At 36.4% G+C, this 115,343-nt stretch carries 103 protein-coding genes, 2 tRNA genes and 1 pseudogene (2 of these 106 running past the window's edge); 58 read left to right on the top strand and 48 right to left on the bottom strand.

Going from position 1 to position 115,343, the window contains the following annotated elements:
• A protein-coding gene (locus AB9K26_RS12515; protein ID WP_369972894.1) for a DUF1800 family protein crosses the window boundary here: on the bottom strand, positions 1–93 show its start. It extends 1,281 nt beyond the left edge of the window; 93 of the gene's 1,374 nt are visible here — the first part of the coding sequence; it begins with the start codon at positions 91–93; its stop codon lies off the left edge, out of view.
• A 128-nt stretch (positions 94–221) separates the two neighbouring features.
• The gene (locus AB9K26_RS12510) at positions 222–1,775 is read right to left on the bottom strand and encodes an aldehyde dehydrogenase family protein (protein ID WP_369972893.1); all 1,554 of its coding nucleotides are present in this window, start codon (positions 1,773–1,775) and stop codon (positions 222–224) included.
• Positions 1,776–1,895: 120 nt separating this feature from the next.
• Between AB9K26_RS12510 and AB9K26_RS12505 the strand changes: the two genes are divergently transcribed.
• The 3 genes from AB9K26_RS12505 to AB9K26_RS12495 all read left to right on the top strand — a co-directional run bounded on the left by AB9K26_RS12505 (position 1,896) and on the right by AB9K26_RS12495 (position 9,029).
• Complete coding sequence (locus AB9K26_RS12505; protein WP_369972892.1) at positions 1,896–2,960, top strand: isoaspartyl peptidase/L-asparaginase family protein; 1,065 nt, start codon at positions 1,896–1,898, stop codon at positions 2,958–2,960.
• A 162-nt stretch (positions 2,961–3,122) separates the two neighbouring features.
• On the top strand, positions 3,123–8,708 hold the full coding sequence (locus AB9K26_RS12500; RefSeq protein WP_369972891.1) for an alpha-2-macroglobulin: 5,586 nt from the start codon (positions 3,123–3,125) through the stop codon (positions 8,706–8,708).
• Between the two features lie 15 nt (positions 8,709–8,723).
• The gene (locus AB9K26_RS12495) at positions 8,724–9,029 is read left to right on the top strand and encodes an antibiotic biosynthesis monooxygenase (protein ID WP_369972890.1); all 306 of its coding nucleotides are present in this window, start codon (positions 8,724–8,726) and stop codon (positions 9,027–9,029) included.
• Positions 9,030–9,033: 4 nt separating this feature from the next.
• On the opposite strand, the gene AB9K26_RS12490 is transcribed toward AB9K26_RS12495, so the two are convergent.
• A complete protein-coding gene (locus AB9K26_RS12490) occupies positions 9,034–11,337 on the bottom strand; it encodes a T9SS type B sorting domain-containing protein (protein WP_369972889.1) in 2,304 nt (767 codons plus the stop codon).
• 89 nt (positions 11,338–11,426) lie between these two features.
• Between AB9K26_RS12490 and pbpC the strand changes: the two genes are divergently transcribed.
• The gene (gene pbpC / locus AB9K26_RS12485) at positions 11,427–13,778 is read left to right on the top strand and encodes a penicillin-binding protein 1C (protein ID WP_369972888.1); all 2,352 of its coding nucleotides are present in this window, start codon (positions 11,427–11,429) and stop codon (positions 13,776–13,778) included.
• A gap of 109 nt (positions 13,779–13,887) precedes the next feature.
• Here the strand turns inward: pbpC and AB9K26_RS12480 are convergent, their stop codons facing one another.
• Genes AB9K26_RS12480 through AB9K26_RS12470 form a run of 3 tightly spaced genes read right to left on the bottom strand, consistent with a single transcriptional unit; the run spans position 13,888 to position 16,573 of the window.
• Positions 13,888–14,373, bottom strand: coding sequence for a hypothetical protein (locus AB9K26_RS12480; protein ID WP_369972887.1), 486 nt, complete (start codon positions 14,371–14,373; stop codon positions 13,888–13,890).
• A 30-nt stretch (positions 14,374–14,403) separates the two neighbouring features.
• Positions 14,404–16,206 carry a hypothetical protein gene (locus AB9K26_RS12475; protein ID WP_369972886.1) on the bottom strand — a complete coding sequence of 601 codons (1,803 nt, stop codon included), beginning with the start codon at positions 16,204–16,206 and terminating at the stop codon, positions 14,404–14,406.
• Positions 16,207–16,258: 52 nt separating this feature from the next.
• Positions 16,259–16,573 (bottom strand): hypothetical protein, encoded by a 315-nt coding sequence (locus AB9K26_RS12470; protein ID WP_369972885.1) that lies wholly within the window; start codon positions 16,571–16,573, stop codon positions 16,259–16,261.
• A 103-nt stretch (positions 16,574–16,676) separates the two neighbouring features.
• Between AB9K26_RS12470 and AB9K26_RS12465 the strand changes: the two genes are divergently transcribed.
• The 3 genes from AB9K26_RS12465 to AB9K26_RS12455 are packed head-to-tail and all read left to right on the top strand — an operon-like array spanning position 16,677 to position 20,645.
• The gene (locus AB9K26_RS12465) at positions 16,677–17,201 is read left to right on the top strand and encodes an RNA polymerase sigma factor (RefSeq protein WP_369972884.1); all 525 of its coding nucleotides are present in this window, start codon (positions 16,677–16,679) and stop codon (positions 17,199–17,201) included.
• Positions 17,202–17,248: 47 nt separating this feature from the next.
• Positions 17,249–18,157 (top strand): FecR family protein, encoded by a 909-nt coding sequence (locus AB9K26_RS12460; protein ID WP_369972883.1) that lies wholly within the window; start codon positions 17,249–17,251, stop codon positions 18,155–18,157.
• A complete protein-coding gene (locus tag AB9K26_RS12455) occupies positions 18,144–20,645 on the top strand; it encodes a TonB-dependent receptor plug domain-containing protein (RefSeq protein ID WP_369972882.1) in 2,502 nt (833 codons plus the stop codon). The genes AB9K26_RS12460 and AB9K26_RS12455 overlap by 14 nt, the downstream gene beginning before the upstream one ends.
• 66 nt (positions 20,646–20,711) lie before the next feature.
• Here AB9K26_RS12455 and AB9K26_RS12450 read toward each other — a convergent pair.
• A pseudogene (locus AB9K26_RS12450) lies at positions 20,712–20,885 on the bottom strand (single-stranded DNA-binding protein); the annotation flags it as partial.
• Between the two features lie 125 nt (positions 20,886–21,010).
• Between AB9K26_RS12450 and AB9K26_RS12445 the strand changes: the two are divergent.
• Genes AB9K26_RS12445 through AB9K26_RS12410 form a run of 8 tightly spaced genes read left to right on the top strand, consistent with a single transcriptional unit; the run spans position 21,011 to position 28,152 of the window.
• Entirely contained in the window at positions 21,011–21,622 is a 612-nt protein-coding gene (locus AB9K26_RS12445) for a TetR/AcrR family transcriptional regulator (protein ID WP_103050459.1), read from the top strand.
• A 4-nt stretch (positions 21,623–21,626) separates the two neighbouring features.
• A complete protein-coding gene (locus tag AB9K26_RS12440) occupies positions 21,627–22,886 on the top strand; it encodes a TolC family protein (RefSeq protein WP_369972881.1) in 1,260 nt (419 codons plus the stop codon).
• Between the two features lie 7 nt (positions 22,887–22,893).
• Complete coding sequence (locus AB9K26_RS12435) at positions 22,894–23,796, top strand: HlyD family secretion protein (protein ID WP_369972880.1); 903 nt, start codon at positions 22,894–22,896, stop codon at positions 23,794–23,796.
• Positions 23,797–23,813: 17 nt separating this feature from the next.
• Complete coding sequence (locus AB9K26_RS12430) at positions 23,814–24,293, top strand: hypothetical protein (RefSeq protein ID WP_103051266.1); 480 nt, start codon at positions 23,814–23,816, stop codon at positions 24,291–24,293.
• Between the two features lie 2 nt (positions 24,294–24,295).
• A complete protein-coding gene (locus AB9K26_RS12425; RefSeq protein ID WP_369972879.1) occupies positions 24,296–25,198 on the top strand; it encodes an ABC transporter ATP-binding protein in 903 nt (300 codons plus the stop codon).
• Entirely contained in the window at positions 25,198–25,926 is a 729-nt protein-coding gene (locus tag AB9K26_RS12420) for an ABC transporter ATP-binding protein (RefSeq protein WP_369972878.1), read from the top strand. Before AB9K26_RS12425 ends, AB9K26_RS12420 begins: the two co-directional genes overlap by 1 nt.
• Entirely contained in the window at positions 25,923–27,029 is a 1,107-nt protein-coding gene (locus AB9K26_RS12415; protein WP_103050464.1) for an ABC transporter permease, read from the top strand. The genes AB9K26_RS12420 and AB9K26_RS12415 overlap by 4 nt, the downstream gene beginning before the upstream one ends.
• Before the next feature lies 1 nt (position 27,030).
• Positions 27,031–28,152, top strand: a complete 1,122-nt coding sequence (locus AB9K26_RS12410) for an ABC transporter permease (RefSeq protein WP_369972877.1) — start codon at positions 27,031–27,033, stop codon at positions 28,150–28,152.
• A gap of 113 nt (positions 28,153–28,265) precedes the next feature.
• Here the strand turns inward: AB9K26_RS12410 and AB9K26_RS12405 are convergent, their stop codons facing one another.
• On the bottom strand, positions 28,266–28,598 hold the full coding sequence (locus AB9K26_RS12405; RefSeq protein ID WP_369972876.1) for a single-stranded DNA-binding protein: 333 nt from the start codon (positions 28,596–28,598) through the stop codon (positions 28,266–28,268).
• 167 nt (positions 28,599–28,765) lie between these two features.
• Between AB9K26_RS12405 and AB9K26_RS12400 the strand changes: the two genes are divergently transcribed.
• From AB9K26_RS12400 to AB9K26_RS12390, 3 genes are read left to right on the top strand one after another with little or no spacing between them, the layout of a single operon-like run.
• On the top strand, positions 28,766–29,413 hold the full coding sequence (locus tag AB9K26_RS12400) for a fused MFS/spermidine synthase (RefSeq protein ID WP_369972875.1): 648 nt from the start codon (positions 28,766–28,768) through the stop codon (positions 29,411–29,413).
• Between the two features lie 11 nt (positions 29,414–29,424).
• A complete protein-coding gene (locus tag AB9K26_RS12395) occupies positions 29,425–29,775 on the top strand; it encodes a hypothetical protein (protein WP_369972874.1) in 351 nt (116 codons plus the stop codon).
• A 47-nt stretch (positions 29,776–29,822) separates the two neighbouring features.
• Positions 29,823–30,509 (top strand): hypothetical protein, encoded by a 687-nt coding sequence (locus AB9K26_RS12390; RefSeq protein WP_369972873.1) that lies wholly within the window; start codon positions 29,823–29,825, stop codon positions 30,507–30,509.
• 4 nt (positions 30,510–30,513) lie between these two features.
• On the opposite strand, the gene AB9K26_RS12385 is transcribed toward AB9K26_RS12390, so the two are convergent.
• Positions 30,514–30,987, bottom strand: coding sequence for a CBS domain-containing protein (locus AB9K26_RS12385; protein WP_369972872.1), 474 nt, complete (start codon positions 30,985–30,987; stop codon positions 30,514–30,516).
• Between the two features lie 92 nt (positions 30,988–31,079).
• Here AB9K26_RS12385 and AB9K26_RS12380 point away from each other — a divergent pair, with 92 nt between their 5' ends.
• Both AB9K26_RS12380 and AB9K26_RS12375 read left to right on the top strand, forming a co-directional pair.
• Positions 31,080–31,910: an SDR family NAD(P)-dependent oxidoreductase gene (locus AB9K26_RS12380; protein WP_369972871.1), complete on the top strand. Its 831-nt coding sequence runs from the start codon at positions 31,080–31,082 to the stop codon at positions 31,908–31,910.
• Positions 31,911–31,978: 68 nt separating this feature from the next.
• Positions 31,979–32,671 (top strand): tetratricopeptide repeat protein, encoded by a 693-nt coding sequence (locus tag AB9K26_RS12375; RefSeq protein WP_369972870.1) that lies wholly within the window; start codon positions 31,979–31,981, stop codon positions 32,669–32,671.
• Between the two features lie 72 nt (positions 32,672–32,743).
• Here AB9K26_RS12375 and AB9K26_RS12370 read toward each other — a convergent pair whose 3' ends face one another.
• From AB9K26_RS12370 to AB9K26_RS12310, 13 genes are all read right to left on the bottom strand, one after another.
• Entirely contained in the window at positions 32,744–33,679 is a 936-nt protein-coding gene (locus AB9K26_RS12370) for a DUF3078 domain-containing protein (RefSeq protein ID WP_369972869.1), read from the bottom strand.
• A gap of 143 nt (positions 33,680–33,822) precedes the next feature.
• A complete protein-coding gene (locus tag AB9K26_RS12365; protein WP_369972868.1) occupies positions 33,823–34,332 on the bottom strand; it encodes a DUF2480 family protein in 510 nt (169 codons plus the stop codon).
• Between the two features lie 5 nt (positions 34,333–34,337).
• Entirely contained in the window at positions 34,338–34,661 is a 324-nt protein-coding gene (locus tag AB9K26_RS12360) for a DUF59 domain-containing protein (protein WP_369972867.1), read from the bottom strand.
• 1 nt (position 34,662) lies between these two features.
• Entirely contained in the window at positions 34,663–35,085 is a 423-nt protein-coding gene (locus tag AB9K26_RS12355; RefSeq protein ID WP_369972866.1) for a SufE family protein, read from the bottom strand.
• Between the two features lie 52 nt (positions 35,086–35,137).
• Positions 35,138–35,950, bottom strand: coding sequence for an META domain-containing protein (locus AB9K26_RS12350; RefSeq protein WP_369972865.1), 813 nt, complete (start codon positions 35,948–35,950; stop codon positions 35,138–35,140).
• A 51-nt stretch (positions 35,951–36,001) separates the two neighbouring features.
• Positions 36,002–37,216: an aminotransferase class V-fold PLP-dependent enzyme gene (locus tag AB9K26_RS12345; protein ID WP_369972864.1), complete on the bottom strand. Its 1,215-nt coding sequence runs from the start codon at positions 37,214–37,216 to the stop codon at positions 36,002–36,004.
• Positions 37,217–37,819 (bottom strand): outer membrane beta-barrel protein, encoded by a 603-nt coding sequence (locus tag AB9K26_RS12340; protein WP_369972863.1) that lies wholly within the window; start codon positions 37,817–37,819, stop codon positions 37,217–37,219.
• 24 nt (positions 37,820–37,843) lie between these two features.
• Positions 37,844–39,157, bottom strand: a complete 1,314-nt coding sequence (gene sufD / locus AB9K26_RS12335) for a Fe-S cluster assembly protein SufD (protein ID WP_369972862.1) — start codon at positions 39,155–39,157, stop codon at positions 37,844–37,846.
• A 21-nt stretch (positions 39,158–39,178) separates the two neighbouring features.
• Positions 39,179–39,934 carry a Fe-S cluster assembly ATPase SufC gene (sufC, locus tag AB9K26_RS12330; RefSeq protein ID WP_369972861.1) on the bottom strand — a complete coding sequence of 252 codons (756 nt, stop codon included), beginning with the start codon at positions 39,932–39,934 and terminating at the stop codon, positions 39,179–39,181.
• A gap of 10 nt (positions 39,935–39,944) precedes the next feature.
• A complete protein-coding gene (locus AB9K26_RS12325; protein WP_369972860.1) occupies positions 39,945–40,382 on the bottom strand; it encodes a hypothetical protein in 438 nt (145 codons plus the stop codon).
• 22 nt (positions 40,383–40,404) lie between these two features.
• A complete protein-coding gene (gene sufB, locus AB9K26_RS12320) occupies positions 40,405–41,853 on the bottom strand; it encodes a Fe-S cluster assembly protein SufB (RefSeq protein ID WP_369972859.1) in 1,449 nt (482 codons plus the stop codon).
• A gap of 9 nt (positions 41,854–41,862) precedes the next feature.
• A complete protein-coding gene (locus AB9K26_RS12315; protein ID WP_369972858.1) occupies positions 41,863–42,192 on the bottom strand; it encodes a HesB/IscA family protein in 330 nt (109 codons plus the stop codon).
• Positions 42,193–42,354: 162 nt separating this feature from the next.
• On the bottom strand, positions 42,355–42,585 hold the full coding sequence (locus AB9K26_RS12310) for a hypothetical protein (protein WP_369972857.1): 231 nt from the start codon (positions 42,583–42,585) through the stop codon (positions 42,355–42,357).
• 156 nt (positions 42,586–42,741) lie between these two features.
• Between AB9K26_RS12310 and thiL the strand changes: the two genes are divergently transcribed.
• Complete coding sequence (thiL, locus tag AB9K26_RS12305) at positions 42,742–43,794, top strand: thiamine-phosphate kinase (protein WP_369972856.1); 1,053 nt, start codon at positions 42,742–42,744, stop codon at positions 43,792–43,794.
• Here the strand turns inward: thiL and AB9K26_RS12300 are convergent.
• The 4 genes from AB9K26_RS12300 to AB9K26_RS12285 all read right to left on the bottom strand — a co-directional run bounded on the left by AB9K26_RS12300 (position 43,775) and on the right by AB9K26_RS12285 (position 46,528).
• Positions 43,775–44,053 (bottom strand): hypothetical protein, encoded by a 279-nt coding sequence (locus AB9K26_RS12300; RefSeq protein WP_369972855.1) that lies wholly within the window; start codon positions 44,051–44,053, stop codon positions 43,775–43,777. The genes thiL and AB9K26_RS12300 overlap by 20 nt on opposite strands.
• A gap of 79 nt (positions 44,054–44,132) precedes the next feature.
• Complete coding sequence (locus AB9K26_RS12295; RefSeq protein WP_369972854.1) at positions 44,133–44,396, bottom strand: hypothetical protein; 264 nt, start codon at positions 44,394–44,396, stop codon at positions 44,133–44,135.
• Between the two features lie 61 nt (positions 44,397–44,457).
• Positions 44,458–45,234, bottom strand: coding sequence for an alpha/beta fold hydrolase (locus AB9K26_RS12290; protein ID WP_369972853.1), 777 nt, complete (start codon positions 45,232–45,234; stop codon positions 44,458–44,460).
• A 1-nt stretch (position 45,235) separates the two neighbouring features.
• A complete protein-coding gene (locus AB9K26_RS12285) occupies positions 45,236–46,528 on the bottom strand; it encodes an aminopeptidase P family protein (protein ID WP_369972852.1) in 1,293 nt (430 codons plus the stop codon).
• 101 nt (positions 46,529–46,629) lie between these two features.
• Between AB9K26_RS12285 and AB9K26_RS12280 the strand changes: the two genes are divergently transcribed.
• The 6 genes from AB9K26_RS12280 (at position 46,630) to AB9K26_RS12255 (ending at position 55,780) form a co-directional block, all read left to right on the top strand.
• On the top strand, positions 46,630–49,467 hold the full coding sequence (locus tag AB9K26_RS12280; protein WP_369972851.1) for a WD40/YVTN/BNR-like repeat-containing protein: 2,838 nt from the start codon (positions 46,630–46,632) through the stop codon (positions 49,465–49,467).
• A 36-nt stretch (positions 49,468–49,503) separates the two neighbouring features.
• Positions 49,504–50,379: a hypothetical protein gene (locus AB9K26_RS12275; protein WP_369972850.1), complete on the top strand. Its 876-nt coding sequence runs from the start codon at positions 49,504–49,506 to the stop codon at positions 50,377–50,379.
• 92 nt (positions 50,380–50,471) lie between these two features.
• The gene (locus AB9K26_RS12270) at positions 50,472–51,152 is read left to right on the top strand and encodes a succinate dehydrogenase cytochrome b subunit (RefSeq protein WP_369972849.1); all 681 of its coding nucleotides are present in this window, start codon (positions 50,472–50,474) and stop codon (positions 51,150–51,152) included.
• A 12-nt stretch (positions 51,153–51,164) separates the two neighbouring features.
• On the top strand, positions 51,165–53,162 hold the full coding sequence (locus AB9K26_RS12265; protein ID WP_369972848.1) for a fumarate reductase/succinate dehydrogenase flavoprotein subunit: 1,998 nt from the start codon (positions 51,165–51,167) through the stop codon (positions 53,160–53,162).
• Positions 53,163–53,174: 12 nt separating this feature from the next.
• The gene (locus AB9K26_RS12260; RefSeq protein WP_369972847.1) at positions 53,175–53,921 is read left to right on the top strand and encodes a succinate dehydrogenase/fumarate reductase iron-sulfur subunit; all 747 of its coding nucleotides are present in this window, start codon (positions 53,175–53,177) and stop codon (positions 53,919–53,921) included.
• A gap of 86 nt (positions 53,922–54,007) precedes the next feature.
• Positions 54,008–55,780, top strand: coding sequence for a DNA mismatch repair protein MutS (locus AB9K26_RS12255; protein WP_369972846.1), 1,773 nt, complete (start codon positions 54,008–54,010; stop codon positions 55,778–55,780).
• Between the two features lie 53 nt (positions 55,781–55,833).
• Here AB9K26_RS12255 and rpmA read toward each other — a convergent pair whose 3' ends face one another.
• The 3 genes from rpmA to AB9K26_RS12240 all read right to left on the bottom strand — a co-directional run bounded on the left by rpmA (position 55,834) and on the right by AB9K26_RS12240 (position 57,347).
• Entirely contained in the window at positions 55,834–56,094 is a 261-nt protein-coding gene (gene rpmA / locus AB9K26_RS12250; protein ID WP_369972845.1) for a 50S ribosomal protein L27, read from the bottom strand.
• Positions 56,095–56,130: 36 nt separating this feature from the next.
• Positions 56,131–56,814 (bottom strand): 50S ribosomal protein L21, encoded by a 684-nt coding sequence (rplU, locus tag AB9K26_RS12245; protein ID WP_369972844.1) that lies wholly within the window; start codon positions 56,812–56,814, stop codon positions 56,131–56,133.
• Positions 56,815–56,891: 77 nt separating this feature from the next.
• Entirely contained in the window at positions 56,892–57,347 is a 456-nt protein-coding gene (locus AB9K26_RS12240; RefSeq protein ID WP_369972843.1) for a DUF4199 domain-containing protein, read from the bottom strand.
• A gap of 216 nt (positions 57,348–57,563) precedes the next feature.
• On the opposite strand from AB9K26_RS12240, the gene AB9K26_RS12235 reads away from it, so the two are divergent.
• A complete protein-coding gene (locus AB9K26_RS12235) occupies positions 57,564–58,892 on the top strand; it encodes a M16 family metallopeptidase (protein WP_369972842.1) in 1,329 nt (442 codons plus the stop codon).
• A gap of 19 nt (positions 58,893–58,911) precedes the next feature.
• On the top strand, positions 58,912–60,996 hold the full coding sequence (locus AB9K26_RS12230; protein ID WP_369972841.1) for an insulinase family protein: 2,085 nt from the start codon (positions 58,912–58,914) through the stop codon (positions 60,994–60,996).
• A 57-nt stretch (positions 60,997–61,053) separates the two neighbouring features.
• Here AB9K26_RS12230 and AB9K26_RS12225 read toward each other — a convergent pair whose 3' ends face one another.
• Entirely contained in the window at positions 61,054–61,932 is an 879-nt protein-coding gene (locus AB9K26_RS12225; RefSeq protein ID WP_369972840.1) for a DMT family transporter, read from the bottom strand.
• Between the two features lie 93 nt (positions 61,933–62,025).
• On the opposite strand from AB9K26_RS12225, the gene AB9K26_RS12220 reads away from it, so the two are divergent.
• Complete coding sequence (locus AB9K26_RS12220; protein WP_369972839.1) at positions 62,026–62,535, top strand: heavy-metal-associated domain-containing protein; 510 nt, start codon at positions 62,026–62,028, stop codon at positions 62,533–62,535.
• A gap of 49 nt (positions 62,536–62,584) precedes the next feature.
• Here the strand turns inward: AB9K26_RS12220 and AB9K26_RS12215 are convergent, their stop codons facing one another.
• Together AB9K26_RS12215 and AB9K26_RS12210 are read right to left on the bottom strand one after the other, a co-directional pair.
• A complete protein-coding gene (locus AB9K26_RS12215; protein WP_369972838.1) occupies positions 62,585–63,115 on the bottom strand; it encodes a YciI family protein in 531 nt (176 codons plus the stop codon).
• A gap of 3 nt (positions 63,116–63,118) precedes the next feature.
• Complete coding sequence (locus AB9K26_RS12210; protein ID WP_369972837.1) at positions 63,119–63,598, bottom strand: CYTH domain-containing protein; 480 nt, start codon at positions 63,596–63,598, stop codon at positions 63,119–63,121.
• A gap of 31 nt (positions 63,599–63,629) precedes the next feature.
• Here AB9K26_RS12210 and dinB point away from each other — a divergent pair, with 31 nt between their 5' ends.
• Positions 63,630–64,733: a DNA polymerase IV gene (gene dinB, locus AB9K26_RS12205; RefSeq protein WP_369972836.1), complete on the top strand. Its 1,104-nt coding sequence runs from the start codon at positions 63,630–63,632 to the stop codon at positions 64,731–64,733.
• A 99-nt stretch (positions 64,734–64,832) separates the two neighbouring features.
• Here dinB and pyk read toward each other — a convergent pair whose 3' ends face one another.
• From pyk to AB9K26_RS12180, 5 genes are all read right to left on the bottom strand, one after another.
• Positions 64,833–66,275 carry a pyruvate kinase gene (pyk, locus tag AB9K26_RS12200; protein ID WP_369972835.1) on the bottom strand — a complete coding sequence of 481 codons (1,443 nt, stop codon included), beginning with the start codon at positions 66,273–66,275 and terminating at the stop codon, positions 64,833–64,835.
• Positions 66,275–66,757 carry an IPExxxVDY family protein gene (locus AB9K26_RS12195; protein ID WP_369972834.1) on the bottom strand — a complete coding sequence of 161 codons (483 nt, stop codon included), beginning with the start codon at positions 66,755–66,757 and terminating at the stop codon, positions 66,275–66,277. The genes pyk and AB9K26_RS12195 overlap by 1 nt, the downstream gene beginning before the upstream one ends.
• Before the next feature lie 123 nt (positions 66,758–66,880).
• Positions 66,881–67,621 (bottom strand): ribonuclease III, encoded by a 741-nt coding sequence (rnc, locus tag AB9K26_RS12190; protein WP_369972833.1) that lies wholly within the window; start codon positions 67,619–67,621, stop codon positions 66,881–66,883.
• 7 nt (positions 67,622–67,628) lie between these two features.
• The gene (fabF, locus tag AB9K26_RS12185) at positions 67,629–68,879 is read right to left on the bottom strand and encodes a beta-ketoacyl-ACP synthase II (RefSeq protein WP_369972832.1); all 1,251 of its coding nucleotides are present in this window, start codon (positions 68,877–68,879) and stop codon (positions 67,629–67,631) included.
• Between the two features lie 15 nt (positions 68,880–68,894).
• On the bottom strand, positions 68,895–69,128 hold the full coding sequence (locus tag AB9K26_RS12180) for an acyl carrier protein (protein WP_008269813.1): 234 nt from the start codon (positions 69,126–69,128) through the stop codon (positions 68,895–68,897).
• Between the two features lie 185 nt (positions 69,129–69,313).
• On the opposite strand from AB9K26_RS12180, the gene AB9K26_RS12175 reads away from it, so the two are divergent.
• The 4 genes from AB9K26_RS12175 (at position 69,314) to AB9K26_RS12160 (ending at position 73,514) form a co-directional block, all read left to right on the top strand.
• A complete protein-coding gene (locus AB9K26_RS12175) occupies positions 69,314–69,880 on the top strand; it encodes a phosphoribosylglycinamide formyltransferase (RefSeq protein WP_369972831.1) in 567 nt (188 codons plus the stop codon).
• Entirely contained in the window at positions 69,873–70,514 is a 642-nt protein-coding gene (locus AB9K26_RS12170) for a viroplasmin family protein (RefSeq protein ID WP_369972830.1), read from the top strand. Before AB9K26_RS12175 ends, AB9K26_RS12170 begins: the two co-directional genes overlap by 8 nt.
• 87 nt (positions 70,515–70,601) lie before the next feature.
• Positions 70,602–71,528: a PfkB family carbohydrate kinase gene (locus tag AB9K26_RS12165; RefSeq protein WP_369972829.1), complete on the top strand. Its 927-nt coding sequence runs from the start codon at positions 70,602–70,604 to the stop codon at positions 71,526–71,528.
• Between the two features lie 87 nt (positions 71,529–71,615).
• Positions 71,616–73,514, top strand: a complete 1,899-nt coding sequence (locus AB9K26_RS12160) for an amidophosphoribosyltransferase (RefSeq protein WP_369972828.1) — start codon at positions 71,616–71,618, stop codon at positions 73,512–73,514.
• A gap of 539 nt (positions 73,515–74,053) precedes the next feature.
• On the opposite strand, the gene AB9K26_RS12155 is transcribed toward AB9K26_RS12160, so the two are convergent.
• Positions 74,054–74,662 carry a superoxide dismutase gene (locus tag AB9K26_RS12155; RefSeq protein ID WP_369972827.1) on the bottom strand — a complete coding sequence of 203 codons (609 nt, stop codon included), beginning with the start codon at positions 74,660–74,662 and terminating at the stop codon, positions 74,054–74,056.
• A 111-nt stretch (positions 74,663–74,773) separates the two neighbouring features.
• Here AB9K26_RS12155 and AB9K26_RS12150 point away from each other — a divergent pair, with 111 nt between their 5' ends.
• From AB9K26_RS12150 to AB9K26_RS12130, 5 genes are all read left to right on the top strand, one after another.
• Positions 74,774–77,926, top strand: coding sequence for a UvrD-helicase domain-containing protein (locus AB9K26_RS12150; protein WP_369972826.1), 3,153 nt, complete (start codon positions 74,774–74,776; stop codon positions 77,924–77,926).
• 17 nt (positions 77,927–77,943) lie between these two features.
• Positions 77,944–79,137 carry a glycine C-acetyltransferase gene (kbl, locus tag AB9K26_RS12145; RefSeq protein ID WP_369972825.1) on the top strand — a complete coding sequence of 398 codons (1,194 nt, stop codon included), beginning with the start codon at positions 77,944–77,946 and terminating at the stop codon, positions 79,135–79,137.
• 134 nt (positions 79,138–79,271) lie between these two features.
• Positions 79,272–80,633: an OmpA family protein gene (locus tag AB9K26_RS12140; RefSeq protein ID WP_369972824.1), complete on the top strand. Its 1,362-nt coding sequence runs from the start codon at positions 79,272–79,274 to the stop codon at positions 80,631–80,633.
• 68 nt (positions 80,634–80,701) lie between these two features.
• The gene (locus AB9K26_RS12135) at positions 80,702–83,470 is read left to right on the top strand and encodes a PD-(D/E)XK nuclease family protein (protein ID WP_369972823.1); all 2,769 of its coding nucleotides are present in this window, start codon (positions 80,702–80,704) and stop codon (positions 83,468–83,470) included.
• Positions 83,460–84,302 (top strand): alpha/beta hydrolase family protein, encoded by an 843-nt coding sequence (locus AB9K26_RS12130; RefSeq protein WP_369972822.1) that lies wholly within the window; start codon positions 83,460–83,462, stop codon positions 84,300–84,302. Before AB9K26_RS12135 ends, AB9K26_RS12130 begins: the two co-directional genes overlap by 11 nt.
• Here the strand turns inward: AB9K26_RS12130 and AB9K26_RS12125 are convergent.
• The gene (locus tag AB9K26_RS12125) at positions 84,299–85,447 is read right to left on the bottom strand and encodes an ATP-binding protein (RefSeq protein ID WP_369972821.1); all 1,149 of its coding nucleotides are present in this window, start codon (positions 85,445–85,447) and stop codon (positions 84,299–84,301) included. The two genes, AB9K26_RS12130 and AB9K26_RS12125, sit on opposite strands and share 4 nt — an antisense overlap.
• On the opposite strand from AB9K26_RS12125, the gene AB9K26_RS12120 reads away from it, so the two are divergent.
• A complete protein-coding gene (locus AB9K26_RS12120; protein ID WP_369972820.1) occupies positions 85,409–86,209 on the top strand; it encodes a hypothetical protein in 801 nt (266 codons plus the stop codon). The genes AB9K26_RS12125 and AB9K26_RS12120 overlap by 39 nt on opposite strands.
• A 64-nt stretch (positions 86,210–86,273) precedes the next feature.
• Here AB9K26_RS12120 and AB9K26_RS12115 read toward each other — a convergent pair whose 3' ends face one another.
• From AB9K26_RS12115 to AB9K26_RS12105, 3 genes are all read right to left on the bottom strand, one after another.
• Positions 86,274–87,584 carry a 7TM diverse intracellular signaling domain-containing protein gene (locus tag AB9K26_RS12115; RefSeq protein WP_369972819.1) on the bottom strand — a complete coding sequence of 437 codons (1,311 nt, stop codon included), beginning with the start codon at positions 87,582–87,584 and terminating at the stop codon, positions 86,274–86,276.
• Between the two features lie 211 nt (positions 87,585–87,795).
• Positions 87,796–87,869: transfer RNA gene (locus tag AB9K26_RS12110), tRNA-Ala, on the bottom strand.
• 5 nt (positions 87,870–87,874) lie between these two features.
• Entirely contained in the window at positions 87,875–88,672 is a 798-nt protein-coding gene (locus AB9K26_RS12105; RefSeq protein WP_369972818.1) for a universal stress protein, read from the bottom strand.
• 54 nt (positions 88,673–88,726) lie between these two features.
• Between AB9K26_RS12105 and AB9K26_RS12100 the strand changes: the two genes are divergently transcribed.
• The 4 genes from AB9K26_RS12100 (at position 88,727) to AB9K26_RS12085 (ending at position 92,056) form a co-directional block, all read left to right on the top strand.
• Positions 88,727–89,227: a GNAT family N-acetyltransferase gene (locus AB9K26_RS12100; RefSeq protein WP_369972817.1), complete on the top strand. Its 501-nt coding sequence runs from the start codon at positions 88,727–88,729 to the stop codon at positions 89,225–89,227.
• Complete coding sequence (locus AB9K26_RS12095) at positions 89,224–90,558, top strand: MATE family efflux transporter (protein WP_369972816.1); 1,335 nt, start codon at positions 89,224–89,226, stop codon at positions 90,556–90,558. Before AB9K26_RS12100 ends, AB9K26_RS12095 begins: the two co-directional genes overlap by 4 nt.
• A gap of 279 nt (positions 90,559–90,837) precedes the next feature.
• Positions 90,838–91,290, top strand: a complete 453-nt coding sequence (locus tag AB9K26_RS12090; RefSeq protein WP_369972815.1) for a 6-pyruvoyl tetrahydropterin synthase family protein — start codon at positions 90,838–90,840, stop codon at positions 91,288–91,290.
• Between the two features lie 10 nt (positions 91,291–91,300).
• Positions 91,301–92,056, top strand: a complete 756-nt coding sequence (locus AB9K26_RS12085) for a UDP-2,3-diacylglucosamine diphosphatase (protein WP_369973092.1) — start codon at positions 91,301–91,303, stop codon at positions 92,054–92,056.
• A 3-nt stretch (positions 92,057–92,059) separates the two neighbouring features.
• Here AB9K26_RS12085 and AB9K26_RS12080 read toward each other — a convergent pair whose 3' ends face one another.
• From AB9K26_RS12080 to AB9K26_RS12065, 4 genes are read right to left on the bottom strand one after another with little or no spacing between them, the layout of a single operon-like run.
• Positions 92,060–93,346, bottom strand: a complete 1,287-nt coding sequence (locus AB9K26_RS12080) for an MFS transporter (RefSeq protein ID WP_369972814.1) — start codon at positions 93,344–93,346, stop codon at positions 92,060–92,062.
• Positions 93,347–94,438 carry an OmpA family protein gene (locus AB9K26_RS12075; protein WP_369972813.1) on the bottom strand — a complete coding sequence of 364 codons (1,092 nt, stop codon included), beginning with the start codon at positions 94,436–94,438 and terminating at the stop codon, positions 93,347–93,349.
• Positions 94,439–94,448: 10 nt separating this feature from the next.
• The gene (gene recJ, locus AB9K26_RS12070) at positions 94,449–96,134 is read right to left on the bottom strand and encodes a single-stranded-DNA-specific exonuclease RecJ (RefSeq protein WP_369972812.1); all 1,686 of its coding nucleotides are present in this window, start codon (positions 96,132–96,134) and stop codon (positions 94,449–94,451) included.
• A 22-nt stretch (positions 96,135–96,156) separates the two neighbouring features.
• Positions 96,157–96,579, bottom strand: coding sequence for an OsmC family protein (locus tag AB9K26_RS12065; RefSeq protein WP_369972811.1), 423 nt, complete (start codon positions 96,577–96,579; stop codon positions 96,157–96,159).
• Positions 96,580–96,634: 55 nt separating this feature from the next.
• On the opposite strand from AB9K26_RS12065, the gene AB9K26_RS12060 reads away from it, so the two are divergent.
• The 5 genes from AB9K26_RS12060 (at position 96,635) to AB9K26_RS12040 (ending at position 101,833) form a co-directional block, all read left to right on the top strand.
• Positions 96,635–97,237: a carboxymuconolactone decarboxylase family protein gene (locus tag AB9K26_RS12060; RefSeq protein WP_369972810.1), complete on the top strand. Its 603-nt coding sequence runs from the start codon at positions 96,635–96,637 to the stop codon at positions 97,235–97,237.
• Positions 97,238–97,299: 62 nt separating this feature from the next.
• Positions 97,300–97,422: a hypothetical protein gene (locus AB9K26_RS12055; RefSeq protein WP_369972809.1), complete on the top strand. Its 123-nt coding sequence runs from the start codon at positions 97,300–97,302 to the stop codon at positions 97,420–97,422.
• 547 nt (positions 97,423–97,969) lie between these two features.
• On the top strand, positions 97,970–98,551 hold the full coding sequence (locus AB9K26_RS12050; protein ID WP_369972808.1) for a hypothetical protein: 582 nt from the start codon (positions 97,970–97,972) through the stop codon (positions 98,549–98,551).
• Between the two features lie 348 nt (positions 98,552–98,899).
• A tRNA-Phe gene (locus tag AB9K26_RS12045) sits at positions 98,900–98,975 on the top strand.
• 1,760 nt (positions 98,976–100,735) lie between these two features.
• Positions 100,736–101,833, top strand: a complete 1,098-nt coding sequence (locus AB9K26_RS12040) for a slipin family protein (protein ID WP_369972807.1) — start codon at positions 100,736–100,738, stop codon at positions 101,831–101,833.
• A 40-nt stretch (positions 101,834–101,873) separates the two neighbouring features.
• Here AB9K26_RS12040 and rsmI read toward each other — a convergent pair whose 3' ends face one another.
• A complete protein-coding gene (gene rsmI / locus AB9K26_RS12035; RefSeq protein WP_369972806.1) occupies positions 101,874–102,545 on the bottom strand; it encodes a 16S rRNA (cytidine(1402)-2'-O)-methyltransferase in 672 nt (223 codons plus the stop codon).
• Positions 102,546–102,637: 92 nt separating this feature from the next.
• On the opposite strand from rsmI, the gene AB9K26_RS12030 reads away from it, so the two are divergent.
• The gene (locus AB9K26_RS12030) at positions 102,638–106,018 is read left to right on the top strand and encodes a gliding motility-associated C-terminal domain-containing protein (RefSeq protein ID WP_369972805.1); all 3,381 of its coding nucleotides are present in this window, start codon (positions 102,638–102,640) and stop codon (positions 106,016–106,018) included.
• Here the strand turns inward: AB9K26_RS12030 and AB9K26_RS12025 are convergent.
• Positions 106,015–106,743: a hypothetical protein gene (locus AB9K26_RS12025; protein ID WP_369972804.1), complete on the bottom strand. Its 729-nt coding sequence runs from the start codon at positions 106,741–106,743 to the stop codon at positions 106,015–106,017. The genes AB9K26_RS12030 and AB9K26_RS12025 overlap by 4 nt on opposite strands.
• A gap of 103 nt (positions 106,744–106,846) precedes the next feature.
• On the opposite strand from AB9K26_RS12025, the gene AB9K26_RS12020 reads away from it, so the two are divergent.
• The 7 genes from AB9K26_RS12020 to AB9K26_RS11990 all read left to right on the top strand — a co-directional run.
• Positions 106,847–107,494, top strand: a complete 648-nt coding sequence (locus AB9K26_RS12020) for a thymidine kinase (RefSeq protein ID WP_369972803.1) — start codon at positions 106,847–106,849, stop codon at positions 107,492–107,494.
• The gene (gene alr / locus AB9K26_RS12015) at positions 107,487–108,596 is read left to right on the top strand and encodes an alanine racemase (protein WP_369972802.1); all 1,110 of its coding nucleotides are present in this window, start codon (positions 107,487–107,489) and stop codon (positions 108,594–108,596) included. The genes AB9K26_RS12020 and alr overlap by 8 nt, the downstream gene beginning before the upstream one ends.
• Positions 108,597–108,670: 74 nt before the next feature.
• On the top strand, positions 108,671–109,072 hold the full coding sequence (mscL, locus tag AB9K26_RS12010) for a large conductance mechanosensitive channel protein MscL (RefSeq protein ID WP_369972801.1): 402 nt from the start codon (positions 108,671–108,673) through the stop codon (positions 109,070–109,072).
• A gap of 115 nt (positions 109,073–109,187) precedes the next feature.
• The gene (locus AB9K26_RS12005; RefSeq protein ID WP_369972800.1) at positions 109,188–110,177 is read left to right on the top strand and encodes an aspartate-semialdehyde dehydrogenase; all 990 of its coding nucleotides are present in this window, start codon (positions 109,188–109,190) and stop codon (positions 110,175–110,177) included.
• A 188-nt stretch (positions 110,178–110,365) separates the two neighbouring features.
• Complete coding sequence (locus AB9K26_RS12000; RefSeq protein ID WP_369972799.1) at positions 110,366–111,772, top strand: Ig-like domain-containing protein; 1,407 nt, start codon at positions 110,366–110,368, stop codon at positions 111,770–111,772.
• 30 nt (positions 111,773–111,802) lie between these two features.
• Positions 111,803–113,809 (top strand): FG-GAP-like repeat-containing protein, encoded by a 2,007-nt coding sequence (locus tag AB9K26_RS11995; RefSeq protein WP_369972798.1) that lies wholly within the window; start codon positions 111,803–111,805, stop codon positions 113,807–113,809.
• A gap of 77 nt (positions 113,810–113,886) precedes the next feature.
• Positions 113,887–115,343: the 5' portion of an FG-GAP-like repeat-containing protein gene (locus tag AB9K26_RS11990; RefSeq protein WP_369972797.1), read on the top strand. The gene runs 952 nt beyond the window's last position; 1,457 of the gene's 2,409 nt are visible here — the first part of the coding sequence; its start codon is at positions 113,887–113,889; its stop codon lies beyond the right edge, outside the window.

Genomic DNA, 115,343 nt, shown 5'->3' with positions numbered 1-115,343 from the left:
GCTCCTGTTTTTATAGGTGTTGCGTTGAAAGGTCTTCGGGTTTTCACCAAAACCAGCTCTCCAAAACAAATGCTGAATATCTTTCGCTTTCATATACCTATGACTAGATTGCTATTAAGAGGTTTAATTATATGCTTTCAAAAATGATTCCAAAGTTTATGAAATAAAAAAACCGCTTCATTACTGAAACGGTTTTTATTAGAAATTTATTCTGTAATTAATTACAAGTCAAATTTGATACCTTGTGCCAGAGGTAAATCAGTGGTATAATTAATAGTGTTTGTTTGACGTCTCATATACACTTTCCAAGCATCAGAACCAGACTCTCGTCCACCACCAGTTTCTTTTTCACCACCAAAGGCACCACCAATTTCAGCACCAGAGGTTCCAATATTTACATTCGCAATACCACAATCGGAGCCAGCATGTGATAAGAAACGTTCTGCTTCTCTAAGGTTATTGGTCATGATTGCTGAAGACAAACCTTGAACTACATTATTTTGCGTATCGATGGCATTTTCAACATCACCTGAATACTTTAGTAAATACAATACAGGAGCGAATGTTTCGTGTTGAACAATTTCAAATGAATTATCAGCTTCCGCAATTGCAGGTTTTACATAACAACCGCTCTCGTAGCCTTCTCCTTCCAAAACACCTCCTTCAACAACAATGTTTCCGCCTTCTTCAACAACTTTTTCCAAGGCGTGCTGATACATTTTAACGGCATCCTTATCGATAAGTGGACCAACATGATTGTTTTCATCTAACGGATTCCCAATACGTAATTGCTTGTAGGCATCAACCACTGCATTTTTAACTTGGTCATAAATACTTTCATGAATGATCAAGCGACGTGTTGATGTACAACGCTGTCCGCAAGTACCGACAGCACCAAAGACAGCACCAATAACCGTCATTTTAATATCGGCATCAGGCGTTACGATAATGGCATTGTTTCCGCCTAATTCCAATAATGACTTCCCTAAGCGTGCTGCAACTTCCTGTGCGACGATTTTACCCATTCTTGTAGATCCTGTAGCAGAGATTAATGGTACACGTTTATCTTTTGTCATAAACTCACCCACCTTATAATCACCATTGATAAGGCAAGAAATACCTTCCGGTAAATTGTTGGCTTTAAAGACTTCAGCTGCTATGTTCTGACAAGCCACACCACAGATAGGTGCTTTTTCAGAAGGTTTCCAAACACATACATCACCACAAATCCATGCTAAAGCTGTATTCCATGACCAAACAGCTACTGGGAAGTTAAATGCGGAAATGATACCTACAACGCCTAGTGGATGGTATTGTTCGTACATTCTATGTCCTGGACGCTCAGAGTGCATGGTAAATCCGTGAAGCTGACGTGATAGTCCAACTGCAAAATCGCAGATATCAATCATTTCCTGAACTTCACCCAAGCCTTCTTGATACGATTTTCCCATTTCATAAGAGACCAATTTTCCAAGGGCTTCTTTTTTTTCTCTCAGTTTCTCTCCAAACTGACGCACAATTTCACCACGCTGAGGAGCAGGCATCAATCGCCAAGTTTTAAAAGCAGAGGTTGCTACAGACATGACCTTTTCGTAATCTTCTTTTGTGGTTGACTTTACCTTGGCAATTAACTGGCCATCTACAGGTGAATACGATGCAATCAATTCACCATTTGAAAAATTATCAGATCCTGTAGAAGTACCTTCATTTATATCCTTAATGCCTAATTCCGTTAAGGCTTCTTTTATTCCGAAATCGGTAGCAATAGCTTCCATATCTATATGTTTTTTGAGATTTATTGAATTTTGTTGCGAAGTTACTAATAAAAAGTCAGTTTTCTCTTGAAGAGGGCCACTTAAAAATGTAACTTTAGTGACCTATCAATTCCTTCTATTATGGCAAACTCTTTTCGACTTATTTTTTTGATATTATTTTGTTTTAATTGTGGTGAACAGGTTCAAAAACAACAAGACAACACTCCTGTTTCTGAAGCCAAACAAAATTCATTTGCCATCATCATTCATGGAGGTGCTGGAACTATTCTTAAGGAAAATATGACTCCAGAATTGGAAAAGGCTTACAAATCGAAACTTGAAGAAGCTATTAGAGTTGGTCATAGCATTTTAAAACAAGGTGGAAGCAGTTTGGATGCCGTTCAAAAGACCATAAACGTTCTTGAAGATTCTCCGCTTTTCAATGCAGGAAAAGGAGCCGTATTTACCAATACGGAAACCAATGAACTTGATGCTTCTATAATGGATGGAAAAACCTTAAATGCTGGTGCTTCAGCAGGCACTACTACTGTAAAAAATCCGATTGATTTGGCTAGACTGATTATGGAACAATCTCCTCACGTCATGATGTCTGGTGAAGGTGCTGATAGGTTTGCTAAAGAGCATGGCTTGGACATCGTTGACCCAAGTTATTTTTATACTGAACGACGTTATAATGCTTTGAAACGAATTCAAGAAAAAGAAACTAATTCAACTATTGATACCACATCAGTTAGTGTCAACTTCTATGATAGCGATATCAAAAATTTCAAATTTGGAACGGTTGGTTGTGCGGCTTTGGACACACATGGAAATCTCGCTGCTGGAACCTCAACAGGTGGTATGACAAACAAACGTTATGGTCGCATTGGTGATTCTCCAATTATTGGCGCAGGAACTTATGCCAATAACAATTCTTGTGCTGTGTCGAGTACTGGTTGGGGTGAATATTTTATTCGTGCTATGGTGGCTTATGATATTTCTGCACTCATGCAGTATAAAAGTCTCACCTTAAAAGAAGCTGCTCAAGAGGTCATCCAAAACAAAGTGCCTGAACTTGGAGGTGATGGTGGTATTATTGCTATTGACAACAATGGGAATATGGTTGCTGAATTCAATACTGCTGGAATGTATAGGGCACAAATGAATGCCGAAGGCGATTTGAAAATTGGGATATATAAAGATTAGTTTATATGTGAAAAACGGATTCTATAGCTTTAGGAACGAATTCTAATTTGTTGGCTACATATTAATAAGTAGACTGCGATTATCGTTTAATATGCCTTAACTTTAACTCATCTCGTAGAAACATACGATTGCACAAAAATTGAATCCAAACCGTCAGCACCAATGAAATCACATCACTTTTTAAGCATTCTATTAGCCTTTTCAATTGTATTGTCTTGCGACAAAAAACATAAGATTACTGAAGATTCCGACAATCTTTTTAAATATAGAGATTACATTAGCTATACCTCTTCCGGATTGCAATCTGTAACTGAACCAATTACCATAAATCTTGCTAACGAGGTTGAAGGATGGGAAAATGACACAGAAATCACAGCAGATTTGGTTCAGGTATCACCATATGTTGAAGGGAAACTCAAAGCAGCTAACAGTCACACATTAATCTTTACGCCTGATGAATACTTAGAACCTTCCACAGAATACAAGGTAAAGGTCAAGCTTGGTGAGATTTATAAAAACATTCCCAAAGAATTTTCAGATTATGTATTTCAGTTTAAAACCATCACTCCTAATTTCAGCATCAACACCAAAGATTTACAATCGTATTCCAAACAATGGCAATATTTGGAAGCCGAAATAAAATCGGCTGATGTTATCTCAGTTGAAGATGCCAAAACCTTGGTTAAAGCAAGTCAAAATGGTAAGGCTTTAAAATTGCATTTCAATGAGCTCAACGCGCAAGCCAAATACTTTGAATTCAGAATTGATAGCATTCAACGTTTGGTTGACGATTCTGAAGTAGAAATTTCTTGGAACGGTTCAGCTATAAAATCAGATAATATTGGTGAAAATACTGTGAAAATTCCAGGTCGAAACAATTTTACGATTGTCAATGTTGAAGCGATTAAAAGTCCTGAACAATATTTATCGGTCAATTTTTCCGACCCTCTGAAAAGCCAACAAAATTTTGAAGGTTTGGTGATGATTCAAAATGTAAAAAATCCAAAATTCAGTGTTGATGGTAATGTGTTGAAAGTCTATCCTGAAGGAAAACTTGTTGGAAACCTTAAAGTCGATGTGTTTCAAGGCATCACAAATTCAGAAGGCTATAAATTGAAAAACACCTTTTCTGAAACCATTTCCTTTGAAGACCTAAAGCCAAGGGTACGTTTGATAAGCAACGGAACCATACTGCCAAATTCTAATGATCTTAAATTCAATTTTGAAGCAGTCAACCTCAGTGCTGTGGATGTAAGAGTCATCAAGATTTTTGAAGATAATGTGCTTCAATTTCTTCAGGACAACATGCTAAACAGCAACAATGAAAATGAAATCAAACGCGTTGGTCGTCGCATTGCTAAGCAAACCATTCAATTGCAAACGGCTGCTGAAAATCTTGGAAAATGGAAAGCCTACAGTATCGATTTGTCGAAATTTTTCAAAGCTGATGCAGGTGCTATCTATCGCGTTGAACTGAGTTTCAATAGAAGCTATTCGCTTTACGACTGTAGCTCAAATCCAGATGCCGTTTTAAATGACAATGATGAATACGACGACTATTACGAAGAGGATTTCATGGCATACGATTATGAAATGGACTCCTATTCTGAAGAAGATGATTTAAGGGAAGAAGCGTATTGGGATAATCGTGCCTATCGTTATCGAGATTATGTATACAATTGGAGACAACGTGACAACCCTTGCCATGATGCTTATTACAATGACAATACCATTATTGGTCAAAATCTATTGGCTTCCGATTTGGGTGTTATTGTAAAACAAGATGCTGATAATCACTATTATTTTGCTGTCACCAATATCTTGACCACCAATCCTGAAGTTGGTGCTTCTGTTACTTTATATAATTACCAGCAACAGAAAATGGATTCCAAAACCACGAATACAGATGGTTTGGCTTCAATTGAAGCTAATGGATTTGCAAGTTTTGCTATTGTTTCCAAAGGACGAAGTAAAAGTTATATAAAGCTTGCCGATGGTAACTCCTTATCCTTAAGTAAGTTTGATGTGTCTGGAAAAACCTTGCAACGCGGACTTAAAGGCTACATTTATGGCGAACGTGGCGTTTGGCGACCAGGCGATTCTTTGTTCCTTACTTTTATGCTGAATGACAAAGCCAATACCTTACCTGAAGGTCATCCCGTAAAACTTGAAGTTACTGATCCTAATGGAAAACTCGTCTTCAAAAAAGTGACTTCAGAGCATTTAAATAATGTTTATAAATTTATAGTTCCAACAGCTTCGGAAGGTAAAACCGGAAACTATAATGCCAAGGTTTCGGTAGGAGGAGCGCAATTTTACAAAACGCTAAAGATTGAAACGGTAAAACCAAACCGTTTGAAAATCAAAATTGATTTTGAAGATGAGGTGCTTTCAAGTTCAAAACCCTTGCAAGGGCAATTGGATGTGAAATGGCTGCATGGTGCTCCAGCAAAAAACATCAAAGCTGAAGTGAAAGCCAAATTCAGTAGTTCTTATACAAGTTTTGAAGGTTGGAAAAACTATGTATTCAATGATCCAACACGACAATTCAATTCGGAAGAGTTAAACATTTTTGAAGGTAATCTTAATGCTGATGGCACATCTCAAATCAACACCAAACTCGATATTGGAAAAAATGCTCCTGGAATGCTCAATGCCCAATTCTTGGTGAGAGCGTTTGAAAACGGTGGTGATTTTTCCATTGATGCCTTTACAAAAACCTATTCGCCATATGACTCTTATGTTGGATTGCGTTCGCCTAAAGGTAATTATTATGGCTCTTATTTTACGGATACCAATCAGACATTTGATTTGGCAGTCGTTGATAAAAACGGACAACCTGTTGAACGACAAGATTTAGAAATTAAAGTCTACAAAATTGAATGGCGTTGGTGGTGGAACTCGTCTTATGATAATCTATCAAGCTATGTTTCCAGTAGTTATCACAGACCTGTTTTAGAACAAAAAGCATCTACAAATGCCAATGGAAAAACAAACTTTACCATTAAAATTCCTGAAAATGAGCGTGGCCGATATTTAATCAGAATCTATGATCCTGTGAGTGGTCATGCCACAGGTCGAACCGCTTATTTCTATAAAAACTGGTCAGGTATGTCCACAGGAAATGATAAAGAAGCCGCTAAAATGTTGGTCTTTGCTTCCGATAAAACCAATTACAATGTTGGCGAAACTGCGACGATAAAGTTTCCTTCAGGAGATGAAGGTCGTGCCTTATTGAGTATTGAAAATGGTTCCGAGGTGATTGATTACAAATGGGTAAAAACCAAATCTGGAGAGACTTCAGTACAAATCCCAATTACTTCTGAAATGGCTCCTAACGTATTTGTGAATATTTCCTTATTACAACCACATGCCATCACCAGTAATGATTTACCTATTCGTCTTTATGGTGTGATTCCTATCATGGTTGAAGACCCAAAAACCATACTCGAGCCCAAACTCCAAATGGCTGATGTTTTACGTCCAGAACAAGAGTTTGAAGTCACTGTTTCAGAAGAAAACAACAAACCAATGACCTATACCATTGCGATAGTTGATGAAGGTTTATTAGACTTAACCCGATTTAAAACACCTAATGCTTGGGGCGAGTTTTATGCACGTGAAGCCTTAGGTGTCAAGACTTGGGACATGTTTGATGATGTGATTGGTGCATACTCAGGAAGCATTGATCAAGTGTTCGCAATTGGAGGTGACGGCAGTGCGGCTAAAGGCAAAAACAAAAAAGCCAACCGATTTAAACCTGTGGTACGCTATTTAGGACCTTTCGAATTGAAAGCAGGAGAACAACAATCCCATAAAATCACCATGCCTAACTATATTGGTGCTGTAAGAACCATGGTTGTGGCTAGTAATAAGAACTCGGAGGCCTATGGTAGTACTGACAAATCGGTTGAAGTGAAAAAACCATTGATGGTTTTGGCAACCTTACCTCGCAAGTTGAGTCCAGGAGAAAAAGTCACCTTGCCAGTAACCGTTTTTGCAATGGAAAACAACGTTAAAGATGTGACTATAAGCCTTGAGCTCAGTGATGGAATTTCTATCGTTGGAAATGCAACACAACAATTGCGTTTTTCAAAACCTGATGAGCAGATGGCATATTTTGAATTGGATGTGAGCAAAGCCAAAGGCTTTAATACCGTTGAGGTCAAAGCCACTGGAAATGGAGAACGTTCAAGTTATAAAGTGGAATTAGATGTTGTGAATCCGAATCCGATTACCTCAAAATTTGAAACTGCAGAACTGGAAGCTAACTCTAAAGTAGATCTTCAATTCTCAACGTTTGGTGTTGCAGGAACCAATTCGGCTATTGTAGAATTTTCAACCTTGCCTCCAATGGATTTTTCAAAACGATTACAATATCTAATTCAGTATCCACATGGTTGTGTTGAACAAACAACCTCAAGTGTGTTTCCTCAATTGTATTTGAGTGATATTTTTGATTTGACCTATAAAAAGCGACAGGAAATACAATCCAATATTGAAAATGGCATCAAACGCTTAGGCAATTTCCAACGTCCAAATGGTGGTATGAGCTATTGGATGGGAGAAAATACAGCCAATGATTGGGGCACAAGTTATGCTGGTCATTTTATGATTGAAGCCGAAAAGAAAGGTTATGTGCTTCCGTTGACTTTCAAGAGTAATTGGTTACGTTACCAAAAAGAAGCCGCTCGAGATTGGCGACCAAGTTATAGACGTTACAATTCTGATTTAGCACAAGCCTATCGTTTATACACCTTAGCACTGGCTGGAAAAGCTGATTTAGCAGCAATGAATAGGCTAAGGGAATTTAAAGAGATTTCAAATGAAGCCAAATGGCGATTGGCAGCAGCATATGCTTTAGCTGGTCAAACCGAAGCGAGTGATGCCATTTCAAAAACTGCTAACATTGATTTCAAACCTAAAGACAATGATTATTACACTTATGGTTCAGTCAATAGAAATCGTGCTATGGCATTGGAAACTATGATCTTAACCAAGCATCCTAACGTAAGGGATTTATCAAAAACCATTGCAAAGGATTTGTCTAGTAGTCAATGGATGAGCACACAAACCACAGCTTACAATTTATTGGCAATGGCTAAATTGGTAGAAGCCAATGGTGGTAAAAACATGAATTTTGAATACAGTTTTAATGGTAAGTCAGAAACCATTGATACTGAAAGCACCATTGCACAACGTGAGCTTGCTGTAGTTGATGGAACGAATCTTTTAGCACTTCAAAATAAGTCGAATAACCTGATATTTGTTCGGGTTTTAAATTCTGGAAAATTACCTTTAGGAGAAGAATTGGCTGAGCAACGCGGCTTAGGTGTTGCTGTGATTTACCTAGATTTAAAGGGCAATCGTATTGATGCTTCTAAACTTAAACAAGGTGAGGACTTTGTAGCTCGAATAAAGGTGAGCAACAAAGATAACAGACGATTAAATGATGTGGCATTGACACAGATATTTCCTTCGGGTTGGGAGATTGTCAACACGCGCTTTACCGATTATGGAGACACTACATCCAGTTCAGCTAGATATACTGATATTAGAGATGATCGCGTGAACTTTTATTTTGATTTGGGCACTCGAAACCACAGTTCTGGCACAAAAATATTCACAGTTTTACTGAATGCTTCCTATTTAGGCACTTACTATTTGCCAGGCACACAAGTAGAAGCTATGTATGACAATGATTATTTTGTGCGAACCAAAGGTGAATGGATAACAGTTGAAAAGTAATTCTGATAATAAATTATGAAACAAGACGTTTATGCGGTGATTTTTATATCGACCTTTTCCGATACTACCGAAGGTTATCTTGAGATGGTGCATCAAATGGAAGACTTAGCTAAAAAGCAACCAGGATATTTAGGTATTGAAAGTGCTCGTGACAAAAAAGGAATTACTATTAGTTATTGGGAAAGTCTTGAAGCCATTAAGGCTTGGAAACAGCAATCTGAACATATATTAGCTCAGAAAAAAGGCATCAAGGATTGGTATAGTTGGTATAAAGTTCAGATTTGTAAAGTGGAACGAGAATATGAGTTTCTCAAATCCTAAACACCTAACGCTTTAAAGTAAAATGACCTTTAAATTCTTGTCCGTCAATGGTAATGAAATACCAATAATCTGAAACTGGCAAATCGTTTCCAAGGTATTTACCATCCCAAATGACTGGAGTGTTTTCAGCAGAAAAAAGTAATTTTCCGAAGCGATCAAAAATATAGACCTGCCAATTGGAAAAGCACTCAATACCTTTGAGGTGAAACGTGTTATTGAATTCATCACCATTAGGCGTAAAATACTTGGGAATAAAAAAGTGTATAAAGTCTTGACTAATCACATCTGAACATTCCACATGCCTAATGTAAATCGTATATTTTCCTCCTGGAATATCAAAAAATATCGGACTGGATTGGTAGTTAATGCCATCTAAGGAATAGATATAATTTCCAGAATTGACCAATGAAATCACTATATCGTTCCCATCAGATTGAATGTTTTGAATTATCGGAATATCCCATTGCTCAACAGTTATTGTTTTTTGAATGGTTTCACAACCATCAGTACTGATTACCACATAAGTTCCAGGAGAACTTACAGTTATAAATTCTGAAGTTTCTCCTGAGTCCCATTGAAATGTCGCATTTGGAATTGTAGAATCGGCTTGAAGTGTGACCTCATCGTTTTCACATAAACCTATATAGTCTTCGACATATTCAATAGGTTGTTCACCAATAATTTCCCATTCACAAGTATCGTTGTTGAAGATCGTTATTTCCCAACATTCTAAATCTGTTGGCTCTTCGGGTTGGGTTCCCGTTACATCCCAAGAACAGGTTGTATCATTAAAAACAGCGGTTTCCCAACATTCTGTTTCAGGTTCAATAGGTTGAGTGCCTAAAATATCCCATGTACAAGTCGAAATATTAAATGTTGTTGTCTGCCAACATTCTAAATCTAAAGGCTCTAATGGTTGTGTTCCGGACACTTCCCATACACAGGCTGTTTGGTTAAAGTTTGCCGTTTCCCAACACTCCAAATCCGTTGGTTCAGGTGGTGGTGTTCCGGAGATTTCCCACGAGCATGTTGATACATTAAAATTAGCACTTTGCCAACACTCTAAATTAGTTGGCTCTATAGGTTCAGTCCCGATAATTTCCCAAGAACATATACCTGAATTGAAGGATGTCGATTGCCAGCATTCCAAATTTGTAGGCTCAATTGGTTCTGTTCCTGTAATTTCCCAAGAACAGGTTAAGTCGTTGAAATTTGCCGTTTGCCAACATTCCAGATTGGTAGGTTCTGCTGGTTGCGTTCCAGTGATATCCCAATTACAAGTAATGTCATTTAAAGTTGCAGATTGCCAGCATTCCAAAACAGGGAAATCAGCAACTTCGGTAATAAATACGATGTAGGTATCTGAAAACGTAATGCAATCTTCATTATTTAAATTAGCAGCAAACTCTGCTACTTTTGCTCTATAATATGTTGTTGTTGTGATATTTGAAACCGATAACATGTCACTTGTTTCCCCTAAAATATCTGTCCAATTCATGTTATCTGGACTTTCTTGCCATTGATAAAAATGATTACTGAAAACGGTATTGTCGGGTGTTGCAGTTATGGTTGTTGAAAATGGGGTTTCATTACTACATAATGCTACAGACATATTATTAGATGTATCAGTAGCCGAAATAAAATCGCCACAACTTTTAAAAGCGATATCATCAATGGCTAAATCATTTCCGCATCCGCCAGATCCATTATTGATCATTTTTAGAATAACAGAAGTTTGCCCAGGAATGGTCTGAAACACCAACGCATATTGTAACCAATTTGGTGTAATTGTACTGTTTATATTGCCAGTATCACCAGTCGCTAGTAGATTTGTATTGGTGTTATCCCATATTTCAAAACGCACATTTACAGGAATAGCTCCTGCACCACAAAATCCATTGGAAGGTGTCAAGTTCACAATCCAAGCTGAAAATTCGTAAGATGTGTTTTCACATAATCCCGAAATGGTAGTTCTATAAAACTCCCCTGGATTAAAATTGGAATTCACAACCAACATTCGCCCATCAACATCATCAGGAGTATGGTCATCTATATCAAACCAATCGAAATAATTGGTGTTGCTAGACACCGTATAAAATCCGTCATCAGGATCAATACCATCAGCATAATTGTAAGTGGTAGTTCCTGGAGGTAATGGTGTATTGGTAAGTCCAGTTCCAAAGTCCTCAACAAAAATAGGATCACCAGAATTACCCTGACAAAACCCTAATTGTGCATAAGCCCTTTCTGAAGCAAAAAATACACAAAAAATTAGGATTATCTTATGAAAAAAAAGCGTCTTAATCACGTTTAAATATAAAGGATAATGCTAGGAATATTCTTATAATTCATAGATTTAACAACCATTTAGACAACTATAACGTTATAGTATAGCTAATGTATAGGATAAAAAACTTTATAAGACGTCATAAAAAGAAGACCATCCTCATAATACTGCTTAGTATTTGGTACGCTTTCTGTTTGCCATCTGACCTTTTTAAGGATCCAACCGCAACTGTAATAACCTCAAAAAACAATCATTTATTAGGTGCCCAAATAGCGAGCGATGGTCAATGGCGTTTTCCTCATAATGATAGTGTTCCTAAGAAATTTGAAACCTGTATCGTTCTTTTTGAAGACGCGTATTTTTATAAGCACCCAGGGTTCAATCCTGTTTCCATTTTTAAAGCTTTTAAAGATAATATCAGTTCTGGGGAAATCAAAAGAGGCGGCAGTACCTTAACCCAACAAGTCATTCGATTATCGCGAAAAGGGAAATCACGCACCTATCTTGAAAAGTTTAAGGAAATCATTCTAGCTACGCGATTGGAATTGCGTCATTCAAAAGATGAAATTCTTGCCTTTTACAGTAGCAATGCTCCTTTTGGCGGTAACGTCGTAGGTTTGGATGCAGCAGCATGGCGCTATTTTAATCGTGATGCACAGTATTTATCATGGGCGGAAAGTGCTACATTGGCTGTTTTACCAAATGCACCAAGCTTGATTTATCCTGGCAAAAATCAAGAACGTTTGCTTGAAAAACGGAATAGACTTCTCAAAAAACTATTGGAAAATGGCATAATTGATTCGCTAACCTACAACTTGTCCATTTCAGAGCAACTACCACAAAAACCCTATGCCTTACCGCAAACAGCCCCACATTTACTTCAAAAGACAGCAAAAACACATCAAGGTGAGCGCGTCCAAACGACTATTGACCCTGAGCTTCAAAAACGCACCAATCAAATTGTAAAGCAGCATTACAATCGTTTAAAACAAAACAAGATTCACAATGCTGCAGTGCTTATTCTAGATGTTCATACACGTGAAGTTTTAGCCTATGTTGGAAATACACCAACCGATCGTTTGCATCAAAAAGACGTGGATATCATTGACAAACCTCGAAGTACTGGAAGCATTTTGAAACCGTTTTTATATGCATCAATGTTAGATGCTGGTGATATGTTACCCAATACATTAGTGGCAGACATTCCGTCTCAATTTGGAAGTTACCATCCTGAAAACTTCAATAATGAATATGATGGAGTCGTTCCTGCTAGTCATGCTTTATCAAGATCGTTAAATGTACCTGCCGTTCGTATGCTTCAAGATTTTGGCTTGGATCGGTTTTACCAATACCTCAAGCAATTTCAGCTTAAGGATGTAAAGTATAATGCCAATCATTATGGCCTATCACTTATTCTAGGAGGTGCCGAAAGTAATTTATGGGACTTATGTAAAAGCTATGCTGCCATGTCTTCTACCCTAAACCACTATACCGAAACCTCAAGTGAATATTTTAGCAATGAGATTATTGAACCCAAATTTATAAGTTCAGAAAGGATAGATTTTGGCGACAAGTCCAACAGGAAAACTTTATTTGATGCCGCATCCATTTACTTAACCTATCAAAGTCTGAAAGAAGTCAACCGTCCAGAAGGCAATGAAAGTTGGGAGTTTTTCGATGACTCTAAGGCTATTGCTTGGAAAACAGGGACCAGTTTTGGGTTTCGGGATGCTTGGGCTATTGGTACCACTAAAGATTATGTCGTTGGTGTTTGGGTTGGCAATGCCGATGGTGAAGGTCGGCCTGGATTGGTAGGTGTTCAAACAGCTGCTCCCATTCTTTTTGAGGTATTTGATTTATTGCCTAACAGTGATTGGTTTTCGAAACCGTTTGATGCCATGCATGAAGTATCTATTTGCAAACAAAGTGGTCATCGTGCTTCATCTATTTGTGAAGACATCGAAATGCGATACATTCAGACTAGCGGATTAAAGACTGAACCCTGCCCATATCATGTGTTGGTTCATGTAGATGCTTCTGAAAGCTATCAAGTAAATTCATCTTGCGAAGCTATTGAAAACATAAAGCATAAACCATGGTTTGTGTTATCGCCATTGAAGGCCTACTATTACAAAACTAAAAATCCGTTTTATAAACCGTTACCTAAGTTGCGTTCCGATTGTTCAGGAGATTTACAAGTAAGCATGAATTTTATTTATCCTAAAGAGGATAACACCTTGTTTTTGCCTAAGGATTTTGATGGCACAACCAATACTTTGGTTTTAAAAATTGCTCATTCAAAACCAGAAACCAGAGTGTTTTGGTATCTTGATGAACGCTATGTTGGCACTACAAAAGACATTCACGAATTGGCTGTTTTGCCTTCAGTAGGCGAGCATGTTATAACTGTTGTTGATGAACTAGGGAATGAAGCTAAGCAAACACTAAAAATCTCCCGTTAGTGAGACTCATAAAAAAGTCAGCCATGATTTAAATAATCATGGCCGACTGCTATTAATCAATTTTAATGGGGCAATTGAGGGAAAATTGATTATTATAAACTAACACTATTTAATTTCTTTCAAAAGTGAGAAAATCGGTTCCGCCGTTTCCTCCACTGATATCGATAAGTTCAATTGTATTAGAGGAAGTAGTTACGATATCCCAATCATCGTTGAGATCTTCAAAATTATTACTCTCTGGAACTGGGAAAAAGATGTTGAAATCAATATCATCATCACTACTACTATCGTCACTGCTATTACTGTCATCTGTAACGGACCAGGTTCCCGAAACCGTATTTGAACCATTGGTAGCTACCAATGTTCCATCAGAATTGAAGCTAAAGTTATAGCCCGTGAAATCTGAGGTTTCATTTTGTCCTGAATCGACAAAGTTTGTGATTCTCCAGGTTCCTGACTCTGCTGTATTTTGTATTTGTGCTATTTGTTGGCTGTTGTCGTTTGGGCTATTATCGTCGTCATCGCTAGAGCACATAGATGACATTAAGGAAAAATTCAACATTAATAAGAGTCCGTAAAAAAATACTCGTTTCATAATACTTGTTTTTAAAAATTTTGTTAGCAATTATAATTTTTGAAGGGTTAAGGTATCGGTTCCGCCTCCGCCACCACTGACATCTTGAAGCACCACTTCGGTATCTGATGAGGAGATCACGTCCCAGTCATCGTCATTAAATTCTTGGAATGGCATATCAGTTCCAAAGTCTAGCATCACTTCATTACCATTACTGAAAACCGACCACGTTCCATTGTTAGTGTTGCTTCCGTTGGATGCAGTAACTGTTCCACCACTATCAAAATCCAGTTCATAACCAGTGTAATTTCCGGTTTGATTATCTGAATCTTCAATATAGGATGCCACAATCCATAACCCATCTGAAAGGATATTTACCAAATCATCATTCCCATTACCACCTTCAAAAGGGGTTCTTTCAAAAGTCAGGAAGTCTTCCGAACCATCGCCTCCACTAATATCCTTTAGTCTAATGATGTCATTGGTAACCTCTAAAACATCCCAATCATCTTCTAATTCATCTAAAGGGATACTGGTTCCAAAGTTTAAGATCAAACCAAGAGGCGTTGTGTCTCCAGAGGTGCTCGCCCAAATACCATTGGTAGATCCACTTGAATCTGTGGCTGTGGCTGTATTATCTGAGGCAAAGTTGAAAACATAATCAGAAAAATCTGCCGTTTCATCGGTATCATCAAAAAAGTAAGTTACATACCAGTCACCATTAGTTAAGGCGTTTACCAAAGCTGAATCATCAATATTTCCATTACCCGAACAATTGCTTTTAAATTCCAATTCATCATCGTCACCAATTCTAAAATTAACTTCCAACTCGTCATCATCATCATTTTCTATTTCATGAAGAATCCAAGAATCATTTACATCATCAAAACCAGGAATACTGATATCGAAAGAGATGTTATTTCCAGAACCACTGGCGCTCCATGTGCCACTTTCGGTTTGAGCACCATTATTCCATGATACCATTACCGTATTATCTGCATTGAAGGAAAACAGATATCCAGAGTAATTATCTTCAAGGTCATCATCATTGCGCTCTAAATCATCTATATACCAATTTGGACATTGCGTAAGCGTATCAGATAGTAAGTCTGTGGTACAATTGTCACAATCATCATCGTTAAAATCGTTATCGTCGTCTTCGTCACAAGTATCATCAGCATCTTCAATAGCCATAGCCAATTCTTGAATACTATTTATGGTTTGTGTACTATCATCAGCAAAAATCACCGTAATTGGGAAGTTGATAGTCACCGCAGCGTAATCATCTAAATCATCAATAAAATTGTACATTTCATTGTCATTGTTGATGGTGATGGTAAGAATCAATTCATTGTTTTCATCAAAAGCAGACGCTGTAATTGGATATTGAAAATCGATACACTCAATATCATCATCATCGATATTATCACCTACACAATTGACTGTAAGTGCCGCCAATTCTGAATCTGAATTGACCATAACAGTTGAATAATCTGATAGCACTATGGTGATTGGATACGTGATGACAACAGAATCTACATCGTCATCAAATAAGTCGATAATATCTTCAATGTCTTGATAACCACTATCATCAGTAATGGTGAGTTCAATGCCATTTACAGTCACAGTAACCGGTAATTCAACACTTACACAACTAGCATAATCAATAATGTTATCATAAGAACCATCATTGAATGCCGTTCTACTCATGAGTTGCGCAACAGCAGAATCAGCTTCGATGTTTTCGTCGGCTGGAGGGTCAATACTTAAGTCGTCTTCCGTTCTACAAGATGCTATGAGCAGCATAATTGCGAGGCTTAAGAATAGATAAATGGATTTACTTTGGGTTTTCATAATTATTGGTTTAAATTAATTCTGTCTTCTGTTGTGTTTATTTATATAACAACTAGGTTTTGGATTCTCCTGAAAAAATATTTAAAAATTCTATTTTTTGTTCTAATTGCTGTAGCCCTTTAGCGGTTTTCATCAACTGTCGGTAACGTAATTTTGCCATTTGAAGCTTGTACCTTATCACAGAACTTTGAGGGTTTATTTTTAATTGATCTTGAAGATGTCTGATTTTTTGTTCATACACCTCCAATTCCTCTTTTTTCAATTCTGATAATTGGTACACTAATTGGGTGGTCTTTTTCAAATTATTACAATTAGTTATCTTTTGTGTATTAGCCATAGATAAGTCATTAAAAGAATAGTATCCCATTTATAAATTTTTAGAGACACTTTCTTATCTAACAACCTGGCGTTAAAATCTCCTGATACAATTCTCAAAAAAAATGTGCTATTTTAGATACAAATTATGATTTGTGAACAACGATCTCCCAGAACATATTTGTGAGGAACGCGTTTTTGAACGCTTATATAAAAGTCTCGGACAAGACTTGCACAACTTTTTATATTACAAGTTTGGCTCACAAATTAATGTAGATGATAAAGCACAGGAAGCCTTTATCAAGTTATGGGACAACTGCAAGACTGTAAATTTTTCTAAAGCCAAATCATTCCTTTTTACAGTAGCTAATAATCTAGTTCTAAATGAGCTCAAACACCAAAAGGTAGTTCTCAAACACCAACAGGAAAGTCCGAAAAAATACACTTACGAAACGCCTGAATTTATTTTAGAAAAGGAGCAATTTGCCGAACGTTACCAAAAGGTCTTGGAATCACTTTCAGAAGAACAGCGTGTTGCGTTTTTACTAAGTAAAGTAGAAGGCAAAACCCATAAGGAAATTGCTGAAATGCTAAACGTCACACAAAAAGTGGTAGAGTATCGAATTTATAGTGCGTTTAGTGTTCTAAAAGAAAAACTTGAAGCATTTCGAAAAAAATAATCAGGAGAAATACAATTGAAGTTGTTATACTATAAAATACCCATCTCATGAAGAAAGATGAATTGATAGAAAAATGGTTAAAAAACGAGCTGTCTGCAGAAGAAAAGAAAGCCTTCCAACAATTGGATGATGCCGACTTCAATTCCTTTATTGTAGATTATGCCCAACATTTCAAAGCCTCAAACCACACCCAATTGAATGATTTTGAAACGTTTAAGGCACGTTATGAAAACCATAAAAAACCTGTTCGAAAACTACATTGGTTCAATCCATTATTGAAAATTGCCAGTGTGATTGTTGTAGCTCTCGGACTTTACTTCACACTATTCTATAATCAAGAAGCCAACATACAAACTCTAGCTAGTGAAACGACAAAAGTTACACTTCCTGATAACTCTTTGGTTGAGTTGAACCAACTATCGGAATTAGTTTACAACAAAAATAGCTGGAGTGAGAAAAGAGAATTAGAACTTGATGGAGAAGCTTTTTTTGATGTGGAGAAAGGTCAACGTTTTGATGTCAATACCAATTACGGAACCGTAAGTGTTTTGGGTACAGAATTCAATGTGTTATCAAGAGATAGCATTTTTAAGGTTTCCTGTTATGAAGGCCTGGTTCAGGTAAGCTATAACAATACCGTCAAAAAACTACCAGCAGGTTCGGAAATAACTTTTATTGCTGGTCACGAAAAAGAGTCGATAGTTGTTGTATCAAAGCCTTATTGGCTTAAAAACAGAAGTGAATTTCAAAATGCTTCGGTTGCAGACGTCATAGCTGAACTTGAAAAACATTTTGAAGTAACCATAACTTACAAAGGCAATCCAGACTTAAATTTCACTGGTGCCTTTGAACATCAAGATTTAGACAATGCCCTTAAATCTATTACCAATCCTCTTAACTTATCCTATGTAATGGAAGATAATAATGAGATTATTATAACGAATGCTTCCAACTAAAACCTTAGTATTACTTTACTTTGGTCTTTTCTGCTGTTTCTTAAGTTTCGGACAAAGTGAACAGGAAAAGCAACCAATTGTCACGGTTTTGAATGAGATCAGTTCCATTCATGAGGTCACTTTCAATTATGAAAGTGGTAGTTTGGATGCTATTTATGTCATTCCTCCAAAAACGGATTGGAGCCTGAACGCCAAAATCAAAAATCTAGAAAGTCAAACCAAGCTTGTATTTTCCAAACTAGGAGAAAGCATTATCGCTATTAGTAAAATAGTTGAAATATGTGCCTATCTACAGGATGCGATTACACAGGAAAAACTCTCCGGAGCAACCATTAGTAGCAAAACCAGTTATGCAGTAAGTGACGATAATGGCTATTTTGAAATAGCACTCCAATCTTTAGAAGACATTATTCAAATTCGATTTTTAGGTTATAAGACCATTGAACGACAAGCCAAATTTTTTTCGTTTGAATCTTGTGAAACTTTAGGCATGATTGAGCATAAAGAAAATATCAATACCGTAACTGTGAAAGCTTATCTTGTGAGAGGTATTGATAAAACACAAGAAGGAAGTACGGTTATCGATTATGAAAAATTCACCTTATTACCTGGTCTTATAGAATCTGATGTACTACAAACCGTTCAGGCCTTACCAGGAGTGAATAGTGTAGATGAAACGGTTTCGAATATTAACATCAGAGGTGGTTCACATGACCAAAACCTAATTCTTTGGGATGACATCAAAATGTATCAATCGGGTCATTTTTTCGGACTTATATCCAGTTTTAATCCGTCTATGACACAATCTGCTAAATTAATAAATAATGGTAGTGATGTCTCTTTAACAGATGGCGTTTCGGGAACCATTCATATGACTACCAAAGAACAGGTGCAATCTGATTTTAGTGGCAATTTTGACCTCAACTTTATTAATGCTAATCTCTTTGCTAATATTCCGACAGGGAACAAATCATCTTTACAAATTGCTGGACGAAAATCTTTGGACGATCTTTTGAGAACTCCTACATATGAGGTTTATTTCGATAGAGTTACACAGGATACTGAAGTAGCAGACAATGCAACTGAAGTTAGTAACTCAAATCAAAACTTTGATTTTTATGACACATCGTTACGTTGGCTCTATACGCCTACCGATAAAGATAAGATACGGCTAAACTTTTTACTCATTAACAATAATCTATCCTTTGACGAAACCGCATTGTTGAACAATGTCTTGCAAACCCGAGAAAGCAGTGTGTCACAAAACAGTCTGGTTTTTGGATTAAATTATCAAAGACAATGGTCAGAACACCTAAGTACTGTTTTTAGTGTTTATAATACCGAATATCTATTAGAAGCTATTAATGCCAATATTTTACAGCAACAGCGTTTTCTTCAGGAAAATAGTGTGTCTGAAACAGGCTTAAGACTTGAAGGTTTGTACAACATGGATCGTTTTAATTTCAAACTCGGTTATGCCTTAGTGGAAAACGAAGTGGTAAATCTCAATGATATTGATGTACCTCGTTTTGTCCGTAGAGATTCTGAAGTATTAAGAGAACATGCTGGTTTTGGACAAATTCATTTTCAGAATGAGAATAATGATTTTTCGGCAAAAGTTGGTGTTAGGGTCAACTATATTTCAGAATTTAATGAGCTTATTGTTGAGCCTCGTTTGAATGTACGAAAAGCCATTGGAGAACATATTGAAATTGAAGCTTTGGGAGAATTTAAACACCAAAACACATCTCAAATCATTAATTTTCAAAATGATTTTTTAGGGATTGAAAAAAGACGTTGGCAACTTACCGATAACGATAGCATTCCTATTCTTAAAAGTAAGCAAGCCTCTATAGGGATTCTCTTTAAAAACAAAGGATGGTTATTGGATGCCAAGGCATTTTATAAAACAGTTGATGGTATTACTACTCAAAGCCAAAGTTTTACTACAAAGTACGAGTTTACAAGAGCTAAAGGAAGTTACGATGCTTATGGAGCTGAGTTTTTGTTAAGAAAACAGTTTAAGAATTTTGATAGCTGGTTGAGTTATTCCTATATCGACAACACCTACAATTTTGAAACTCTTGAAGGAGAATTTCCAAGTAATTTTGACATCACTCATTCCATTACTTTTGGAAGCACCTACAGCAATGATACTTGGAAAATATCAGCAGGTTTAAATTACAGAACTGGAAAACCAACCTCAATTCCCATTGAAGGAAATGAAGTCCTAAATAATGAAGTGAATTTTGATGCCGCAAATTCTGAAAGGCTAGATAACTATTTACGGATTGATGCTTCAGCAATGTATAAATTTAAGATAAGTAACACTTTTCGTTCAGAAATTGGAGTCTCAGTTTGGAATGTCTCCAATAAAGAAAACATCATCAATCAGTATTACAGAATCAACACTGATAACCAAGCTGACCAGTTTTCAAGATTTTCTCTGGGTCTTACAACCAATGCGGTAATCAAATTATACTTTTAGAAGCAAATAAAAAAACACAGACCTGTTGGGTCTGTGTTTTTTTAATAATATTCATTTAGGATTTTTTTACTTACCAAGCATCAGCAGTTCGTTACAAACCACTTCTGTGATATAGCGTTTATTACCATCTTTATCGTCATAACTTCTTGAGGTTAATTTGCCCTCAATGGCGATTTCCTTTCCTTTGGTGACAAACTTTTCAATGATTTCAGCCGTCTTTCCCCAAGCAACTACATTATGCCTCGTTGCTTACTACTTTTGTTAGCCTTATTCATATTAAAACCACAAATTTCTGGTAATGTGCTTCTTTTTAAATCTTTTTATTTACTTTTGTTAACCATATGGTTAAACTTAATGGTTAAATTATGGCAAAACATAAAGACAATAAAACTGAAGAACAAATATTAGAAGCAGCACAAAAAATATTTCAATCTAAAGGAATGGATGGTGCCAGAATGCAAGAAATTGCCGACAAAGCAAGCATCAATAAGGCAATGTTACATTATTACTACAGAAGCAAGCAACTCTTGTTCGAGGCTGTATTTAAAAAGGCCTTCTCTTTATTAGCACCACAGCTCAATGCTATTCTTAATGATGACTCTTCATTAGAAGATAAAATCAAAAAGTTTACACACAATTATATTAGTTTTATTATAAAACACCCTTATTTGCCAAACTTCATTATTCAGGAACTTAATAGAAATCCAAAATTCATTGAGAAAATAAAGAAAAATGTTGCTTTTCCGAACATTGATAAATTTAAACTTCAAGTAAAAAATGAAGTGAAAACTGGCAATATTGTTCCAATAAATGCCGAACAATTGTTCATTAACATACTGTCCTTAAATATATTTCCTTTTGTAGCCTCTCCATTAATTAAAGCATTTACAAATGTTGATGACAAGGCGTACAAAATGTTATTGGAAGCTCGAAAGAAAGAAGTATCTGATTTCATTATTAATGCCATAAAAAAATAAGCTTATGAAAGCCATATATCTATTCGGACTCTTTTTTCTAACAACGATTTTTGGTTATACCCAAAACACCATTAGTCTAAATGAATGTTATGAAGGTTTGAAAACAAATTACCCTCTCGTTAAACAACGTGCTATTTTAGAGCAACAAAAGGAAGTTGAACTTTCGGCTATTAGAGCAAAGACATTGCCACAGCTTAATCTTAATGCCCAGGCGACCTATCAGAGTGATGTTACAGAGGTTCCTTTGCCAAACACTGGCATAGAACCCTTGAACAATGATCAATATCGAGCTACCCTTACGGCTAACCAATTGATTTTTAATGGCGGAAAAATTAAAGCGTCACAAGGTTTGCAAAATATTATCACCGACAGAAAGCAACAAGAGGTTGAAGTCAATGTGTATCAACTAAAACAGCGTGTAAACCAATTATATTTTTCAATTCTTTTGATTGATGAACAAAGAGCATTGCTAAAAATTAGGGAACAGCAATTGAACAGCAAATTAAATGAAGTAAAATCGGGAATAAAAAATGGTGTGTTATTGCCTACTTCTGATAAAGTCATTGAAACTGAATTGTTGAAAATTTTTCAGCAAAATCAAGAAGCAATCAACAATAGATCAAAGTTGATTGCATCTATATCTTCATTAACTGGATTGCCGATTTCAGTTGAAACGGGGTTTCAAAAACCATTACTCTCAATAAACGCAGGTTCAGAATTAAACAGACCAGAATTAGGATTGTACGGTCTGCAAAAAGAAGAGATACAACAACAACAAAACATATTATCCAAATCATCGGTTCCTGAACTCAATGGTTTTGCAACTGGTGGTTATGGCAACCCAGGATTGAATATGCTGGAAAATGATTTTACCTCATATTACATAGTTGGTTTAAAGTTAAACTGGAATGTATTTGATTGGAACAACAACAAAAAGCAAAGACAGGCACTTGATTATTCTAAAGAATTGATAAGTAATCAAGAGGAAGTTTTTAAACTGAATACAAACACAGCTTTAAATGAGCAACTTAAAGAAATTGAAACGCTTGAAAGCAGCATAGAAATTGATGAACAGCTTATTGACTTACAACAGGAAGTTGTGAACACTTCGGAATCCCAACTAAAGAATGGCATAATCACCACCTCTGAATATATTACAGAACTCACCAAATTATACGAAGCAGAAAATTTATTCAACCAACATAAAACACAATTGGAATTAGCCAAAGCCAATTACAATACCCTAAAAGGAGACTCAAAATAAAAGAACAATGAAAAACATAAGAACAATACTAATTGCCCTAACCATAACAATGCTTTTATCCGCTTGCAATGACAACGATAGTAAAGCCGATGGCTATGGTAATTTTGAAGCTACTGAAATCACCATTTCGGCAGAAAATAATGGAAAGCTTATTCAGTTTAACTTAAACGAAGGTGATGTGCTACAAAAAGAACAGTTAATTGGTTATATAGACACCATTGCACTTACATTAAAACGGGAACAGTTACAGGTTTCAAAAACAGTAATTGGTTCAAAATCTAAAGGTGTTTTATCACAAATTGCCGTTTTAAATTCAAAATTAAAAACAGCTAACACCGACAAAACTAGAGTAGAAAATTTAATAAAAGACAACGCAGGCACGCAAAAACAATTGGATGATGTGGTTGGTGAAATAGATGTGATTAAAAACCAAATAAGAAGTGTAGAAATACAGAATGCACCAGTTGTTAACGAGTTGAAATCTATTGATGTCCAAATCAAACAAGTTGATGACCAAATTCAAAAAAGCAAAATCATTAATCCAATAAACGGAACGGTTTTATCTAAATATGCTGAATCCAATGAGATTGTATCTTTTGGAAAACCACTCTATAAGATTGCCGATTTATCGACTATGGAACTACGGGTTTATGTAAGCGAAACCCAATTGGCGAATATTACCATAGGGGAAAATGTAAGTGTCAAAATCGATGACCAAGATGGAATGAAAACCTATGACGGAAAAGTTAGCTGGATAGCCTCGGAAGCGGAATTTACCCCAAAAATTATTCAAACCAAAGAAGAACGTGTTGCCTTGGTCTATGCGGTAAAGGTGCAAGTTAAAAATGATGGTAGTTTAAAAATTGGAATGCCAGCTGAAATGTGGTTAAACACAAAATCAAATCAATAAATATTAAACTAGAAATTATGAATAAAATAATAATCATACTCATTGCAGCATCACTGCTTTTTACAGGTTGTAAAGACCAACCCAAAGAAAGTAATTCAACAAAGGAAAATGAAGCAGAACTTACGGAACAACATACTGAAAGAAAAGCATTTGGTAATGACTGGATGCAAGAAATAAAAATGAATAATGGGGTTAAATGGACTGCGAATCCTGAAACAAATGAAGGTGTAGTTAGAATGCAATCCGTATTAACAACTAGTAACCCAAAAGAACTGAAAGATTATCATATGGTTGCCAATGTACTGAATGATGAAAAAAACTTTGTTGTAAAAGAGTGTACTATGAAAGGACCTTCGCACGACAATCTGCACGTATGGTTGCACCCACTAATAGAAAAAATTGATGCCTTAAAAGAAGTGAAAACTTTGGAAGAAGCACAGGATATTTATAAGAGCATTGAGGAAAATGTAAATGCTTATGACTATTATTTCGAATAAATATGGGTATTTCTGTTTCCAACATAACAAAATCCTATGGTAAGGTAACCGCATTATCAGATATTTCTTTTGATGTAAAACCTGGTGAACTTTTTGGACTTATAGGACCTGATGGTGCAGGAAAAACTACGTTGTTCCGCATCCTAACTACCCTTTTGATAGCAGACAAAGGGCAAGCTACGGTAGCAGGTTATGATGTGCTTAAGGAGTACAAATCGATTAGAAACAGTGTTGGCTATATGCCTGGACGCTTCTCATTGTATCAAGATTTGACGGTAGAGGAAAACCTTAATTTCTTCGCTACCATATTTGGAACAACCATCGAGGAAAACTACGATTTGGTCAAGGATATTTATGTGCAAATAGAGCCCTTTAAAACACGGCGCGCTGGAAAACTTTCAGGTGGAATGAAGCAAAAACTGGCATTGAGCTGTGCGTTGATACACAAACCAAAAGTATTGTTTTTGGATGAACCTACCACTGGTGTGGACCCAGTGTCGAGAAAGGAGTTTTGGGAAATGCTTAAACGGTTACAGAAAAAAGACATCACCATTCTGGTATCTACCCCTTATATGGACGAAGCTGCTTTATGCGACCGTATTGCATTAATCCAAGATGGCAAAATCCTGCAAATTGATACACCAAACGCTATAGTCAGACATTTCCCTAAACCTTTATATAATATTAGTGCTAATGATATGTATGGCCTTATTGAGAGTTTAACAAATCACGAACACACTTATAGTATTTTTCCTTTTGGAGAGTTTGTGCACTACACCGATAAACGTGACTTGATGGACAGGGAAGGCTTAAAAGACTATTTGGAATCCCAAGGCCTTACGGATATTCACATTGAAAAAACCCAACCCACCATAGAAGATACTTTTATGGAATTAGCGAAATAATGAAAGATAAGAACGTCATACAAGTAGAAGATTTATCCAAGTTATTTGGGGACTTTGCAGCGGTAAACCAAATAAGTTTTCAGGTAAAGTCAGGGGAAATATTTGGCTTTTTGGGAGCCAATGGTGCTGGTAAAACCACAGCTATGAAAATGCTCATCGGGATTTCTTCTCCTACTTCGGGAACCGCGACGGTTGCCGGTTTTGATGTCTATAAAGAAGCCGAGTCCATTAAGAAAAATATTGGCTATATGAGTCAAAAATTTGCCTTGTATGATGATTTGACTATTAAAGAGAACATCACATTCTTTGGCGGAATTTATGGCCTATCTAAAAAACAAATTGACCGAAAAAGATGTGAATTGGTTGACGAGTTAGGGCTACAGGAAGTTGCAAACAGTCTTGTGAGTTCACTGCCCTTGGGATGGAAACAAAAATTGGCGTTTTCGGTTTCCTTGTTGCACGACCCCAAAATTGTTTTTTTAGATGAACCGACTGGAGGCGTAGACCCTATTACCCGACGTCAGTTTTGGGAAATGATATACAAAGCCGCTCACAACGGAACTACCATTTTTGTAACAACCCATTATATGGATGAAGCCGAATACTGCGACCGCGTTTCCATAATGGTCAATGGTAAAATTGAAGCCCTTGATACACCAAAAAAATTGAAAGCGCATTATAAAACGGACACAATGAACGATGTGTTTTTAAAACTAGCTAGAGGATGAAACGATTTGTAGGTTTTGTACGAAAAGAGTTTTATCACATATTCCGTGATAAACGTTCCCTGTTTATATTGTTTGGAATGCCAATAGCCCAAATTTTATTGTTTGGTTTTGCGATTACCAACGAAATCAACAATGTGAATATTGCCATTTTGGACCAAGCCAATGATGTGACATCAAAAGAAATCATCAATAAAATTGCAGCTTCAAAACACTTTAGCATTGTAGATATCATTCAAAAAGAATCATCGATAGAATCTATATTCAAAAAAGGTAAGGTAAAAGCCGTGCTTCAATTTGAAAACAACTTTGGGAACAACCTTATTAAAGAAAAACAGGCCAATGTACAGGTGCTAACCGATGCCACAGACCCTAATATGGCAAATACCATCAGTAATTATATTTCGGCCATACTTAAAAAGTATCAACAAGAACTAAACAAGAATACCACCATAGATTACCAAATTGTACCACAAAGCAGAATGGTTTATAACGCCGAATTGAAAAGCGTTTATATGTTTGTTCCTGGTGTGATGACGGTTATTTTGATGTTAGTTTCTGCAATGATGACATCCATTTCTATAACTAGGGAAAAAGAACAGGGTACTATGGAAATATTATTGGTCTCGCCTTTAAAACCCTTTCAGGTCATTATTGGCAAAGTGTTTCCATACATATTCCTATCGGTTATCAATGCCATTGTTATTGTGTTGTTGAGCATTTTCGTCTTTAATGTGCCCGTAAATGGCAGTTTGTTCCTTTTAGGAATTGAAAGTGTGCTGTTTATTATCACATCATTGGCGTTGGGGATTTTAATTTCAACCATATCGGCAACACAGCAAACCGCTATGATGATTTCCTTAATGGGCTTGATGTTGCCCACCATATTGCTTTCAGGATTTATTTTTCCTATAAGTAGTATGCCCTTACCGCTTCAGGTTATCAGTAACATTATACCTGCAAAATGGTTTATCATTATTGTAAAAGGGATTATGCTAAAGGGCATTGGGATTGGTTTCATTTTTAAAGAAACGGCCATTCTTGTTTTGATGACGTTATTGTTTATAGGTATAAGCGTGAAAAAATATAAAATCAGATTGGAGTAAGATGAGCATAATATTTTACATCATACGAAAAGAGTTTAAGCAAATCTTTAGAAATAAAGGAATGCTACCCATCATATTTATTTTGCCTGTACTACAATTGATTATTTTATCCAATGCAGCGACCTACGAGATAAAAAACATACAATTTGGATATGTTGATGCTGATAACAGTAGCATATCAAGAAGGTTGATAGAGCAGTTTCAAGCTTCGACATATTTCAATGTTTCAGAAAGATTTTCTTCAGAAAAGGAAGCTTCACAAGCAATGCAGGAAGGTACAATAGATGCCTACTTGAATATACCAGTGCATTTTGAAAGGGATTTACAAAAAGACAAAACAAATGCAATAGGTGTGTTTGTTGATGCCATAGATGGTTCAGCAGCGGGAGTAATCAATGTTTACATCTCTCAAATCATACAGAGTTATAACAAGAATATTGCGATGGATTTGATACAGATTTCAGATTCTGTACAGAAACCAAATAGTATAGATAGTATTCCTTTATTCTGGTACAATCAGACCTTGAACTATAAAACATTCATGGTGCCTGGTATTTTGGTTTTGCTTGTTACAATGATTACCCTGTTTTTATCTGGAATGAACATTGTTAGGGAAAAAGAAATAGGCACCTTGGAACAAATCAATGTAACGCCTATAAAAAAGTATCAATTTATAATAGGCAAACTATTTCCATTTTGGGTTCTTGCTATGGGGCTTTTGACCATTGGTTTAATTCTAGCTAAAGTTATTTTTAATGTACCTATGATAGGAAACCTGGGGCTGCTCTATGCTTATACTTCGGTTTACATATTGGTGATTTTGGGAATGGGATTGTTCATCTCAAACTTCACCGATACACAGCAGCAAGCTATGTTTATTGCGTGGTTTTTTGTAGTGATATTCATATTGATGAGTGGATTGTTCACACCTATTGAAAGTATGCCAAAATGGGCACAGATACTTACGGAATTTAATCCTGTGAAGTATTTTGTGGAAATCATACGAATGGTAATGCTTAAAGGCTCTGGTTTTACCGATATCCTTCCTTTAGCCATAAAAACATTGGCCTATGCAATTGTAATGAACGGTTTGGCAGTTTGGAGTTATAAAAAAACAAGTTAAAACTTAATTAGAATAACAAATATAGAAACAACAAGATTTTTAAGAAATAGGATTTAAACAGACACGTAAGAACACAAAAAATAGAGGCTATCAAATGATAGCCTCTTAAAAGACTATTTTCCAAGCATTAGCAACTCATTTACAACAACTTCGGTTACATAATGTTTCTTACCATCATTATCATCCCAAGAGCGGTTAGTTAATTTGCCCTCAATGGCGATTTCCTTTCCTTTGGTGACAAACTTTTCAATGATTTCAGCCGTCTTTCCCCAAGCAACTACATTATGCCATTGCGTGTCAGTGACTTTTTCGCCTTCAGCATTTTTATAGCTTTCATTTGTAGCTATGGAAAATTTTGCCAAGGTTTTTCCTGATTCCAATTTTACGATTTCTGGATCGTTTCCTAAGTTACCAATCAACTGTACTTTGTTTCTAAGCGTACTCATAATTTTAAATTTTAATGTTAAACAGTTAATACGAATCGAGTTCTTATGTTTCGACACTGCAAATATGAATCGGGATGCAAATTATATTCGGTTGTTACATATTTAATATCGTTTGTAAGTGTTTGTAACCGTTTGTAAATGGATAATAATTATTGTACTTTGGAGGTATGCTCAAGTACCTCAGTTATTTATATCCTATTACAAGGAAAGTCAAATCCGATTACAGTGACACCTTGGAAATTACCTGGTACAATGGAAAAAAACACCTCAACAGTAAAAATGCAAACTATTCCTATGGATCTTTACAAGCCATATTAAAGTTTGGTCTGGAGCAAATGAATTTGGAAAAAGTCCAATCTGTCTTATTATTAGGACTTGGTGGAGGCTCGGTAATCGAAACCTTGAGAACTGACTTCAATTATAAAAACAAGATTACGGCTGTTGATATTGATCCTGTCGTAATCGACATTGCTAAAACAGAATACCAACTCGATGAGGACACTAAAACATCTATCATTTGTCAAGATGCCTTAGCCTTTGTAAAAGAGCATACCTCAAAATACGATTTGATCATTATAGACCTGTTTATTGATATTGATGTCCCTAAAGTGTTTTTGGAAATTCCGTTTTGGGAACAGCTTCTCAAATTACGAACCACCCAAGGGAGTTTTTTATTCAATGCGTCTCTTGAAGAAAAGAAGAGCAATGCTCTCAATACACTTATCAATTATTTGAAAACCAAAACCTATAAAGTTGCTGTCTATGACAAGGTCAATGAAACAAACACCTTAGTCATTGGACATGCTTTAAATTAAATAATAGAATTATGGAACGAAAATGTCCCGAATGTGGCGAAAAAATCGTTGGAAGAATTGATAAGAAATTCTGCAGTGATGCTTGTAGAAACTCCTATAACAATTCCAAAAACAAAGACCAGAGAAACCTGATTAGAAACACTAATAATTGGTTACGGAAAAACTACAGAATCCTTGAAGCGTTAAATCCAGATCAAAAAACAACTGTTTCAAGAGCGAAGCTTATTGAAAAGGGATTTGACTTCAATTACTTCACCAGTATCTATACCACTAAAGCAGGTAAAATCTATTATTTTGTCTACGATCAAGGTTATTTGCCAATAGAAGGCGATTACTTTGCCTTAGTGAAACGTGAGAACTAATTGTAACTAATTTCTACAAACCCTAACTAATATTGTAAATCCTAAGAATGGAAGGTCCTATTGTTTTAATCATATTTGCTGTTGCCTTTATACTCATTGTATCCTTGTCCTACTATTTCAGTAACAAAAATGTTATCATTAGAACCTTAAAGAAAATTCCTCACAAACCTGCTTCTAGTTTAAAAACCAACGAGCTTTCAAAAGTTTCAGGCAAAGCTTTGCATGTCAAAGAGCCTTTGATAGCACCTTTCTCCAATCGTAAATGTGTATTCTATCAAATCACCATAGAGCAAAAAGTAAGCTCTGGTAAAAGTTCTCGTTGGAAAACTTTGATAGTGGACGAACAATGCCATGAGTTTTTTGTGCAAACTGATACTGATTTTGTAATTGTAAATCCAACAGAAGATAACAGTAATTATATTTGTTTCTTGGTTAAGGACAGCACCCAAAATTCAGGCGCGTTCAACGATCCTACACCAGAATTAAGACGCGTTTTTAACCGCTACAACATCAATCCCGAAAACTTTTTTGGCTTTAACAAACGATTGCGTTATAAGGAAGGCATTATTGAGATTGGAGAAATGGTAACCGTAGCTGGTATCGCTAAATGGAAAACACTTTCAGAACCGATTCCAGAATATCCTTACTCTAAAATAGCCACATTGGTAAGTAGTGATAAGCAAAAACTCATCATAACCGATCTTCCTGAAGTTTTAAATAAAAGAAACCTATAAACTGTTATTTCCAGTTTTGTCCTTTAAGCTGAATGGCTGCCTTTAAAATGTCTTTCTGGCTTATTTGTCCAACCAATTTTCCATTTTCTACAATTGGAAAACGTCTAATTTTAGATTCTAGAAACTTGTTTGCTGCATCAAATACATTCATATTGCCATCGATGGTCTCAACATTCTTAGCCATTCGATTCTCGACCGTATGTTGTTCCATTGGCATATTGTAATAACGGCTTTCACTAATCTGTTTTAAACAATCGCCTTCTGAAATAATGCCAACCAATTCATTATTATTATTCACAACTGGACCACCAGAGATTTTGTTCTTTATCAGTGTTTGAATCACTTCCTCTACAGATTGCTCAGGTTTGAATGTGATTAAATCTGTAGTCATAAAATCACTTACTCTAAAAGCGGGTGCTTCTATTGTATTTTGTTGCTGTTGTTGCTTTCTAGCGCCTTGAAAACTTTTAATGCCCATAACCAATTACTTTTACGATGAACTTAAAGTTACTGAAAATAAGTGAATTATACTAACCTTAAAATCCGTTGAATAATTTGTACATTTCATCAATGATAAAAAATCCTGAATTAAAACAACAGATTTGCATTATTGGTTGCGGATGGTTAGGCCTTCCTTTAGCGAAGCTCTTTTTAAAAAATGGAACTCAAATAAAGGGATCAACTACTTCAGAACGTAAATTGGCAGCACTAAAATCTTATGGAATTATTCCTTTTATTTTGGAACTGACTTCAGAAGGTGTGAGTGGAAACCTTGAATTTGGACTTTCAGATTGTGATACTCTTATTTTAAATATTCCTCCAGGATTTCGGAAAAACCCGAACGACGATTATGTTTCTAAACTGAAGTCCATGATTCCTTTTGTTGAAGCTTCAACCGTAAAAAACATCATCTTTATAAGTTCTACTTCGGTTTATGATGATGGTTTCCCGTTTCCGTTAATTAATGAAAATAATCCTACATCGACAGCTTCTAAATCGGCACTGCAACTTGTCGCCGCAGAGCAATTGTTTCTAGAGAATTCTAACTTTAATACAACGGTCATTCGTTTTGCTGGTTTGTTCGGAAAAGATCGACATCCCGCAAAATATCTGTCAGGAAAATCAAACCTTAAAAACGGAAAAGCTCCTGTAAATCTCATTCATCTTGATGATTGTATTTCAATTATAGAAAATATCATTGAACAGAACTGCTGGAATACAGTTTTCAATGCCTCAACAACACCTCATCCAAATAAATCAACCTACTATACTGCTGTTTGCAAAAGGTTACATATACCCTTACCACACTTTGATACAACTTCAGAAAGTAAAGGTAAAATAATTGATGGTTCAAAACTGGCACGTGTTTTGGGATATGAGTTCAAGGTTGTACTTGAATAATTAGGAACTTTTTAAGAGGCTATTCTGTTTATTTTTTTAGTTTTGACCCATTAAAATCGATAAAGATAATGAAAAAAGTACTTGTTTTAATTGTATTTATGTCCTCAATGAGCATGATGGCTCAGACCAAATCTGAACTTCTCAAACATTTTGAAGCTTATTATCAGCAAATGAAATCACAAGGTGATATTCAAGGTGTTATCAACGCCATGACGCATTTGAATGTTCTAGAACCTAGTCAGCAAAGATTGGATACCTTGGCTTATATTTATGTGTCTGAAGGACGAAATCTGGAAGCCTTAAACACGATTGGTATTGACAATAATGCTACAGATTCAAATATCAATACAGAAGTGAAGGCTTTGGCATTGAAAGCATTGAATCAACCAAAACGTGCGCTTGTTTTCTATGAGGTGTTATTCAAAAAGCAACCTAATGCGTATTTAGCTTATGAAATTGCTGATCTCAAGATACAAACCAACGATTTGGCAGGAGCGAAAGCCAGCGTAGATTATGGTTTATCTAATGTTAAGGAAGGAATGAAAAAGGCTTATTATGAAACACAACGTCCTTATGAAGTGCCTATGAAAGCGGCTTTAACTTATTTGAAAGCTTTAGTTGTTTACAATATGAATCAAAATGACAATTTAGATCAGGCCATTGGCTTGATTGACGAGTCTATTAAATTAAGTCCGAATTTCAACTTAGCTAATTTGACTAAAGAAGCGCTATTGGCAAAAAAGAATCCAAAGAAAGAATAAAACTCAAATCACGTTCATAAAAAAAGCCTTTTGAATTTTCAAAAGGCTTTTTTATATAATGTCTAAATTGAATTAAAACTTATAGCTCAATCCGATCGTCCAGTAACTTTGTAAATCGTTGTCGATGTTTCCAAACGTTGGTGTGTCTCCATTTCCATCAAACGTAGCCAAAGCATAATTTAAAGCTTCCTGTTTGTTGTTTCTTAGACCAAAATCAAAACCAACACCAATCATTTTCCATAAGGTGTAGCTAAATGAGTTTGTCCAAGTCCAGTTTGACAAATCTCCGCTTTCATAACTTTGGAAAGCAGATAAATTGGTTTTAAAGTTAATAGCTCCAATTTTTCTTGTATAATCTGCCATGATTTTAGCTCCCAAAGATGATTCAAATACAGCATCATTATCAGCAAAAACAAAGTTGTAGTTTAATGGATGAATTACAACAATCATGTCTTTAATTGGCAACCAAGTGATACCAACACCAACATCCAGATAACCAGGGTCATTGAAGTTATCCAATAAAGTCGTTCTGTATTCCATTAATCCAGAAACGGCTAATTTTTCACTAAGGTTACGTCCATATAAAGAGGACAAGTTAAAGACATCTGTCGTCGGATTGAAATCGTCATCATCTAAATCGGTGTCTTTGTTGTCAAGTTTCACCCAATTTAAATTAGCAGTCAATGCATTTCTCCAGAAGAACTTCTCTTCAATTAAATTAGCATAGCCATTAACAGTAACTCCAATGTTTCCAGAAGAGTTATTAGGAGCACCTTGTGCGTACCAATTGTTGAAATTTGACAAACTTCCACCAATCACACCAAAAGCACCAACTCTCCAACCTGGTAAGGCATCTATTTGTGCTTGGATTGCATCTGCTTCTTTTTGTGCGGCATCAGCTACTGCTTGCTTTTCTGCTTTTTGAGCTTCCAATTCTTCTTTGGTTTGGGCAAATCCAAGAGTCATTGACAACATCATTATTGCCATTAAAAGTAATCGTTTTGTCATGTTTTTTTAGGTTTAAATATTTGATTATTAATTGCAAATATAATTCAATAGCATTTTGAACGCTAATAAATTATATCATTTTAGTTTCTTTCAGACTGAGATTTAGACACAACCTTAAAACGAAGGTCACATGTTTTTTGAGTTTACTTTTTTCTTTTGAAAAGTGGTACTGAAGAACAAGCCTCACCATACATAATCGAACGCGCGACAGGTTTTAACCTTTCAGAAAGTAATACATAGGCATTTTGAGGAACAGGCTTATCTGCACAACCTTTAATAATTATAGGCTTATCCTTATACAAATCAACATCAAGCTTATTGATTACATCTTGAAAAATAGAGGATTCCAAAGTTTCTAGATTGCCAATGATTGTCTTTTTTGCATACTTTGATACTTCGAGCGTTATCAACATATAAGCCCAAATAGGCACAATGGCATCTGTAGAACAAGTCAATGCCACATACTGGTCTTGATACTGAGACCAATCATGTGATGCGACTAATTGCCTAAAGTCTTTTTCACGAAGCACCAAACCTTCATAAAGCCAGTCTTTAATATCAAGATTAATGCGTTTTCCTATCGGATAATAATCTTCAAGGTCAATCACGACTAACTGACTTTGAGTTACTCTATTTACAATCTCTTCTGCCATATAATTTAAAGCATTCCCAATTCTAGTTTAGCTTCTTCACTCATCAAATCTTGACTCCAAGGCGGATCGAAAGTAATTTCAACTTCAGCCGATTTGACATCGTTCAGGGATTTTACTTTTTCCTCAACTTCCAAAGGTAAGGTTTCAGCAACTGGACAATTTGGAGTGGTTAAAGTCATTAAGATTTTTACTTCGTAATCCTCATTGACAAACACATCATAAATTAAACCCAATTCATATATATCGACAGGGATTTCTGGATCGTAAATGGTTTTTAAAACCCTTACTATCTTTTCTCCCAAAGCATTTGTATCTATCGTTGTTTCCATACTAATTCAATTGTGTTTGGTATGCAATGGCATACATCTTTAGTTGTTTGATCATACTTACCAGGCCATTGGCTCTGGTAGGTGATAAATGTTCTTTTAATCCAATTTGATCAATAAAATCTGTGTCTGCTTCAATAATATCTTTTGGATGCTGGTTTGAAAACACACGAATCAAAATCGCAATAATTCCTTTTGTGATGATAGCATCACTATCTGCCGTAAATTCAATTTTGTCATCTTTAAGTTCTGCATGAACCCAAACCTTACTTTGACAACCTTTAATAATATGGTCATCGGTCTTATATTTTTCATCTATAAGAGGTAAAGTTTTCCCAAGGTCAATCATGTATTGATAACGTTCTTCCCAATCATCAAACATAGCAAACTCATCAATAATCTCTTCTTTTATCTCTGAAATCGTCATTATAAGTCTTATTAAATATAGTCCTTAATCGATTCACAAAAATACAACATCTCTACGGTTTAACCATTTTTTCCTTTATGGATAACAGTATATTAACAAGTTCTTCGAAAGCTTTTGGTGGATTTCCATGGTCGAAGATATTTGAAACATACGAAGCGTCTTCAGATTGCACTTCTAGAGTTGCCATGGCTGCACCATCATAGGCAAATTTTTTAGAAGGTGGCTCAAAAGAAGGAATTGTCTTTACATCCAATTGAGCATAGGCAGTTTTGAGCTCTTCAAGCATATCTTCAGGAATATCATAAGTACTAACTTCATTAAGAGATCTATCATTTGTAACCTTCAATTGTGAGCCTTCAACCCAAATCTGTTCAAAAAAGCCTCGAGTTGTCGCTTTATAGCTAATCGATAAATCTTCGGTTTGAATTGACCTTTCCAGTATTTCAGATTGCGCTTGAAGCAAGACGTCCTTGTCGTTCAAAAGCTTCAATCCATGGTCTGAAAATTCAAACGCATTAATCTTGGATAATTTTTCTAAAAAAGCTTGCTCAATACTATTGGCTTCGTCTTGGCAAAGCATTTTTGTCACGGCTATTTGAGAAAATGAAATGCTATTCCCTTTTGCTTCATAAGATCCAACAAAGCGATTACAGCCTGAAAATCCCGAAACACTATTTTTTTCAGTGTCGAAGTTTAGTGTCAATGGTTTTTCAATATTAAAATCTTCAAGTGATTTGACCTTGAATTCACCAGATAGCGTTTGGTTGTTTGTCATACTTTGGGAATTTGAAACTGCAGCCACATCTTGAGTACTGCCACAAGACTTCAAGACAAAGACACTTATAATTATTGCAAGGTATTTCATGGCTTAGTATGTTATAGTTTGAATATAATATTACAAAAAAGAAGCCAAAGTTTAAGATAGCATCATTTTTGCTTTTTTAACCCCTTCAACCAAAGCATCTATTTCTGCCTTGGTATTATAAAATGCAAAGGAGGCTCGCACTGTTCCTGGAATATTGTAGAAATCCATTATAGGTTGCGCACAATGATGGCCAGTACGAACAGCGATTCCCATTTTATCTAAAATGGTTCCAATATCATAAGGATGAATGCCTTCAAGGTTAAAGGAAATAACTGATGTTTTCTGTTGTGAGGTCCCATAAATTTTCAATCCATCAATTTGAAGCAATTGTTCTGTACCGTAATTTAGCAACTCGTTTTCATAAGCAGCTATATTTTCAAAACCAATGGCATTCATATAATCTAAAGCTGCTCCAAAGGCGATACCACCACAAATATTTGGCGTTCCCGCTTCAAATTTATGAGGTAAATCGGCATAGGTGGTTTTCTCAAAAGTTACCTCTGAAATCATCTCACCACCACCTTGATAAGGTGGTAATTGTTTTAACCAAGATTCTTTTCCGTAAAGCATTCCAACTCCTGTTGGTCCACACATTTTATGAGCTGAAGCTACGTAGAAGTCTACATCCAAAGCTTGAACATCTGGCACCAAATGCGGACAAGCCTGAGCACCATCAACAAGAATAGCAGCTCCAACTTCATGTGCTTTTGCAATAATAGTTTCAATTGGATTGATAGTTCCCAATGCGTTGGAAATATGGTTGACAAACACCAATTTTGTACGCTCTGAAAGAAGTTTGTTGTATGCTACCATATCAAGCGTTCCGTCTTCAAGCATAGGAAGCACTTTCAATTGCGCACCAGTACGTTCACATAGCATTTGCCAAGGCACAATATTACTGTGATGTTCTAAAGCCGAAACAATGACCTCATAACCTTCAGTTAGTAACTCCGAAAAACCATTCGCTACAAGATTAATTCCGTGCGTTGTTCCTGAAGTTAAGATGATTTCATGGCTATGTTTCGCATTGAAATGATTTTGAATCTTTTGCCTCGCTTGCTCATATAAGTCAGTAGCCTCTTGGCTCAATGTATGAACACCTCTGTGGATATTAGCATTGTGATTGGAATAATAATCTACGATAACATCAATGACTTGTTGTGGTGTTTGCGAAGTTGCCGCATTATCGAAATACACTAAAGGTTTACCATTCACTTCTCTATGAAGTATTGGAAAGTCTTTTCGAATGTCGTGTATAGGAAACATTTAATTTTTGATTATCGATTCAATATCTATTAAGATATTCAAATAGGCACCAATTGTACTGGATTTAAATTTTCCAAAATCGATTGTGCTAGGTAAGCCATAATCTAAAATAACTTGTCCGTCAAGATGTTTTAAAAAAGTAAACCCGAAACCACCAGAAATCCCAAAATTCACCTTTTCATATAACTCAGAATAATCCAACCCATCTTGCTTCCCTTCAGCATTTGAAACAAAACTCAGTCTTGGACCAAGCAATAAATAAAACCCTTGATTATAAGTCTTCTTAACATGATATTTATAGAGTAATTGTGTTGTTATTTTGTTGACTTCTATTTTATCAATAAAAATGTTGCCATCATCAGAAGAGAAGCTTCCTTCAATTGCTTTTCCATAAAACGCATTAAGATGTACTCCCGAACTTTCATTAATTTGTACACTTCCGAAAAGCCCTAAATTTAAAGGTGCTTGTCCACCACGACTATCCAAGTCGCCTTTTATTGGCATTCTGTAAAAATTAGAACCTAAATACACTCCATAGGACAATTCTTGAGCATAAAAAGAAGTAGAAAAAACAACAGCAATTAAGAATAATACCTTTTTCATTACGCTAAAATAATAGAGTTGTAATTATAAATCGAAACCTAAGTTCACTCCTAGTTTATTGGCAATAATTTTGGTGATACGTTGTTTGATCTCAGGAATCTTTACTGAGTTCAAAACATTATTACTGAAGGCAAACATCAACAAGGCTTTGGCTTCTTTTTCAGGAATTCCTCTGGAGCGCATGTAGAACATGGCACTTTCATCTAATTGCCCAATGGTACAACCATGGGAACATTTGACATCATCAGCAAAAATCTCCAATTGTGGTTTGGTGTTAATCGATGCCTTATCACTTAAGAGAATGTTGTTATTAGATTGAAAGGCATTGGTTTTTTGAGCTTCTTTATTTACATAGATCTTTCCATTAAAAACACCAGTAGCACTATCGCCAAAAATACCTTTGTAGTCTTGGTGACTTTCACAATTTGGTTCAATATGGTGTACCAATGTGTTGTGATCTACATGTTGTTTGTCACCAATAATGGTTACCCCTTTTAAGGTAGAATCGATACGTTCGCCTTCCTGATAGAAATTAAGATTGTTACGTGTTAATTTTCCACCAAAAGAAAACGTATGAACCGAAGCTAGACTTTCTCTCTTTTGTTTTACAAATGTATTATCAATCAAAGATGCCGATTGTCGGTCGTTTTGAATTTTATAATAGTCAACAATCGCGCGCTTATTGGTAAAGATTTCAGTAACACTATTGGTTAGAACAGGGTTATCTGTCAAGCTTTGATGACGTTCAATAATTTGAACATGGGAGTTTTCATCAACCACGATCAAGTTGCGAGGTTGTAACATTAAAGCCGCTTCATTTCCTGTTGATAAGTGAATGATCTGTATTGGCTTTTCAACCAGTTTATTCTTAGGAATATGAATGTAAGCACCTTCTTGAGAAAATGCCGTGTTTAAGGATGATAAGCTGTCTTTTGTTGCGGCTTTATTGAAATAATTTTCAATGACCAATCGGTATTTTGGTTTTGTCAGAGCAGCAGACATTAGGCATACATCTATTCCGTCGTGTGTGGTTTGAGATAAATACGAAGAATACTTCCCGTCGACAAACACAATTTTATAGCTATCGATATCGTGAATGAAGTATTTCTTTACATCGCGATATTCTAATGCGCTTTCCTTTTTAGGAAACACACTGTAATCGTGTTTTAAAACACTTTTCAATGATGTGTATTTCCAGGCTTCATCGCGTTTTGTAGGAAACCCTGAGTCTTCAAACATCTTTATGGCTTCAGAACGCACATCGTGCACAGGCGCATCAACATCCACCTGATTTTCAAATGCCATAAATGACGATACCAATTTATCTTTTAACTCCATTTTTAAATCTGTTTCTGTAATTTAAGCCTTCACTTTCTCCTTAATCCAATCGTAGCCTTTTTCTTCAAGTTCTAGAGCTAATTCCTTGGTTCCAGATTTTACAATTTTTCCATTGTGTAAAACGTGTACAAAGTCTGGAACAATATGTTCCAATAAGCGTTGGTAATGTGTAATGACGATAATCGCATTGTCTTTACTTCTCAACTTATTGACACCTTCTGCAACAATACGCAAGGCATCGATATCCAAGCCTGAATCCGTTTCGTCCAAAATAGCCAATTTTGGTTCTAACATCGCCATTTGAAAGATTTCATTACGCTTTTTCTCTCCTCCTGAAAACCCTTCGTTAATAGAACGTGATAAGAACTTGCGATCAATTTCCAACATTTCAGATTTTTCACGAATACGCTTTAACAACTGATTCGCAGGCATGTCTTCAAGTCCTTGAGCCTTGCGTGATTCGTTGATGGCTGTTTTCATAAAATTGGTTACAGAAACTCCAGGGATTTCTACAGGATATTGAAATGACAAAAAGATGCCTTTATGAGCGCGCTCTTCAGGTGCTAGCTCGTTGATATTCTCTCCATCCAATAGAATATCGCCTTTTTCAACTTCATATTCTTCCTTTCCTGCAATGACTGATGCCAACGTACTTTTACCAGAACCGTTTGGTCCCATAATGGCGTGAACTTCACCTGGATTAACCTCAAGGTTAATTCCCTTTAATATGGCTTTGTCTTCAACACTTGCGTGCAGATCATTTATTTTCAATAACATATCTTATCTTTTATTCTGTCGTATTACTCAGTTTTATTACTTCGTTATCCTTTGATTCGTATTTTTTTACACTTTCGATTTCCTTGATGTCAATTCTGTAAGGCCAGCCTTCTTCATCTTTTGGCTTAGGAATAATTTTCCCTCTTAATTGAACCGTTACATAATCTGTTGGATCTACTTTAAACGGTTTTGCCATTGAATCCAACTCATGCATCTTTTCGTTGATGATGACTCCGTAAACATCATTTTTGGTTTGCAATACAGCAGCATCGGCAAAATATACGAACTGCCCTGAAAAAAGTGTCAGACCATCATTTTGTTTCGCTGTCTTTACGTTTTCAGGAATGGTATTCTCAGTTTTTAAATCAGTATCTTCTATTTTTTTAGCTTCATTTTTACAAGCTGTAAAAACAATCATAACCAGTAAAACGATAACGGACTTTTTCATGTGCTGCTTCTTTAAATCTTAATTATCCTACGGAACCTTCCAAACTAATTTCCAACAACTTTTGGGCTTCCACCGCAAATTCCATTGGTAATTTATTTAATACCTCTTTACTAAACCCATTCACGATTAAAGCGATGGCTTTTTCAGTGTCGATGCCTCTTTGATTACAATAAAAGATTTGGTCCTCACCAATCTTACTTGTGGTTGCCTCGTGCTCAATTTGAGCTGTTTTGTTATTCGCTTCTATATACGGAAATGTATGAGCGCCACAACTATTTCCCATCAAAAGACTATCGCATTGCGAAAAATTACGTGCATTGTTTGCTCTAGGACTTACTTGAACCAATCCTCTATATGAGTTTTGGGATTTTCCTGCTGAAATTCCTTTGGAGATAATAGTTGATTTGGTATTATTTCCTAAATGAATCATTTTGGTTCCTGTATCGGCTTGTTGCATGTTATTGGTAACCGCAATCGAATAAAATTCACCAACGGAATTATCACCTTTTAACACACAACTTGGATACTTCCAAGTGATTGCAGAACCTGTTTCAACTTGAGTCCAAGAAATTTTGGCATTCGTCTCACAAAGTCCGCGTTTGGTTACAAAGTTATAAACGCCGCCTTTTCCTTCACTATCACCAGGATACCAGTTTTGAACGGTTGAATATTTGATTTCAGCATGATCCAATGCAATCAATTCCACAACTGCTGCGTGCAACTGATTTTCATCACGACTTGGTGCTGTACAGCCTTCCAAGTAACTCACATAACTGCCTTCATCGGCAATGACCAAGGTTCTTTCAAATTGACCTGTTCCAGCTTGGTTGATTCGAAAATACGTCGATAATTCCATTGGGCATCTGACGCCTTTTGGAATGTAACAAAAACTTCCATCGCTAAATACAGCAGAATTTAAAGCTGCATAAAAATTATCTTTACGAGGCACAACAGTTCCAATGTATTTTTTGACCAATTCTGGATGCTCTTTAATCGCTTCACTGATAGAGCAAAATATGATGCCTTTTTCAGCCAAGGTTTTCTTGAACGTTGTTGCAACAGAAACAGAATCGACCACAACATCCATAGCGACACCTGCCAATTTCTTTTGTTCGTCCAATGAAATACCAAGCTTGTTGAAAGTTTCCAGCAATTCTGGATCGACCTCATCTAAACTTTCGTATTTAGGCTTTTTACTTGGTGCAGAATAATAAGATATGGCTTGAAAATCAGGTTTTTTGTAATTCACGTTTGCCCAATCTGGCTCAACCATTTCTTGCCAACCACGAAACGCTTCCAATCTCCATTCTGTCATCCATTCTGGTTCTTCCTTCTTTTTGGAAATCGCAATAACAATCTCTTCATTTAAACCCACAGGAAAGGTGTCGGATTCTATATCAGTATAAAATCCATACTCGTATTCCTTGGTTTTTAATTCTTCTCTTAAATCGTCTTCAGTATATTTCGACATAACGTAGTTTTAAAGTGAAAATGATTCGCCACAACCACAAGTTCTATTGGCATTCGGGTTGTTAAACACAAAACCAGAACCGTTGAGTCCGCCTGAGTATTCAAGTGTGGTTCCTATGAGATATAAAAAGCTTTTCTTGTCCACAATAATTTTGATGCCATTGTCTTCAAAAACCTTATCATCCTCCTTTTGTTCCTTGTCGAATTTAAGATCGTATGACAAACCAGAACAACCACCACTTTTCACACCCACTCGAATGTAGTCGGTAGCACTATCAAACCCGTCTTCAGACATGAGTTCAGCAACTTTCTTTTTAGCTGTTTCAGAAACTTTAATCATTTCTTTTATAGATTTAATCTAAATAGATTGCAAATATAAGGTATATCTAGGCTTAAACCATATTTCCTAACATTATATTAGCAAATATCAGCATAGAATAGCTTTATGAAGAAAGAAGCGAATGCAATTCACTTAAAAAGAAGAAAGTACGCTACAAATAAATTAAATTGAAAACTCTCTATTTGATAACCTGTTTTGAAGTAGAAACAATTGCCTTAGAGCTGTTTTTAATTCTTGATTTTTCACGGGAAGGGTGTCAAATTTACCTGTTTGGTCAACAGATACTTTTGAGTGGCAAGTTTTACAAACCAACTCACTGGAATATTTAGAAACACGTTCCAGATTATGGCCAAACACAGAGCAAGACAGCTCACTTGTAGGGATTGTTTTCATAAGTAGGTTAATTTGGGGATTCTAACTTAGGAAAATCATTTTGAAATCAAGTTGAAATACTTATTTTTTCGATGAAATGCACAAAATAAATACGTTTCTCTACCGAATTCTAATCAAATATGTGTTGGCTTCAAAAAACATACTTATTTTTGCAGCATGTTAGAAGATAAAAATCCGCAACGCACATCCTTAGAGCATCTAGGTGAATTTGGTTTGATTGACCATCTTACCAAAAATTTTGATATCAAACACAAGTCTACTCTTACCAGTATTGGAGATGATGCTGCTGTGCTCAATTTTAAGAACAAGCACATCGTAGTGACAACCGATTTATTGGTCGAGCACGTGCATTTTGATTTGAGTTATATGCCTTTAAAGCATTTGGGTTATAAAGCTGTAATCGTCAATCTTTCTGATGTGTATGCCATGAATGCCAATGCGACTCAAATTACGGTGTCGATTGCGGTGTCGAATCGCTTTCCTTTGGAAGCCCTTGAGGATTTATATGCTGGCATTGAAACTGCTGCAAAACTCTACAATATTGACGTGGTTGGAGGCGACACAACTTCTTCCAATAAAGGATTGATCATTTCAGTCACTGCCATTGGTGAAGTTGAAAAGGAAGATGTGGTATTACGTTCTGGAGCAAAACCTAACGATTTATTGGTCGTTTCAGGAGATATTGGTGCAGCTTATATGGGATTGCAGGTTTTGGAACGTGAAAAGGAAGTTTTTAAAGTGAATCCGCAAAACCAACCTGATCTCAGCATGTATACCTATATTATTGAGCGTCAATTAAAGCCTGAAGCACGAAAGGATATTGTGGAGTTGTTAAAGGCATTGGAGGTGAAACCCACATCTATGATTGATATCAGTGATGGATTGTCTTCTGAAATCATGCATTTGTGTACGAAAAGTGAGGTTGGTGTAGAGTTGTATGAAAACAAGATACCGTTGGATCCTCAAGTGATTTCCACCTGTGAGGAATTTGAAATTGACAGCACGACGATTGCCTTAAATGGAGGTGAGGATTATGAATTGTTGATGACGATTTCCCAAGAAGACTATCCTAAAATCAAAGGAAATCCAAATTTAACCGTTATTGGTTTTATTACTGAAAAAGATAGAGGTATGCACTTGATCACTAGAGGTGAACAGGCAATTCCTATAACTGCGCAAGGTTGGAATGCTATGAAAAATGAGGAGTAAAATCTAATAAAATTTCTCGATTTTCACTAACCAAAATCTCTTTCCCTTGCTTTAGTTTTCTAGACATTCGACTGTTGTGAATGCGTTCCAAAACCGAATTAATTTCCTTGTATTTTGGTGTTAATGGCGTTAGATGCCCTTTACCATTAGTGGTCATTTGTGCTTTGCAGTGGGAGCACTTGTACTCTTTAACGTGATACGTAATGTTTTTTGACACCTCAAACTGATGTCCAAAAAACGAACAGTAGATGTTTTTCACTTTAGGTTAAATTTAGTTATTACTTCAGATGGATTCATCTAAATATATTGAAAACCAAATTATTAACCCTTTTTGCACCTTAATAAATCGATGAAGTGAGCGTTTTGTTCTTTAAACGCATCATTCGACGCGTGTAAATTTTCTCTAAAATGGAGTTGATTTCCTGATACTTAGGTGTGAGCTCAGTAAGTTTACCGTTACTATTAGTGGTCAGTTGACGCTTACAACACTTGCAGGTATATTCCTTAACATGTGATGTCACCTTTTTTGTCATTTCGTAATTGTGCCCAAAAATGTCGCAATAAAACCGTAATGGGCTTGAAGAAGTTGTAGTTGTTTTCATGGTTGTCGGATTTGGGGATGACTAACTTAGAAAAAAAATGTAAATAAAACGACAAAGGGAATTATTTTTCGATAAAGCGTTTTATTTTGTACGTAAATTCTTCTTTGTTCTCAATATGGCTCATATGTCCATCTGGAAATTCATCAATAATCATATCAATATCTTGAACCTGACTCATCACCTCATCATAGTTTAAAACCGGATCATGTTGTCCGATAACAAGTTGCTTCTTCACAGGCAAGGATTTCAAAACATGTGTTCGATTTGGTCTTGATTTCATACCTTCCAGAGCAGCTACGATACCTTGAACAGGTGTTTGCAAAGCTTCTTGAATGACATTTTCGATAGCCTCGGCAAAGTTGTCTTTATTATAAGGCGCAAAGAGATTGGCCACAGAAATCCGAACGAAAGTCTTGTGATTTTGCTTTACCGCTTCAATAGCACGATCACGATTGGTTTTACGCTCTTCACTGTCTGCTGCAGGCGTGGAATTCACCAAACTCAGGCCTTCCAAATATTTTGGAAACAAATCTGCAAATGCCAAAGCCACATAGCCTCCCATGGAATGCCCAAACAAGGTACAGCGTTTAATCTTGAGTTCGTCTAACACTGCTTTTACGGTTTCAGCCATCTCGTCCATGGTATGCACATAACCCAAACAACCCGTTTGTCCGTGACCCAACAAATCGATACAAACCAAACGATAGTTTGGTGTCAATTCTGTTTTTAAGTCGTTCCACATGCTGCTGTTTTCCAAAAAGCCATGGAGCAAAACCATAGTCGTGCCTTGACCTTCATCGGTATAATAGACTGGAATGTTTTTGTGGGTTAGAGTCATATCAAGAGTTCATCAACGCTTCAATCTCCTCCGCTTCAATTGGGATATTTCGCATCAAGTTAAACGGTTTGCCAGAGTCTTGAATCACCACATCGTCTTCCAAACGAATGCCAAAACCTTCATCTGGAATGTAAATGCCAGGTTCCACCGTAAAGACCATATTGGCTTTCATCGGTTCAGTTAAAATGCCATAATCGTGGGTGTCCAAACCAATATTATGACTTGTGCCATGCATAAAATACTTTTTATAAGCTGGCCAATCCGGATTTTCATTTTGAACATCGGCTTTGTCCAATAAACCTAATCCTAACAATTCCGAAGTCATCAGCTTGCCAACCTCAACATGATACACCGACCAAATGGTTCCTGGAACGAGCATTTTAGTGGCTTCGTTCTTCACACGATTTACCGCGTTGTACACGTCTTTTTGGCGCTTGGTAAATTTACCAGACACTGGAATCGTCCGTGACATATCACTGGCATAGTTAGCATATTCGGCACCTGCGTCAATAAGGATCAAATCACCTGCTTTACATTCTTGATTGTTTTCAATATAATGCAACACATTGGCATTGTTTCCAGAAGCGATAATTGGTGTATAGGCAAAGCCTTTCGAACGGTTGTTCAAAAACTCGTGCATAAACTCGGCTTCAATATTGTATTCCCAAACGCCTGGCTTCACAAAGTCGAGCACACGACGAAAGCCTTTTTCGGTAATGTTGCAAGCGATTTGCATGAGCTCCAATTCGATTGGATCTTTCACCGAACGTAAGCGTTGTAAAATCGGATTACTCTTGGCCACCGAATGCGCTGGATACTTATCCTTTAACCATTTCGTAAAACGGTCTTCACGGGTTTCCGTTTCTACATTGGCGCGATAGTGTTCATTAGTATTGATATAAACCGTGTCACATTGAGTCATCAGTTCAAACATGATTTTTTCCATGTCCTGTAACCAATACACCGTTTTAATACCAGAGGTTTCAAAAGCAGCTTCCTTAGTCAGTTTTTCACCTTCCCAAACAGCTATATGGTCGTTGGTCTCCTTCAGAAATAAAATCTCGCGATGCTTGGCATTCAGACAATCAGGGAAAATAACCAAAATGCTCTCTTCCTGATCCACACCACTCAAATAGAAAATATCACGATGCTGTTGAAAGGGCATCGTACTGTCGGCACTTATCGGATAAATGTCATTGGAATTAAAAACCGCTAAACTGTTTGGTTGCATCTGAGCTGCAAAATTTTTGCGGTTTTTTATAAAGAGGGTTTTGTCTATTTTATCGTATTTCATGGTGAAAATTTTAGTAGGTAAAGATAACATTTCTAAAGCGAAATCTTTAATGAAGAGCTTGCCAATATTTATTATCTTTAGGCTCATAAAAAACGATCACAATGTTAAAACACTATTCCCTTCTAATACTCCTTTTCAGCTCAATACTCTTTGCGCAACAACCAGCTACTCCAGCTGAAACCATTACAAAGGCACTTCAGCAAAAAGAAGCTCTAACGAAAAACTCTCTTGTCAAAAATGTTGCCTTCGAAAATATTGGTCCGACTATCATGAGCGGACGCGTAGTTGACCTTGATGTCAATCCTGAAAACCCAACTGAATTTTATGTGGGTTATGCTTCAGGTGGCGTTTGGCATACCACAAATAACGGAACTTCATTTACGCCAATTTTGGATACATCAAATACCCAAAATGTTGGTGATATTGCGGTTGATTGGAAAAATGGAACCATTTGGGTCGGAACAGGTGAAAACAACAGTTCGCGTTCGAGTTATGCCGGTATTGGCATCCTAAAATCTACCGATAACGGAAAGACTTGGCAAAATATGGGTTTACAAGATTCGCATCATATTGGTCGTATTCTCATTAACCCGAATAATCCTGATGAAGTTGTGGTTGGTGTAACTGGTCATTTGTATTCACCTAATAACGAACGCGGCATTTATAAAACGTCTGATGGCGGAAAAACTTGGTCGCAAAAATTGTTCGTTGATAATAGCAGTGGCATCATTGATGTGCAAGTGAACCCTAATAACTTCAACACCATGTTTGCAGCATCTTGGACCAAAGACCGAAAGGCTTGGAATTTTGATGGCAGCGGAAACAATTCGGCGATTTACAAAAGTACTGATGCTGGAGACACTTGGACAAAAGTATCGACTGAAAACAGTGGATTTCCAACTGGAACTGGTGTTGGAAGAATCGGATTGGCGATTTACGATGACAATCTCATTTATGCCATTCATGACAATCAATTTAGAAGACCTTCCGAAGATAAAAAAGGAGACTCAAAAGGTTTGACAAAAGAGGACTTCAAAACCATGTCTGTTGATGCCTTCTTAAACCTAGATGACAAAAAACTAAATGCCTTTTTAAAGACCAATGGTTTTCAGGAAAAATACAGAGCAGAAAATGTTAAACAAATGGTGCGCAGTGGTAATGCCAAACCAATAGATTTGGCGAAATACCTTGAAGATGCCAATTCAATGTTATTCGATACACCTGTGATTGGTGCTGAAGTGTATAAAAGTACAGATGGCGGAACCACTTGGAAGAAAACCCATGACGATTATCTGGATGATATTTATTATAGCTATGGCTACTATTTTGGGCATATTTATGTGTCTCCTGCCAATCAAGATCATATTTACATTTATGGTGTTCCCATCCTGAAATCTAAAGACGGCGGAAAAACCTTTAGCTCAATCAGTGCTGAAAATGTGCATGCCGATCATCATGCGCTTTGGATCAACCCTAAAAACCCAAACCATTTGGTTAATGGAAACGATGGTGGTGTTAACATCACTTATGATGATGGTGAAACATGGATTAAGAACAATTCGCCTTCGGTCGGACAGTTTTATGCCATCAATATAGATCATCAAAAACCGTATAATGTGTATGGTGGTTTACAAGACAATGGTGTTTGGATGGGAGCTCACAATGCTAGTGAAGACAGAAGTTGGCACCAGCAAGGTCAATATCCTTGGAAAGGGATTATGGGAGGCGACGGAATGCAAATTCAAATAGACAAACGCCATCCAAATATTGTATATACAGGCTATCAGTTCGGAAATTATTATCGAATAGACGTAAACACCGATGATGCCACCTATATCCAGCCGAAACATGAATTAGGTGAAAATCCGTACCGCTTTAATTGGCAAACCCCAATCTTGTTGTCACCACATAATCAGGATATTTTATACTTGGGAGGAAATAAACTCATGCGCTCCATGAATCAAGGTGAAGATTGGACAGCCATTAGTGATGATTTGACCAATGGTGGAAAAAAAGGAAATGTCGCCTATGGCACGTTAACTTCCATAAGTGAAAGTCCGTTTCAATTTGGTTTGATTTACACTGGAAGTGACGACGGACTGGTATATGTGACCAAAAATACGGGTGGAAATTGGACTAATATTTCCGGAGGTTTACCGAAAGATTTATGGGTAAGTCGAGTGATTGCATCGCAACATAAAAAAGAGCGTGTTTATTTGACCTTGAATGGTTACCGTTGGGATGATTTTAAGGCGTATGCTTATATGAGTGAGGATTACGGACAAACATGGAAAGACATCAGTTCGAATATTCCAGCGTCTCCTGTAAACGTGATTCGTGAAGATTCTGAAAATGAAAACATTTTATACTTAGGCACTGACAATGGCGCTTATGTGTCCTTTAATCAAGGGGAATCTTGGGAAGTGTTCAGCAAAGGGGTACCAAATGTTGCCGTTCATGATATAGTTATTCAACCTGAGGCGAAGGATTTACTCCTCGGAACGCACGGAAGGAGTATTTATAAAACGGATATTTCTGAACTTCAGATGATGAACCCAAAGATTCAATCGGACGCCATAACTCTTTTTGAAGTTGATCCTGTAAGGTATTCCTCAAGATGGGGAAGTTCTTGGGGCAAATGGTATGATGCCTATGAACCAGAAATTGAAATTGCATTTTACAGCAATACTTCAGGTGAAAAAACCATGAAAATCCTGTCTGAAAAAGGAACCCTTCTGAACGAAGTAAAAGTGACTGCTGACAAAGGGTTCAACTATACCGATTTTGATTTAACGTTAACTGAAAAAGGCAAAAAGGCACTTATGAAAGAAAATACAAGTGTAGATGTTTCCAAAGCTCAAAATGGAAAGTATTACCTTCCGGAAGGAAACTATAAAATCGCTTTAGACGGCAAGGAAACAACTTTGGTTGTGAAATAATTTTTTCCATTTTAAGTTATAAGAAAAAAACGTCCCATGAAATATCTAAAATTCATTTTTGTATTAAGTCTGCTATTCTCATTATCATGTAGTGAGTCCAATGATGATAATCAACAGCTCAATCCTAGTGAAACAAATCTTGTGATCAAACTCAAGTTTGACCCTAATCAAGTTCGTTTAGGAAACTTAGGACAACCAGTTAATGTTGCTCCAGGGAATGCAGCACAATCACCAAGTATCAATAGAATGAGCGTCAATTATATTGAATTTGCACCAACTTCGACAACTGCTTTAGGAACAGGAGAGATCATTTATGAAGGTTCGGAAACTTCAGCTGGAGGTGCTCAAGCTATTGATTTTCAAAATTCAATTTTTGCTGGCAATGATGATATCTTTTTAACGATTCCATTAAGTCAGGTTTCAGCGGGAACATACGAATGGGTTCGCGTATCTTTAGCGTATCAGGAAGGTGATATCGAACTTTTGGTTAACGGTCAAGACATCACAGGAACCTTAGCGAGTTTTGTTGGTTACAACTCCTACATTACGTCTTTTGATTTAAATGGTAATACCATTGATGTGAATGGTAATCGACTGCAAGGCTTTTGGGCTTTTGAAGCGTTAGGGTTTACGACTCAAGGACAAGCACCTGCAGGAGCTACAACAGTTCCCAATCCTTTGTTCAATACCTCACCTATTCCTCAAGGTTCTTGTGTGGTTACTGGCGAATTTGAAAACGTATTAACCATTTCTGGGAATGAAACTGAAGATATTGTAGTGACGTTATCGTTTTCCATCAACAATAGTTTTGAGTGGACCGAAGTCAATAATGATGGGAAATATGAACCAGCAGCTGGAGAACAAGTGGTTGATATGGGACTTCGAGGCTTGATTCCCATGGTGTCTAATTAAACCGATTCTAAATAACCAAAATCGAAGTTAAAATTTGGGCTAGACACGTTTGAGCCGTATCTTTGTTATACAAATAATTAACTTCAATTATAATGAGCGGAATTTTTAGTTCGTCAGTTGGAAGAAAATTTGCCATGGCACTTTCGGCGTTCTTCCTTATGATTTTCTTATTAATGCATGTTTCTATCAACTTTACTTCAGTCTTCAGTCCTGAATTATTCAACAAAATGTCTCATTTTATGGGAACCAATCCAGTAATCCAAGGGCTCATGCAGCCTGTATTGATTATTGGTGTGGTCTTTCATTTTGTTATGGGATTTGTGTTGGAATACAAAAACAACAAAGCAAGACAAGTAAGTTATGCAAAAAACAATGGTGGTGCCAACTCCACTTGGATGAGTAGAAACATGTTGCTTTCTGGAGCAGTGGTCTTAGCCTTTTTAGTCTTGCACTTTATTGACTTCTGGATTCCAGAAATGAATGTCAAATATATCCAAGGTGATATGAGCGGACTTCTGGCAGATGGAGAAACTTTTAGATATTATCATGAATTGGTGGAGAAGTTCCATAGCCCATTGCGTGTAGGTGCTTATGTTTTAGCATTTGTGTTACTTGCATTGCATTTACTCCATGGTTTCATGTCTGCCTTCCAATCGGTTGGAGCAAACAACAAATACACAAAGGCATTAAAAGGATTTAGTAAAGTATATGCCATTGGTGTTCCACTATTGTTCATATTTATTGCAGTGTTTCATCATTTTAACGGTCATTAAAATACATCTAATATGGTTTTAGATTCTAAAATACCTAAAGGTCCAATAGCTGAAAAATGGACCAATCATAAAAACAACATCAATTTGGTTAATCCAGCCAATAAACGTCTTATTGATGTTATTGTCGTTGGAACAGGATTAGCTGGTGGTTCGGCAGCAGCAACCTTAGCTGAATTAGGATACAATGTCAAGGCGTTCTGTTTTCAAGATTCTCCTAGACGAGCACACTCCATTGCAGCTCAGGGAGGCATCAATGCGGCAAAAAACTACCAAGGTGATGGCGACTCTAATTACAGACTTTTTTACGACACAGTAAAAGGTGGTGATTATAGATCACGTGAAGCCAACGTATATCGTTTAGCTGAAGTTTCTGCGAACATCATTGACCAATGTGTGGCTCAAGGTGTGCCTTTTGCCAGAGAATATGGCGGACTTTTAGATAACCGCTCGTTTGGTGGTGTTTTGGTTTCAAGAACTTTTTATGCTGCCGGACAAACAGGTCAGCAATTATTACTTGGTGCCTATTCAGCTCTTAACAGACAAATCGGTCGTGGTAAAGTGAAAATGTACAATCGCCATGAAATGTTGGATGTGGTTATAGTTGATGGAAAAGCTAGAGGAATTATCACTAGAAATCTTGTAACCGGAGAAATTGAACGCCATTCTGCACATGCTGTGGTTTTGGGAACTGGTGGTTACGGAAATGTGTTCTTCTTGTCAACAAATGCCATGGGAAGTAATGTTACCGCAGCTTGGAAAGCTCATAAACGTGGCGCATTTTTTGCCAATCCGTGTTACACGCAAATTCACCCAACCTGTATTCCGGTTTCAGGTGATCATCAATCTAAGTTAACTTTGATGTCTGAATCACTTCGAAATGATGGACGTATTTGGGTACCAAAAAACATTGAAGACGTAAAGGCTATTCGTGAAGGCCGATTAAAGCCAACACAGATAGCTGAAGAAGATAGAGATTATTATCTAGAGCGTCGTTATCCAGCTTTCGGAAACTTAGTGCCTCGTGATGTGGCTTCTAGAGCAGCAAAAGAACGTTGTGATGCTGGTTATGGCGTGAATGCTACAGGAGAAGCGGTTTATTTAGATTTTGCTTCTGCGTTTATGCGCTACGGAAAAGAGCAGGCTCACGTTAAAGGTCTCGATGAAAACGACGAAGCTTTAGTTAAAAAATTAGGACAGGAAGTAGTGAGAACTAAATATGGAAACCTGTTCCAGATGTATGAGAAGATCGTCGATCAAAATCCGTATGAAACACCAATGATGATTTATCCTGCTGTACATTACACGATGGGAGGTGTTTGGGTAGACTATAATTTACAAACTACTGTTCCTGGGTTGTACTGTATTGGTGAAGCTAATTTCTCTGATCATGGCGCCAACCGTTTAGGAGCTTCGGCTTTAATGCAAGGTTTAGCCGATGGTTACTTTGTGTTGCCATACACGATTGGTGATTATTTAGCAGATGACATTAGAACAGGACCTATCTCTACAGACTCTCCTGAATTTGAAGAAGCGGAGAAAAATGTTAAGGATAATATCGCTCACCTTATCAATAATAACGGTTCGCATTCTGTTGATTATTTCCATAAGCGTTTAGGAAAAATCATGTGGAATAAATGCGGAATGGCCAGAAACGAAAAAGGTCTTAAGGAAGCCATTACCGAAATTGCTGAACTTCGTGCCGAATTCTGGAAAGATGTGCGTGTGCCAGGAAGCAATGATGAGTTTAATGAAGAATTGGCCAAAGCATTACGTGTAGCCGATTTTCTTGAATTAGGCGAATTATTTGCTAAGGACGCCTTATTAAGAGAAGAATCTGCTGGTGGACACTTTAGAGAAGAATACCAAACCGCTGAAGGTGAAGCCATGAGAAGAAAGGAGTTCCAATATGTGGCTGCTTGGGAATACAAAGGAGAGCCTAAAGATGCAGTCTTACATAAAGAAGAATTGAATTACGAGTTTATTGAAGTGAAAGAAAGAAGTTATAAATAAAAAAGGAAAGCTATGAATTTAACGTTAAAAATATGGCGACAGAAAAACGCTAGCGATAAAGGAAAAATGGTTGACTACCCTATTAGTGATGTCTCTCCAGACATGTCTTTCCTAGAAATGTTAGATGTTTTAAATGAGCAGTTGATTACTAAAGGTGAAGAGCCAGTGGCTTTTGATCATGACTGTAGAGAAGGCATTTGTGGGATGTGTTCCTTATACATAAATGGTGAAGCACATGGACCAGATAGAGGTATTACAACATGTCAATTACACATGCGAATGTTTAAGGATGGAGATACCATAACCATTGAGCCATTTAGAGCTACCGCATTCCCTGTAATTAAGGATTTGGTGGTAGACCGATCTGCTTTTGATCGTATTCAACATGCTGGAGGATTTATCTCTGTAAATACGTCGGGAAATACCATAGACGCCAATGCTATTCCAATTAATAAACATGACGCAGATGATGCTTTTGCTGCTGCAACCTGTATTGGTTGTGGCGCATGTGTGGCGACTTGTAAAAACTCGAGTGCGATGTTATTTGTCGGTGCCAAAGTTTCCCAATTTGCGTTATTACCTCAAGGGCAAGTAGAAGCTACAGATCGTGTTCTAAATATGGTAAAGCAAATGGATGAGGAAGGCTTCGGAAACTGTACCAATACAGGAGCTTGTGAAGTGGAATGTCCAAAGGGTATATCCTTGGAAAACATTGCCCGAATGAATAGAGAATATTTAAAAGCTAGTTTAAAAGGCTAATTCAAATAAATGAAGATCATTATTCAAAATCCCAAGAGCCTTCTTGGGATTTTTTTTGTGTACTTTTATTTATCCTTATTTAAGAAATGAAAGATAAAAACGCCTTTTATTCAGACAACATAAAAAAGTACACATCTGTAGTGTCGAGCTTAAAAAATAGGCTCATAAGCCTAAGCAGCATTCGTCTAGCGGTCTTTATTCTATCAGCTATTGGATTGTACCTGTTATATCCCAATTGGAAGTTCATGCTATTGATTGGTATTATTGGTGTCGTTGTATTTGTCTTTTTATTATCACGCTATACGGACTATAAATCGAAACTTGAATTAAACCAATCCCTTCTCAAGATAAACCAAGAAGAACAAAAAATTGCTTCAGGGGAATTTGAACACCGAAACCCTGGAAGCAACTTTCAAAATCCAAATCATCAATACAGTTTTGACGTGGACCTTTTTGGTAAAGGCTCTTTTTTTCAGTACTCAAATAGAACGGTTTTGGGCTCTGGTCAAGATTATTTAGTCCAAATGTTAACTGCCAATGATATTTCAGATATTGAAATGCGTCAGGAAGCCATTAAAGAACTCTCTCAAAAACAAGAATGGTCTCAGATTTTTTCTGCGACAGGAAGTTTGATTGAAACCGAATCGTCTTCCGAAGAGATATTACATTGGTTGAAACATCATAAACCATTTGTCCCACACTATATGAGCTGGCTGCCTTGGGTGTTTTCTACTATTTCAATAATACTGTTATTGCTGTCCGTTTTTGAAACGATTGACATTAGTTTGTTTGGCTATTGGTTGTTTGCGGGTCTTGCATTGACAGGTGTCTATTTGAAAAAAATAAATGTCCTTGCTCATAATTCAGATAAAGCCAAAGCAACATTCAAACAGTTTTCTAGCTTGTTACTTTTAATTGAACAACAAAAGTTTTCTTCTGAACTTTTAATAGTCAAGCAACAACAAATTCATTTAAAAGATATCAAGGCGTCAAGTATCGTAAAAAGATTTTCTAAACATTTAGATGCTTTAGACAACAGGAACAACCTTATTGGAGCCATTTTTGGAAATGGGTATCTCCTTTTGGATTTAAAAAACACTTACAAAATAGAACGTTGGATCACTAATTATGCCCATAAAGCTGAAGATTGGTTTGAAACCATTGCCTTTTTTGATGCTTACAATAGTCTGGGAACTTTTGCCTTCAACCATCCTAATTATGTGTTTCCAAAAATTGAATTACATACCAATACTGTTTTAAATGCAAAAGCTCTTGGTCATCCTATGATTTCTGAGGGAAAGCGTGTCGCCTCTGATATTATTATAGATAAGCAACAATTCTTTGTGGTTACAGGAGCTAACATGGCGGGAAAAAGTACTTTTTTAAGAACTGTTTCCTTACATATTATCATGGCAAATACAGGCTTGCCTGTTTGCGCCTCATCAAGTCTTTATACACCTATTAAACTCATCACTAGCATGAGAACCTCTGATTCTTTATCAGATGAGAGCAGTTATTTCTTTTCTGAATTGACACGTTTGAAATTTATTGTGGAGTCTATTGCTGATGAACCTTATTTTATCATTTTGGATGAAATTTTAAAAGGGACCAATAGTACCGATAAAGCCATTGGCTCGAAAAGATTTGTAGAAAAATTAGTCGAAGGACATGCTACTGGAGTTATTGCTACGCATGACTTAAGTCTTTGTGAAATTTCTGAAACACTTGCTGAGGTAAAAAACTATTATTTTGATGCTGAAATCATAGATGATGAACTCTATTTTGACTACAAGTTGAAGAAAGGCATCTGTCAAAATATGAATGCTAGCTTTTTAATGAAGAAGATGAATATTGTTTAAATAAAAAAACCCACTCTAATTAGAGTGGGTTATATAATAATTTGAAAAGACTCTTATGCTTCAAAAGGGTCTACGGAAACGAATGATTTTCCGTCCTTTCTCTTTGAGAATCTTACAATACCGTCAACTTGAGCATGTAAAGTGTGGTCTTTTCCGCCATACACATTCTCACCTGGATGATGTGTATAACCTCTTTGTCTTACGATAATGTTTCCAGCCACAGCAGCTTGTCCACCAAAAATCTTAACACCTAAGCGTTTCGATTCTGATTCTCTACCGTTTTTAGAACTACCTACTCCTTTTTTATGAGCCATTGTCTTAAGGTTTTATATTGTTATACTTAAATGGAATTATTTTTCAATTCCACCATCTAATTTATCTTGTAACGCTTTAAGCTCATCCCATTTACCTTCAGCAGCCAACTTAGCTTGTTTTGGCCATGTATCAGTAACAAGGTGTGCTAATCTTGAACTTGCTTCAGTTAACACAGCGCTTAATTCTTCTGGTTTCGCTTTTGCTACTTTAGCAAATGTATCATATCCAGCATTTACCAATGCCTCAGCTGCTTTTGGTCCAGCACCTTCGATTTTCTTTAAATCGTCTGCTTTACCAGTCGCTTTCTTAGCGGTAGCTTTTGGCGCCTCCTTTTTAGCTTCAGTTTTTACCTCAGCTTTAGGTTCTGCTTTTTTGGTTTCTTTTTTTGGAGTTGCTTTCTTAGCTCCAGAAGCCACGATGCTTTCAATTACGATTTCAGATAAGGCTTGTCTGTGACCATTTTTTACACGGTAACCTTTTCTTCTTTTCTTTTTGAAAACGATGACTTTGTCACCCTTAAGGTGCTTTAAGACTTTTGCACTAATCTGTGCTCCGTCTATAGCTGGGGCGCCAACAGTTACATTGCTATCGTCACCAATAAGAAGAACATTGTCAAAAGATACTTTCTTTCCTTCTTCTGTATCTAAACGATTAACAAAAACTTTTTGGTCTTTCTCAACTTTAAATTGATGCCCTGCTATCTCTACAATTGCGTACATAGCGTAACGTTTTTATTAATTAATTTATTAAAAAATGAGTGCAAATATACTGCTAATTAATTAATCTACAAACGTTTTTAGGCCTTTTGAGGAATATTTCGGCTTTTTTTGAGTAGTTGCATAAACGCCATTGACAGTACGATTGTAGAAGTTAAGCCTTCAATAAATACAATTAAAAGTAAAATGTTTGCACTTACTTCATAATCTCCAAACCAGTCACCAAGTAATTTTTCGGTAAAAGGAACATCCAGATGAAACATGTAAACAGCCATAAAAACCGTAAAAATTACAGTGGCAATAAAACCAGTTAGCAAACCTGTTTTCATTCCATTAATATAGCTGAACTCTTGGTCTGAACTCAGCTTATAGTATTTGATAGCATAATAAATTCCTAAGGACATGATAACGCCATTCATGATTCTCAACCAAGGGTTTTCATGAAAATTAAACAGCTTCAATAGCAAGAAGTATGCGATAAGGCATACAGTAACTATAATTCCATATTTTAAAGCAACTTTTAATGATGTGTTCATAATTGTTAGTGTTTTAATGTTATTCTAAATTTTGGTTTTTTAACCTATTCTCTTAAAATTCGTGAAAATTAGGCACTAAAGCACTGCTTTTAAGATAAATTTTACACTTCAAAATCCAAAATTTGAAAAGCTAATCCCTATTTTTGTAAAACTTGTGTAACAATTTTAACAACGCACATACTCACAATACGATAAAATTAATTAAAACAAACACACATGAAAAAACGCTTATTTACTTTAGCTGCTTTTGTACTCGCAATATTTGCGACATCGGCACAAGAAGTTAAATTTGAAGAATTTGATCTTGACAACGGATTACATGTAATTCTTCATCAAGATAACACTGCTCCAGTTGTTGTCACTTCAGTTATGTACAATGTTGGAGGTAAAGATTTTGGAGGCACTCCAGATGCACCTCGTACTGGTTTTGCTCACTTTTTTGAACATCTTTTGTTTGAAGGTTCTGAAAACATTGAACGTGGTGAATTTATGAAAATTATTCCTGCAAATGGCGGGAGATTTAATGCGAACACCTCTCAAGACAGAACCTATTATTATGAGGTTTTCCCATCAAACAAATTAGAACTTGGCTTGTGGTTAGAATCTGAGCGTATGCTTCACCCTGTTATTGATCAAGTTGGTGTAGATACCCAAAACGAAGTAGTAAAAGAAGAGAAACGTCAACGTTACGAATCACCTTATGGTAAGATTTTCGAAACTTTAGGCGCCAATCTTTTCAATAAGCATCCATATATGCATCCAAACATTGGATACATGGAAGATTTAGACGCTTCTACACTAGAAGAATTCAACCAATATTTTAAAGACTATTATGGTCCTAACAACGCTGTATTGATTGTGGCTGGTGATATTGACACAAAAAAGACGAAATCTCTTGTAAAAAAATACTTCAGTGAGGTTAAAAGAGGAAAAGAAGTGGTTAGAAATTTCCCTAAAGAAGATCCTATTACTGAAACCGTAAGAACACAAGCATTTGATAAAAACATTCAAATTCCAGCAATTCTGGCAGCCTATAGAACTCCAGGATTTGGAACCAAAGATGCTTACATTTTAGACATGATTTCTTCATACTTAAGTGGTGGAAAAAGTTCTGTGCTTTACAAAAAATTAGTTGACGAACAGAAGCAAGCTTTACAAGTAGCTGCAGTCAACATTCCTCAAAAAGATTACAATATATTTGCCATGTTTGCATTGCCTCTAGGCGACGTTACCCTTGACAATTTGCTTAGTGAAATGGATGAGGAGATCGTTAAAATTCAAACCGAATTAATTTCAGAACGCGATCATCAAAAACTAATCAACCAGTTTGAAAATCAATTTGTAAACTCAAACTCAAGTGTTGAGGGTATTGCAAGTTCTCTTGCAACCTACTACTTGCTGTATGGTGATGTTAATTTAATTAATAAGGAAATTGACATCTACAGATCAATTACTAGAGAAGACATTCAATCTGTGGCTAAAAAATATCTTAGTCCAAACCAGCGTGTAGAAATTGAATATTTACCACAAAAAGATGAAGAATAAGATGAAAATTGCAAACAACATGAAAACAAAATTATCAGCATTTATATTACTTTTCTTCGTATCAGTAGTTACTGTAAATGCGCAATTAGATAGATCTGTTCAACCTAAGCCAGGTCCTGAGCCAAAAATCTCATTAGAAGTTCCTAGTGAATTCGAATTAAAAAACGGACTTAAGGTTTTGGTTGTTGAAAACCATAAACTACCAAGGGTTTCTTATTCATTAAGAATAGACAACAAACCAATTGCTACAGGTAAAAAAGCTGGTGTTGAAAGCCTTATTGGGAATATGCTCGGTAATGGAACCACTAGTATTCCTAAAGATGATTTTAACGAAGAAATCGATTTTCTAGGTGCTACCTTAAATATTGGAATCAATGGAGGTTATGCCGCAACCCTTTCAAAGTATTCTGAAAGAATATTAGAGCTTATGGCTGATGCAGCTATTAATCCTCTATTAACTGAAGAAGAATTCAATAAAGAAAAGGAAAGACTTCTAGAGGGACTAAAAACACAAGAAAAAAGCCTTGATGCCATTGGTGATCGCGTGGGAGACGCATTATTGTATGGTAAAAACCATCCTTATGGAGAATTTGTAACTGAAGAAACAGTTAACAATGTTACTTTTGGTGACGCAGTTGCTTTCTATGAAAAATATTTCAATCCAAACAATGCTTATTTAGTTGTTATTGGTGATGTCGATTTAAGCAAGGTTAAAAAACAAATAGAACAGTATTTTGGTGTTTGGGAAAAGTCAGACATTGAAGTTTCAACAAGTCTACCTCCTGTTAATCCAAATGCGCAATACACACAAATTAACTTTGTTGACCTTCCAAACGCATCACAATCTAGTATCAATATTACAAACAGTATTGATTTAAAGATGAATGATGAAGACTATCATGCAAGTATTATCGCCAATAGTATTCTTGGTGGTGGTGGAGAAGGCTACTTGTTCAAGAACTTACGTGAAGACAAGGGTTATACCTATGGCGCCTATTCTAGACTAAGTGCCAACAGATATGGGTATGGCACCTTTAGTGCTACTGCCAAAGTAAGAAACATGGTTACCGATAGTGCTGTTGTTGAGGCATTAAAGGAAATCAAGCGAATCAAAACTGAGCCTGTAGACCCTCAAATGCTTAAAGACACTAAGGCAAAGTATGTTGGTAACTTTATTATGGGACTAGAAAACCCACAAACCATTGCTAACTATGCATTGAACATTAAATTGAATAATTTGCCTAAGAACTTCTACACGACGTATTTACAAAAAATCAATGCGGTAAGCGTAGATGACGTTATGCGTGTAGCTAACAAGTATATCAAACCTGAAAATGCAAGGGTTGTAATTGTAGGTAAAGGAAGTGATGTTATTGAAAATCTTGAAAAAACTGGAATTCCTGTTAAATACTATGATAAATATGCAAACGCTACAGACAAACCAGTATACTCAAAACCAATTCCTGAAGGTGTTGATGCTGAAAAGGTAGTTAATGCTTACATCGAGGCTGTTGGAGGAAAACAAAAACTTCAAGACATCAATACCATGCTTACCAATGCTGATGTTACGATTGAAGGTGCGCCTTTCAAGCCTAAAGCAACCATCAAGGCAATGGCTCCTAATAAAGAATCTATGGAAATGACTATAGAAGGCATGGGAACCATTATGAAGCAAAAATTTGATGGTTCTAATGGATATACTGAGCAACAAGGGATGAAAATTCCGATGACAGAAGATCAAATTTCCAACAAAATGGAAGAGAAAGGTCTGTTCCCAGAATTATACATGGATACTGCTACAATGTCTATTGAATCGGTTACCACTGTAGAAGGTAAAGATGTTTATAAAGTTAAGGTTGCTAATGGTGACGATGTTTCTTATCGTTTTTATGATACCGAAACAGGTTATTTGGTTAGAACTGAATCAACATCAGAACAGCAAGGTCAAACTGTGACTACAACAGTTGATTTCTCTGACTATAAAGACGTGAACGGTGTCATGTTGCCTCACACGCAAAAAGTAATTAATGGACCACAAGTTGTAATTTTGAACTCAACATCCATTAAATTTAATGAAGGGGTTACTGAAGCTGATTTTAACTAATCGTTTTCATTGCAATAAAACAAAAAACCGAAGCTAAAGTTTTAGCTTCGGTTTTTTTTATCGCTTTCTTTTATGAGATAAGTACACACCAACCAATATGATCAAGCTCCCCAAAATCTGAATCGGTCCAAAATCTTCTCCATCCAAAATACCCCAAAACAAAGCCACAACAGGCATTAAATAAGTCACTGATGACGCAAAGACTGGTGTGGAAACCTGAACAAGTTTATTGTACAATACCTTTGCCAAAGCTGTTCCAAAAATGGATAGTACCACAACACTAAGCATTGATGTTTTAAAAAAGGGATTTGAAAAAGTTTCAGTATTGAAAAAATCAGACCAAAGCAAAACCACAATTGCTGGTATAATAATAGCGACATAATTGCCAGTGGCAATACTCAAAGGTTTTACGTATTGCAAGTGCTTTTTAATGATGTTTACATTTAAGGCATACATACATGTTGCCAATAAAATAAAACCTACATAAAGATAATTCTGTTCAGGGTTGAGTTCAGCGCCTTTTAAGATCAAGATGCTTGTCCCAATAAAACCAACCATAACGCCTAAGATTTGTCGTCTTGTAGATGCGATTTTAAACACGGCAAAACCAAACAATACGGTGTTAAGCGGCACCAATGAATTTAACACCGAAGTCACGGCGCTATCAATTTCAGTTTCTGCAAAAGCAAACAAAAATGCTGGAAAGAAAGATCCTAAAAAACCTGTAATAACAATCCATTTCCATTCATTCTTTTTTATCGCTTTGATGCTAGTCAATCCAACTGAAAAAAGTAGTAATCCCGAGATTACTGTTCGCAATGCTCCCAGTTGATAAGGACTCAAACCTAACAAGGACTTTTTTATCAAAATAAACGAACTGCCCCAAATTACAGCGAGCAGTAATAAGTTCAACCATTTGCTATTGCTATACTTCATAAGATTCCTTAACTAAGTCACAAAAATCGTTAATTTTAATGCAAGAAACAGCGATATTTATTATGTTTGCTGTAAATTCAATATTTAAAATTTATGAATACATTAAAAAATATAGCAATTGTAGCCTTTCTCTCTATGGCTATTATGGGATGTAAAACAGAAGCAAAACCTGAAGTAAAGACTGTTGAAAACAAGGAGCTTACTGTGGCGAAGCAAGAATTAGATCCGAATGCCACTTATGCTAAAGCAGAGTTTGGTATTGAAGGTATGACCTGTGCTATGGGTTGTGCTAAAACTATCGAAAAGAAAATTGCCAATATGGATGGTGTGAAATCTGCTAAAGTTGATTTTGAAAAAGAATTGGCTATGGTAGAATACGATGAAGCTAAAGTCACTCCAAACTCATTGGAAGAGGCCGTAGCTAAAGCTGGTGATGCTTACAAAGTTAAAGACATGAAAACCGTAGAGCATTTTTCCAACGAAAAAGAAGCATGTAAGGAAGATTGTACTAAAGCATGTTGTGCTGATAAAACCAAAGCCGAAAAAATGGCGTGTGCAGAAAATTGCACAAAAGCATGTTGCGCAGAAAAGAAGAAAGCCTAGTTTTTTTAAAAATAATATTGAAAACCCACTTACATGTAAGTGGGTTTTTTTATCGCAATGGAAAACCTTTAGCTGCCCACCAAGGATGGATTTCAATTTCCAATCGACCTGCTTTTACCATAGGATCTGCATTGGCTAGGCTATCTGCCATTTCAAGCGTTGGTACGTTGTAAATCGTAATGCCTCTGATATCACCATCGTCACCAAAAGGACCTGAAATATCAGCATAGCCTAATTCGTACATTTTTCCTAAATGTGCCAAATGTTCCGTTTGTAACCGATTGGCTTCTTCTTCATTTTGGTTGCGAACAACACCTCGTTTCAAAAACGCTATAAAATACTGTTGCATTAAAATGGTGTCTTTTGTTTTTTCATCTACATAGTCAAATATTTGATAGCCTTTACCAGTCAATTTCTTTTTGAGTTCTGCAGTAGTGATTTCTTTTTCCTGCTCTAAATCCTTAGCTACTTCGATAACTTCAGTATCTAAAACCTTAGTAGAATCAACTGTCGTTTTATCACTTTCCTTACAAGATAAAATAAAGCATAGCAAACTTAAAATGAGTAAATTATTCTTCATGTTTTATGATTTTTTTGTCCATGTTGAGTATGGATTTTTACTTAATTCTGCATTGTAGTATTTAACCTCTCCTGTGACTTCCCTTCCAAGCCATTCGGGTTTTATGAAGTCTTCTGTTTCATCTTGCAATTCAATTTCAGCAACGATTAAACCTTGATTATCACTCAAAAACTCATCGACTTCAAAAATATGGTCTCCTACTCTAATATAATATCTTATCTTATCGATAACACCTTTTTCACAAAGTTGCAAAAGTGATTCTGCATCAGGTTTAGAAATCTCTTTTTCCCATTCAAAACGTTTCAATCCATCATCACTGGACTTTCCCTTGACCGTTAAGACGCCTTGTTCTCCTCTTAAGCGAACTCTTACGGTTCTCTCCGGATGGGTGTTTAAAAACCCTTGAATAATTCTCGCCTCTTTATAGGATGAAGACTTAAAGCTATTTGAAAGCACTAAAAATTTACGTTCAATTTCAATCATGCAGAACACTTTTAATGTCTAAATTTACATTATGCCAAGCGATTTACCAATACGAAAAATAATTCATGTGGATATGGATGCCTTTTATGCGTCTGTTGCCCAAATGGACAACCCTGAACTCAAGGGGAAACCTATCGCTGTTGGTGGTGGAGGTAATCGTGGTGTTATTAGTGCGGCGAGTTATGAAGCGAGAAAATTTGGTGTGAAAAGCGCTATGTCTGGTCGTTTAGCAGCAAAGCTCTGTCCAGATCTCATTTTTGTTAGAACCGATTTCGAACGCTACAAAGAACTCTCACAAAAAATCAGGAGGATCTTTTACGATTATACCGACTTGGTCGAGCCCTTATCGCTTGATGAAGCCTATTTGGATGTCACTGAAAACAAAAAAGGGAATCCGAGTGCCACTTTAATTGCCAAGGAAATTAGAGAGCGCATCTTTAATGAAGTTGGACTGACAGCTTCAGCAGGCATATCCATCAATAAATTTATTGCAAAAGTGGCCAGTGATTATAACAAGCCTAACGGACAAAAAACAGTAAACCCTGAAGAGGTGATTTCCTTTTTGGAAAACTTGGATATTAGAAAGTTTTATGGCGTTGGAAAAGTCACTGCCGAAAAGATGTACCAAAAAGGTATTTTTACTGGTAAGGATTTGAAATCAAAATCATTAGGCTACTTAGAAACTAACTTCGGAAAATCTGGCGCCTATTATTATCATGTGGTTAGAGGTATACACAATAGTCAAGTAAAGCCAAATCGCATTCGAAAGTCTTTAGCTGCCGAACGTACCTTTAGTGAAAACCTGTCTTCGGAAGTCTTTATGTTGGAAAAACTAGATCACATTGCAGAGGAGGTTTCAAAAAGACTCTCTAAAAGCAACGTGGCTGGAAAAACCATCACCTTGAAAATCAAATACAGCGACTTTACGCTTCAAACGCGGAGTAAGACTTTGCCTTATTTTATTAGTGACAAAAGCATCCTTCTTGAGAACGCAAAAGAGTTATTATATCAAGAAAAACTTCAGAATTCGGTGAGGCTGCTCGGAATTTCCTTATCAAATCTCAACACACAAAAAACACCCAAAAAAGAACCCGAAAAAACTTCGGTTAGTGTACAACTGAAATTTGATTTCTAAGGTTTTGCGTTAGCGATTGAAGCTCTGTTGGAGCTCCTCTACGAGAGCGACTGCTGAAAGCGCAGTGCTACAAAGTACGGCTTTGTAGCAAACGCCCAACTAAAAACTACAACTTGTAATTTCGGTAACACGTAAGGTATTCACCATTCCTTTCTCTTGAATTGGCATGGCTGCTAAACTGATAAGCATATCGCCAACTTCCAAGTAGCCCTTTTTACAAGCAATAGCGTTAACGTCTTCAATGGTTTCATCTGTAGTCACAAATTTGTCATAGTAAAACGATTCCACACCCCAAAGCAAGCTAAGTTGTGTTAGAATACGTTTATTGGATGTAAAGACCAAGATATAGGCCTTAGGTCGCCAAGCAGAAATTTGAAACGCTGTGTAGCCACTATTGGTTAATGTTGAAATGGCTTTAGCGTTGATTTCGTTGGCCATATTAGCAGCGTGATAACAAATAGATTTTGTAATATATCGCTTGGTGCGAATATGTGGAGGTGATTGTGGCACCTTGATTAAATTGGAATCCTCAACACTTCTAATGATGCCAGCCATTTGCTTGATAACCTGAACCGGATAATTACCTACTGAGGTTTCTCCTGATAGCATCACAGCATCTGCGCCATCCATAACGGAGTTGGCCACGTCGTTAACCTCAGCTCGAGTTGGTGTAAGGCTTGTAATCATGGTTTCCATCATTTGCGTAGCAATGATTACTGGGATTCTAGCACGCTTGGCACGAAGTACCAATTGTTTTTGAATCAGTGGTACTTCCTCTGCTGGAATCTCCACACCTAAATCGCCACGAGCCACCATCAATCCGTCACAATAGGCGACAATTTTATCGATATTCTCGACCGCTTCTGGTTTTTCGATTTTTGCGATGATAGGAATTTTATGGTCGCTATGTTCTTTGATGAGCTCTTCCAACTCTATCAAATCTTCTGCATGTCGCACAAAGGACAATGCAATCCAATCGACTTTAAGGCTACAAGCAAATATCGCGTCTTCAATGTCTTTTTTGGTTAAGGCAGGTTGAGAGATATTTGTGTTGGGAAGGTTGACCCCTTTTTTAGATTTTAGCGGACCACCTTGTATCACTCTAGCTTTAACTTCCGATTTATTGTCGGTTGATACGACTTCAAATATGAGTTTCCCATCATCTAAAAGAATACGTTCTCCAGGTTTGGCATCTTGAGGGAAACGTTCGTAGGTCATATACACGCGTTGTTTTGTGCCTTCGAAACGTTTTCCAGTAGCAAAAATAATTTCATCACCTTCGTTAACAACCACTTCTTCCTTCATAACTCCGACCCTAAGTTTTGGTCCTTGCAAGTCGGCTAAAATAGCCGCGTTATAACCAAATTCCTCATTTAAAGAGCGGATGATTTCAACACGTTCTTTAACAGCATCATAGTCGGCATGAGAAAAGTTTATTCTAAACACGTTAGCACCTTCTTCCAGCATGCCTTTCAATACCTCTTTAGAACTTGTTGCAGGCCCTAAAGTGGCAACGATTTTGGTTTTCTTTTTTCGTAACATTAATTAAAAATTAAATGATCTTTTGATTTTATTTGGTCAATATCTACGCTATAGGTAGTAATCACCTGAGGAATGGATTGAATTCTACTCACCGTAAGCTTCTCATTAAACTTTTGATTGTCGTTAGTCACTTTAATGAAGTAATCTACATTCTTGAATTCAGGTAATAAGTTATAGGTTTTTGTAATGATGTTTTGGTTAGAAAATAACGAGCCTGAGCTTTGAAGAGCTGCCTCATCCTTCTTACATACATTTGATACCAAGTTCCATTTAGTATCCATGTCTTCATTGTCCCATTCATATATGGAAAAGGATGCTGCAAAATATTTATAATCCAAATCTTGGGGTTTTCGCATCAAACGGATATCTAAGTGTTTGTTTAATAGGTAAGCCAGCCTGTAATCTTCAAGCCTACAATGTATTGCTAAAAGCACATAGTATGAATCGTAAAAATCGTCAACCAATAACTTGTGTAAAGCCATAATATCGCTACTAACAAATGTAAAGATAGAATTTTATGATAAGTTTAAGATGACATTTTTATTAATCTTAACAGCAATATCAAGCGAAAACGTTATAGTGCGATCGATTCCTTTTGGTTTGATTTAAAAAGCTTTTGAAATCTCTTTTTGAAATGCAAAAAAGGCACGTCTTGAAGCTTTTTCCTCAGCTTTTTTCTTAGAAGTTGCTCTAGCCTTGGAAACCACTTTATCATCAATAGATAGCTTTACCGAAAAATGTTTTAAATCGTCATTTCCGGTGTCTTCATATACATTATAATCAAAAGACTTCTTTTCTTTTTGACACCATTCAATAAGCAAACTTTTATAGCTAATGACCTTGCCTTCCAATGTTTCAATATCAACATGCGGATTGATTACGCGCTTGTAGATGAATTTTTCACATTGTTTATAGCCTTTGTCTAAAAAAATAGCACCAACAAGAGCTTCAAAAAGATTTCCGTGAATGTTATTACCAAAATTTGCCTTTGGAATTTTACTCTCGACAAGATCTATGAGATCAAGTTCCTTGCCTAATTCGTTTAGGTGTTCTCGGCTTACAACTTTTGAACGCATTTTAGTAAGATAACCCTCATCACCATGAGGAACTTTCTCGAATAGATATGATGCGATAACAGCACTCAACATGGCATCGCCTACAAATTCCAAACGTTCGTAATTGATTGCATTGCCATCTTTGTCTTTTAAGTTTAAAGAACGATGGGTGAAAGCCTTTATATACAGGTTCTTGTTTTTGGGTTTATATCCTACAATTTTTGACAATTGTAAAAAAAAATTCCCGTCATTGGGAGAACGGGAATTTAATATGTTACGAATGATGCTCATTCGATATTTAGTCTATTTTTTTAAATAATACACAGGCATTGTGACCTCCAAAACCAAAAGTATTACTCATGGCAATTGTCATGTCACGTTTTTGCGCTTTGTTTAATGTTAAATTGAGGCTCGGATCGATATTTTCATCAACAACTTCATGGTTAATAGTCGGAGGAACAACACCATGTTCTAAAGCTAAAATCGAAGCTATAGATTCAATGGCACCAGCTGCTCCCAACAAATGACCTGTCATAGACTTTGTTGAATTGATATTGATTTGTTTTGCATGGTCTCCAAACACTTCAGAAATCGCTTTCAATTCTGCTACATCTCCAAGAGGTGTAGATGTTCCATGTGTGTTGATATGATCAACTTCTTCAGGTTGAATTCCTGCGTCTTCCAAACAATTTCTCATTACTGCCATTACTCCAATACCATCTGGATGAGGTGCAGTCATATGATGTGCATCAGAAGACAAACCGCCTCCAATGATCTCAGCATAAATCTTAGCTCCTCTTGCTTTAGCATGTTCGTAATCTTCTAGAATAATAGCTCCTGCGCCTTCTCCCAATACAAAGCCATCTCTAGTGGCATCAAATGGTCTGGAGGCTGTTTCTGGACTCTCATTTCTAGTTGATAAGGCATGCATGGCATTAAAACCACCCATACCAGCAATGGTTACGGCTGCTTCACTTCCTCCTGTAACGATAACATCACAATGACCCAAACGTATATAGTTTAAGGCATCGATCATTGCGTTAGCAGAAGATGCACAAGCAGAAACCGTTGTGTAATTAGGACCCATAAATCCATTCTTAATGGATATGTTTCCTGGCGCAATATCTGCAATCATTTTAGGAATAAAGAACGGATTGAATCTTGGTGTTCCGTCTCCAGCGGCAAAATTCAATACTTCGTCTTGAAAGGTTTCCAATCCTCCAATTCCTGCGCCCCAAATAACACCTACGCGTAATTTATTTACGGTATCAAGATCCAGCTTAGCATCTGCAATGGCTTCATCTGAAGCCACCATGGCATACTGCGTAAACCTATCCATTTTACGCGCTTCCTTTCTGTCTAGAAAATCGGTAGGGTTAAAATTCTTGAGTTCGCATGCGAATTTAGTTTTGAACTTTTCAGTATCAAAGTAGGTAATTGGAGCAGCACCACTCTTTCCACTAATTAGGCCTTCCCAATATTGATCTTTGGTATTGCCAATAGGTGTGAGTGCGCCTAAACCGGTTACAACAACTCGCCTTAATTCCATAAATGGGTAATGTAATTATTTTGCTTCTTCTATATAAGAGATCGCTTGACCAACTGTAGCAATGTTTTCAGCTTGGTCATCTGGAATTTGGATATCGAATTCCTTTTCAAATTCCATGATTAACTCAACAGTGTCCAATGAATCTGCTCCTAAATCGTTAGTGAAGCTAGCTTCTGTAACAACTTCGTTTTCATCAACACCTAATTTGTCTACGATAATCGCTTTTACTCTTGATGCAATGTCTGACATAATTTTTTAATTTTAAGTTTTAATTAGGTCGCAAAAATAAAAAACTTTATTTTAAAACACACCATTACTATAAAAATGTGCTTGTAATTTACGAAAAATAACCCTGAAGAATTTCCCTTTTGCGTACTAATTGTTAATTATTATTCTTTTTTTTGTTCTGAATAACTTTAACTGCTTGTCTGTAAATGAAACGTATTGTAATTTTTGCGTCCGGAAGTGGAACAAATGCTGAAAATTTAATTAAGTTTTTTCACAACAGAGAACTCGGTTCTGTCATTCAGGTCTTGACTAACAATCCTCGTGCCAAAGTTTTAGAACGCGCTAAAAATCTAGAAGTTAGCGCATTGTCATTCAATAAAATAGCTTTTTTTAAAACCAATGATGTCTTAAATATTCTAAAGGCTTCCCAACCCGATTTGATAGTTTTGGCTGGTTTCCTATGGAAATTTCCAGAGCATATTTTAAATGCTTTTCCTAATAAGGTCATCAATATCCATCCTGCGCTACTTCCAAAATATGGAGGAAAAGGCATGTATGGCATGCACGTACACAAGGCCATTGTAAAAAATAAAGAATCGGAAAGCGGAATCACCATACACTATGTGAATGAAAACTATGATGAAGGTGCCATCATTTTTCAAACTAAATGTGAAGTGCTCCCATCTGATTCCGCTGAAGACGTTGCCAATAAAATACACGAATTGGAAATGACGCATTTTCCATTAGTAGTAGAACAACTCTTGAATGGCTAAAAAAAAGAAGAAATATTATACGGTTTGGAAGGGACATCACACAGGTGTTTTTGAATCTTGGGAAGATTGCAAAGCACAAATCAAAGATTTTCAAGGTGCACAATATAAATCATTTGACACCTTTGAGGCCGCAAAAAAAGCACATAAAGGAAACTACAAAGATTACATCGGCAAACAGAAAAAATTTATCAGTACACTTTCTGAAGCCCAACTCAAAAAAATTGGACGGCCTAACCTCAACTCTATTGCAGTAGATGCGGCTTCGTCAGGCAATCCAGGCAAAATGGAGTATCGAGGCGTAGATACCAAAACCAAAAAACAATTGTTTATTCAAGGACCATTTGAAGAAGGGACCAATAATATTGGAGAGTTTTTAGCTATTGTTCACGGACTTGCATTTCTAAAGAAAAACAATAGTGATCGTATTATTTATACCGATTCCAAAACGGCCATGAGTTGGGTTAAGAAAAAAGCTTGTAACACCAAATTGGAACGCACTGACAAAAACAAAGAATTATTTAATCTTATAGATCGAGCGCTAATCTGGTTAAACCATAATCAATACAATACCAATATAGTTAAATGGGAAACCAAAGCTTGGGGCGAAATTCCTGCTGATTTTGGCAGAAAATAATTGGGTTTTTTAAGACTAAAAAAGCTGTATATTTGCACCTTTATTATCCTTGCCATATAAGCAGGAAAATCTAACTTTAAAACACATATGGGCAAACTTGTTATAGTAGGAACTGTAGCTTTTGACGCTATTGAAACGCCTTTTGGGAAAACAGATAAAATTTTAGGAGGCGCAGCAACTTTTATAGGCTTGGCTGCTTCACAATTTAATATTGATACTGCAGCGGTTTCTGTTGTTGGTGGAGATTTTCCACAAGAATACCTTGATTTATTGACCGATAAAAATATCAATATCGACGGTGTAGAGATCATAAAGGAAGGGAAAACATTTTTCTGGAGTGGAAAATACCACAACGATATGAATTCAAGAGATACTTTAGCAACCGAGTTGAATGTATTAGCTGATTTCGATCCAAAAGTTCCTGAAGCTTATAAAGACGCTGAAGTTGTTATGCTCGGAAACCTACATCCTATCGTGCAAACAAGTGTTTTGAATCAAATGTCCGAATCACCAAAAATGGTGATTTTAGATACCATGAATTTCTGGATGGATTGTGCCCTTGATGAATTGCACGATGTTATCAAACGTGTCGATGTTATTACAATCAACGATGAAGAAGCCAGACAACTTACCGGAGAGTATTCGCTTGTAGTTGCCGCCAGAAAGATTCATGCAATGGGGCCTCAGTATGTAGTGATTAAAAAAGGAGAGCATGGCGCATTATTGTTCCATGATGACAATGTATTCTATGCACCAGCTTTACCTCTGGAAGAAGTTTTTGATCCAACTGGAGCAGGAGATACTTTTGCTGGAGGCTTTGCAGGATACTTAGCCAAAACCGAAGACTATTCTTTCGAAAACATGAAAAATGCCGTAATCTATGGTTCAACTTTAGCCTCGTTTTGTGTTGAAAAGTTTGGAACAGAACGCATGCAAAATCTAACAAAGGATGAAGTCGAGTATAGGCTGAAAGAGTTCAAACAGCTAACGAGTTTTAATATTGAATTATCATAAACCAACGCGCTCAAATTTGAGCGCGTTTTTTAATAAATCCCAATCAAAATTTTTAATTTTGATAGACTTTAAATTTCAAAAACAATCATGAGTGATGCTTTAAAACATGAATGTGGAATAGCGCTTCTTCGACTTAAAAAGCCTTTGTCGTTTTACAAAGAAAAATACGGAAGTGCATTTTATGGTGTAAATAAAATGTACCTCATGATGGAAAAGCAACACAACCGTGGTCAAGATGGTGCTGGGTTTGCTAGTATAAAATTAGACACCAAACCTGGAGAGCGTTACATTAGCCGCGTACGTTCAATTGAACAACAACCTATTCAAGATATTTTTGGACAAATAAATGAGCGCATTAATAATGAATTTAAGGCGCATCCCGAATATCAAAATGATGTTGCGCTTCAAAAAAAGAACATTCCTTATATAGGTGAGTTGTTTTTAGGCCATGTTCGCTATGGAACCTTTGGGAAAAACAGTGTTGAAAGTGTACATCCTTTCCTTAGGCAAAATAACTGGATGCACAGAAACTTAATTGTTGCAGGTAATTTCAACATGACTAATGTGAACCAGTTGTTTGATGGACTTATTAAGCTTGGTCAGCATCCCAAAGAAAAAGCTGACACCATTACCATCATGGAAAAAATTGGTCATTTTCTTGATGATGCTGTTAACAAAATATATAAGCACCTTAAAAAAGAAGGTTATAGCAAAAGTGAGTGTTCACCGCTAATAGCAGAACGTTTAAACATAGCCAAAATATTAAAAAAGGCTTCCAAAAATTGGGATGGTGGTTATGCTATGGCCGGACTTTTAGGTCATGGTGACTCCTTTGTATTGAGAGATCCTGCGGGAATTCGACCAGCCTATTATTATGAAGACGATGAGGTCGTTGTAGTCGCTTCTGAACGACCTGTGATTCAAACAGTTTTCAATGTGCCGTTTGAATCTGTAAAGGAATTAGATCCTGGACACGCTATTATTACCAAAAAATCTGGAGAAGTTTCCATTAAACAAATCATAAAACCTTTAGAGCGAAAAGCCTGCTCTTTTGAACGTATCTATTTTTCAAGAGGGAGTGACGCTGAAATTTATCAGGAGCGTAAAAGATTAGGTAGGTTGTTAATGCCGAAAGTTCTTAAGGCTATTGAGTATGATACCAAGAACACCGTATTCTCTTTTATTCCAAATACTGCGGAAACCTCATTTTTTGGTATGATCGAAACCGTTGAGGAATACCTTAACAAAAGAAAGACAAAAGCCATTCTAGATGGTAACGGAAAACTTTCTGCAGAAAATGTTACTGATATTCTTTCTGAACGCCCTCGAATTGAAAAAATAGCCATTAAGGATGTTAAGTTGAGAACCTTCATTACAGAGGATAGCAGTCGTGACGATTTGGTTGCCCACGTTTATGATGTTACTTATGGCGTGATCAAGCCAACCGATAATTTGGTCATTATTGATGACAGTATCGTAAGGGGAACGACACTGAAGAAAAGTATTATCAAGATGATGGATCGTCTAAATCCGAAGCAAATAATCGTTGTTTCCTCTGCGCCTCAGATACGTTATCCTGATTGCTACGGAATTGATATGGCAAACCTAGAGAGCCTTATAGCATTTAGAGCTATGTTAGAGCTTCTGAAGGAACACAACAAATATCATTTGGTTGAAGAGGTTTATCATAAATGTAAAGCTCAGGTTGATCTTGAAGATTCGCAAGTGCGAAACTTCGTGAAAGATCTATACTCTGAATTTACAGCAGAAGAGATTTCTGAAAAAATAGCAGAACTTATTTCAGACGATACTGTTAACGCGACTGTAAAAACCATTTTCCAGTCTATAGACAGTTTACATGAAGCTTGTCCAAAAAACCTTGGCGATTGGTATTTTACAGGAAACTATCCAACCGTTGGTGGTAACCGTGTGGTTAACAGAGCTTTCATTAATTTTTATGAGGGAAACAAGGAAAGAGCTTACTAGACGAATGACTTGTTTTTATCATTTTATCCGAAAAAAAGTGTTGTTCATCCGATAAAGATGCATTTCGTCTAATATTTATCCTGTTTTAAACAAAATACATCTACATTAGTTTCACCATAACATAAGTAGGTTAAGTTCATGGTAGATTTGGGGCAAAAAAGAGAGAACTTCTGTTCTCTCTTTTTTATTAACATAGGTTAATAATTATATAACTCATTAACTCTCAATCTATTTTTATTTTCACTTTAAGTATTTCTTCATAGCTTAAAAATCCCACTGTTCGATTCAAATAATTCGTTTAAGCCAATATATATGTCGTTGGTCTAAAAAATTAAGCTATTAGAAAAAAGTGCCGTTATATTTGTTTCACCATAACATAAGTAGGTTAAGTTTATGGTAGATTTGGGGCAAAAAGCATGAACGTCTGTTCATGCTTTTTCATTTTAAATAACTTCCAGAATTTTCCCGTTGATGCTTGGGCAAAAAAAATCCAGGTAAAAACCTGGATCTCTATATCTCTTAATAAAGAAAAGAAGGGATTACTTCGCTTCTGCGTAACGTCTTTCAACTTCATTCCAATTGATGACCTTAAAAAAGGCCTCAATATAATCCGGTCTTCTATTTTGGTAATTCAAGTAATAAGCGTGTTCCCAAACATCCAATCCCAAGATTGGTGTTCCACCACAACCAACACCTGGCATCATTGGATTGTCTTGGTTAGGAGTTGAGCAAACTTCTACGTTTCCTCCTTTATGAACACACAACCAAGCCCAACCTGAACCAAACTGTGTAGCCGCTGCTTTACTAAAGGCTTCAACAAACGCTTCTTTTGAACCAAATTTAGCTTCAATAGCATCTTTGAGGTCTCCAGACAGATAACCTCTGTCTTCAGGGTTCATAACTTCCCAAAATAATGAATGGTTGTAAAAACCTCCTCCATTATTTCGAACAGCCATATTGTTCATATCCAAATTGGTCAAAATGGATTCAATTGACTTTCCGTCTAAATCCGTTCCGTCAATAGCAGCATTTAATTTTGTAGTGTACCCATTGTGATGTTTTGAATGATGGATTTCCATCGTCTTTGCATCAATATGTGGTTCTAACGCATCGTAATCATATTTTAATTTCGGTAATTCAAAAGCCATAATATTTTGTTTTTTGTGTTATACTTAATAATATCAAAATTACTGATAAAACCGCGCAATTAAAAATATTAAAAAGCTATGTACTCATTGATAGTTTTTATAATTTTAAGCGTGCAAAATCAATCTTCATTCACAATATACAATGCCTCTGCTGGAAGCGGAAAGACTTATACGCTTGTTCAGGACTATTTGAAAATAATTTTAAAGTCAAAAAACCTATTGGCATTCAGAAATATCTTAGCCCTTACCTTTACCAATAAGGCCGTGGGAGAAATGAAGTCGAGAATTATTGAAACGCTAAAGGCGTTTGCTGATCCCTCCGTTTTGAATACATCTAATGCAATGTTTGATAGTCTTGTTCAAGACATTGGTGTTTCACCGGAAGCTCTTCACAAAAAATCCAAACTGCTTTTGCACATGATGGTGCACAATTATGCGGCCTTTGATATTTCAACCATTGATAAATTTAATCACAAACTTATACGGATCTTTGCCCATGACCTCAATATTTCTGTTTCGTTTGAAGTGGAGATCGATACTAAAAGTATCTTGGCAAAAGCTGTTGATAAACTTATTGATCAAGCGGGAGCCGATGATGAGTTAACAAAGGTGTTAGTCGATTTTGCTATTGAGAAAACCAATGAAGATAAAAGCTGGGATATTAGTTATGACTTTTATAATATTTCAGATCTGTTGGTTAGTGAAAATGACTTGTATTATATTAATGAATTAAAGGGCAAGTCGCTTAAAGACTTTTCGAAGTTAAAATCAAATTTAATTGAACAGAACAAGCAATCTGAAGCGCAAATTACATCCTTGGCGAATGAAGTACTCAAGCTTATCGTGACAAATGGATTGACTTTTGAAGATTTCTCAAGAAAAACACTTCCCAACCATTTTAAAAAAGCATCTGACTTAGATTTTAACCGTTTATACGACAATAAATTAGAAGAAAATATAGCCAACAGAACCTCTATCTACAATAAAAGCTTAGAACCTGAAAAAGCCATTATTATTGAAGGCTTGTTGCCTCAAATTGAAATCTATTTTCAAGAGATAAAGAGACTCGTTTACTATTCGAAATTTCTCAAAAATGCCATTAATAACATAACGCCATTATCTGTTTTAGGCGTTATCAAAAACAGTCTGGAAGAACTTAAGCAAGAGGAAGATTTACTCTTAATATCTGAATTCAATTCAATCATCAACGACGAAATCATCAATCAGCCTGCTCCTTTTATTTATGAGCGTATTGGTGGAAAATTTAAGCATTATTTTATTGATGAATTTCAAGACACTTCAATTCTGCAATGGGAAAATCTTATTCCGTTAATTGACAATGCTATTTCAGGAGAAAATCTGAGAGGCGAAACAGGTTCTGCTATGTTGGTTGGTGATGCCAAGCAAGCTATTTACAGATGGAGAGGTGGCTATGCAGAACAATTTATAAATCTGTATTCAAAAACAAGACATCCCTTTTCTGTTGACCAAACCGTTAAGAATTTACCGAATAATTTCCGAAGCCACCAAACTATTGTCGAGTTCAATAACGCCTTCTTTGACCATATTTCCGACTTTGCATTTTCCAATGAGCAGCACCATCATATCTATAAAAAAGCTAAACAAACAGCCACTTCTAAAAAAGAAGGCTTTGTAGAATTATCTTTCTTAACTGTTGATAAAGACACTAAAGATCAATTGCATTTCGAAGCGGTACTTTCAAATATTGAAAAAGCTATGTCTAATGGGTTTTCGTTAAAGGATATTTGCATTATCGTGAGACGAAAAAAAGAAGGGATTGCCATAGCTGAATTTTTAAAAGAACATGACATTCCGATCATCTCTTCGGAAACCTTGATGTTGAAAAACGCTGCGGAAATAAACTTTATCATACACATTTTGACGCTGGTCTTACAACCTAATAACGACGAGGTCAAAATTAAAATCCTGAGTTATCTGAATACCTCATTTTTAAATTCAAGTGATGCACATCATTTCTACGATAGTTTGATTGTGCTTTCAGGATATAAGATGCTGAATGCCTTGAAAGACTTTGGTTTTGATTTTGATATAGATGCTTTTCTACAATTGCCTATTTATGAAGGAGTAGAAAGTATCATTAGAGGATTTCATCTAAATCACGCTTCCAATGCTTACCTTCAATTCTTTTTGGATGAAGTTCAAGACTATTCCCAAAAAAGCCAAGCAAGTATTTCAAGTTTCCTAGAGTATTGGGAACGTCGAAAGGATAGTTTGAGCATTGTTTCGCCTTCAGGGGAAAACGCTGTACAAATTATGACCATCCACAAATCTAAAGGACTTGAGTTTCCGGTTGTGATTTTTCCTTACGCAAATCAGTACATCTATTTTGACATCTCTCCGAAAGTATGGTTTCCTGTTGACCCTGAGAATTTCAACGGATTTTCAAATTTGTATCTCAATCTGAATAAAGATATGGAAAGTTACAATGAAACAGGTTATGAACTCTATAACGACTACCAAGCAATGCTTGAATTAGATAGTATTAATTTGCTGTATGTTGTTTTAACAAGGGCTATTGAGCAATTATATATTGTTTCAGAATACGATACAGACAGTAATAATAATGAAAAACTAAAATTCTATTCTGGTCTTTTCATCAATTACTTAAAATCAGCGGGTAAATGGAATGAAGGAGAAACAACCTATGCGTTTGGAAATCCGCAAAGAACTTCAGAAAAGAATTCTGTATTGCACCAAACCAAAGTTCAGAAAAAATTCATCTCAACAGCTAAAGAAAATTTAAACCTGAACATACTAACAAACTCAGGCTATATATGGGATACGCATCAAGAAAAAGCAATAGAAAAAGGGAATTTAATTCACGATATTATGTCTTATATAAAAACCCTTGAAGATGTTGATTATGTTTTTCAAGAATTTGAAGCTAACGGTAAGATCAGTTCGGCACAGAGTAAGCATTTGAAGGAAACTGCTTTGAATATTGTAAACCACAAACTCTTAAGCCCTTATTTTACTTCAGACTATCACATTTATAATGAACGCGACATCATAACTGAAAATGGTAATATTTTAAGGCCTGATCGTTTGGCCATCAATGCGCAAAGTGAAGTAACCATAATAGATTACAAAACCGGTTTGCTTAACGCTTCCCATAAAGAACAGTTGTTTAGCTATCAAGACGTTTTAGAAGACATGGGATTTACAGTATCAAAAAAAATACTAGTTTATATAAACGAAGACTTAACAATTAAAGAAATTTAAACTTAAAAAAGACAATTATGTACGGAAATATCCAACAATATTTACAAAGTGAATTACAACAGATTAAAGAGGATGGCCTTTTCAAGGAAGAGCGTATAATTACCTCTGCTCAAGGTGCAGAGATCATATTGAATACTGGACAAAAGGTGTTGAATTTTTGCGCCAATAACTATTTAGGATTGTCCTCTCACCCAGACGTTATTAAAGCCGCTAAAGACACGATGGACACCCATGGTTTCGGAATGTCCTCTGTGAGGTTTATTTGCGGGACGCAAGACATCCATAAAGATTTAGAGGCTAAGGTTGCTGAATTCTACGGAACAGAAGACACCATTTTATATGCTGCAGCCTTTGATGCCAATGGTGGTGTGTTTGAGCCATTACTAGGAAAAGAAGACGCAATTATATCAGACTCTCTTAATCATGCTTCAATTATTGATGGTGTGAGGCTTTGTAAAGCTGCTAGATATCGTTATAAAAACAACGACATGAAGGATCTGGAAGAGCAACTAATAGCTGCCAATGAAAATGGTGCTCGCTTTAAAATTATTGTCACAGACGGTGTGTTTTCAATGGATGGCTTGGTTGCTCCATTGGATCAAATTTGTGATCTGGCTGATAAATATGATGCAATGGTTATGATTGACGAATGTCATGCCGCTGGATTTATTGGTGAAACTGGACGTGGCACCTTAGAAGAGAAAGGTGTTATGGGCAGAATTGATATCATCACAGGAACCTTAGGAAAGGCCTTAGGTGGCGCTATGGGTGGATACACCACTGGAAAGAAAGAGATTATTGAGATGCTAAGGCAGCGTTCTCGACCATACTTGTTTTCCAACTCATTGGCTCCAGCTATTGTAGGAGCTTCGATAAAGGTGTTTGAAATGCTATCTGAAGACACCTCCTTAAGAGACCGATTACAAGAGAATACCAAGTACTTCAAAAAAGGACTGATGGATGCTGGATTTGATATTATTGATGGCGATTCGGCCATTGTTCCAGTCATGTTATATGATGCCAAGCTTTCACAGATTATGGCCAAAATGCTATTAGATGAAGGCATCTATGTTATTGGGTTCTTTTTCCCAGTAGTGCCAAGAGATAAGGCGAGAATTAGAGTGCAACTTTCTGCGGCTCATACCAAAGCACATTTAGACAAAGCTATTGAAGCCTTCGTAAACGTTGGGAAACGTCTAAATATTATTTAAAATAAGTCCAAACACCCTAATTTCTAATACTACTAACCAATATTTTTATATATTTGTCTTTGTTAATAAAATTTAACAACTTACTTTTGCTTAGAATTAACACTTATAACACTTAAAATTAAAATTATTTGAATATGAAAAATCTTAGCAGATTATTTTTCGTTTTGTTGCTTGCTTTAAGCTTCAATGCTAATGCACAAGATGAAAACAACCCTTGGAAAATTAGTATTGGTGTAAATGCTGTTGACCTTTATCCTGTTGGAGAAGATGCTCCTAGAGGTGAGTTCCTTGACGAGTTTTTTAACTTAAACGATCACTGGAATGTAGTTCCATCTTTATCTACGGTATCTGTTTCTAGATATCTTGATGCTGGTTTTATATTAAGTGCAACAGGGTCTTTCAACGAAATCGAAAAATTTGGTGATAGCGAAGTTGATGATTTATCATACTATGCTTTAGACGGAACTGTTTCTTACAGCTTTATGAATTTATTGAAATCAAAAAGCATTGATCCGTTTTTAGGTGTTGGTGGTGGTTACACTTGGGTTGATGAAATCGGAGCTGGTACTCTTAACGGAGCACTAGGTATTAACTTCTGGTTTTCTGAAAACATTGGTTTTACTGCTCAAACCACATACAAAACTGCTTTTGAAGATTATCTTGAAGATCACTTCCAGCATTCTGTTGGTCTTTCTATTAAATTTGGTGGAAAAGACACAGATGGTGATGGTGTATACGACAAAAACGATGCTTGTCCAGACGTTCCTGGTTTAGAAGCCTTTAATGGTTGTCCAGATTCTGATAATGATGGTATCGAAGATGCTAAAGATGAGTGTCCTAACGAAGCTGGTACTTCTGAGTTCAATGGTTGTCCAGATTCTGATGGTGATGGTGTTGTTGACAAGAATGACGACTGTCCTACTGTTGCTGGTTTAGCTGCATTAAACGGATGTCCTGATGCTGATGGTGATGGTGTTGCTGATAACGCTGATGATTGTCCAAACGAGGCTGGTCCAGAAGCTAACAAAGGTTGCCCATGGCCAGATTCTGATGGTGACGGTGTTCTTGATAAAGATGACAAGTGTCCTAACGAAGCTGGTACTGTAGCAAATAATGGTTGTCCAGAAGTGCTTCCTACTGCTGAAGTAATGGAAGAGTTGAACAGCTATGCTAGAACTATCTTATTCAACACTGGTAAAGCTTCTATTAAAGATGAAACTGCTCCTGTATTAGAAGCAATGGTTGCTATCTTTAAAGAATACCCAAGAGCTAACTTCTCTATCGAAGGTCACACTGATAGTGTTGGAGCTAAGACTTCTAACCAGATTTTATCTGAGAGAAGAGCTAATTCTGTTAGAGATTACTTAATCGCAAATGGAATCAACGCTGATAGATTATCTGCTGTAGGTTACGGTGAAGAGTATCCTATCGATACTAACAAAACTAGAGCTGGTAGAAAAAACAACAGACGTGTAGAAGTAAAACTTAAAAAATAATTAAGTTTTAACTCACAATAAATTTTGAAAAACGCTCCGAAATTCGGAGCGTTTTTTATTTTTATGCTATGACGACTTTCTTGAATGATGTTATAGCAGATCTTAAAAAAAAAGACCTTGACTTTTCTAAACTAAGCTTCATTTTACCTAGTAAAAGAGCTGGAGTGTTTTTAAGGTATTTTCTTTCCCAGCAGCTTAAGAAATCTATATTTGCGCCTAAAATCTTATCGATTGAAGAGTTTATTGAGTCGCTTTCAGATTTAAACTATGCTACTTCTACAGAGTTACTGTTCTTCTTCTATGAAGTTTATGAAAAAAACACACCAAAAGATCTTGTAGAACCATTCGATACCTTTTCTAAATGGGCACAAATCTTAATTCAGGATTTTAACGAAATGGATCGCTATCTAGTAGATTCAAACCATGTATTCGATTATTTAAATGCTATAAAGAAAATCGAACATCATCACTGGTCTTTAGAAGACAACCAAACCGATTACATCAAACGCTATCTTTCTTTTTGGGATCGTTTGAAATCTTACTATGCAGAGCTTCAAAAGGTTTTGATCAAAAACAAAAAAGGATATCAAGGTTTAGTTTATAGGGAGGCGCTTGAAAACATTGAGCAGTATATTAGTCTTAAATCTGAAGAACAACTCGTGTTTGTTGGATTTAATGCCTTAAACAATGCAGAGGAAATTATTGTACAAGAATTACTGCAGCAAAATATGGCAAGTATTTATTGGGATATCGACCAAAAATTTGTTGGAGACCCTATACATGATGCTGGTTTGTTTGTAAGATCGCATAGAAGTAACTGGAAATATTTTAACAACGCTCCTTTTAACTGGCTCACAAATCACTATTCGCAAGTAAAGGATATAAAATGCGTCGGTGCTTCAAAAAATATTGGTCAAGTTAAATATATAGGCGAGTTATTATTAGAGCTTCAAGAAAAGAATCCTACACTTGAAAATACAGCAGTAATTCTTGGTGATGAATCATTACTGCTTCCGTTGTTAAATTCATTACCAAAATCAATAGGTGCGGTAAATATTACTATGGGATTGCCCTTGAGTAAAATTCCAATGGCCTCTTTTTTTGAGAGTTTATTCAAGCTTCACAAAGCTAAGCCTAATAGCAAAAGTCTTTACCATAAAGACATTGTTTCAATTTTGTCAAATCAATTTGTCAAACCTCTTTTCAATGAAGGAAATAATAATGTTTCAGATCACATTATTAATACAATCCGACAAAACAACATTCTTTACGCTTCACTAGAAAGACTAAAAACCATCGCAGGAAATAAAGCTGATATTGTCACACTACTCTTTGAATCATGGGAAAATAAACCTGGTTATGCACTTGAGCAATGTTCAAAACTCATCTTTTTAATCAAGGCTTCATTCGATAATGATAAACATCAGCATAAGTTAGCTTTAGAATATCTGTACCGCTTTAATGTTATTTTTAATGAACTGTCTAAATTAACAGAACGTTTTGGTTACATCAATAGCATCACGACGCTTCATGGATTATACAGGGAGCTTATAAAAAGTGAAACCTTAGACTTTAAAGGCGAGCCTCTAAAAGGGCTTCAAATAATGGGAATGTTAGAGTCGCGTGTTCTTGATTTTGAAACCATTATCATCTCCTCTGTTAACGAAGGCATACTTCCCTCGGGAAAACAAAACAGTTCGTTTATTCCATTCGATGTAAAAATTGAAAACAAAATGCCTACCTATAAAGAGAAGGATGCGGTTTACACATATCATTTCTACAGGTTGCTGCAACGCGCTAAAACTATTCATCTTATATATAATACTGAGCCAGATGTGTTAAATGGAGGAGAAAAAAGTCGCTTTATTACACAATTAGACATTGATAGCACACATAATATAGACCATTATTTACTGTCACCTAAGATTGCTCATCAGGATAACAACCTACTGGAAGTTATTAAAACAAAAGACATAATGACTAAACTCTATCAGTTAGCTGGTAAGGGGTTGTCGCCATCATCATTAACTAACTACATTCGAAATCCGATTGCTTTTTATAATGAAAAGATTTTGGGTATAAGAGCATATGAAGAAGTTGAAGAGAATGTAGCCTATAATACATTAGGTACAATAATACATAACTCTTTGGAAGACCTCTACAAACCAATGGAAGGGTTAAAGTTGAGTGTTGAAGCCATAAAGCTTATGTTGTCTAAGGCTGAAAAAATTGTACTTCAGCATTTTGAAGCTGAATATAAAGAAGGTGATATCACCAAAGGTAAAAACCTTATCATTTTTGAAATTGCGAAACACTACATCTCACAATTTTTGAAATTTGAGCTTTTGGCCTTACAGAAAGGACATCAAATTGAAATTTTGGCCATAGAAACCAATAATGCAGTTTCTGTTTCTTTTGATGGAATTGATGTTCCTGTTCTTCTGAAAGGAAAAGTTGACCGAATGGATCGTTTTGATGGCGTCACTCGAATCATTGACTACAAAACAGGTAAAGTAGAACAAAAACATGTACAGGTTAGCAATTGGGAAGAGCTAAACACAGATTATGAAAAATACAGCAAAAGCTTTCAGTTGCTCATGTACACATATATGATGTATAAGGAAGGTAAGGTGAATTTGCCTGTTGAAGCAGGAATCTTTTCCTTTAAAAATTTAAATGCAGGCATCATTAAGTTTGCTACAAAACAAAACACTAAAGTTTATAAAATTACCGAAGACACTCTTAAATCTTTTGAAGCTGAATTAAAGAATCTTATCCTAGAAATATACAATCCGAACCTTCCATTTGTTGAAAAAGAACAAAAATATGAATCATAAAAACTACGTTCTCAATAGACACAATACAAAACCAATGCTTTGGGATGCCTTTTTTAAAGAAGACCAAATGAAAAAGCCTGTTGTTATATTTTGTCATGGTTATAAAGGGTTTAAGGATTGGGGAAGTTGGGATTTGGTAGCTGAAGCGTTTCGTAAACAGGGCTTGTTCTTTGTGAAATTCAACTTTTCACATAATGGCGGAACCATGGAAAATCCTATTGATTTTCCCGACTTAAATGCCTTTGCGGAAAACAACTACACAAAGGAATTGGATGATTTGAATGATATGATTGACTTTATCGTTTCTAAGGGTTTTCCATTCAAAAATGAAATCGACACTGAAAATATTACACTAATTGGACATTCAAGAGGTGGCGGAATTTCGATTATAAAAGCTTCTGAAGATTCAAGAATCAAACGACTGATCACTTGGGCAAGTGTGAGCGATTTTGGTTCTCGATTTGGATCGGCTGAAAGTATTCAGCAATGGGAAAATGATGGTGTTAAATATGTGATAAACGGAAGAACGAAACAAGAAATGCCTCATCATTACCAATTTTATGAAGATTTCCTTCATAATACAGAACGACTCAACATCAAAAGAGCTTGTCTAAAACTTAATATTCCCTTCTTAATTGTACATGCAACTGAGGATCCTTCTGTCACTTTCGAGGCCGCTTTAAACCTCAGCTCCTGGTGCCCAAAAGCTAAACTTTTAGAAATAAAGGGTTCCAACCATGTCTTTGGAGCCTCGCATCCATGGAATGCAACAAATCTTCCTAATGATTTAAATCAAGTGGTTGAAAACAGTATAAAATTTATCAAAAATTAAGCGATTTTAAGCTTGACAAGGTTTTGGCATCCTTTCATTTTATCAAACAGTAAATCCCTTTGTACAGGCTTTGTAATGTAATCATTCATGCCCAAAGCCAATACTTTTTGTCTCGTTGCTTCAGTAGCGTCAGCGGTAACGGCAATAATCGGTATATCACATACAGAATTACCTAAATGGCCACTTCGTATCAGTTTAGTCGCTTCATATCCATCCATAACAGGCATTTGAAGATCCATAAGAATCATATCAAAATATTCGTTTTTAAGAAATTCTACAGCCTCTTCTCCATGATTGGCTATGGAAAAATCAACTTCGGGATGACTGGATAGCATTTTTTTCATAACCATTTGATTGAGTTTGTTGTCTTCCACTACAAGAACTTTTGGAGCTATATTAAACTTGTTTGTGATAGACTTTTGTTTGTTCTCAACAGCAATGGATTGCAACGGTATTTCAACATAAACAGTGGTTCCATTATTTAACTGACTTTCTATTTCAATAGAGCCTTCAAACAACTCCACTAAATGTCTTACAATAGTAAGACCCAAACCAATACCACCAAATTTACGATTATGGTTGAGTCGCATCTGATTAAAACTATCAAAAACACTGTTTTTCCCTTCCTCATCCATTCCAACACCAGTATCAGAAACTTGTATAGATAAACGCGACATGCTATTTGGTAGGTTTGAACTCTTTACCTTAAGGTTAATCTCACCTTCTTCAGTAAACTTAACGGCATTACTCAAAACATTATTAATAATCTGCATAAAGCGCTCTGGATCACCTTGCGTAAGTATCGGCAAGTCTTCATCCACTTCGGTAAAGAATATCAAGCCTTTGTTTTCTGCTTCTGATTTCCAGTTTTCGGCTATTTTTGAAATAGCATCAGAAGGATTGAAACGTTCTGTTTTTAGTTGTAATTCATTTTTTTCGATCTTCTCGAAATCTAATATGTCATTTACATTACTCAATAAACTCAAGGAAGCATTTCTAATTACTTTAAAGTGATCTTCTTGATCGATCGAATTCTTCTGGTTTTTTAGCTCTAATTCAGCAATTCCCATTATCGCATTAATTGGTGTTGGGCACAATAAGAACAAATGAAGTGGATAAAAAACATAGAAGATTTTAAAGACCATATTTTCGGAAATAAAGAAAGAGTTTCTGAAAGAAAACCCGCTTCTGAAGTTTCCGAAAAACCTAAAGAAGTTTACGAAAGAGCCTGTTCTTTAATTGCAAAAAAATTATCGGAATTAGGATTCATGTATTATCCAAGTCAACACAAATTAAAACTAAATAATGAAACTGGGAATTATTCTCTGTTCGTGAAATTCTCATCGAGTAGATACAATGTTGCAGATAACTATGTCGAATTTAGAGCTGACTTTTACATTAACTCAAAAGAACTAAAAGAATACTCAAAGAAAAACCCTTTGATTAATAAAAAAAGTGAAACTCTAATTGGTGGAGATATTGGACACATTGTTAATCCAACAAAAGGGAAATTAGTACTAAACCTTATTGATAAAACGGACTTTGATAGCGCGACTAAAACAATTCCTGAATCGATAAAATTAAACTTAATTCCACTCTTTGAAAAATTTCAAAACTCTAAAAAAATGATTGAAAGTCAATTTTTCGGTTTTGATTTTAGTCCAATAACCGCAACTCAATATCTTTTAGCTTTTGACAGACCAGATATTGCGGAAAACTATCTTTCTGATTATTTAAATCGGGAACCGAAGAAAATATTAGCTGATTACATTAAAGCGACTGAAAAGTTTAAGACAGAAAACCTTCCGACTGAATTTGTTGACGGATATGGTTATGGATATAATATTGCATTGTTGGAAAAAGCATATGGATTAAAAATTACTGTGCCCAACAACGTGTATAGCTAATAGTGTGTAAAGAGGTCTCGCGGAATTCTGGCGAATTCCACTCTAATCCTATTACGTTTTTTTGCTATCTTACTAAACAAATCATACAACTAGCCATACACGAACACGTTCTCAATTCATGACTGATGTTAGACATGAAATAAGTCTTAAGTTGGCTGATTTCTTCTGATTTTTTCAAGGCTTCTTCTTGCGACTTTTCTTTATCACGTCTTAGCTTTCTAAGTAGATTGGTCATCGACAAGGATAAAAAGACAACCTCAAAACCAGAACCAAATTTGGCACTATTCAAAGTGTAAAAATTATTTGGAACCAAGCTTAAATTGTTCATTACAAAACCCAGTAATCCAACGACCAAAAAGAAAATTCCGAAAGAAAAATAAGGGTCAATGGATATGCGCTTGTACTTCATTGTAAAGACGGTTACCAAAATCAACAACAAACTAATCAATCCGTTGACATTACTGATTGAATACACCAAAGCCAAAGTGTCTTGACTAATAAAAGTCATAATTAAAAGGATGGTTAAAACAAGATAAACCCCTTTGAACACTTTTTTAAAAGGCTTTAAAAGGGCACTAACATTTAAAAAATATTCACAGTACTTCAGCAAGAAAAAATTGGATAACAATGCTGTAATTAATACCGCTCTACTATTCAAATAGCCACCATCTGGTAAAATATACTGGTAAATAAATCCGTCTAAAGCGGCTTGCATAAATCCGATAGAAAACACATAAAACCCATAATACAAAAAGGTTTTGTCGCGAAGACTTGTATAAAAGAACAAATAAATTACACCTGCTAATAGCAATAAGCCATAAAACAACCCTAAAAACAGTTGTTGCTTATAATTCATAATCCAAAACGATGTTTCATCATATAGGATTAATGGGATATTTATAGTTTCACCATCACTTTTTAAATGCAAGTAATAGTCTAAAGTCGTATTTGGCTTCAGTTCAATTTTAAAAACGGTAAGCCTATGTTCCAGTTGGCGCTCAGAAAACGGAATTTGATCTCCACTTTTAAAAACTGATATATCACTTTCAGAAACTTGATATAAATCTGCGACATCGGTAATTGGCCGTCCTGTTTCTAGATAATAGGTTTCCTTTGCCTTAGAACTATTCTCAAGTGAAAACTTGATCCAATAATGATCTTGGGTAAAGCCGACACTGTGGTTTTCAGATTCAAGATTTTTAAACCGTAAGGAAGCGTCTGCTATAATATCTTGAGCAGAAAATTCTTGTTGCTCTGCTTTAGCATACTGAGCAAATTCATAAAGTTGTCCGTTACTGGTTAGGGGATTGTAGGCTTTGTTTTGGGCAAATAAGCCTAAGCCTAATAAGTAGGTGATTAGTAGTAGTCGTTTCATGTTGGGGCATTTAACTTGTTGAAACTTACGAAAAAAAAGGTGAAACCAGTTTATTCAAGACCTTGTTATTCGACAAAACACTTGGTTTTAGTGCTGTAATCCTTATTTACTCGTTGAAATACAATTGCTTTTTTACAAAAAAGAGCTGTTTTAAGCTAAAACTAAGGCTAAAACAAAAAACCCATGCTTTGCATAGGTTTTCTGAGTGATGTGGAGCATATCGGATTCGAACCGATGGCCTCTACGCTGCCAGCGTAGCACTCTAGCCAACTGAGCTAATGCCCCAAGATTTATTTCAATCCGCTCAAGACCAATACTGGTAAACTTGAACTGTGGAAGTCCCTTTTTAAGATGGTATTACTTTCCCATAGTTTTGAGAAAAAACCACGTTTACGCCTTACCACAACTAGCAAGTCAGGACTGTTATTTTTATAATGTTCTAATACACCTTGATAGGTTGTCGCATTTTCACTTTTGGTCGTGTTCGTAATTAAACTTTTTAAGTCGTCATTCAAATCAAAATCCCCTTCATTATGAAAAGGGGTCTTAACCAAAAGTAAATTAACCACAGACTTAAACTGTTCCTTTATAGCCTTTAATGGATTTAGAGCATCTTCTCTTCGAATGATAGCAGATTTTAAGGCTACTAGAATCTTAACGATAGGCTTATAGACATAACCTTCAGGAACAATTAATGCTGGAATATTGGTCTGTTTGACAATCTTTCCAGATGTCTTTCCTAAGTAAACCTCATCCTTAATGGAGTTTGTTCTTGGCTCCAAAAGAATCAAATCTACATCCAAGGCTTTACATGCCAATTCTATCGTGTCGATAAGCTTTCCTTTAAAGGTTTTGATACTAATATCAACACCCTTGCTATCAACTTTACTGACATGTCCTTTTAAAAATTCTAAGCTTTCACGTTCTAAAATATGGTCAACTTTTATCAAAGTCCCAGACTTTGTATATACATTGTAAATCTGAACCACGTAGAGCTTAGCTCCAAATGCCTTGGCAAAATCTACAGCATATTGCAAATGGCTTACCGCATTTTTTGATGACCCAACTGGAACTAATATCGACTTCATAAACAAATTATTAAAACTAATTTTGTAAAAGTGTTTGCAAAGGTAATATTAAAAATGATACGAAAGGCAACTGTAAAAGATATTGAAACGATTTTAGGCATTACTAAGGCATGTGCCAATCACATGATTACAAACAATATCTACCAATGGAATGACGAATATCCAAATCGAACGGTCTTCGAAAAAGACATCCTAAGAGATGAACTTTATGTTCTTCAAAAGGATGCTGAAATAATTGGTTGTATTGCGCTTTCTACGCTTATGGATAAAGCGTATCAATCTGTTTCTTGGTTAACGCCTAACACAAAACATATCTATGTTCATCGTTTAGCGGTTCACCCAAGTCATCAAAGTAAAGGTTTTGCCCAACAGCTTATGGACTATGGAGAAGACTTTGCAAGAAAAAACAGTTATTCATCCATTCGTTTGGACACTTTTTCAAAAAATGACAGAAACCAAAATTTTTACGAACTTCGTGGTTATCAAAAGTTGGGTGCTGTTTATTTTCCAAAGCAAAGCAAACATTCTTTTTTTTGTTATGAATTAGTCCTTTGAAAACCGATATCACACTTAAAAACATCAATAAACTAGCCATTCCAGCATTGATTGCAGGTGTAGCTGAGCCCATTCTATCCTTGACAGATACCGCCATTATTGGAAATGTTGATTACAATGCCGCAGAATCTCTTGCTGCAGTAGGCATTGTAGGAACATTCATTTCAATGCTTATTTGGGTGTTTGGGCAAACTCGAAGCGCTATTTCCTCAATTGTATCGCAACACCTTGGTGCGAATAAACTAGATCAGGTTAAAAACCTTCCTGCCCAAGCCATACTTATAATGACGTCTATTAGTGTGCTTATCATTGTTTCAACTTGGCCTTTTGCAGCACAAATATTTAAGCTTTACAATGCTTCGAACCTGATTTTGGACTATAGTGTGGAATATTATCGAATTCGTGTGTTTGGTTTTCCTTTTACCTTATTTACAATTGCCGTGTTTGGTACGTTTCGCGGACTTCAAAACACCTTCTATCCGATGATTATTGCTATTATTGGTACGATTGTAAACATTGTGTTGGATGTGATTTTAGTTTATGGAATTGAGGGAATAATTGATCCGTTGCACATCAAAGGTGCCGCCTATGCCAGTGTGTTTGCGCAAACTGTAATGGCATTGCTTTCTGCATTGTATTTGCTCAAGAAAACCGATATTTCATTACGAGTCACCTTTCCTTTTAACAAGGAAATTTCAACCTTTGTTTTGATGGTTGTGAATTTATTTATCAGAACCTTGGCTCTTAACGTCACTTTGTATTTTGCGACACGTTTTGCAACGGCCTATGGCACACAATATATTGCGGCTTACACCATAGCTATCAATCTCTGGTTTTTAGGTGCTTTTATTATTGATGGCTATGCTAGTGCTGGAAATATCTTATCTGGAAAGTTTTTAGGTGCAAAAGATTATAAAAAACTTGTTGAGTTGAGTAACTTTTTGATTAAATGTGGTGTGGTTGTTGGCATTATTCTTGGTCTCGTAGGTTTGGTGTTTTATAAATTTACTGGAACCATTTTTACACAGGATCCTGCCGTTTTAAAAGAATTTTATCAGGTCTATTGGGTTGTCTTATTGATGCAGCCACTCTGTGCGTTGGCCTTTATTTTTGATGGCATGTTCAAAGGGATGGGAAAAATGAAATTCCTTCGAAACTTACTGTTGTTGTCTACTGGTTTGGTCTTTATCCCATTGTTGTTTTTGCTGGATAGCTACGGATTAAAACTTTATGCTGTTTTCATTGCTTTGACCTTTTGGATTATCGCCAGAGGAATCCCTTTAATCATAAAATTCAGGTCCCAATTTTTATCGCTTTCACAAAAGACGTAACTTTGACTTTAATTTAGCTGAACAGCCCATGTTTCAATTGTATATTCAACAAGATTCCTCCGCTCAAAATTCGGGTTACGAAATCGGTTATGCTATTGGACAAAATTTACCTTACCTCATTATATTGGTAATCGCATTTATTCTGTTCAGATATTTCAAAAACAAATCAAAACAATAGCCTATGGATATTATGTCTTTTTTAAGCGGATCTGGTCTTTTTCTTATTTTAGGAATTGTTCTTGTCGTAGTGTACTTTATTAATCGTAATAAAAGACGTTAATGAGCAATATTCGAATTACAAAACAATTCTCTTTTGAAACGGGTCATGCCTTGTATGGTTATGATGGAAAATGTAAAAATGTACATGGTCATAGCTATCGATTGGATGTGACGGTTATTGGTCAGCCTATTTCAGATACATCGCATGTAAAATATGGAATGGTCATCGATTTTGGCGATCTCAAGCGTATTGTAAAGGAAGAAATTGTAGACGTGTTTGATCATGCTACGGTTTTCAACAAAAACACGCCTCATGTAGAATTGGCAAAGGAATTGGAAGACAGAGGTCATAATGTTTTGTTAGTAGATTATCAGCCTACCAGTGAAATGATGGTAATTGATTTTGCTGAAAAAATTAAACATCGTCTTCCAGATAATATTACATTACATTCATTAAAGTTACAGGAAACAGCAACTTCTTACGCTCAGTGGTTCGCTTCAGATAATGACTAATCCAACGCACATAAAAATCCCAGAAGGAAAACGCATTTACTTTGCTTCAGACAATCATTTGGGAGCGCCAACCATGGAAGCTTCCATGCCTCGTGAAAAGAAATTTGTGGCTTGGCTAGATGAGATAAAAACAGACGCTGCTGCCATTTTTCTCTTGGGTGATTTATTCGATTTTTGGTTTGAATACAAAACCGTTGTCCCTAAAGGTTTTGTAAGAACCTTGGGGAAATTGGCTGAAATTAGCGATTCTGGGATTCCGATTTATTTCTTTGTAGGCAACCACGATCTCTGGATGAATGGCTATTTTGAAAGCGAACTCAATATTCCTGTATATCACAAGCCGAAAGAATTCATTTTTAATGACACCTCGTTTTATATTGCTCATGGCGACGGTTTAGGACCATACGATAAAGGTTACAAGCGTATGAAAAAGGTATTTACAAATCCTTTTTTTAAGTGGTTGTTTAAATGGCTTCATCCTGATATTGGCGTTAAAATCGCTCAGTATTTTTCTGTCAAAAACAAACTGATATCCGGTGATGAAGATGCTACATTTTTAGGCGAGGATAAAGAATGGCTTGTCTTGTATAGTAAAAAGAAACTTGAGGAATCACATCGCGATTATTTTGTGTATGGTCATCGTCATTTGCCTTTGGAAATTGAATTGGAAAACAACTCTAAGTATATTAATCTTGGTGATTGGATTCAATACTATACCTATGGTGTTTTTGACGGAAACCATTTCGAGTTGAAAATATATAAATAAGTACTACTCCTCTTTTTCATGTGCTTCTAAATCAGCTGATAAATCCAATCGTCTAAATGAAGGTGAAACTGCAGCAGTTGTAATGACTGTAATCAATGTCATTGTACCTCCAAATACCACAGCTGTAACCGTTCCCATAAGTTTGGCAGTTAAGCCACTTTCAAAAGCACCTAACTCGTTTGAAGATCCAACAAACATGGAGTTTACTGAAGATACACGTCCACGCATGTGGTCTGGCGTTTTAAGTTGAAGAATCGTTTGTCTGATAACCATCGACACACCATCAAAAACGCCACTAAAAAACAGTGCTGCTACCGAAAGCCAAAAGACAGTTGATAGACCAAAAGCGATGATGCTCAACCCGAAACCGAAGACAGCAACGAGTAATTTGACACCTGCTTTTTTTACGATAGGAATATAAGCCGTCACCAACATGGTCAAAAACGAGCCAATATTTGGTGCTGCCACCAAAATACCAAAACCTTCCGGACCTACTTTCAAGATATCAGTAGCGAAAACTGCTGCCAAGGCAATAGCGCCTCCAAACAGTACTGAAATCATATCTAAGGTTAGAGCACCTAAAATTGCTTTCGTCTTAAATACAAAAGACACGCCTTCTTTAAGGCTTTTGGTTACAGATTCTCCTATATTCGGATTGAGAATGGGCTTTCGCTTAATTTGATAAAGCACCATTAAAGAAAACATAACCAATCCGAAGACGATACAAAGCGACCAATGCACACCCATTTGTTCATTTTCTCCAAGCCAACCAATTGAAAAGCCAGCAAAAGTGACACCCAAAACTCTTGCCATTTGCCATGTAGAACTGTTCCATGTTGCGGCATTTGGATATATTTTTTTGGGTACAATTAAAGCTACTAATGAAAAAATTGTTGGTCCAAAAAACGATCGCAACAAGCCTCCAAAGAACACTAAAGCATATATGCAATAGAGTATTTGTTTTGTAGACCAGGTTTCAAAAATACTTGGAGAGGTAATCCAAAACAGTCCAAAACTAATCAATGAAAACAGTATAATACAAAGCGCCAAAAGATTTCGTTTTTCTTTTTGATCAACAATATGTCCTGCAAAAAGTGCCATACTTAATGCTGGAATAATTTCCATAAGACCAATTAAACCAATGTACAAAGGATCTTTGGTGATTGCGTAGACTTGCCATTCAATAATTATAAACTGCATAGACCATGCAAATACTAAAGCAAAACGAACCAATATAAAGAGGTTAAATTCTCTATATCGAAGCGCAGCATAAGGGTCTTTCTTTGGCATTTAATTAAAAATCAATTTAAACTCAACGCGTCTATTCAAGGCGCGCCCTTCGTCCGTTTTATTACTAGCAACCGGAAAACGGTTTCCATAACCTGTTGCTGTTATTCGTTCTGGTCGCAGTCCTTTGGAAATTAAGTACAAGGCAACTTCTTTGGCACGAAGCAAAGATAGTTCGTCATTACGCTTTTGAATACCCACATCATCTGTATGCCCATAAATTTCAATCTTTAAGCGCTTGTTCGCATTAAGATAATTATACAATTGATCTAATTCAGATTTGGAAGATTCCAATAACATGTGTTTATCAAAATCAAAAAGAACATTTTGCAGAATATATACTTTATCATTCTCCAATATTTGGTCGTTTTCAGTGATTTGTGTTTCAGTTATTGATGTCATTTTACTTTGTAGAGGCTCAATGCTTACATCGTCAATATAATAATAAGAAGCATCTGGATCTTTGGTGTTTTGGACCTTGATTTTTGAAATTTTACTGTTCCTATCAAAATTTCCAATCACAAAATTAGTTTCAAATCCTTTAGCCTCATATTCAAATGTGATTTTTTCCCAATTTGCTTTTTCAACGTAAAAATTCTGACTATTAATCAACACAAAATAACTCTTCGGAACATCGCTTAAAACCTTATTCAAGTTGATATATTCATCTGAACTCTGTTTAAGAGGCTCATCCAAAAACAACACACCAATATCCTTGATTGCATGACTACAATTTTCAGCTAAACTAAGGTAAAATGTGATGGTATACTTGTTCCCCAAAGTCAATGGGCTGGATAAGGTTCCTTGCAAATATTCACGGTAATTTTCTGGAGCCATGACATACATGCCAGCAAAGCCATTTCCGGATTTTGGTTTTTGTTCTCCAAAAAAGTTAATGTTACCAACTGTTTCGCTACAGGTATTAAAATAATCTGTCGAACCAAAATTTGGAGTGCTCCAGTGTATGACCTTATGATTAAAGCCTCCTATGATTTCAGGGCACGATTTTTTTTCCTCAAAACTAGAGTTCTCAACCAAGTTTTGAGAAAAAGTCAATTGAACAGATACAATTATTAAAAGACTTATTTTTTTCAAAAGGTTTGTCTTATTTAATGTCACGTAATTTTAACTGAAGCGAGACATTGCCATTCCAGTGATTTTCATCAATAGAATAAACAGCACTAAAAGGTACGTTATTTTGAATCAAATTGAGTTTGTCTCCTAAGTTAAAACCAATACCGACCATACTGTACTGATCTTGACGTACTGTTAAACGAAGATGTTTGTTGTCTTCGCCAACACACTTACCATATCCAGTATCTCTTAAATTTTCAGTCATAAATATTGGTGTCATGTTACCTGGACCAAAAGGTGAAAATTGCTTGATAATTCGATAAAACCTTGGCGTGATTTCAGACAAAGAGATTTGTGTGTCGATTTTAATTTCTGGTGTTAGCAAGCTTCGGTCAATAGTGTTTGATACCTCATCTTCAAAAGCCTGTTTAAATGCCTCATAGTTTTCTTCCTTTAAGGTTAAACCTGCAGCATATTTATGACCTCCAAACTGTTCAATATGTTCACTGCAAGCTTCCAAAGCATTATACACATCAAAGCCTTTAACCGATCGTGCTGAAGCTGCAAGTTTATCACCACTTTTGGTAAACACCAATGTTGGTCTGTAATAGGTTTCGGTCAATCTAGACGCCACAATACCTATGACACCTTTGTGCCAAGATTCATGATATACCACAGTAGTCACTCGATCTTCTTCTTTATTAGATTCAATTTGCGCTAAGGCTTCTTCTGTAATTTGTTGATCGGCTTCTCTCCTATCTAGATTGAATTTGTTAATGTCGATGGCATACTCAGCGGCAAGGTTAACATCTGTTTCAGTTAAGAGTGTTACGGCATGATTCCCGTGTTTCATACGTCCAGCAGCATTGATTCGAGGTGCAATGATAAATACAACATCAGTTATTGTTAGTTGCTCTTTCTTGACTTCTGCAATTAACGCTTTGATGCCAGGTCTTGGGTTTTGATTAATAACTTGTAATCCGAAATAGGCCAATACACGGTTTTCTCCTGTGATAGGAACAATATCTGCACCTATAGCTGTAGCCACCAAATCTAAATAATCAATCAAATCTTCAATGTCTAAACCATCATTTATGGCCAAAGCTTGAATCAGCTTGAAACCAACACCACAACCGCAAAGTTCTTTATATGGATAGTCGCAATCGTCACGTTTCGGATCTAAAACCGCAACTGCATTTGGCAATTCATGTCCTGGCCTATGATGATCACAAATGATAAAATCAATCCCTTTTTCAGAAGCATAATTAACTTTATCGATGGCTTTAATACCACAATCCAAAGCAATAATCAAGGTGAATTCATTGTCTTCAGCAAAATCAATTCCTTGGAATGAAATGCCATAGCCTTCTTCATAACGATCAGGAATGTAAGTAGCAATACGATCTGATTTGGATTTTAAATAAGTCGCCATTAAGGCCACTGAAGTCGTTCCGTCTACATCATAATCACCATAGATTAAAATATTTTCCTTATTGAGCAATGCTTTTTCAATTCGAGCCACTGCCAAATCCATATCTCGCATTAAAAAAGGATTGTTTAAATCCTTTAGACTTGGTCTGAAAAAAGTTTTGGCGTCATCATAATTTGTAATACCGCGTTGAGCCAACAAAGTTGCTGTAATTTGGTCAACCTGAAGCGCTTCTTGTAGCTCGTCAACGGTCTTAGAATCTGGTTTCGGTTTAATCGTCCAACGCATACACTAATATAGAAAATTTTCGCTATATTTCATGGTAAAGTATCTCTATTTTTACATCGGCGAACTGTCGGAACATTTCCATGACACCACAATACTTTTCCACGGAAAGATTGACGGCCTTTTCAAGTTTGCCCTTATCCAATTGATCGCCATAAAAATGGTATTCTACATTTACCGAATGGTAATATTTAGGATGTTCTTCTGTCAATTCACCATAAGTATCAATTCTGAAATCGGAAAATTTGACTTTCATCTTTTTAAGAATAGAAACTACGTCAAGCCCAGTACAACCCGCTAAAGAGGATAACATTAAAGCTTTTGGTGACAAACCAGAATTATGACCTCCATGCTCTTGCGAGGTGTCCATGAGTAAGGTTTTTCCACTCGGATTGTCTGAATCAAATTGCATATTACCTTTCCAATGTGTGATGACTTTGTGAGACATTTGTGAATAATTTTTCGTTTATTGAATACTCAAAAATACTTTAAAAATTACACTTATGGCATTAGTCACTCCTTTATCTCCAGAGCATGATTTGGAAACCAAAAAACTTGCTGAATTCTTCAATGAAACCCTTGGTTTTTGTCCAAACTCAGTTCTTACAATGCAACGTCGTCCAGCGATTAGCAAGGCTTTTATTCATCTCAATAAAGCGGTTATGGCCAATGAAGGTCGAGTGACTTCTGCACTTAAACGTATGATTGCATGGGTAAGCAGTAATGCTACAGGGTGTCGCTATTGCCAAGCCCATGCTATAAGAGCTGCTGAGCGTTATGGTGCCGAACAAGAGCAATTGGACAATATTTGGGAGTACCGAACACATCCGGCTTTTTCTGAAGCCGAACGCGCTGCTTTGGATTTTAGTTTAGCGGCCAGCCAGGTTCCAAACGCAGTTAATGCTGATATAAAAAAACGTTTATACGAGCATTGGGATGAAGGAGAAATTGTGGAAATGCTGGGTGTCATTTCCTTGTTTGGATATTTAAACCGTTGGAATGATTCTATGGGTACCACCATGGAAGAAGGTGCTATTGAAAGTGGTAACCAATATTTAGGAAAGCATGGTTTTGAAGTTGGTAAACATGATGGCTCCCAATATTGATTGGCTTTCAAAAGGCAATTTAAAATCGATCTTTTAAAAAACTTTCTATATTTGTAGCACAAATGAACAGAATAATAGTACATAATGCACCTAAATCACTGATGTTTCAGTGGGATTATCGAGGAACAAGTGAATTGGTTTCCATCGATAAAGGACGTTATGTGATTGTTTTGAATCATTTTTGAGCAATGAATTAAACCAAAATTGCATAAAACAGAAAGCGTCCAAGGTATTGGGCGTTTTTTTTATGAAAAAAAATTAAAAAAATTTGAAACTTTTTGAGAACATATAAAAATAGACATTGAAAAGTAAGCAATTGGGAAACAAACATTTGCAAAAAAAGATGTGATTCTGCTTAAGGCGGACAGGCATCGTATTGCCTGAAAATTAAACATAATTAATTGATTATCAGTGATTTAATTTAAGTTTTGTTTGGATAATAAAAAAATTGATTTCATATTTGCATCGCAGAATTAAAGCAATCTGCATTATAAATAATTTAATAATAGAAGCCATGCTAAAACATAAAGTAGCATTTCAAATTTTGAGTAATGACCTAGAGTCATTCATCAGGCTTCGGTACATTCTGTAAATCACTTTCCAGAACATCCGAAGCAAATATCAACTGTTTCGGATTTTTTATTCCTATTTAGTTTAGAATAACTCTATCTGATCAGTTTTAAAACGAATTGCTCTTGAAGCATAAAATTAAAACAGAAAGGAGGTCCCATTATGGCAACACATTTACAAAACTTATACTTGTTCAGAGCTATGGAAGCTTATCCATGGGAACTGGAAAAAGCTGTTGAAGCCTTAAACTATGCTTTGTCATACGATCCCGAAAACTTTAAGGCTTTGCAGTTAATGGCAAAAGTACATTATGAACAATTGGGTGATAACGAAACAGCTAAAAGCTATTATGAAAGCGCCTTGGCTAGTAGAATGGATATCCCTGAGATTTATCCAGAGTATATTCGTTTTTTGATCAATAATGATGATTATGATGAGGCACAAAAGCTTATCGATTTTGCCAAAACCGTAAAAGGTATAGATAAAGCTGGCATTGTTTTAACTCAAGCAGAATTGTTTGAAAGTTTAACCTTGTTTGAAGAGGCTGAAAAATCCTTGAAAACGGCAAAGCAATTGGCCTTGAACAATGATTTTATTAGTTATGTTGATATGGTATTGACTCGTGTAAAGAAAAAGAGAAAAATACAAGCCAATGAAAATAGAATCATTGAACAACAGTCTAAAAAAGAGCAAGAAGCCAATAAAACGAATTGGTTTCAAAATAGACTGAATAGTTTATTATAGCATTCTCCTGTGGCTCTTTCAGGAGAATCTTAGGGAATTCGTCAGTGTTGGAGAGCTGAGGCAGATTGTAAATCTGTCGTGTTAATCACCTAGAAGGTTCGACTCCTATTGAGCTTACAAAATTAACCTGTGGTGTAATGTAACACACAAGATTTTGAGTCTTGGATTATAGGTTCGAACCCTATCAGGTTATCAGGGCTATGGCTTCTAAATGTTGAAAGTTTCTCTCAGTACTAGAGAAATAGAGGGTGAAACATAGAAGCCATACAGAGTGTCTATAGTGTAATGGCTCGCACAAGAGGTATATCCTCTAAGATCAAGTTCGAATCTTGATAGACACTCACAACCGGAACAGTAGCAAAGTTGGTCAATGCACCAGATTGAAATTCTGGCGATACAGGTTCAATTCCTGTCTGTTCCACCATAAATGTTCATTGACATACAATGATTTCTGAAAAATGAAGTCATTGGTTAAAAAAATGTCACTTTTAGTGACGAGGCGGCTTATCGTCTTTAGATAAACTTGGCAACAAGGATAAATCTGTTTGCAGGCACTATAAATGGAGACTGCTTTGAAAAACGTAGTACAGGTAAGCAAGCAACAAACATAAATCACGAAATGAAAGGGGCGACCGCTGATTCAGATTAGGATCTATAGCCAATAGTATTGGAGGCTTGAGATGGAGACATCAATAGGAAAAGTTGTAGTAATGGGTTACGTGGAGGTCATCCAGCCTTGCGGAGCGTGTTGCAGTATTAAAGTTACCCGATGGGAAACCATTCGGTAGCTTAACATGCCGTGTGTTGGGAAACATGCATAGAGAAGGTTGGTATTTTGTAGGCAAAAATCTACGAAGCCATTTCCGAAGCCCTTCTCCTAGGTCAAGACATCTTAGAGGTCTAGGTTCGAGTCCTAGAAAGAAGATCATATTTCTTTTAGCTCAACTGGTAGAGCACTGTACATTTAATACAGGGATTAAGCAAAAGACTTCGGGCATTACAGCAGCTAGTAATTGCCTAAACCCATTGCAATATATGGGACTGTAAAGGCTGCAAACCTTTACAGTGTGGTGAACATTCTAATAGGCCGCCTCAAGAGAGGACGTCTATGAATGGTGAGGGAGCCAACCCTCGTAATTGCAAAGCGTGGCAAAAAAGCCTCTATGCAAGCCAAGTCTAAGTCGCCGAACGGCTGTAATGTAATTAGGCATCGGACAAGTACGTAATTCCCTAGCAGAGGGAAGCACGTGGAAAACTAGGGAAGGGCTACGGCTATAATCCTAGGAAAGCTTGTCTAAAAGCGAAGGTATTCCCAGATCGCTTTTTAAAATATCAAGCCAGTCTTGTTGGGTGTTTCGGTATAGCACTATTGTATCATAGGTTGCAGCAATGCATCACAGTATGATGTTCAACTGGACTTGGAGGTTTGACTGTTGACCAAACAATAGTTACTAAAGTTCTGTGGGTTCGAGTCCCACTATCCGGTTCGGATATGGCGGAAATGGTAAACGCACTAGATTTTGGTTCTAGCGAACAGACATCCTGTTACGATGTCCTTTAACAGCGCAGGTTCGATTCCTGCCAAGGCACCCAAAAGTTAAGTCCTTGTAGCTTAGTGGTTAGAGCACTACACTTAAAATGTAGGTTTAAGACAAGCTGATCATCTTTTAAAACTGATCCCCATGCAGTTGGTCAAACTGCTCCAACAAAAATGACAACATAGTAGATTGTTACATCGGCTTTTGATACAAACCTAAGTGTTCAAATACAAGCAGTCGCCGATGTACCTTGACATACTTAATACATGCCAATGAGACCATGGCTTGTTTTGTGATTAAACATCAACTCTGAACAGTTCCTGTTCAAATTGGAGTTCCATTACCTAACAAAAAATGCGACAATTGGGTTGCTGAGTGCGTCCGTATAGAGGAGATGATGGACAATCTGCTGTGTTTTTAAAATTATGGTTTGCGAGAAGGATAGCAGCGACATCCTTTTGCCTAGGCAAAAGATATAGCGAATAGCCTGTTTTACCGAAACGATAGTAACGGTAAACTCGCCCAAAATATACTTCAGCAACTAAAGCAACCTGTCTTTAGGGTTGAGGTCGGCAACCCTTCCGTTACAAGTTTTGCCGGGTCTGTAGTAGACAACAATGAATGTGTAATTTAAATTTTTAAAACGATGAAACGCGTAAGAATTAATGCAGGAAAAGTCGGTTTGGTTTTCAAAAATGGTGATTACCTTAAAGTACTGACACAAGGGACATACTGGCTAGGTTTCAACCAGCGTGTATTGATCTATGACCTTACAATGACATTTCAAGCTCCAATAGCGTTAGACATTTTATTGCAAGACAAAGCGCTAGTAAGCTTGTTGGATGTTGTTGAGGTTAAAGACAATGAATTGGTATTGGTTTACGAAAACGGTCTTTTTAAAACTATACTCGTAGCTGGACGTTATGCGTATTGGAAAGGGTTGATTGAGCGTGAATTTGTTCGCGCTGATTTGAGCAAGATCTACATAACTGAAAAAATTGACAAAGCACTCTTCAGTAATTACGAACTTAGCAAATACATCAGAACCTTTGAAGTGGCGACCTATGAAAAAGCCGTGTTGTTGGTTGATGACGTCTATACCAAAACCTTAACTGGTGGTACCTACCGATTCTGGAGAAACGACACGACCATCAAGATCGCAAAGGCCGATATGCGTCAGTTGCAATTGGAAATCGCTGGTCAGGAATTGTTGACCAAAGACAAAGCTGGAATCCGTATCAACTTTTACACCCAGTACAAAGTTACTGATATTGAAAAGGCCTTGTTAGACAACAAAGACTATGAAAAGCAATTGTACATTAGCATGCAATTGGTGTTACGTGCTTACGTTGGCGCCTACACTTTAGACGAATTGCTAGAACGTAAAGACAATATTGCGGAAGCCGTATTTGAAGACGTTAAAGCAAGTGCTAAAACCTTAGGTGTTACGGTGTTGAACTGTGGTATTAGAGATGTCATCCTTACAGGTGAAATGAAAGAGATCATGAACCAAGTTCTCATTGCACAAAAACGTGCTCAAGCCAATGTAATTACCAGACGTGAAGAAACCGCGTCTACACGTAGCTTGCTGAACACCGCAAAATTGATGGAAGACAATACCATGCTTTACAAGTTAAAGGAAATGGAATATGTTGAAAAGATTGCGGAAAAAATTGGTGAGATAACGGTTTCTGGTAACGGAAACATGGTTGCCCAATTGAAAGCGATTTTCTCTGGAAACTAAGTTGGTGTGTTTTTAATGCGCTGGTGTCAAAACTGGCGCATTATTTCTTTCCAGCAACCACAATGACAATCTCTCCCTTTGGAGGTTTTTTGGTGTAATAATCTAATATTTCCTGAGCTGTTCCGCGAACTGTTTCTTCATAGAGTTTTGTTAATTCCCTTGACACTGACACTTGTCGGTCTTCGCCAAAATACTCGCTAAAATGCGTTAGAGTTTTAATGAGTTTGTGCGGACTTTCATAAAAAATCATGGTTCTGGTTTCTTCGGCTAAAACTTGTAAACGTGTTTGCCTTCCTTTTTTAATGGGTAAAAAACCTTCAAACACGAATTTGTCATTTGGTAATCCAGAATTCACCAATGCAGGAACAAACGCCGTGGCACCTGGCAAGCATTCTACTGGAATATCATTTTCAACGCAGGCTCTGGTCAATAAAAAACCTGGATCGGAAATCGCTGGTGTACCAGCATCACTTATCAACGCAATACTTAATCCGCTTTTGAGCTTGTCAACAAGACCATCAACCGTTTTGTGCTCGTTGTGCATGTGATGACTTTGCATGGGAGCACCAATATCAAAATGCTTTAACAGCTTTCCTGAAGTTCGTGTGTCTTCAGCAAGAATCAAATCGACATTCTTAAGAACCTCAATCGCTCTATAAGTCATGTCTTTTAAATTTCCGATAGGAGTTGGTACAATAAAAAGTTTTCCCATGAATTGATAATAATCTTTTCAAATTTACAATCTTTAGTCTATATTGACGCAACCATTTATTAGATTTCACATCTTATTTCAAAGTGAATCATATGCCTAAAAACCTGTTTTGCCTTATTTTATTTGTCTGGCTTTCATGTATTCAAGGCATCTCACAAACTACAAATCTGGGTGTGTTGGTAGAGGCTCAAAACACAAGTAACTCAGATGTTTCTCAAGTACATATTTATCAAGAGTTTCAATATATAATCACAATTCTCAATTCTGGTGATTTAGTTGAAAACGCAACTTTTACGCAGTCTATTAGCCCAACTATTGAAGTCACAGGATTTGAATATCAAAATCCGTCAGGAGGCGCTGGAATAGTCACTGATTTTTTTTTAGATCCCAACACAAATGAGTTATCCGGTACAATTTCAACGCTGCCTTCAAGCTCAAGTATTGAGGTCAAAGTTTCTGTAGTTGCACCTACAGAGGTAGGTGGTGTAGCTACAAGTGTTACTGTATATCCTCCCGAAGGTGTTTCTGATGTTGATGAAACCAATAACCAGTCCATAATCTCTATTGACATTACTGATGTAGACATCGATTTTATTGTTGAATTAAATCAAATATCTCCTTTAGAAGGGACTCCTATAAATGCTTGGGGAGACGATGTGACCTATCAATTTACAATTACGAATAACAGCGCTATTGCTTTTCCTCTGGAATCCTTTAAAATGAATATGCGCAGTAATCCTGTAGAAAATGGAGAGCCAGATTTACAAATTCAATCCATAACCTGTCTTAACACCACCAATGGTGTAGAATGCCCTGATGACATTCCATTCGAAACAAGCCTCTATACTATAGATGCTGGAGAAGAAATATTTGAGTTTGGTGATTCAATTGTTTTTCCAATTGATGGCACAATCACCATTGAAGTTGTTGTGAAATTTTTTGAAGGTGATTGCGCTGAAACTCCAGATGTTATAAATATCGAGAGCAATGTTGAAATGGAATTGAATCATGAAAACCTCTCATCGAATCAATCTAATCTTGTCAATACACTTCTTTTAATTCCTGAAGCTTGTTTGGTAACCGATTTGGCTATAATTACAGAAGTTATTCAACCATCTGGAGGCGGTATAAGTGATTGGAGTGATGTTGTCATTTTTGAAACAACTGTATATAATCTGGGAACGTTTGATGTATTGACCCATTTTTTTCTACAGAACCTAACCTCAAACGCTGGATCATGGAATATTATTAGCGTAACCTGTACTGAAACAACTGGAACATTAGACTGTAGCGATGTGACTTTTAGCTTAAACGGCAACTCCTGGAACACCAATAATTTTGATTTTCCTCCAGGATCAACCATTGTTGTTGAAACCGTTTTGAATTATGTGGAACCAGACTGTAGTCCAAACCCAACCTTATATACATCTCAAACAAGAAGTGCAATTAACATTATTCCAGATGATGTAATAGATATTGATTACAGCAATAATTTTGATGATGATTATGTGGTTTTAATTCCTGTAGAGCAATGTCCTTTTTCAGATATGACTGTTACAAAAACTCAGGTTAGTCCCGAGTTGCCCTTAGGAGGTTCAGATCAAGATCCTATGCCTTGGGGTGATGTAACCTATGAGATTACAGCAAGCAATATTGGAGACGAAGACACCTTTATGACCTTAACAGATGTATATAGTAGTGTTGAGCCAGGTTCTGTTGGTGTCTTAAGAAGCGTAGAATGTGTCTCGGCTTCAGGTGGAGCTAACTGCGGAACCATTTCTATTCAAAATATCGATATTGAAATCGATCAAGCTTCAGAAGACCAGACATTTTGGGAAATCACTCAAGAAGATGGTTGGTTTATGCCTTCGGGAGCCACTGTAACGTTTCGAAGTGTGCATTCCTGGATTCCGAACTGTGATGTGGATCCAATCCCTGTAATAAATACTGTTAGTGTTGGATCCTTTGATGGCGTTCCTGATGGAAACAGCTCCAATAATACGGCTTCGGTTACAACCTTTTTCACGCCTTGTGTTGATTTACTTATTCAAACCTTTCCATCCGTATCTACCATTCCTATTAATTCCAATTTCAATTGGGTTGTTGATATTACCAATAGCAATAATAGTTCAGCAGCTATAGATGCGGCATTTTCAAACACTCTTAATTCAGTATTTACTATCGCTGGTCCACCAACATGTCAGATTGAAAATGGAAATGCTACTTGTATCAATAGTTTTGATGTTACTGGTTCTACGATAAGTGGAACAATTCCTTTTATTGATGCTGGCTCAACCATTAGAATTTTAATTCCTGTTACCGCTCCAAGCTATGGAGGTGTTTTCAATAATACTGCTGAAGTCTTTCCAAGTGCCATAAACAATGAGGAGATTACGCCTGGAACCAATGTTTCTATTAGTAGTGCTCAAATTATTTCTCCTGTCCTTCAAAAAAGCTACAATCCAGAAACCATCTATGTTGGTTATGAAAGCACCTTAACATTTACGATTCATAACTTGGCAACAAATCCCTCACAAACTGAAATTTCATTCACCGATAATCTTGGCAGTTCCATTTATTTAACTGGTATGCCTGAATGGGTCGAGTCTAATGGTTGTACAGCAACATTTTTGGGAACTGTTGGAGATCAATTTGTGGGTGTGACCGATTTAGCTTTCCCTGAAGGTGTTGATAGTTGTACGTTCTCAGTACAAGTTACTTCAGATTCAATAGGTTCTTATGTGAATGATCATTCGAATTTTACAAATCAAAACAATATTGATACCACACAAACAACAGCAACCTTAAATGTCTTGGAAGACACCACCAATGTTGATATTCAAGTTTTAAAGAGTGTGTCTCAGCAAACCGTGTCCTTATTTGATGAAGTTTCATTTCTGGTAAGTGCTACAAACATTGGAACAACTTCGGCAACAAACATTGCGCTTTTTGAAGACCTCCCAAGCGGTTACCAGTACCTATCGCATTCGGTTAGTTCAGGAAGCTTCAACAACGGTTCCAATATTTGGAGCATTCCATTGTTAGACCCTAACCAGTCTGAAAGCTTAACGCTTAATGTTCGGGTTGTATCAAATGAAAACTTAACAAATACCGCTCTATTAAATTCCGTCAATGAAATAGATAGAAATGATAGCAATAACAGTGCTTATGCCGAAACAATCGTGAACAATTGCTTGGATGTGTCAGAAGGCTTGTCTCCAAATGGCGACGGTTCCAATGATGTGTTTTACATTCCTTGTATTGAATTATACCCAGAGAATCGGTTAGATATCTATAACCGTTATGGTACTCTGATTTATCAAACGCGTGATTATAAAAATGATTGGCAGGGAATTGCAAATAGAGGCCTTCCACAAAGTAACAAACGGTTGCCTGTCGGAACGTACTTTTACATCTTACAGGTTTCTGATGACACCAAACCAATTGTAGGTTGGGTATATCTCAATTATTAAGCAAACTTACGCTCGACTGCTTCTAAAAAACGACTTTCCAAATCTTCTTTTCCAGACCAATCATTATAATCTGGTTTTACAATATCATTGATAAAGCGTTTTGCATCATCAAATGTTTGGGTGGTGTTTAGTTGAGATACGACGCGGTCGTAATCTTCAGACTGACCGTTGAACAAGTGCTTTATGTATGCCAGTTTATCATTTAAGCCAATGTTTAATGTGCCTGTTTTAAGCTTGTCATTAAGAGAGGTGCGTTTATTGGCTTCAGAAACCGGTTCAAACTCTGGAATCTCCTCAAAACCTGCAGTGATATCTTCTATATGAGTTTCCTTTGGGTTTTCTCTAGTAATAGTGGCTTTAACCACCTGATCACCTTTAGATTCATCTTCAGGCATCTGAGCCACCATATCCTTTATTTTTTGCATCACAGGCTCATAAATTTGATCATCTTCTTTTTCATCAAGATTTATATAAATACGATCTTCAATCTCAATGTTGTCGCTTACTTTATTGTTAAAAGCTGTGTCTAGCATCCCAAAAAAGGAAGAGTTACTTCCTATCGTAGGCAAATCGCCTTCAAAGTTTTCATTTGCAAACTTAAGCACACTTAGTTTTTCATATAAAACAGCAACCTCAGCATGCATTTTTGCAACATCCTCCTTGCCTTTCAGCTTCAATATTCTATGTGCAATGCTTATTAATTCAGATTCTAACTTCTTCTTCATAACTTTTATTTTTAAAACGAATTAATGCTTTTGTTTTTTAATAAATTTACGCCACCTTTATGCAAAACGGACGAACCGTTTACTTTAGTGTTAAAATTACAAAATGTTTCTTGAAAATACAGTAAATCACAAAGAACAATTTGGATGGATAGAAGTGATTTGCGGCTCAATGTTCTCTGGAAAAACAGAAGAATTGATCCGCAGGCTCAAGCGCGCAAAATTCGCTAGACAAAAAGTAGAGATCTTTAAGCCTGCCATTGATGTGCGTTATGATGAAGAAATGGTAGTTTCTCACGATTCTAATGAAATACGTTCCACACCTGTTCCTGCTGCAGCAAACATTCCTATTCTTGCAGATGGCTGTGATGTGGTGGGTATTGATGAAGCCCAGTTTTTTGATGATGAAATTGTGCGCGTCTGCAATGATCTGGCCAATAAAGGGGTACGCGTTATTGTTGCTGGTCTTGATATGGATTTTAAAGGAAACCCTTTTGGTCCAATGCCAAACTTAATGGCTACTGCAGAATATGTAACTAAAGTTCATGCCATTTGTACACGAACAGGAAATCTTGCTCAATATAGTTATCGAAAATCCAAAAGTGACAATTTGGTTCTTCTCGGTGAAGTTGATGAATATGAACCTCTAAGTCGGGCTGCATTTTACAAAGCTATGCTTCGTGATAAAGTGAGAAACATGAAGGTTAATGATGCTGAAGAAGTGACCTCCAAGAAAAAAAATTCCAATGCCTAAAGCACAGGAAACCATATTGGAAATCGATTTAAATGCACTGAAGCACAATTTTGAATACCTTAAGTCGAAAGTTTCAAAAAACACTAAGGTCTTAGCTGTGGTTAAAGCATTTGCTTATGGAAGTGATGCCAATACCATTGCCAATTATCTACAAGATTTAAATATTGATTATTTTGCTGTGGCCTATACTTCTGAAGGTGTTGCACTGAGAAACGCAGGAATTAAAACGCCAATAATGGTACTGCATCCACAAGCCGTAAACTTTAAAACCCTTATTGATAGATGTCTTGAGCCATGTTTATACAGTGCAAAGGTGTTAAACGAATTCATGGCTTCAGCTCAAGATCAGAAACAATCTAATTACCCTGTCCATGTTAAATTCAATACCGGTTTGAATCGTTTGGGATTTTGGGAAAATGATGTCGAGTATATCGTTCAAAGACTTAAAGCCACAAATGCCGTTAAGGTAAAATCTATATTCTCACATCTAGCCGCAAGCGAAGACTTGTCTGAAAGAGAATTCACGATAAATCAAATAAAGACCTTTAAAGGTATTGCTGAAAGTTTTTCAAGACAAATCGGCTACCAACCTCTATTACACATGTGTAATACCTCAGGGATTTTAAACTATCCTGAAGCCCATTTCGATATGGTAAGAACTGGCATTGGACTCTACGGTTTTGGGAATTCAAAAGAAGAAGACAAAAACCTAATACCTATTGCTACTTTAAAGTCTATCATTTCCCAAATCCACCTCATTGAAAAAGGAGAAAGTGTGGGTTACAACAGAGCTTTTATAAGTGAAAGGACTACGCGAACAGCTACTATTCCAATTGGTCATGCTGATGGTATTGGGAGGCAATATGGAAAAGGTAAAGGCTTCGTCACCATCAACAATAAGCAAGCTCAAATTATTGGTAATGTTTGTATGGACATGATCATGGTTGACATTACTGATATTGACTGTAAAGAAGGGGATGAGGTGATAGTTTTTGGAAAGCAGCCCTCAGCAACCGAGTTCTCTAAATCAGCCAACACCATATCCTACGAAATTATTACTGCTATTTCACAACGTGTAAAGCGCTGTTTTATTGGAAATTAAAGCGCTTCCCGTTAAAGATGTGACTTTTTTTATTACTTTAGGGTCTTATATAACTAACTTAATACTATAAAACTATGTTTAAAGAATTCAAAAATTTTATAATGACAGGAAATGTCATTGATTTAGCTGTAGCGGTTATTCTTGCTGGAGCTGTTGGTTTAGTGGTAAATGGCTTTGTGTCTGACATAATGATGCCAATTGTTGGTCATTTTGCAGGCGGATTAGATTTTGCCGATATGAAAATTGTTTTAGATGAAGCTGTTGTTGCGGCTGATGGAACAGTGACCAAACCAGAAAATGCAGTTATGTACGGTAAATGGGTCAATGCAATTATTAATTTAATCACCGTTGGATTTGTATTGTTTATGATTGTTAAAGCATACAACAAAACAAAAACACCTCCTGCGCCTGCTGCACCTGCTGGTCCTTCAGACAATGATTTATTAACTGAAATCAGGGACTTGCTGAAAAAATAATATAGCCAATCGCTACAATACATATTCTAATCATTTAAACCACCTCGTTTTGAGGTGGTTTTTTTAATTGATTAATTGAATAAATACCTACTTTTGTTATCCTAAAATATTTACAATGAAAGTTGCTGTCGTTGGTGCCACTGGTCTGGTTGGCCAAGTAATGTTAAAAGTTCTAGAGGAAAGAGATTTTCCAGTAACAGAATTAATTCCCGTAGCCTCTGAAAGGTCTGTTGGAAAAACCATCTTATTCAAAAACAAAACGATTAAGATTGTTAGCATTCAAGATGCCATAGAAGCAAAACCTAAAGTGGCCTTATTTTCTGCAGGTGGAGCAACCTCTTTGGAGTGGGCTCCAAAATTTGCTGAAGCTGGTATTACCGTTATTGATAATTCTTCAGCTTGGCGCATGGACCATGACAAACAATTAGTAGTTCCTGAAATTAATGCTTCTACGCTTTCAAAAACAGACAAAATCATTGCCAATCCTAACTGTTCAACCATTCAAATGGTTATGGTTTTAGCGCCATTACACAAAAAATACAAAATCAAACGTATTGTGGTTTCAACCTACCAATCCATTTCGGGGACTGGAGCAAAAGCTATCAAACAATTGGAAAATGAACTGGCTGGTATTAAAGGAGAAATGGCTTATCATTATCCTATTCATCAAAATGCCATTCCGCATTGCGATGTGTTTGAAGAAAACGGTTACACCAAGGAAGAAATGAAGTTGGTTCGGGAAACCCAAAAAATATTAGATGACAGAACCATAGCCGTTACCGCAACTGCTGTTAGAATCCCTACTTCTGGAGGTCATAGTGAAGCTGTGAATGTAGAGTTTGAGCAGGATTACTCTATGAATGACATCCGAAATATCCTTGATGAGACACCTGGAGTTGTATTACAAGACAATATCGACGCGAACACCTATCCCATGCCTATTTTCGCTCACGGTAAAGATGATGTTTTTGTTGGAAGAATTAGACGTGACGGTTCTCAACCCAACTCACTGAACCTATGGATTGTTAGTGATAATCTAAGAAAAGGGGCAGCAACAAACACCATTCAGATTGCAGAATATTTAGTTTCTAAAAAATTATTGTAAAAACAGTTAGGGTTTTTTCTTTTTGAGTTGTTATATAAACGTCTGTTTATATATTCACTCGAATATTTTGATTGCAGTTTTTAATTGTAGAAAGGTGTTCTTGTTGACTGATAAAAAGCGTATTACATCTAAATAATTGTTTCAATACTGTGATTGTGTTTATATTTACTTTCCAAATTTTACTGTAGATGCTAAAGAATTACTTAAAACTCATGTTATTTTGTGTGGTGGTTTTTTCCATTCACTCTTGTGCTGAAGACGACAGTAATAACAACAATTATATCCCTTTGGTTATCGAAACTACTGTTGATAACGTTGAAGTCGTTCAGAACAATTCTATAGAAATTGATGTTTTGAACAACGACACAAACTTGCCAAATAATGGTGCCTTGACCGTTTCAGTTGCAATGCATGGAACTGTGGTCGTGTTAGATTCCAACAATACACCAAATGATTCTTTTGATGATGTCGTCACATATACGCCAAACACTGATTTTGTAGGAGAGGATAGTTTTACATATACTATTTGCAATAATGCTACACCTGCTGTTTGTGCTACTGAAGATGTACACATTACAGTTACTCCAAGAACACTAGTTGTGTACAATCCTGAAGAACTGCCTTACCAAACCTTATCAGAATACAATTTCTTTGAAGGTGATTTAAAAAATCTAGAACCTGTAGCGGGAGTGTTGCCTTATGATATAAACTCTCCTCTGTTTAGCGATTATGCCCACAAAAAGCGTTTTGTTTGGATGCCTGATAATTTAAAGGCTTCTTACGTGAACGATTATACAGCATTAGATTTTCCGGTTGGAGCCATGCTGATAAAGAACTTTTTTTATGACAATGTTCAGCAAGTAAACAATTCTGTTCCAGCATCTACAACAAGAATCGTCGAAACGCGATTGATGTTTATGACAGAAGATGGTTGGGATTTTGCAAAATATGTTTGGAATGATGAGCAAACAGAAGCTACTTTCTCAGATAATGGTAGTTTTATTGATATTGACTGGATTGATGATGAAGGAAACCCAAAATCTGTTCATTACAGAATTCCTTCTCGAAATGAGTGCTTTTCTTGCCACAACAAGTTTGGGACTCCTGTTCCTATTGGTCCTAAGCCACAAAACTTAAATAAAAATTATGATTATATCGGTGGAACTTCTAACCAATTGAATAAATGGGTTGATGTTGGTTATCTTGACGGTAATTATCCATCTAATATAGACACAACAGTAGATTGGGAAGATGAATCTTTACCTCTTGAGTTAAGGGTTCGTTCTTATCTGGATATTAATTGTGCACATTGCCATTCGGAAGAGAGCTATTGTGAATACAGACCGATGCGTTTTGCCTTTAATGAAAATGATGACGATGTAAACAAAGGGGTTTGTGTGACTCCAGACACGCAAATTCCTCCTAATACACATATTGTCGCTAAAGGACGTATAGATAGATCTATTCTGTTTTTTAGAGTCAGCTCAACAGAAGAACAATATAGAATGCCGCTTTTAGGAAGAACCCTTCAACATGTTGAAGGTGTAAGACTCATTGAGGAGTGGATAAATGCTCTTGACGGAGAGTGCGAATAGTTTAATAAAATTTACAAACAAAATATAATTATGAAAACAAAAATACTTTTAATTGCTTTTGCTTTTTTAGCATCCAGCACAATGGTATGGGCTCAGCCTGCTAATGATAATTTTGCTGGTGCGACTCCTATTACACCTTCTCCAGAAGGGACTGGTTGTTCTTCAGCCACATTTGTGTTGCCTTTCTCTTCGGACGGTACGACAGATAGTGGGCTTCAAGGTTCGTGTAGGGCTTCAGGTCTTGACCAATTCTTTACGTGGACAGCTACAGATACTGGTTTGGCTTTTTCATCTCAGAATCCTGGAAACCCTGGTATTGTTGTTTATGATGCGGTAACTCAAAATGAAATTGCGTGTACGGATACTTTTGCCAGTGAAACAATTAGTGGCTGGAATATTGGTGATGATTTGGTTATTCAAATTTATGATTTCGAGGGTACTGCACTTTCTGATGTGGCCTTTTGTCTTGAGGTTGCCAATGCTCCAGAACCAACTCCTGTAACATTTACACAAACCTCTTCCGGAGCTTCTGGATCTTACAGATATGGCTGTGTTGATATGAATGGTGATTTTCTTGATGACCTTGTGTCTATTTCCTTAGACAATGTTAATATCAGACAACAAAATCCTGGAGGTGGATTTACAACTATTGATATTGGCACTTCTAATGCCGATTTCCTTCCTTCATGGAGTTTAGGTGCTGCCGATTATAATAGAGACGGTTACACAGATTTAGTCTATGGCGCAGGAAACGGAGTTACATTCATGAGAAGTGATGGTACGGGAAGCGGTTTTGTTGAAGTTTCCGGACCAGAGGATGTGTTCTCGCAAAGATCGAATTTTGCAGATATAAACAATGACGGACATCTAGATGCTTTTATGTGTCATGACGTTGCGCCAAATGTGTATTACATCAATGATGGTTCTGGTAACTTAACGTTCAATCAAGGTGGTCTTGGAGATTACCCTTCAGGTGGTAATTATGGTTCTATATGGATTGATTATGATAACGATAGAGACCTCGACCTCTTCATTGCAAAATGTGGTGGTGAAACTGCTAGAAGAACCAATCAAATGCACACTAACGATGGGTCAGGTAATTATACTGAAAATGCTGCCGCCATCGGATTAGCAGATCCTATGCAAACGTGGTCATCTGCTTGGGGTGATTTTGATAATGATGGTGACATGGATGTTTTTGTTGGTGCTAGTTCAGGTGACCATAAATTGATGCTTAATACCAATGGTGTATTCACCGATATTTCAGCTGGTTCGGGTGTGAACGATTTAACGCTTACTTCGACAGAAACCGTAACTTATGATTTCGATAATGATGGTAATCTTGACTTGGTTTCGGGAGGGAATATTTTATTTGGTAATGGAAACATGACGTTTAGTGTTCATACTAACGTATTCCCAGGAGCTGGTGCTTATGGCGATTTGAACAACGATGGATATATTGATGCTTTTAACTCTGGATCTATTTATTTCAACAATGCTGACACCAACAACAATTGGATAAAAATTCATACTATTGGAGTCGTTAGTAATATTAATGGTATTGGTGCCCGTGTTGAAATCAATACGCCTTCTGGCACTCAAATTAGAGACGTTAAAGCAGGTGATGGTTTCAGATATATGAGCTCCTTAAACACACATTTTGGGATTGGTTCTGATACGACTATTAATAGCGTTACTATTTACTGGCCTTCAGGAATTGTGGATACTGTAACAAATCCAACAATTAATGGCTCTTTGGAAGTTGTAGAAGGTGATACCACGTTAAGTATTGAAGAATCTCTAACTAGTGATTTAGTGATTTATCCTATTCCAACGCATAACACATTAAACATAAAAACAATACAGCCTTTGGCCAACGATGCCATATATACTGTTTTTGACATCAATGGGAAGCGTGTTTTAAATGCTAAGTTACAATCAGAATCTATTGATGTATCGTCTTTAAGTGCAGGCAATTATATTCTTAGAATTATTTCAAATAATGAAATCAAAACCCAAAAGTTTATCAAACAATAATCTTAAAAAACCTCTAAATTGATTTTAGAGGTTTTTTTATTATTTTTAGGAACTTTTTACACTTTATACAACTAACTATGAAAAAAACTACATTTTTACTACTAATGCTTGTGTCTTCTTATACATTTGCACAGGTTTTAAATCAACCAGCCAACTGGCCAAATCCAAATTGGAGTATTACTGGTGATTATTTAACCGATCCAGATGTGTTTGAAGCAGACCCAACTATCTCTGCTAATTTTTCTTATGACGATGACGATGCCCAAAATGGTCACGATGACGATATTGCTGCGGAATCTCCTACAATCAATTTAACAGCTGCGTTTAATGCAGGTGAAACATGGATTACTATTGGTTCTGCTTATACTTTTAGAGATATTGGAGAATTATTGGCTGTTCAATATTGGGATGCCGATGCTTCAGCATGGGTTACCATTGGCAGTCCTTTAAACGGTACAACAAATTCAGTTAGTGATAATTTTTGTAGTGGAGACAGGGTTGCTTTTGTTACTGATGTTTTGAATATTTCAGGATTTACACCTAATCAATTATCAAATTTTAGATATCGCATCTCTTATGACGACAATGATATTTGGGGTTGGGGATTTTGCTTTGATTCTCCTACAATTGTATCTCAAACACCTCCTTCTTGTCCTAATATCACAGGGTTGTATGTGTCTGCTGCAGACACCTTTGCCAATGTCTTCTGGCAAGCAGGTAGTACTGAAACCTCTTGGGAGATAGTTGTACAGGCTCCAGGCTCAGGTATACCGGCTGGTAGTGGAATTGCTACAACCGATAATAATCCTCACACTTTAAACGGACTTTCTGACAGTACTTCGTATGAGGTTTATGTTCGTGGTAATTGTGGCGGTGGCGATTATAGCAACTGGATTGGTCCTGTTAGTTTTACTACGGTGACTCCTGCTCGTGTAAATTTTAGTCAACAAAGTATGGGAATTGGTGGTTATGATTTAGCAGTAGTTGATATGAATGGAGACCATCTTGACGATATCGTATCAGTTAGTTCAACAAACGTTAACATACACTATCAACAAAGTGGTGGTGGCTTTAATGAGGTGAATATTACAACACCAGACGCCGATTATCTTCCAACATGGAGTATGGCTGCTGCAGATTTTGATGCCAATGGCTATACTGATCTTTTATATGGAAATGGTAGCGGTGTGACTTTTATGAAGGCCAATAGTACTGGAACAGGTTTCACTGAAATATCTGGTCCTCAATATGTCTTTTCTCAGCGTTCAAATTTTGCCGATATTAATAACGATGGAAACCTTGATGCCTTTGTGTGCCATGATGTTGCTCCAAATGTTTACTACCTTAACGATGGTAGTGGCAACCTGACTTTCTATCAAGGTGGTCTTGGAGACTACGCTTCTGGAGGTAACTACGGATCGATTTGGATTGATTATGACAACGATAGAGACTTAGATATGTTTATCGCTAAATGTGGTGGCGAAACCGATAGAAGACGTAATCAAATGCTAACCAATAATGGCGATGGCACTTA

Source organism: Psychroserpens sp. XS_ASV72 (assembly GCF_041224425.1).
Lineage (GTDB): Bacteria > Bacteroidota > Bacteroidia > Flavobacteriales > Flavobacteriaceae > Psychroserpens.
This window is presented reverse-complemented; position numbering and strand designations above follow the sequence as displayed.

Excerpts from the sequence above, each read along its gene's own strand:
- AB9K26_RS12405 (WP_369972876.1), bottom strand. The coding sequence starts at position 28,598 with ATGAGTACGCTTAGAAACAAAGTACAGTTGATTGGTAACTTAGGAAAC.
- AB9K26_RS12275 (WP_369972850.1), top strand. The coding sequence starts at position 49,504 with ATGAAATATCTAAAATTCATTTTTGTATTAAGTCTGCTATTCTCATTA.
- AB9K26_RS12460 (WP_369972883.1), top strand. The coding sequence starts at position 17,249 with ATGAAGAAAGATGAATTGATAGAAAAATGGTTAAAAAACGAGCTGTCT.
- AB9K26_RS12445 (WP_103050459.1), top strand. The coding sequence starts at position 21,011 with ATGGCAAAACATAAAGACAATAAAACTGAAGAACAAATATTAGAAGCA.
- AB9K26_RS12380 (WP_369972871.1), top strand. The coding sequence starts at position 31,080 with ATGATAAAAAATCCTGAATTAAAACAACAGATTTGCATTATTGGTTGC.
- sufD (WP_369972862.1), bottom strand. The coding sequence starts at position 39,157 with ATGGAGTTAAAAGATAAATTGGTATCGTCATTTATGGCATTTGAAAAT.
- AB9K26_RS12435 (WP_369972880.1), top strand. The coding sequence starts at position 22,894 with ATGAAAAACATAAGAACAATACTAATTGCCCTAACCATAACAATGCTT.
- AB9K26_RS12065 (WP_369972811.1), bottom strand. The coding sequence starts at position 96,579 with ATGTCTCACAAAGTCATCACACATTGGAAAGGTAATATGCAATTTGAT.
- AB9K26_RS12390 (WP_369972873.1), top strand. The coding sequence starts at position 29,823 with ATGGAAGGTCCTATTGTTTTAATCATATTTGCTGTTGCCTTTATACTC.
- AB9K26_RS12310 (WP_369972857.1), bottom strand. The coding sequence starts at position 42,585 with ATGAAAACAATCCCTACAAGTGAGCTGTCTTGCTCTGTGTTTGGCCAT.
- rsmI (WP_369972806.1), bottom strand. The coding sequence starts at position 102,545 with ATGGGAAAACTTTTTATTGTACCAACTCCTATCGGAAATTTAAAAGAC.
- sufB (WP_369972859.1), bottom strand. The coding sequence starts at position 41,853 with ATGTCGAAATATACTGAAGACGATTTAAGAGAAGAATTAAAAACCAAG.
- dinB (WP_369972836.1), top strand. The coding sequence starts at position 63,630 with ATGCCAAGCGATTTACCAATACGAAAAATAATTCATGTGGATATGGAT.
- AB9K26_RS12385 (WP_369972872.1), bottom strand. The coding sequence starts at position 30,987 with ATGGGCATTAAAAGTTTTCAAGGCGCTAGAAAGCAACAACAGCAACAA.
- AB9K26_RS12160 (WP_369972828.1), top strand. The coding sequence starts at position 71,616 with ATGAGTGATGCTTTAAAACATGAATGTGGAATAGCGCTTCTTCGACTT.
- AB9K26_RS12455 (WP_369972882.1), top strand. The coding sequence starts at position 18,144 with ATGCTTCCAACTAAAACCTTAGTATTACTTTACTTTGGTCTTTTCTGC.
- AB9K26_RS12260 (WP_369972847.1), top strand. The coding sequence starts at position 53,175 with ATGAATTTAACGTTAAAAATATGGCGACAGAAAAACGCTAGCGATAAA.
- AB9K26_RS12475 (WP_369972886.1), bottom strand. The coding sequence starts at position 16,206 with ATGAAAACCCAAAGTAAATCCATTTATCTATTCTTAAGCCTCGCAATT.
- alr (WP_369972802.1), top strand. The coding sequence starts at position 107,487 with ATGCCTAAAGCACAGGAAACCATATTGGAAATCGATTTAAATGCACTG.
- sufC (WP_369972861.1), bottom strand. The coding sequence starts at position 39,934 with ATGTTATTGAAAATAAATGATCTGCACGCAAGTGTTGAAGACAAAGCC.
- AB9K26_RS12430 (WP_103051266.1), top strand. The coding sequence starts at position 23,814 with ATGAATAAAATAATAATCATACTCATTGCAGCATCACTGCTTTTTACA.
- AB9K26_RS12370 (WP_369972869.1), bottom strand. The coding sequence starts at position 33,679 with ATGACAAAACGATTACTTTTAATGGCAATAATGATGTTGTCAATGACT.
- AB9K26_RS12420 (WP_369972878.1), top strand. The coding sequence starts at position 25,198 with ATGAAAGATAAGAACGTCATACAAGTAGAAGATTTATCCAAGTTATTT.
- AB9K26_RS12030 (WP_369972805.1), top strand. The coding sequence starts at position 102,638 with ATGCCTAAAAACCTGTTTTGCCTTATTTTATTTGTCTGGCTTTCATGT.
- AB9K26_RS12440 (WP_369972881.1), top strand. The coding sequence starts at position 21,627 with ATGAAAGCCATATATCTATTCGGACTCTTTTTTCTAACAACGATTTTT.
- AB9K26_RS12255 (WP_369972846.1), top strand. The coding sequence starts at position 54,008 with ATGAAAGATAAAAACGCCTTTTATTCAGACAACATAAAAAAGTACACA.
- AB9K26_RS12050 (WP_369972808.1), top strand. The coding sequence starts at position 97,970 with ATGGCAACACATTTACAAAACTTATACTTGTTCAGAGCTATGGAAGCT.
- AB9K26_RS12135 (WP_369972823.1), top strand. The coding sequence starts at position 80,702 with ATGACGACTTTCTTGAATGATGTTATAGCAGATCTTAAAAAAAAAGAC.
- AB9K26_RS11995 (WP_369972798.1), top strand. The coding sequence starts at position 111,803 with ATGAAAACAAAAATACTTTTAATTGCTTTTGCTTTTTTAGCATCCAGC.
- AB9K26_RS12130 (WP_369972822.1), top strand. The coding sequence starts at position 83,460 with ATGAATCATAAAAACTACGTTCTCAATAGACACAATACAAAACCAATG.
- AB9K26_RS12425 (WP_369972879.1), top strand. The coding sequence starts at position 24,296 with ATGGGTATTTCTGTTTCCAACATAACAAAATCCTATGGTAAGGTAACC.
- AB9K26_RS12230 (WP_369972841.1), top strand. The coding sequence starts at position 58,912 with ATGAAAACAAAATTATCAGCATTTATATTACTTTTCTTCGTATCAGTA.
- AB9K26_RS12280 (WP_369972851.1), top strand. The coding sequence starts at position 46,630 with ATGTTAAAACACTATTCCCTTCTAATACTCCTTTTCAGCTCAATACTC.
- AB9K26_RS12295 (WP_369972854.1), bottom strand. The coding sequence starts at position 44,396 with ATGAAAACAACTACAACTTCTTCAAGCCCATTACGGTTTTATTGCGAC.
- AB9K26_RS12195 (WP_369972834.1), bottom strand. The coding sequence starts at position 66,757 with ATGGCTTTACACAAGTTATTGGTTGACGATTTTTACGATTCATACTAT.
- recJ (WP_369972812.1), bottom strand. The coding sequence starts at position 96,134 with ATGCGTTGGACGATTAAACCGAAACCAGATTCTAAGACCGTTGACGAG.
- AB9K26_RS12155 (WP_369972827.1), bottom strand. The coding sequence starts at position 74,662 with ATGGCTTTTGAATTACCGAAATTAAAATATGATTACGATGCGTTAGAA.
- AB9K26_RS12375 (WP_369972870.1), top strand. The coding sequence starts at position 31,979 with ATGAAAAAAGTACTTGTTTTAATTGTATTTATGTCCTCAATGAGCATG.
- AB9K26_RS12395 (WP_369972874.1), top strand. The coding sequence starts at position 29,425 with ATGGAACGAAAATGTCCCGAATGTGGCGAAAAAATCGTTGGAAGAATT.
- AB9K26_RS12415 (WP_103050464.1), top strand. The coding sequence starts at position 25,923 with ATGAAACGATTTGTAGGTTTTGTACGAAAAGAGTTTTATCACATATTC.
- AB9K26_RS12210 (WP_369972837.1), bottom strand. The coding sequence starts at position 63,598 with ATGATTGAAATTGAACGTAAATTTTTAGTGCTTTCAAATAGCTTTAAG.
- AB9K26_RS12265 (WP_369972848.1), top strand. The coding sequence starts at position 51,165 with ATGGTTTTAGATTCTAAAATACCTAAAGGTCCAATAGCTGAAAAATGG.
- AB9K26_RS12165 (WP_369972829.1), top strand. The coding sequence starts at position 70,602 with ATGGGCAAACTTGTTATAGTAGGAACTGTAGCTTTTGACGCTATTGAA.
- AB9K26_RS12350 (WP_369972865.1), bottom strand. The coding sequence starts at position 35,950 with ATGAAATACCTTGCAATAATTATAAGTGTCTTTGTCTTGAAGTCTTGT.
- AB9K26_RS12225 (WP_369972840.1), bottom strand. The coding sequence starts at position 61,932 with ATGAAGTATAGCAATAGCAAATGGTTGAACTTATTACTGCTCGCTGTA.
- AB9K26_RS12220 (WP_369972839.1), top strand. The coding sequence starts at position 62,026 with ATGAATACATTAAAAAATATAGCAATTGTAGCCTTTCTCTCTATGGCT.
- AB9K26_RS12345 (WP_369972864.1), bottom strand. The coding sequence starts at position 37,216 with ATGTTTCCTATACACGACATTCGAAAAGACTTTCCAATACTTCATAGA.
- AB9K26_RS12170 (WP_369972830.1), top strand. The coding sequence starts at position 69,873 with ATGGCTAAAAAAAAGAAGAAATATTATACGGTTTGGAAGGGACATCAC.
- AB9K26_RS12360 (WP_369972867.1), bottom strand. The coding sequence starts at position 34,661 with ATGGAAACAACGATAGATACAAATGCTTTGGGAGAAAAGATAGTAAGG.
- AB9K26_RS12055 (WP_369972809.1), top strand. The coding sequence starts at position 97,300 with ATGAACAGAATAATAGTACATAATGCACCTAAATCACTGATGTTTCAG.
- AB9K26_RS12125 (WP_369972821.1), bottom strand. The coding sequence starts at position 85,447 with ATGGTCTTTAAAATCTTCTATGTTTTTTATCCACTTCATTTGTTCTTA.
- fabF (WP_369972832.1), bottom strand. The coding sequence starts at position 68,879 with ATGGAATTAAGGCGAGTTGTTGTAACCGGTTTAGGCGCACTCACACCT.
- AB9K26_RS12365 (WP_369972868.1), bottom strand. The coding sequence starts at position 34,332 with ATGGCAGAAGAGATTGTAAATAGAGTAACTCAAAGTCAGTTAGTCGTG.
- AB9K26_RS12290 (WP_369972853.1), bottom strand. The coding sequence starts at position 45,234 with ATGACTCTAACCCACAAAAACATTCCAGTCTATTATACCGATGAAGGT.
- AB9K26_RS12005 (WP_369972800.1), top strand. The coding sequence starts at position 109,188 with ATGAAAGTTGCTGTCGTTGGTGCCACTGGTCTGGTTGGCCAAGTAATG.
- AB9K26_RS12410 (WP_369972877.1), top strand. The coding sequence starts at position 27,031 with ATGAGCATAATATTTTACATCATACGAAAAGAGTTTAAGCAAATCTTT.
- AB9K26_RS12270 (WP_369972849.1), top strand. The coding sequence starts at position 50,472 with ATGAGCGGAATTTTTAGTTCGTCAGTTGGAAGAAAATTTGCCATGGCA.
- pbpC (WP_369972888.1), top strand. The coding sequence starts at position 11,427 with ATGTATAGGATAAAAAACTTTATAAGACGTCATAAAAAGAAGACCATC.
- AB9K26_RS12400 (WP_369972875.1), top strand. The coding sequence starts at position 28,766 with ATGCTCAAGTACCTCAGTTATTTATATCCTATTACAAGGAAAGTCAAA.
- rplU (WP_369972844.1), bottom strand. The coding sequence starts at position 56,814 with ATGTACGCAATTGTAGAGATAGCAGGGCATCAATTTAAAGTTGAGAAA.
- rpmA (WP_369972845.1), bottom strand. The coding sequence starts at position 56,094 with ATGGCTCATAAAAAAGGAGTAGGTAGTTCTAAAAACGGTAGAGAATCA.
- AB9K26_RS12500 (WP_369972891.1), top strand. The coding sequence starts at position 3,123 with ATGAAATCACATCACTTTTTAAGCATTCTATTAGCCTTTTCAATTGTA.
- AB9K26_RS12115 (WP_369972819.1), bottom strand. The coding sequence starts at position 87,584 with ATGAAACGACTACTACTAATCACCTACTTATTAGGCTTAGGCTTATTT.
- AB9K26_RS12510 (WP_369972893.1), bottom strand. The coding sequence starts at position 1,775 with ATGGAAGCTATTGCTACCGATTTCGGAATAAAAGAAGCCTTAACGGAA.
- AB9K26_RS12215 (WP_369972838.1), bottom strand. The coding sequence starts at position 63,115 with ATGAAGAATAATTTACTCATTTTAAGTTTGCTATGCTTTATTTTATCT.
- AB9K26_RS12340 (WP_369972863.1), bottom strand. The coding sequence starts at position 37,819 with ATGAAAAAGGTATTATTCTTAATTGCTGTTGTTTTTTCTACTTCTTTT.
- AB9K26_RS12495 (WP_369972890.1), top strand. The coding sequence starts at position 8,724 with ATGAAACAAGACGTTTATGCGGTGATTTTTATATCGACCTTTTCCGAT.
- AB9K26_RS12505 (WP_369972892.1), top strand. The coding sequence starts at position 1,896 with ATGGCAAACTCTTTTCGACTTATTTTTTTGATATTATTTTGTTTTAAT.
- AB9K26_RS12060 (WP_369972810.1), top strand. The coding sequence starts at position 96,635 with ATGGCATTAGTCACTCCTTTATCTCCAGAGCATGATTTGGAAACCAAA.
- AB9K26_RS12140 (WP_369972824.1), top strand. The coding sequence starts at position 79,272 with ATGAAAAATCTTAGCAGATTATTTTTCGTTTTGTTGCTTGCTTTAAGC.
- AB9K26_RS12000 (WP_369972799.1), top strand. The coding sequence starts at position 110,366 with ATGCTAAAGAATTACTTAAAACTCATGTTATTTTGTGTGGTGGTTTTT.
- AB9K26_RS12120 (WP_369972820.1), top strand. The coding sequence starts at position 85,409 with ATGAAGTGGATAAAAAACATAGAAGATTTTAAAGACCATATTTTCGGA.
- AB9K26_RS12470 (WP_369972885.1), bottom strand. The coding sequence starts at position 16,573 with ATGGGATACTATTCTTTTAATGACTTATCTATGGCTAATACACAAAAG.
- AB9K26_RS12240 (WP_369972843.1), bottom strand. The coding sequence starts at position 57,347 with ATGAACACATCATTAAAAGTTGCTTTAAAATATGGAATTATAGTTACT.
- AB9K26_RS12025 (WP_369972804.1), bottom strand. The coding sequence starts at position 106,743 with ATGAAGAAGAAGTTAGAATCTGAATTAATAAGCATTGCACATAGAATA.
- AB9K26_RS12100 (WP_369972817.1), top strand. The coding sequence starts at position 88,727 with ATGATACGAAAGGCAACTGTAAAAGATATTGAAACGATTTTAGGCATT.
- AB9K26_RS12285 (WP_369972852.1), bottom strand. The coding sequence starts at position 46,528 with ATGAAATACGATAAAATAGACAAAACCCTCTTTATAAAAAACCGCAAA.
- AB9K26_RS12175 (WP_369972831.1), top strand. The coding sequence starts at position 69,314 with ATGAAACGTATTGTAATTTTTGCGTCCGGAAGTGGAACAAATGCTGAA.
- AB9K26_RS12080 (WP_369972814.1), bottom strand. The coding sequence starts at position 93,346 with ATGCCAAAGAAAGACCCTTATGCTGCGCTTCGATATAGAGAATTTAAC.
- AB9K26_RS12325 (WP_369972860.1), bottom strand. The coding sequence starts at position 40,382 with ATGAAAAAGTCCGTTATCGTTTTACTGGTTATGATTGTTTTTACAGCT.
- mscL (WP_369972801.1), top strand. The coding sequence starts at position 108,671 with ATGTTTAAAGAATTCAAAAATTTTATAATGACAGGAAATGTCATTGAT.
- kbl (WP_369972825.1), top strand. The coding sequence starts at position 77,944 with ATGTACGGAAATATCCAACAATATTTACAAAGTGAATTACAACAGATT.
- rnc (WP_369972833.1), bottom strand. The coding sequence starts at position 67,621 with ATGAGCATCATTCGTAACATATTAAATTCCCGTTCTCCCAATGACGGG.
- thiL (WP_369972856.1), top strand. The coding sequence starts at position 42,742 with ATGTTAGAAGATAAAAATCCGCAACGCACATCCTTAGAGCATCTAGGT.
- AB9K26_RS12040 (WP_369972807.1), top strand. The coding sequence starts at position 100,736 with ATGAAACGCGTAAGAATTAATGCAGGAAAAGTCGGTTTGGTTTTCAAA.
- AB9K26_RS12105 (WP_369972818.1), bottom strand. The coding sequence starts at position 88,672 with ATGAAGTCGATATTAGTTCCAGTTGGGTCATCAAAAAATGCGGTAAGC.
- pyk (WP_369972835.1), bottom strand. The coding sequence starts at position 66,275 with ATGTTACGAAAAAAGAAAACCAAAATCGTTGCCACTTTAGGGCCTGCA.
- AB9K26_RS12355 (WP_369972866.1), bottom strand. The coding sequence starts at position 35,085 with ATGACGATTTCAGAGATAAAAGAAGAGATTATTGATGAGTTTGCTATG.
- AB9K26_RS12020 (WP_369972803.1), top strand. The coding sequence starts at position 106,847 with ATGTTTCTTGAAAATACAGTAAATCACAAAGAACAATTTGGATGGATA.
- AB9K26_RS12235 (WP_369972842.1), top strand. The coding sequence starts at position 57,564 with ATGAAAAAACGCTTATTTACTTTAGCTGCTTTTGTACTCGCAATATTT.
- AB9K26_RS12480 (WP_369972887.1), bottom strand. The coding sequence starts at position 14,373 with ATGAAACGAGTATTTTTTTACGGACTCTTATTAATGTTGAATTTTTCC.
- AB9K26_RS12315 (WP_369972858.1), bottom strand. The coding sequence starts at position 42,192 with ATGATTAAAGTTTCTGAAACAGCTAAAAAGAAAGTTGCTGAACTCATG.
- AB9K26_RS12090 (WP_369972815.1), top strand. The coding sequence starts at position 90,838 with ATGAGCAATATTCGAATTACAAAACAATTCTCTTTTGAAACGGGTCAT.
- AB9K26_RS12180 (WP_008269813.1), bottom strand. The coding sequence starts at position 69,128 with ATGTCAGACATTGCATCAAGAGTAAAAGCGATTATCGTAGACAAATTA.